110 protein-coding genes and 1 tRNA gene (2 of these 111 cut by a window edge) are annotated in these 112,416 nt (G+C 63.2%); 67 read left to right on the forward strand and 44 right to left on the reverse strand.

Annotated features, from left to right (window positions below):
* The 5 genes in view from BJ6T_RS24730 to BJ6T_RS24750 are tightly spaced (each overlapping or abutting the next) and all read left to right on the forward strand, a layout consistent with a single transcriptional unit that may run on beyond the window.
* On the forward strand, window positions 1–1,400 hold the 3' portion of the coding sequence (locus BJ6T_RS24730; protein ID WP_014495221.1) for an ABC transporter substrate-binding protein. 238 nt of this gene lie to the left of the window's left edge; 1,400 of the gene's 1,638 nt are visible here — the last part of the coding sequence; its start codon lies off the left edge, out of view; its stop codon occupies window positions 1,398–1,400.
* Entirely contained in the window at window positions 1,401–2,387 is a 987-nt protein-coding gene (locus BJ6T_RS24735; protein WP_014495222.1) for an ABC transporter ATP-binding protein, read from the forward strand. It abuts the gene before it with no gap.
* Window positions 2,384–3,376, forward strand: coding sequence for an ABC transporter ATP-binding protein (locus BJ6T_RS24740; protein WP_014495223.1), 993 nt, complete (start codon window positions 2,384–2,386; stop codon window positions 3,374–3,376). The genes BJ6T_RS24735 and BJ6T_RS24740 overlap by 4 nt, the downstream gene beginning before the upstream one ends.
* Window positions 3,376–4,305, forward strand: a complete 930-nt coding sequence (locus BJ6T_RS24745; RefSeq protein WP_014495224.1) for an ABC transporter permease — start codon at window positions 3,376–3,378, stop codon at window positions 4,303–4,305. Before BJ6T_RS24740 ends, BJ6T_RS24745 begins: the two co-directional genes overlap by 1 nt.
* The gene (locus BJ6T_RS24750) at window positions 4,302–5,222 is read left to right on the forward strand and encodes an ABC transporter permease (protein ID WP_014495225.1); all 921 of its coding nucleotides are present in this window, start codon (window positions 4,302–4,304) and stop codon (window positions 5,220–5,222) included. The genes BJ6T_RS24745 and BJ6T_RS24750 overlap by 4 nt, the downstream gene beginning before the upstream one ends.
* Before the next feature lie 47 nt (window positions 5,223–5,269).
* Here the strand turns inward: BJ6T_RS24750 and BJ6T_RS24755 are convergent, their stop codons facing one another.
* Window positions 5,270–6,646 (reverse strand): SagB/ThcOx family dehydrogenase, encoded by a 1,377-nt coding sequence (locus tag BJ6T_RS24755; RefSeq protein WP_039228112.1) that lies wholly within the window; start codon window positions 6,644–6,646, stop codon window positions 5,270–5,272.
* Between the two features lie 95 nt (window positions 6,647–6,741).
* A complete protein-coding gene (locus tag BJ6T_RS24760; protein WP_014495227.1) occupies window positions 6,742–8,988 on the reverse strand; it encodes a TOMM precursor leader peptide-binding protein in 2,247 nt (748 codons plus the stop codon).
* A 618-nt stretch (window positions 8,989–9,606) separates the two neighbouring features.
* On the opposite strand from BJ6T_RS24760, the gene BJ6T_RS24765 reads away from it, so the two are divergent.
* The 3 genes from BJ6T_RS24765 (at window position 9,607) to BJ6T_RS24775 (ending at window position 13,362) form a co-directional block, all read left to right on the forward strand.
* Window positions 9,607–10,764, forward strand: coding sequence for a VOC family protein (locus BJ6T_RS24765; RefSeq protein ID WP_240537913.1), 1,158 nt, complete (start codon window positions 9,607–9,609; stop codon window positions 10,762–10,764).
* A 201-nt stretch (window positions 10,765–10,965) separates the two neighbouring features.
* Complete coding sequence (ilvD, locus tag BJ6T_RS24770) at window positions 10,966–12,816, forward strand: dihydroxy-acid dehydratase (RefSeq protein ID WP_014495229.1); 1,851 nt, start codon at window positions 10,966–10,968, stop codon at window positions 12,814–12,816.
* A 222-nt stretch (window positions 12,817–13,038) separates the two neighbouring features.
* Complete coding sequence (locus BJ6T_RS24775; protein WP_014495230.1) at window positions 13,039–13,362, forward strand: hypothetical protein; 324 nt, start codon at window positions 13,039–13,041, stop codon at window positions 13,360–13,362.
* Window positions 13,363–13,711: 349 nt separating this feature from the next.
* Here the strand turns inward: BJ6T_RS24775 and BJ6T_RS24780 are convergent, their stop codons facing one another.
* Window positions 13,712–13,990 carry a GNAT family N-acetyltransferase gene (locus BJ6T_RS24780; protein ID WP_080593888.1) on the reverse strand — a complete coding sequence of 93 codons (279 nt, stop codon included), beginning with the start codon at window positions 13,988–13,990 and terminating at the stop codon, window positions 13,712–13,714.
* A 128-nt stretch (window positions 13,991–14,118) separates the two neighbouring features.
* On the opposite strand from BJ6T_RS24780, the gene BJ6T_RS24785 reads away from it, so the two are divergent.
* The 4 genes from BJ6T_RS24785 to fabI are packed head-to-tail and all read left to right on the forward strand — an operon-like array spanning window position 14,119 to window position 19,338.
* On the forward strand, window positions 14,119–16,341 hold the full coding sequence (locus BJ6T_RS24785) for a DUF3141 domain-containing protein (protein WP_014495232.1): 2,223 nt from the start codon (window positions 14,119–14,121) through the stop codon (window positions 16,339–16,341).
* A 29-nt stretch (window positions 16,342–16,370) separates the two neighbouring features.
* The gene (locus tag BJ6T_RS24790; protein ID WP_014495233.1) at window positions 16,371–17,333 is read left to right on the forward strand and encodes a phosphate acetyltransferase; all 963 of its coding nucleotides are present in this window, start codon (window positions 16,371–16,373) and stop codon (window positions 17,331–17,333) included.
* A gap of 5 nt (window positions 17,334–17,338) precedes the next feature.
* Entirely contained in the window at window positions 17,339–18,553 is a 1,215-nt protein-coding gene (locus BJ6T_RS24795; protein WP_028169510.1) for an acetate/propionate family kinase, read from the forward strand.
* Entirely contained in the window at window positions 18,550–19,338 is a 789-nt protein-coding gene (gene fabI, locus BJ6T_RS24800; protein ID WP_014495235.1) for an enoyl-ACP reductase FabI, read from the forward strand. The genes BJ6T_RS24795 and fabI overlap by 4 nt, the downstream gene beginning before the upstream one ends.
* Before the next feature lie 6 nt (window positions 19,339–19,344).
* Here the strand turns inward: fabI and BJ6T_RS24805 are convergent, their stop codons facing one another.
* The 5 genes from BJ6T_RS24805 to BJ6T_RS24825 all read right to left on the reverse strand — a co-directional run bounded on the left by BJ6T_RS24805 (window position 19,345) and on the right by BJ6T_RS24825 (window position 22,732).
* Window positions 19,345–19,803, reverse strand: a complete 459-nt coding sequence (locus BJ6T_RS24805; protein ID WP_014495236.1) for a MaoC family dehydratase — start codon at window positions 19,801–19,803, stop codon at window positions 19,345–19,347.
* A 13-nt stretch (window positions 19,804–19,816) separates the two neighbouring features.
* Window positions 19,817–20,467, reverse strand: a complete 651-nt coding sequence (locus BJ6T_RS24810; protein WP_014495237.1) for a 3-oxoacid CoA-transferase subunit B — start codon at window positions 20,465–20,467, stop codon at window positions 19,817–19,819.
* 4 nt (window positions 20,468–20,471) lie between these two features.
* Window positions 20,472–21,119: a CoA transferase subunit A gene (locus BJ6T_RS24815; protein ID WP_014495238.1), complete on the reverse strand. Its 648-nt coding sequence runs from the start codon at window positions 21,117–21,119 to the stop codon at window positions 20,472–20,474.
* Window positions 21,120–21,212: 93 nt separating this feature from the next.
* The gene (locus BJ6T_RS24820) at window positions 21,213–21,809 is read right to left on the reverse strand and encodes a hypothetical protein (RefSeq protein WP_014495239.1); all 597 of its coding nucleotides are present in this window, start codon (window positions 21,807–21,809) and stop codon (window positions 21,213–21,215) included.
* A complete protein-coding gene (locus tag BJ6T_RS24825; RefSeq protein ID WP_014495240.1) occupies window positions 21,806–22,732 on the reverse strand; it encodes an alpha/beta fold hydrolase in 927 nt (308 codons plus the stop codon). The genes BJ6T_RS24820 and BJ6T_RS24825 overlap by 4 nt, the downstream gene beginning before the upstream one ends.
* A gap of 132 nt (window positions 22,733–22,864) precedes the next feature.
* On the opposite strand from BJ6T_RS24825, the gene BJ6T_RS24830 reads away from it, so the two are divergent.
* From BJ6T_RS24830 to BJ6T_RS43875, 18 genes are all read left to right on the forward strand, one after another.
* Entirely contained in the window at window positions 22,865–25,372 is a 2,508-nt protein-coding gene (locus BJ6T_RS24830) for an alpha/beta hydrolase (RefSeq protein WP_014495241.1), read from the forward strand.
* 9 nt (window positions 25,373–25,381) lie between these two features.
* The gene (locus BJ6T_RS24835; protein WP_014495242.1) at window positions 25,382–26,245 is read left to right on the forward strand and encodes an alpha/beta fold hydrolase; all 864 of its coding nucleotides are present in this window, start codon (window positions 25,382–25,384) and stop codon (window positions 26,243–26,245) included.
* Between the two features lie 27 nt (window positions 26,246–26,272).
* Complete coding sequence (locus tag BJ6T_RS24840) at window positions 26,273–26,623, forward strand: phasin (protein WP_014495243.1); 351 nt, start codon at window positions 26,273–26,275, stop codon at window positions 26,621–26,623.
* A 49-nt stretch (window positions 26,624–26,672) separates the two neighbouring features.
* Complete coding sequence (locus BJ6T_RS47410; RefSeq protein ID WP_014495244.1) at window positions 26,673–26,849, forward strand: hypothetical protein; 177 nt, start codon at window positions 26,673–26,675, stop codon at window positions 26,847–26,849.
* Between the two features lie 16 nt (window positions 26,850–26,865).
* Window positions 26,866–27,000, forward strand: a complete 135-nt coding sequence (locus BJ6T_RS49190; RefSeq protein ID WP_259228664.1) for a hypothetical protein — start codon at window positions 26,866–26,868, stop codon at window positions 26,998–27,000.
* Window positions 27,001–27,024: 24 nt separating this feature from the next.
* Window positions 27,025–27,714: a MarC family protein gene (locus tag BJ6T_RS24845; protein ID WP_014495245.1), complete on the forward strand. Its 690-nt coding sequence runs from the start codon at window positions 27,025–27,027 to the stop codon at window positions 27,712–27,714.
* A 1,134-nt stretch (window positions 27,715–28,848) separates the two neighbouring features.
* Window positions 28,849–30,018, forward strand: coding sequence for a tyrosine-type recombinase/integrase (locus BJ6T_RS24850; protein WP_014495247.1), 1,170 nt, complete (start codon window positions 28,849–28,851; stop codon window positions 30,016–30,018).
* Between the two features lie 216 nt (window positions 30,019–30,234).
* Window positions 30,235–30,432, forward strand: coding sequence for a helix-turn-helix transcriptional regulator (locus BJ6T_RS24855; RefSeq protein WP_174770116.1), 198 nt, complete (start codon window positions 30,235–30,237; stop codon window positions 30,430–30,432).
* Window positions 30,433–30,684: 252 nt separating this feature from the next.
* On the forward strand, window positions 30,685–31,344 hold the full coding sequence (locus tag BJ6T_RS24860; RefSeq protein ID WP_014495249.1) for a DUF3102 domain-containing protein: 660 nt from the start codon (window positions 30,685–30,687) through the stop codon (window positions 31,342–31,344).
* 159 nt (window positions 31,345–31,503) lie between these two features.
* On the forward strand, window positions 31,504–31,698 hold the full coding sequence (locus BJ6T_RS24865; RefSeq protein ID WP_014495250.1) for a hypothetical protein: 195 nt from the start codon (window positions 31,504–31,506) through the stop codon (window positions 31,696–31,698).
* A gap of 1 nt (window position 31,699) precedes the next feature.
* Window positions 31,700–32,833, forward strand: coding sequence for an AAA family ATPase (locus tag BJ6T_RS24870; protein ID WP_014495251.1), 1,134 nt, complete (start codon window positions 31,700–31,702; stop codon window positions 32,831–32,833).
* A 151-nt stretch (window positions 32,834–32,984) separates the two neighbouring features.
* On the forward strand, window positions 32,985–33,821 hold the full coding sequence (locus BJ6T_RS24875; protein ID WP_014495252.1) for a bifunctional DNA primase/polymerase: 837 nt from the start codon (window positions 32,985–32,987) through the stop codon (window positions 33,819–33,821).
* A 280-nt stretch (window positions 33,822–34,101) separates the two neighbouring features.
* Window positions 34,102–35,040: a hypothetical protein gene (locus BJ6T_RS24880; protein ID WP_014495253.1), complete on the forward strand. Its 939-nt coding sequence runs from the start codon at window positions 34,102–34,104 to the stop codon at window positions 35,038–35,040.
* 181 nt (window positions 35,041–35,221) lie between these two features.
* Window positions 35,222–35,752 (forward strand): hypothetical protein, encoded by a 531-nt coding sequence (locus BJ6T_RS24885; RefSeq protein WP_014495254.1) that lies wholly within the window; start codon window positions 35,222–35,224, stop codon window positions 35,750–35,752.
* Window positions 35,753–36,334 (forward strand): hypothetical protein, encoded by a 582-nt coding sequence (locus BJ6T_RS43865; RefSeq protein ID WP_014495255.1) that lies wholly within the window; start codon window positions 35,753–35,755, stop codon window positions 36,332–36,334.
* A 128-nt stretch (window positions 36,335–36,462) separates the two neighbouring features.
* Complete coding sequence (locus tag BJ6T_RS43870; protein ID WP_240537914.1) at window positions 36,463–37,017, forward strand: HK97 family phage prohead protease; 555 nt, start codon at window positions 36,463–36,465, stop codon at window positions 37,015–37,017.
* Window positions 37,014–37,292, forward strand: coding sequence for an HNH endonuclease (locus tag BJ6T_RS24900; protein WP_014495257.1), 279 nt, complete (start codon window positions 37,014–37,016; stop codon window positions 37,290–37,292). Before BJ6T_RS43870 ends, BJ6T_RS24900 begins: the two co-directional genes overlap by 4 nt.
* Window positions 37,293–37,378: 86 nt before the next feature.
* On the forward strand, window positions 37,379–37,744 hold the full coding sequence (locus tag BJ6T_RS43875; RefSeq protein WP_048228223.1) for a hypothetical protein: 366 nt from the start codon (window positions 37,379–37,381) through the stop codon (window positions 37,742–37,744).
* 3 nt (window positions 37,745–37,747) lie between these two features.
* On the opposite strand, the gene BJ6T_RS48540 is transcribed toward BJ6T_RS43875, so the two are convergent.
* Entirely contained in the window at window positions 37,748–37,906 is a 159-nt protein-coding gene (locus BJ6T_RS48540; RefSeq protein ID WP_347336787.1) for a DUF3892 domain-containing protein, read from the reverse strand.
* 257 nt (window positions 37,907–38,163) lie between these two features.
* Here BJ6T_RS48540 and BJ6T_RS47415 point away from each other — a divergent pair, with 257 nt between their 5' ends.
* Window positions 38,164–38,340, forward strand: a complete 177-nt coding sequence (locus tag BJ6T_RS47415) for a hypothetical protein (RefSeq protein ID WP_014495259.1) — start codon at window positions 38,164–38,166, stop codon at window positions 38,338–38,340.
* A complete protein-coding gene (locus tag BJ6T_RS45890) occupies window positions 38,337–39,926 on the forward strand; it encodes a hypothetical protein (protein ID WP_014495260.1) in 1,590 nt (529 codons plus the stop codon). The genes BJ6T_RS47415 and BJ6T_RS45890 overlap by 4 nt, the downstream gene beginning before the upstream one ends.
* On the opposite strand, the gene BJ6T_RS24910 is transcribed toward BJ6T_RS45890, so the two are convergent.
* The gene (locus BJ6T_RS24910) at window positions 39,901–40,167 is read right to left on the reverse strand and encodes a hypothetical protein (protein ID WP_014495261.1); all 267 of its coding nucleotides are present in this window, start codon (window positions 40,165–40,167) and stop codon (window positions 39,901–39,903) included. The two genes, BJ6T_RS45890 and BJ6T_RS24910, sit on opposite strands and share 26 nt — an antisense overlap.
* Before the next feature lie 301 nt (window positions 40,168–40,468).
* Between BJ6T_RS24910 and BJ6T_RS24915 the strand changes: the two genes are divergently transcribed.
* Window positions 40,469–40,672 carry a cold-shock protein gene (locus tag BJ6T_RS24915; RefSeq protein ID WP_014495262.1) on the forward strand — a complete coding sequence of 68 codons (204 nt, stop codon included), beginning with the start codon at window positions 40,469–40,471 and terminating at the stop codon, window positions 40,670–40,672.
* Between the two features lie 466 nt (window positions 40,673–41,138).
* Here BJ6T_RS24915 and BJ6T_RS43885 read toward each other — a convergent pair whose 3' ends face one another.
* On the reverse strand, window positions 41,139–41,423 hold the full coding sequence (locus BJ6T_RS43885; RefSeq protein WP_028154576.1) for a DUF3892 domain-containing protein: 285 nt from the start codon (window positions 41,421–41,423) through the stop codon (window positions 41,139–41,141).
* A gap of 1,120 nt (window positions 41,424–42,543) precedes the next feature.
* On the opposite strand from BJ6T_RS43885, the gene BJ6T_RS24925 reads away from it, so the two are divergent.
* The 4 genes from BJ6T_RS24925 (at window position 42,544) to BJ6T_RS49700 (ending at window position 45,380) form a co-directional block, all read left to right on the forward strand.
* Window positions 42,544–42,777, forward strand: a complete 234-nt coding sequence (locus tag BJ6T_RS24925; protein ID WP_014495266.1) for a DUF6894 family protein — start codon at window positions 42,544–42,546, stop codon at window positions 42,775–42,777.
* A 328-nt stretch (window positions 42,778–43,105) separates the two neighbouring features.
* Entirely contained in the window at window positions 43,106–43,702 is a 597-nt protein-coding gene (locus BJ6T_RS24930) for a hypothetical protein (RefSeq protein WP_014495267.1), read from the forward strand.
* Window positions 43,702–44,283 (forward strand): hypothetical protein, encoded by a 582-nt coding sequence (locus tag BJ6T_RS24935; RefSeq protein WP_014495268.1) that lies wholly within the window; start codon window positions 43,702–43,704, stop codon window positions 44,281–44,283. Before BJ6T_RS24930 ends, BJ6T_RS24935 begins: the two co-directional genes overlap by 1 nt.
* Complete coding sequence (locus BJ6T_RS49700) at window positions 44,280–45,380, forward strand: MBL fold metallo-hydrolase (RefSeq protein ID WP_141378493.1); 1,101 nt, start codon at window positions 44,280–44,282, stop codon at window positions 45,378–45,380. Before BJ6T_RS24935 ends, BJ6T_RS49700 begins: the two co-directional genes overlap by 4 nt.
* A gap of 106 nt (window positions 45,381–45,486) precedes the next feature.
* On the opposite strand, the gene BJ6T_RS24940 is transcribed toward BJ6T_RS49700, so the two are convergent.
* Both BJ6T_RS24940 and BJ6T_RS24945 read right to left on the reverse strand, forming a co-directional pair.
* Window positions 45,487–45,708: a hypothetical protein gene (locus tag BJ6T_RS24940; protein ID WP_141378494.1), complete on the reverse strand. Its 222-nt coding sequence runs from the start codon at window positions 45,706–45,708 to the stop codon at window positions 45,487–45,489.
* Window positions 45,709–45,852: 144 nt separating this feature from the next.
* Entirely contained in the window at window positions 45,853–46,008 is a 156-nt protein-coding gene (locus BJ6T_RS24945) for a ribbon-helix-helix protein, CopG family (protein ID WP_225894889.1), read from the reverse strand.
* A gap of 132 nt (window positions 46,009–46,140) precedes the next feature.
* On the opposite strand from BJ6T_RS24945, the gene BJ6T_RS24950 reads away from it, so the two are divergent.
* A complete protein-coding gene (locus BJ6T_RS24950) occupies window positions 46,141–46,416 on the forward strand; it encodes a hypothetical protein (RefSeq protein ID WP_014495271.1) in 276 nt (91 codons plus the stop codon).
* 168 nt (window positions 46,417–46,584) lie between these two features.
* Here the strand turns inward: BJ6T_RS24950 and BJ6T_RS24955 are convergent.
* The 3 genes from BJ6T_RS24955 to BJ6T_RS24965 form a co-directional block, all read right to left on the reverse strand.
* Window positions 46,585–46,674, reverse strand: a tRNA-Ser gene (locus BJ6T_RS24955).
* Between the two features lie 203 nt (window positions 46,675–46,877).
* The gene (locus tag BJ6T_RS24960; RefSeq protein WP_014495272.1) at window positions 46,878–47,150 is read right to left on the reverse strand and encodes a hypothetical protein; all 273 of its coding nucleotides are present in this window, start codon (window positions 47,148–47,150) and stop codon (window positions 46,878–46,880) included.
* A gap of 500 nt (window positions 47,151–47,650) precedes the next feature.
* The gene (locus BJ6T_RS24965; RefSeq protein WP_014495273.1) at window positions 47,651–47,941 is read right to left on the reverse strand and encodes a hypothetical protein; all 291 of its coding nucleotides are present in this window, start codon (window positions 47,939–47,941) and stop codon (window positions 47,651–47,653) included.
* 575 nt (window positions 47,942–48,516) lie between these two features.
* Between BJ6T_RS24965 and BJ6T_RS24970 the strand changes: the two genes are divergently transcribed.
* The 7 genes from BJ6T_RS24970 (at window position 48,517) to BJ6T_RS25000 (ending at window position 57,680) form a co-directional block, all read left to right on the forward strand.
* Window positions 48,517–50,625 carry a tyrosinase family protein gene (locus BJ6T_RS24970; protein WP_014495274.1) on the forward strand — a complete coding sequence of 703 codons (2,109 nt, stop codon included), beginning with the start codon at window positions 48,517–48,519 and terminating at the stop codon, window positions 50,623–50,625.
* Window positions 50,626–50,643: 18 nt separating this feature from the next.
* Window positions 50,644–52,923 carry a LodA/GoxA family CTQ-dependent oxidase gene (locus tag BJ6T_RS24975; RefSeq protein WP_014495275.1) on the forward strand — a complete coding sequence of 760 codons (2,280 nt, stop codon included), beginning with the start codon at window positions 50,644–50,646 and terminating at the stop codon, window positions 52,921–52,923.
* A complete protein-coding gene (locus BJ6T_RS24980) occupies window positions 52,920–53,336 on the forward strand; it encodes a hypothetical protein (RefSeq protein WP_014495276.1) in 417 nt (138 codons plus the stop codon). The genes BJ6T_RS24975 and BJ6T_RS24980 overlap by 4 nt, the downstream gene beginning before the upstream one ends.
* A 161-nt stretch (window positions 53,337–53,497) precedes the next feature.
* Window positions 53,498–54,472 carry an NAD(P)/FAD-dependent oxidoreductase gene (locus BJ6T_RS24985; RefSeq protein WP_014495277.1) on the forward strand — a complete coding sequence of 325 codons (975 nt, stop codon included), beginning with the start codon at window positions 53,498–53,500 and terminating at the stop codon, window positions 54,470–54,472.
* Between the two features lie 10 nt (window positions 54,473–54,482).
* A complete protein-coding gene (locus BJ6T_RS24990) occupies window positions 54,483–56,690 on the forward strand; it encodes a multicopper oxidase family protein (protein ID WP_014495278.1) in 2,208 nt (735 codons plus the stop codon).
* Between the two features lie 31 nt (window positions 56,691–56,721).
* The gene (locus BJ6T_RS24995) at window positions 56,722–57,369 is read left to right on the forward strand and encodes a DJ-1/PfpI family protein (RefSeq protein WP_014495279.1); all 648 of its coding nucleotides are present in this window, start codon (window positions 56,722–56,724) and stop codon (window positions 57,367–57,369) included.
* A 119-nt stretch (window positions 57,370–57,488) separates the two neighbouring features.
* Complete coding sequence (locus tag BJ6T_RS25000; RefSeq protein WP_014495280.1) at window positions 57,489–57,680, forward strand: hypothetical protein; 192 nt, start codon at window positions 57,489–57,491, stop codon at window positions 57,678–57,680.
* A gap of 58 nt (window positions 57,681–57,738) precedes the next feature.
* On the opposite strand, the gene BJ6T_RS25005 is transcribed toward BJ6T_RS25000, so the two are convergent.
* On the reverse strand, window positions 57,739–57,963 hold the full coding sequence (locus tag BJ6T_RS25005) for a hypothetical protein (RefSeq protein WP_014495281.1): 225 nt from the start codon (window positions 57,961–57,963) through the stop codon (window positions 57,739–57,741).
* Between the two features lie 262 nt (window positions 57,964–58,225).
* Between BJ6T_RS25005 and BJ6T_RS25010 the strand changes: the two genes are divergently transcribed.
* Entirely contained in the window at window positions 58,226–58,540 is a 315-nt protein-coding gene (locus BJ6T_RS25010) for a DUF1476 domain-containing protein (RefSeq protein ID WP_014495282.1), read from the forward strand.
* Between the two features lie 16 nt (window positions 58,541–58,556).
* Here the strand turns inward: BJ6T_RS25010 and BJ6T_RS25015 are convergent, their stop codons facing one another.
* Window positions 58,557–59,135, reverse strand: coding sequence for a TIGR00645 family protein (locus BJ6T_RS25015; RefSeq protein ID WP_014495283.1), 579 nt, complete (start codon window positions 59,133–59,135; stop codon window positions 58,557–58,559).
* A gap of 160 nt (window positions 59,136–59,295) precedes the next feature.
* Between BJ6T_RS25015 and BJ6T_RS25020 the strand changes: the two genes are divergently transcribed.
* Window positions 59,296–59,586 (forward strand): hypothetical protein, encoded by a 291-nt coding sequence (locus BJ6T_RS25020; protein ID WP_014495284.1) that lies wholly within the window; start codon window positions 59,296–59,298, stop codon window positions 59,584–59,586.
* Between the two features lie 32 nt (window positions 59,587–59,618).
* On the opposite strand, the gene BJ6T_RS49195 is transcribed toward BJ6T_RS25020, so the two are convergent.
* Window positions 59,619–59,747, reverse strand: coding sequence for a hypothetical protein (locus BJ6T_RS49195; RefSeq protein WP_256374848.1), 129 nt, complete (start codon window positions 59,745–59,747; stop codon window positions 59,619–59,621).
* Window positions 59,748–60,553: 806 nt separating this feature from the next.
* Here BJ6T_RS49195 and BJ6T_RS25025 point away from each other — a divergent pair.
* Entirely contained in the window at window positions 60,554–61,486 is a 933-nt protein-coding gene (locus tag BJ6T_RS25025; protein WP_043900245.1) for a septal ring lytic transglycosylase RlpA family protein, read from the forward strand.
* A gap of 62 nt (window positions 61,487–61,548) precedes the next feature.
* Here BJ6T_RS25025 and BJ6T_RS25030 read toward each other — a convergent pair whose 3' ends face one another.
* Window positions 61,549–66,075: an IPT/TIG domain-containing protein gene (locus BJ6T_RS25030; RefSeq protein WP_014495287.1), complete on the reverse strand. Its 4,527-nt coding sequence runs from the start codon at window positions 66,073–66,075 to the stop codon at window positions 61,549–61,551.
* Window positions 66,076–66,620: 545 nt separating this feature from the next.
* Here BJ6T_RS25030 and BJ6T_RS25035 point away from each other — a divergent pair.
* From BJ6T_RS25035 to BJ6T_RS25050, 4 genes are all read left to right on the forward strand, one after another.
* A complete protein-coding gene (locus tag BJ6T_RS25035; protein ID WP_014495288.1) occupies window positions 66,621–67,163 on the forward strand; it encodes a phage tail protein in 543 nt (180 codons plus the stop codon).
* A 79-nt stretch (window positions 67,164–67,242) separates the two neighbouring features.
* Window positions 67,243–67,770, forward strand: coding sequence for a phage tail protein (locus tag BJ6T_RS25040; RefSeq protein ID WP_014495289.1), 528 nt, complete (start codon window positions 67,243–67,245; stop codon window positions 67,768–67,770).
* 48 nt (window positions 67,771–67,818) lie between these two features.
* On the forward strand, window positions 67,819–68,361 hold the full coding sequence (locus tag BJ6T_RS25045) for a phage tail protein (protein WP_014495290.1): 543 nt from the start codon (window positions 67,819–67,821) through the stop codon (window positions 68,359–68,361).
* Between the two features lie 12 nt (window positions 68,362–68,373).
* Window positions 68,374–68,892, forward strand: coding sequence for a GNAT family N-acetyltransferase (locus tag BJ6T_RS25050; RefSeq protein ID WP_014495291.1), 519 nt, complete (start codon window positions 68,374–68,376; stop codon window positions 68,890–68,892).
* On the opposite strand, the gene BJ6T_RS25055 is transcribed toward BJ6T_RS25050, so the two are convergent.
* The gene (locus BJ6T_RS25055; protein WP_014495292.1) at window positions 68,889–69,845 is read right to left on the reverse strand and encodes an alpha/beta fold hydrolase; all 957 of its coding nucleotides are present in this window, start codon (window positions 69,843–69,845) and stop codon (window positions 68,889–68,891) included. The two genes, BJ6T_RS25050 and BJ6T_RS25055, sit on opposite strands and share 4 nt — an antisense overlap.
* A gap of 152 nt (window positions 69,846–69,997) precedes the next feature.
* Between BJ6T_RS25055 and BJ6T_RS25060 the strand changes: the two genes are divergently transcribed.
* From BJ6T_RS25060 to BJ6T_RS25085, 6 genes are read left to right on the forward strand one after another with little or no spacing between them, the layout of a single operon-like run.
* Window positions 69,998–71,260 (forward strand): D-alanyl-D-alanine carboxypeptidase family protein, encoded by a 1,263-nt coding sequence (locus BJ6T_RS25060; protein ID WP_014495293.1) that lies wholly within the window; start codon window positions 69,998–70,000, stop codon window positions 71,258–71,260.
* 2 nt (window positions 71,261–71,262) lie between these two features.
* Window positions 71,263–71,949: a dTMP kinase gene (gene tmk, locus BJ6T_RS25065; protein ID WP_014495294.1), complete on the forward strand. Its 687-nt coding sequence runs from the start codon at window positions 71,263–71,265 to the stop codon at window positions 71,947–71,949.
* Window positions 71,946–72,992 carry a DNA polymerase III subunit delta' gene (locus BJ6T_RS25070; protein ID WP_014495295.1) on the forward strand — a complete coding sequence of 349 codons (1,047 nt, stop codon included), beginning with the start codon at window positions 71,946–71,948 and terminating at the stop codon, window positions 72,990–72,992. The genes tmk and BJ6T_RS25070 overlap by 4 nt, the downstream gene beginning before the upstream one ends.
* A 48-nt stretch (window positions 72,993–73,040) precedes the next feature.
* On the forward strand, window positions 73,041–75,026 hold the full coding sequence (metG, locus tag BJ6T_RS25075; RefSeq protein WP_014495296.1) for a methionine--tRNA ligase: 1,986 nt from the start codon (window positions 73,041–73,043) through the stop codon (window positions 75,024–75,026).
* A gap of 12 nt (window positions 75,027–75,038) precedes the next feature.
* On the forward strand, window positions 75,039–75,815 hold the full coding sequence (locus tag BJ6T_RS25080) for a TatD family hydrolase (protein WP_014495297.1): 777 nt from the start codon (window positions 75,039–75,041) through the stop codon (window positions 75,813–75,815).
* 13 nt (window positions 75,816–75,828) lie between these two features.
* Window positions 75,829–76,626: an MBL fold metallo-hydrolase gene (locus BJ6T_RS25085; RefSeq protein WP_014495298.1), complete on the forward strand. Its 798-nt coding sequence runs from the start codon at window positions 75,829–75,831 to the stop codon at window positions 76,624–76,626.
* Between the two features lie 15 nt (window positions 76,627–76,641).
* Here BJ6T_RS25085 and BJ6T_RS25090 read toward each other — a convergent pair whose 3' ends face one another.
* The 6 genes from BJ6T_RS25090 to BJ6T_RS25115 form a co-directional block, all read right to left on the reverse strand.
* On the reverse strand, window positions 76,642–78,291 hold the full coding sequence (locus BJ6T_RS25090; RefSeq protein ID WP_014495299.1) for an acyl-CoA synthetase: 1,650 nt from the start codon (window positions 78,289–78,291) through the stop codon (window positions 76,642–76,644).
* Window positions 78,292–78,314: 23 nt separating this feature from the next.
* Window positions 78,315–80,204, reverse strand: coding sequence for a TRAP transporter large permease (locus BJ6T_RS25095; protein WP_014495300.1), 1,890 nt, complete (start codon window positions 80,202–80,204; stop codon window positions 78,315–78,317).
* Between the two features lie 30 nt (window positions 80,205–80,234).
* The gene (locus BJ6T_RS25100) at window positions 80,235–81,254 is read right to left on the reverse strand and encodes a TRAP transporter substrate-binding protein (protein ID WP_014495301.1); all 1,020 of its coding nucleotides are present in this window, start codon (window positions 81,252–81,254) and stop codon (window positions 80,235–80,237) included.
* Window positions 81,255–81,776: 522 nt separating this feature from the next.
* On the reverse strand, window positions 81,777–82,316 hold the full coding sequence (locus tag BJ6T_RS25105) for a 4-hydroxylaminobenzoate lyase (RefSeq protein WP_014495302.1): 540 nt from the start codon (window positions 82,314–82,316) through the stop codon (window positions 81,777–81,779).
* Window positions 82,295–83,044 (reverse strand): nitroreductase, encoded by a 750-nt coding sequence (locus tag BJ6T_RS25110; protein ID WP_039228134.1) that lies wholly within the window; start codon window positions 83,042–83,044, stop codon window positions 82,295–82,297. Before BJ6T_RS25110 ends, BJ6T_RS25105 begins: the two co-directional genes overlap by 22 nt.
* On the reverse strand, window positions 83,041–84,249 hold the full coding sequence (locus BJ6T_RS25115) for an ABC transporter substrate-binding protein (protein ID WP_014495304.1): 1,209 nt from the start codon (window positions 84,247–84,249) through the stop codon (window positions 83,041–83,043). The genes BJ6T_RS25110 and BJ6T_RS25115 overlap by 4 nt, the downstream gene beginning before the upstream one ends.
* A 228-nt stretch (window positions 84,250–84,477) precedes the next feature.
* On the opposite strand from BJ6T_RS25115, the gene BJ6T_RS25120 reads away from it, so the two are divergent.
* On the forward strand, window positions 84,478–85,455 hold the full coding sequence (locus BJ6T_RS25120; RefSeq protein WP_014495305.1) for a LysR family transcriptional regulator: 978 nt from the start codon (window positions 84,478–84,480) through the stop codon (window positions 85,453–85,455).
* 85 nt (window positions 85,456–85,540) lie between these two features.
* On the opposite strand, the gene BJ6T_RS25125 is transcribed toward BJ6T_RS25120, so the two are convergent.
* The 4 genes from BJ6T_RS25125 to BJ6T_RS25140 form a co-directional block, all read right to left on the reverse strand.
* Window positions 85,541–86,056: a YqhA family protein gene (locus BJ6T_RS25125; protein ID WP_014495306.1), complete on the reverse strand. Its 516-nt coding sequence runs from the start codon at window positions 86,054–86,056 to the stop codon at window positions 85,541–85,543.
* 83 nt (window positions 86,057–86,139) lie between these two features.
* Entirely contained in the window at window positions 86,140–87,069 is a 930-nt protein-coding gene (locus tag BJ6T_RS25130; RefSeq protein WP_014495307.1) for an AEC family transporter, read from the reverse strand.
* Window positions 87,066–87,638 (reverse strand): DUF1097 domain-containing protein, encoded by a 573-nt coding sequence (locus BJ6T_RS25135; RefSeq protein WP_014495308.1) that lies wholly within the window; start codon window positions 87,636–87,638, stop codon window positions 87,066–87,068. The genes BJ6T_RS25130 and BJ6T_RS25135 overlap by 4 nt, the downstream gene beginning before the upstream one ends.
* Window positions 87,639–87,729: 91 nt before the next feature.
* Window positions 87,730–88,902, reverse strand: coding sequence for an alpha/beta hydrolase family protein (locus BJ6T_RS25140; protein ID WP_014495309.1), 1,173 nt, complete (start codon window positions 88,900–88,902; stop codon window positions 87,730–87,732).
* Between the two features lie 128 nt (window positions 88,903–89,030).
* Between BJ6T_RS25140 and BJ6T_RS25145 the strand changes: the two genes are divergently transcribed.
* Both BJ6T_RS25145 and BJ6T_RS25150 read left to right on the forward strand, forming a co-directional pair.
* A complete protein-coding gene (locus BJ6T_RS25145; RefSeq protein ID WP_014495310.1) occupies window positions 89,031–89,930 on the forward strand; it encodes a LysR family transcriptional regulator in 900 nt (299 codons plus the stop codon).
* A gap of 92 nt (window positions 89,931–90,022) precedes the next feature.
* Window positions 90,023–90,994 carry a tripartite tricarboxylate transporter substrate binding protein gene (locus BJ6T_RS25150; protein ID WP_014495311.1) on the forward strand — a complete coding sequence of 324 codons (972 nt, stop codon included), beginning with the start codon at window positions 90,023–90,025 and terminating at the stop codon, window positions 90,992–90,994.
* Window positions 90,995–91,155: 161 nt separating this feature from the next.
* On the opposite strand, the gene BJ6T_RS25155 is transcribed toward BJ6T_RS25150, so the two are convergent.
* The 7 genes from BJ6T_RS25155 to BJ6T_RS25185 all read right to left on the reverse strand — a co-directional run bounded on the left by BJ6T_RS25155 (window position 91,156) and on the right by BJ6T_RS25185 (window position 101,428).
* On the reverse strand, window positions 91,156–91,983 hold the full coding sequence (locus BJ6T_RS25155) for a hypothetical protein (RefSeq protein WP_028169521.1): 828 nt from the start codon (window positions 91,981–91,983) through the stop codon (window positions 91,156–91,158).
* An 83-nt stretch (window positions 91,984–92,066) separates the two neighbouring features.
* A complete protein-coding gene (gene fsrB / locus BJ6T_RS25160) occupies window positions 92,067–93,359 on the reverse strand; it encodes a siderophore utilization protein FsrB (RefSeq protein ID WP_014495313.1) in 1,293 nt (430 codons plus the stop codon).
* A 59-nt stretch (window positions 93,360–93,418) separates the two neighbouring features.
* Window positions 93,419–95,413 carry a TonB-dependent siderophore receptor gene (locus BJ6T_RS25165; RefSeq protein WP_014495314.1) on the reverse strand — a complete coding sequence of 665 codons (1,995 nt, stop codon included), beginning with the start codon at window positions 95,411–95,413 and terminating at the stop codon, window positions 93,419–93,421.
* 650 nt (window positions 95,414–96,063) lie between these two features.
* A complete protein-coding gene (locus BJ6T_RS25170; RefSeq protein WP_014495315.1) occupies window positions 96,064–97,470 on the reverse strand; it encodes a Dyp-type peroxidase in 1,407 nt (468 codons plus the stop codon).
* 81 nt (window positions 97,471–97,551) lie between these two features.
* Window positions 97,552–98,010 (reverse strand): hypothetical protein, encoded by a 459-nt coding sequence (locus tag BJ6T_RS25175; protein ID WP_014495316.1) that lies wholly within the window; start codon window positions 98,008–98,010, stop codon window positions 97,552–97,554.
* Between the two features lie 205 nt (window positions 98,011–98,215).
* Complete coding sequence (locus BJ6T_RS25180) at window positions 98,216–100,216, reverse strand: primary-amine oxidase (RefSeq protein ID WP_014495317.1); 2,001 nt, start codon at window positions 100,214–100,216, stop codon at window positions 98,216–98,218.
* A 15-nt stretch (window positions 100,217–100,231) separates the two neighbouring features.
* Window positions 100,232–101,428, reverse strand: coding sequence for a serine hydrolase domain-containing protein (locus tag BJ6T_RS25185; RefSeq protein ID WP_014495318.1), 1,197 nt, complete (start codon window positions 101,426–101,428; stop codon window positions 100,232–100,234).
* Between the two features lie 178 nt (window positions 101,429–101,606).
* On the opposite strand from BJ6T_RS25185, the gene BJ6T_RS25190 reads away from it, so the two are divergent.
* Window positions 101,607–102,596, forward strand: a complete 990-nt coding sequence (locus BJ6T_RS25190; RefSeq protein ID WP_014495319.1) for a helix-turn-helix domain-containing protein — start codon at window positions 101,607–101,609, stop codon at window positions 102,594–102,596.
* A 13-nt stretch (window positions 102,597–102,609) separates the two neighbouring features.
* Here BJ6T_RS25190 and BJ6T_RS25195 read toward each other — a convergent pair whose 3' ends face one another.
* The 5 genes from BJ6T_RS25195 to BJ6T_RS25215 all read right to left on the reverse strand — a co-directional run bounded on the left by BJ6T_RS25195 (window position 102,610) and on the right by BJ6T_RS25215 (window position 107,844).
* The gene (locus BJ6T_RS25195; protein ID WP_014495320.1) at window positions 102,610–103,383 is read right to left on the reverse strand and encodes a MetQ/NlpA family ABC transporter substrate-binding protein; all 774 of its coding nucleotides are present in this window, start codon (window positions 103,381–103,383) and stop codon (window positions 102,610–102,612) included.
* Between the two features lie 28 nt (window positions 103,384–103,411).
* A complete protein-coding gene (locus tag BJ6T_RS25200; RefSeq protein WP_014495321.1) occupies window positions 103,412–104,077 on the reverse strand; it encodes a methionine ABC transporter permease in 666 nt (221 codons plus the stop codon).
* On the reverse strand, window positions 104,067–105,218 hold the full coding sequence (locus BJ6T_RS25205) for a methionine ABC transporter ATP-binding protein (protein WP_014495322.1): 1,152 nt from the start codon (window positions 105,216–105,218) through the stop codon (window positions 104,067–104,069). Before BJ6T_RS25205 ends, BJ6T_RS25200 begins: the two co-directional genes overlap by 11 nt.
* Before the next feature lie 233 nt (window positions 105,219–105,451).
* Window positions 105,452–106,924, reverse strand: coding sequence for a DASS family sodium-coupled anion symporter (locus tag BJ6T_RS25210; protein ID WP_014495323.1), 1,473 nt, complete (start codon window positions 106,922–106,924; stop codon window positions 105,452–105,454).
* 113 nt (window positions 106,925–107,037) lie between these two features.
* A complete protein-coding gene (locus tag BJ6T_RS25215) occupies window positions 107,038–107,844 on the reverse strand; it encodes an enoyl-CoA hydratase/isomerase family protein (RefSeq protein ID WP_014495324.1) in 807 nt (268 codons plus the stop codon).
* 120 nt (window positions 107,845–107,964) lie between these two features.
* On the opposite strand from BJ6T_RS25215, the gene nthA reads away from it, so the two are divergent.
* The 3 genes from nthA to BJ6T_RS25230 are packed head-to-tail and all read left to right on the forward strand — an operon-like array spanning window position 107,965 to window position 109,621.
* Window positions 107,965–108,588 carry a nitrile hydratase subunit alpha gene (gene nthA / locus BJ6T_RS25220; RefSeq protein WP_014495325.1) on the forward strand — a complete coding sequence of 208 codons (624 nt, stop codon included), beginning with the start codon at window positions 107,965–107,967 and terminating at the stop codon, window positions 108,586–108,588.
* Window positions 108,585–109,247 carry a nitrile hydratase subunit beta gene (gene nthB, locus BJ6T_RS25225; RefSeq protein ID WP_014495326.1) on the forward strand — a complete coding sequence of 221 codons (663 nt, stop codon included), beginning with the start codon at window positions 108,585–108,587 and terminating at the stop codon, window positions 109,245–109,247. The genes nthA and nthB overlap by 4 nt, the downstream gene beginning before the upstream one ends.
* A complete protein-coding gene (locus BJ6T_RS25230; RefSeq protein WP_014495327.1) occupies window positions 109,244–109,621 on the forward strand; it encodes a nitrile hydratase accessory protein in 378 nt (125 codons plus the stop codon). The genes nthB and BJ6T_RS25230 overlap by 4 nt, the downstream gene beginning before the upstream one ends.
* A 170-nt stretch (window positions 109,622–109,791) precedes the next feature.
* On the opposite strand, the gene queC is transcribed toward BJ6T_RS25230, so the two are convergent.
* Window positions 109,792–110,505, reverse strand: a complete 714-nt coding sequence (gene queC, locus BJ6T_RS25235; protein ID WP_014495328.1) for a 7-cyano-7-deazaguanine synthase QueC — start codon at window positions 110,503–110,505, stop codon at window positions 109,792–109,794.
* Window positions 110,506–110,631: 126 nt separating this feature from the next.
* On the opposite strand from queC, the gene mazG reads away from it, so the two are divergent.
* On the forward strand, window positions 110,632–111,486 hold the full coding sequence (mazG, locus tag BJ6T_RS25240) for a nucleoside triphosphate pyrophosphohydrolase (RefSeq protein WP_014495329.1): 855 nt from the start codon (window positions 110,632–110,634) through the stop codon (window positions 111,484–111,486).
* 193 nt (window positions 111,487–111,679) lie between these two features.
* Window positions 111,680–112,416: the 5' portion of a DUF2278 family protein gene (locus tag BJ6T_RS25245; protein WP_014495330.1), read on the forward strand. It continues 286 nt past the right edge of the window; the window shows 737 of its 1,023 coding nt (coding positions 1–737); the start codon lies at window positions 111,680–111,682; its stop codon lies off the right edge, out of view.

Here is a 112,416-nt window from a genome sequence, read left to right on the forward strand (position 1 = left end):
TGGGGGCCGTGCCGGGCCTCGCCACCGAGTGGCGCCGCATCGACGACCAGACCGTCGAGGTGAAGCTGCGCCAGGGCGTGAAGTTTCACAATGGCGACGAGCTGACGGCCGAAGACGTCGTCTTCACCTTCAGCCGCGAGCGCATGTTCGGCGAGACCGAGGCCAAGAGCCGCTCCACCATCCAGGCCTTCGAGAAGATCCCGACGCCGCGCCCGGGCAAGGAATTGCCGCCTGACGTGCCGGCGGTAGCCCGCCGCATCTGGCCGGACCTCGTGCGCGTCGATGCCGTCGACAAGTACACGGTGCGCTTCTACAACGCGACGCCCGACGTCACGATCGAGGGCCGGCTGTCGCGCTATGGGTCCGACATCATGAACCGCCGCGCCTGGGAGCAATCCGCGAGCTATCTCGACTGGGCGCGCAAGCCGATCACGACGGGCCCGTACAAGGTCGTCGAGCTCAAGCCCGACGTGTCGCTGACCCTCGAGGCACATGACGAATATTGGGGCGGCCGGCCGCCGCTCAAGCGCATCCGTTTCCTCGAAGTGCCCGAGGTGGCGAGCCGCATCAACGGGCTCCTGTCGGGCGAATACCAGTTCGCCTGCGACATTCCGCCGGACCAGATTGCCGGCATCGAGAAGAACGCGGCGTTCGAAGTGCAGGGCGGCACCATCCTCAATCACCGCCTGACCGTGTTCGACAAGAACCACGCCGTGCTCGCCAATCCCCTGGTGCGGCGCGCCTTCACCCACGCGATCGACCGCCAGGCGATCGTCGACAGCCTGTGGGCGGGCCGTACCCGCGTGCCGAAAGGCCTGCAGTGGGAATTCTACGGCGACATGTTCAATGCCGACTGGAGCGTGCCGGCCTACGATCCGAAGCTCGCGCAGGATCTGTTGAAGCAGGCCAACTACAAGGGCGATCCGATTCCCTATCGCCTGCTCAACAACTACTACACCAACCAGGTCGCGACCGCGCAGGTGCTGGTCGAGATGTGGAAGTCGGTCGGCCTCAACGTCCAGATCGAGACCAAGGAGAACTGGTCGCAGATCATGGAACGCGCGCCGACCCGCGCGGTACGCGACTGGTCGAACTCGGCGGCCTTCAACGATCCCGTCTCGTCGCTGGTCGCCCAGCACGGCCCGAACGGCCAGCAGCAGCAGATCGGCGAGTGGACCAATGCCGAACTGAACAAGCTTTCGGAGTTCCTGGAGACCTCGACCGACCGGGCCGCCCGCAAGAAGGCGTTCCACCGTATGCTGGAGATCGCCGAGCGCGAGGATCCCGCCTATACGGTGCTGCACCAGAACGCGACCTTCACTGCGAAGCCGAAGTCGATCAAGTGGAAGGCGTCGCCGGCATTCGCGATGGATTTCCGCGCCGGCAATTTCGAGGCGTAAGTGGCGACGCCGCTGGTCAGCATCCAGGGCCTCAACGTCGCCTTCACCGGCGTATCGGTCTTGCGCGGCGTCGATCTCGCTTTGCAGAAGGGCGAGGCCGTCGGCCTCGTCGGCGAGTCCGGCTCCGGCAAGTCAGTGACGTGGCTTGCTGCGCTCGGCCTCTTGCCGCGGCATGCAAAAGTCTCGGGCTCCGTGCGGCTCGACGGACGCGAAATCCTCGGCGCAGCCGCGAGTGAGCTTGACCGGGTGCGGGGCGGGCGGGTCGCCATGATTTTTCAGGACCCCGCAAGCGCGCTCAATCCGGTGCTCACCATTCGCAAGCAGCTGTGCGAGGCTTTGGCGCTGCATCGCGATCTCTCGGGCGAGGCGGTGAAGGCCGAAGCGCGGCGGCTGCTCGATCTCGTTGGCATTCCCGATGCGGCGCGGCGGCTCGAAGCCTATCCGCACGAATTCTCCGGCGGCCAGGTCCAGCGCATCATGATCGCGATGGCGCTGGCCGGAAATCCCGATCTCCTCGTCGCGGACGAGCCGACCACGGCGCTTGACGCCACCATCCAGGCGCAGATCCTGGAGCTGCTCGCGACCATCCGCCGCGAGATGAGCATGGCGATGGTGCTGATCAGCCATGATCTCGGCGTCGTCGCGGAGAACTGCGACCGCGTCGCCGTGATGTATGCCGGCCGCATCGTCGAGCAGGCGCCCGCCAACCAGCTCTTTGCCGATCCGGTGCATCCCTACGCGCAGGGCCTGATCGGCGCACTGCCGCCGCTCGACGGGCCGCGTCGGCGTTTCACGGCCATTCCGGGGACCGTTCCCGATCCCGCGCACATGCCAAGCGGCTGTGCCTTCGCGCCGCGCTGCGCGCTGGCGGCCGAGCCGTGCGGACTTGCCGTGCCGAGCCTGGCGCCGATCGCGAACGATCGCGTGGTTGCCTGTATCCGTGCTGAGGCCTCGCGCCGTGCGCTGCTCGGGATCGCCGCCGAATGAGCGCGCCGCTCGTCGAGGTGTCCTCGATCTCACGCAGCTACAGCATGCGCTCCGGGATGTTCGGCCGCAGCACGGCCGTCCACGCGGTCGATGGCGTGTCTCTGATGATCCCCAAAGGCGAAACACTGGGCCTCGTCGGCGAGTCCGGCTCGGGCAAGTCGACCACGGGTCGTATCGTGCTTGGCCTCGAGACGCCCGATCGCGGCGACGTGCGATTTGACGGCAAGCCGATGGCCGCGCCAGGCACGAAGGCGTGGCGCGCGCAGCGGGCGCGCATGCAGATGATCTTCCAGGACCCGCTGGGGGCGCTGGACCGGCGGTTGCCGGTCGCAGCCCAAATCCGCGAACCCCTGGACATTCACGGTCTCGGCACGCCGGCCGAACGCGAGGAGCGTGTCCGCGAATTGCTGCGCGCGGTCGAGCTGACGCCGGCCCACGGCGCGCGCTATCCGGGCGCGCTCTCGGGCGGCCAACGCCAGCGCATCGTGCTGGCGCGGGCGCTCGCGACAAAGCCCGACTTCCTCGTCTGCGACGAGCCGGTCAGCGCACTCGACGTCTCGATCCAGGCGCAGGTGGTGAACCTGCTTTGCGATCTCCAGGCGCAGCTCGGGCTGACGCTGCTGTTCATCAGCCATGATCTGCGCGTTGTCAGGCAGATCAGCAATGTCGTCGCCGTGATGTATCTCGGCCGCATCGTCGAGATCGGCAGCGCCGACGATCTCTTCGCGCGTCCCGAACACCCCTATACGCAGGCGCTGGTCTCGGCGTCGCCGGCACCGGGCCGCCGCAGCGCGGGCCGCATCGTGCTGGCGGGCGATCCGCCGAACCCGGCGGCGCGGCCGCAAGGCTGTGCCTTCCATCCGCGCTGCCCGCGCGCTATCGCGCGCTGCGCGAGCGAGGTGCCGGTGCTGTCGGCCGTCAGCGGTGACAGGCAAGTCGCTTGCCATCTCGTGACGGGGCCGCAGGCCGAGACGCGGGACGCGGCCTGATGGGACGCTACCTTGCCATTCGGATCGGTCGCGCGGCGCTGACGATCGTGCTCGTCGTCACCTTCGCTTTCGTGGTGCTGCGCCTCTCCGGCGACCCCGCGCTGATGATCCTGGGACCGGAGGCTCCGCCGGAAGTGCTCGCTGCCTTCCGCAAGGCCTGGGGGCTCGATGATCCCATCTGGTTCCAGTACCTCGACTACTTCGGCGCCATCGCCAAGGGCGAGCTCGGCCGCTCCATGCGTGACGGGCGACCGGCGATCGAGCTCGTGCTGGAGCGGATTCCGGCAACGCTGGCGCTGACGCTGCCGGCCTTCTTCTTCAAGGTCGCCCTCGGCATTCCCGCCGGCATCTACGCGGCGCTGCACCGCGGCTCGGGAATCGATCGCGCCGTGATGATGACGGCGGTCGCCGGTTTTACCGTGCCGAGTTTCGTCCTTGCGCTGCTGCTCGTGCTCGTCTTCGCCGTGCAGCTCGGTTGGCTGCCGTCGGGCGGGCAGGACAGCTGGCGTCACGCCATCCTGCCAATCGTGACACTCAGCCTCGGCGGCGCCGCAGTGCTGGCGCGCTTCACCCGCAGCGCCATGCTGGAGGTGCTGGGCCAGCCCTATATCCGCACCGCCTCGGCCAAGGGCGTGCCGTGGCGCAAGGTGGTGACGTCGCATGCGCTGCCGAACGCGGCGATCCCGACCGTCACCATTCTCGGCTTCATGGTGGGCACGCTGATCGCGGGCGCGGTCGTGGTCGAGAGCGTGTTTGCCTGGCCCGGAGTAGGGCGCCTGCTCGTCGTTGCCGTCGCCAACCGCGACCTCGCCGTCGTGCAATGCATTCTCTTGCTGGTCGCGATGACGATGGTCACGTCCAATCTGATCGTCGACTTCCTCTACGGCTTCCTCGATCCGCGCTTGCGCGCCAAAGGAGCGCATGCATGACCGGCGCGGCGCTGAAGGACACCAAAGCGTTTGAAAGCGAAGTGGATTCCGGTTCGCGTAAAGAAAACGCGTCAAAACTAGAATCTACCCGCCGCCGCATCAGTCTTCCCGCGATCCCGGTCTCGGTGGCGCTCGCGATCAGCTGGATCGTGGCGATGCTGGTGATCGCGGCGTTCGCCGAGAAAATCGCGCCCTACGGCTTCACCCAGCTCGACCTGCGCAACCGGCTGGCTGCTCCCGGCAATGTCGCGCACTGGCTCGGCACCGACGAACTCGGCCGCGACGTGCTGTCGCGGCTCCTCGTCTCGATCCGCATCTCGCTGTTGATCGCCTTCGGCGCGACCGCGATCTCGGCGATCGTCGGCGCCACACTCGGCTTTCTCGCCGCACATTTCCGCGGGGTCGTCGAGCAGTTCGTGCTGATGCTGACCGACTTCCAGGCCAGCATGCCGTTCCTGATCATGGCGCTCGCGGTGCTGGCCTTCTTCGGCAATTCGCTGCCGCTGCTGATCGGCCTGATGGGCCTGTTCGGCTGGGAGCGCTACGCCCGCATCGCCCGCGGCCTCGCCATCTCCGCCAATGCGCAAGGCTATGCTGCGGCCGTCCGCCAGCTTGGTGCGGCGCCGTCGCGGATCTACTTGCGCCACATCCTGCCCAACATCGCCTCGACCCTGATCGTCTCGACCACGCTCGTCTTCCCCGAGGTGATCCTGATGGAATCCGGCCTGTCCTTCCTCGGCCTCGGCGTGCAGCCCCCGATGACCAGCCTCGGCAACATGGTCGGCTATGGCCGCGAGTACCTGACCCGGGCGCCCTGGATCATGCTGGCGCCAGCGACCACCATCGTGATCACCACGCTGGCCGTCTCCGTGATCGGTGACTGGCTGCGCGACCGGCTCGATCCGACCCTGCAATAGGGCGACGGGCCTGATGCGTGCGCCGATTTGCCGTCGGACACTCGCTTCTAGCCTTGGACCTCCGGCGTCCTGCCGCGCCCGAGCGCGAATTGACCGACCGGGCCCTCGATATGGAATTCCAACTCCGTCATTTTCGCGAACAGATCGATGTTGGTGCTGCCAATGGCGCAGCCGCCGAGGCCCATATCGGTCGCCGCCAGGTAAAGCGTCTGAGTCAGGCTGCCGACATCCTTCAGGATCAGCGAATATGCGATTGAGCTGTATTTCCAGGAGACCCGCCCAAAACGCGCCGCCATCGTGATGAGGATTTGTGGCTGACCCGGCGCGTCCATGGCGAACTGGGCAGCCGTCAAATGCGCCTGGAGTTGTTGGGGGGAGGCGCTGATCGCGACGAGCGCGTGGCTCCCCGCATCGTAGTGGTAGAGTCCGCGCGCAAGCCCGTCGCAGTTCGCGACGGTAAGGTACAATTCCAGCTCGTACGCGCTGCCCGCCGACGGATAAGGCCTTGTGCTGTAGGTGACGTCAGGACCGCCTTCGAAATACGGCTCGCTCTTCCATTCGGACAAGACGCGCGCGCTGGTGTCGAGAAACTGCGCGAGTTCGCCGAGCGTGACCGGATTCTTGTCGTCGAAATCCCGTGTTGAATGGCGTTCGCGCAACAGCTTCGGGAAGCGGGAGTTCGGCTCCGGGGAGGAGAATTTGCGCAGGTCAATCTTGTTGCCGCCCCAGGGCGGACGCACCGCCGGCGACGGCGGAACGGCGCCGGCATAGGTGAAGGTGGCGCCGACCGGACTGGCTTGCCGACCCTCCGTGCTCCGCGTGTGAAACACCAGATCATGGAAATCCCAGAGTACGAGGTTGCCGTCGCCTTCGTTCACCCGCAGGCCTTGTCCGTCTTTCGTATCGAGCTTGAGCAGGATCTGGCTGTCCAGCAACAGTTCGAGCAGATGGAGGGTGGGGGAAGCCATCTTCTGGTTGAGCTCGCCGGTCTTCCGAGGCTGCGACAGCGCAGCAAGGGTGGCGGCGATGGCGGGATCGCCAATCCGGAACAACGCGCCGGCGCGTGGCGATTCCAGCACCAACTCGTTGCCGCGCCGGCGCAGAAAGGCAAAGCGCGATAGCACAATGGTGTCACGACTGCCCAGCTTCGCGCGCCGCGGCCAGTATTCGGGGACTTGGGGCTCGATGACCACGAAGTCCTGCGTGTTGCGCGAAGAGGAGAGGCGGTATTCCAGAAGCCCCTGCCGGGCCAAGCGACGCACCAGGGCGTCGACGTCTCTCGCGAGGGCGCTCTTGCCCGCAAAGGACGCGAGCGGAAGGCCGGTGCTCAGATGTCGCGCGCGGTCCATCGCGGCCGCGCTGAATTGTCCGAGGTTGACGGAATAGTCGCCCAGAATGGCGGCGATGCTTCCGTTCGGCTGCATCTGGAGGGAGAAGTGATGGCTCAACCGGGCGGCAATGTCTGGCACGATCTTCCTGGTCGGCTTTTTCCGGGGAGCGCGCACGAAATAGCAGCCCTTCAGGTGTGTGGAAGGAATGAAGTCAGATCGCTTTCCGGTCGCGGCCGGTCCAACAATCCGAGCTTCACCGGCACATCGTAAAGGCGACCCGGCGCGAAACGGCGATAGAAATGACGCAGGCCGGGAACGAGCACTCTGACGACCGGAACCTCGACGTCGGGACGTGTCTGGTCGAGGACGAGGAAATCGTAGCCTGCACGGGCGGCGATCTCGACGCAGGCAATGACCTGGTCACGCGTATTGTCGTGAAGCTTGAGGCTCGGCGCCGGGGGGACGATCGGGTGGTCGCTCGGTGTCAGGAACGGGTAGTCTTCCAGGCGCAGCGGCGTGACACCGTCGAGGGTCGGTTTCTCGCCGCTTGCGCCGCCCATCATGCCGACGGACATGAATTGGGTCAGTTCGGTGAGGGATCGCAGCAGCGCTATATGGCGGTCGAAATGCGCGCCGGAACCGAACTCGATATTCTCGTGTCCATTCTGCATCCAGTGCATGATCGCCACGTAAGTCGGAATGCCGAGGTCCGTGGTGATGTCGAGCACCCACAGCTTGCGCCCGGCTTCCGCAAATTGAGCCTGGAGATCCCGCACATAGAAATCGTCGAATTGCCCGAGATCGACCTCGGCGCGCTGCACACGGTTGTACCACCAGATCGCGTAGGCATCGCGCTCGATCAGTTCGAGGAAGCCCTGAACGATGGCTTCGTCGCGGGTGTTGCCGGCCGCGCAACCGTTGGAATCCGTATGAAAGCCGCCATAGAAGAAGTACAGGAGGCCGGTCGGTAGATATTTGAAGCGTTTGTCGCGCAACGACGAGACCGGCGACCACTCGGTCTTCGTCGCGGGATCGAACGGCTCGGGCACCGGATGGGGATCGTCCGGCTGCTGCAGAAACCTGGTCTTGAACTGCGTTTCGCTGAAGAGCTGGACGTCGTTGGGAAGAAGTGCGTCGCCAGGCGCGAAATCGACAAAGCGGCGCGTCGTCCTGATCTCATCGCCCTGGAAAATGCCCGAATAGCGTTCGATCGATTCCATCAGCGCGCTGGCTTCACCCTGCTCGGCGGTCGAGCCCTTGCCAAAACTGCCGCCACTCAATCCGGACCTGAGCTGGTCGATGCTGTGGGCCGGCGCGGAGAAATTGTGCTGGGCGAAGTAGTTGGTGTTCATTGGCAGATCAACGTCGATCCGCTCGAGCCGGGTCACCACCCCTGTCAGTGGACTCACATGCTTGCGGAACCGCGACACCGTCGACCGCGACGTCACGGTGCGATATCCACCGCTGGTCATGACGAGCCTCTTGCCCTCGGCAATCTCGACCAGGGCCGGAGATCGACGCGGGTTGTTCAGCTTCCTGCTGCCGCAGGTCGGACATTGTGGACGTCGCGTCACGTAGTGCTTGGCGATGGCGGCGCCGGTCAGGTCGAAGCTTGCGATGTGATCGCACAAATCGGTGCGAAAATCCGAGGCAATTGCCTTGGCGATCTCGACGGCCGCAAAATGGATTCCAGTCTTGCCGACGCTTTCTCTAACGAGGGGCGATATGGCGACCGCGCGCGCCGGTCCCCGGTCAAGAAACCCCTTGATCTCCCGGTTGCGGATCATGCGATCGAACAGGCAGGTCCAGCAGGCGCTCTCGCCCGGTTTGAACACAGGCCCGACCAGCGGAAACGGGCCGGATGGCTGTACCAGCAACCAGGGCGTCTCGCCGGCCACACGTTCCTGGTTCAGTTCAGCAAGTCGCCGGTCGAGATAATCGTTCGCCAGCGTGATCGTCAGCTTCGGCGAGCGCTTGGCGATTTGAACGCCGAGATTACTCAAGGCCGCAGTCAGCTCCTTGGCGCCTTTGACGTCAATCGACTCGACCTGAACGGGGCAATTGCGAAGATTTTGTTCCGCGATCTCCAAGGGCATGCCGAGGCTTGCCAGGAAACCGCCGACGGAGCCGTCGAACGCTTTCGGGGTCCGCGCAACGACATATCGGCGATCGAGCAGCCGCTTGATTGCTTCCTCGATCTTGTCGGCCGGGAAGCGCTTCGAAAGCTGGCGAATGATCTCCGACCTGGCCTTGCCGTGTTCCCCGATCGCGGTGGCGAGGGCGCAGTAGAGCTCGCCGTGCAGGAAGAACTTGCGGTTCTCGGAATAGAGGCAAACCGCATCGGGAGGCAGTACGTAAGCGGTGAAGTTCGGTGCAAATCGGAGAATGTCTTTGCGGGTCTGCCGCGCAACGCGGGTCTTGCGAGTTGCAGTCATTGAGTCAGCACGCTGATCCTGTTGCCGTCACGCTAGATCTCCGGCGCAAGATGGATCGTCACGACTGCGCGCCGGCATTTTCCCAGAGAATCGAAACGAATTCAGTTGTCACCTGCAAGCCGCCGATGCAGGCGTCGTAGCGAAATCAAGCAATTGGCCGGACCCCTTCTTGAGGTCGGCCAATGACCTATCAACCCGTGAATTTGACATTCGGAGCGCGCCGAGGCCTAGCACCAGCGGCAGCGACCCCACGATGCGCAGCAACCCGCGCATGATACGGCGCATCCCACCACACCAACGCCACAGCCGACTGCACAACCCGCGCATCGGCAACCGACGCCACATCGACAAGCACGGCAAGCCCGACAGCCTCTGCAGCCGCGGCAACCGCCGCATCCGCGCCATGCCAGCTGCACGCGGCTACCGGCGTTTTCCTTGTCGAAGAGATGGAAGGTGGCCAAGCTGACGTCAGCCATTTCCTCTTCATCGAGCGTGATTGCCTGATCCGTTCCAAGGTGCGGCAATTGTTGTACGTCGGGTGTCGGCACGGCGGATGCCGATGCGCCTCCCGCCAGCGAGAACGTCAACCCTGCGGCTCCGAACGCCGGCACGGCGACTTTGGTTACTCGCTTCTTTCCTTTAGAGGTCTTCTTCGCCTGCCGCATGGTCGACCCTCCGAGCATTGCAAGAAGTATCCCAGCCGCGGTAAGTCTACGCCGAGGAAATAACGCGAGCAACAACTACGCGCACAAAAGCGCGGCGCTGCACGTTCGGGATGTATTCATCTTCATGAACGGCAATCGGCGCGGCCGGTTGACACAACGCGTCAACGATCCACAGCTCTCGCTGTGCGTGCAACTTGGTGCAGTGCCGCAATCGCATCCAGGTTCGAACGGAGAGATCGGCGTGGCGGATCAACTCGGACGTTTCGCTTGGTACGAACTGCTGACCACGGACGTCGCGGCGGCGGGCGCATTCTATCGCAAGGTCGTCGGCTGGGGCGTGACGGATGAATCGACTCCGGAACTGCCTTACACGGTGCTTCGTAGCGGCGGCATCCCGCTGGGCGGCCTTATGGATATCCCGGAAGAGGGGCGGAGATCAGGGGCAACGCCGAGATGGATGGGTTACGTCGCTGTCGACGACCTGGACAGGGCTGCCGCGCAGATCGGGCGTCTCGAAGGCGCGATCTTTGTGCCGCCGACCGACACCAATATTGGCCGAATAGCAGTCGCCGCCGATCCGCAGAAAGCGACGTTCGGGCTGATCGAGAAACCGACAGATGGCCGATGGAAACCGGGCCGGCTGGACGAGCCCGGGCGCGTAGGCTGGCATGAGCTATTGGCCGCCGACCGGACCGTGATCTTCGATTTCTACAGAGAACTATTTGGTTGGCAGAAGGCCGACGTTCAAACCGATCCAGCGGACTGGTATCAATTGTTTTCGGCCGGGGGGCAAACGGTCGGCGGCATGCTGACGAAACTTTCGAGCGTGGCTCAGCCATGTTGGCTGCATTACTTCAATGTCGACGACATCGGCGCTGCGACGAAACATGTGAATGCTGGTGGAGGCCGGATCCTCCAGGGTCCGATCGAATTGCCTGATGGCTGCTGGATCGCGCGATGTGTGGATCCCCAAGGCGCCCTGTTTGCACTGCAGGGTGCCCGGGGTCATTCAGGCATCGAGCCATTCTCGGCCTCGGAAGTCGGATGGTCCGCCAAGTGGGGCGGCATTGCCTCCCAGGGGAGAATTGTGCTGCCCAAGCCGAAGCGCTAGCTACTGCAGCGTCCGTCCGGCGCTGACCCGACCCTGCGATAACCCGCGCCGGGAGCAGGGGAGGCCTGCGCGGGGCCGATCTGGGCCGTTTCGGGGCAAGTTCCCGTTGCGCGCGCCCAGCCCGTGCGCTATCCGCCCGGAAAGGCCTGAGGCGGCTTCCATTTTTCCGCCCGGCTGACCCAACCGAGGACGGAAACCGCCATGCCAGCCTATCGCTCCCGCACCACCACCCACGGCCGCAACATGGCGGGCGCCCGCGGCCTCTGGCGCGCGACGGGCATGAAGGATGCCGATTTCGGCAAGCCGATCATCGCGGTCGTCAACTCCTTTACCCAGTTCGTGCCCGGCCACGTCCACCTCAAGGACCTCGGCCAGCTCGTCGCCCGCGAGATCGAGCAGGCCGGCGGCGTCGCCAAGGAATTCAACACCATCGCGGTCGATGACGGCATCGCCATGGGCCATGACGGCATGCTCTACAGCCTGCCGTCGCGCGAGTTGATTGCCGACAGCGTCGAGTACATGGCCAACGCCCATTGCGCCGACGGCCTCGTCTGCATCTCCAACTGCGACAAGATCACGCCCGGCATGCTGATGGCCGCGCTGCGGCTCAACATCCCCGCCGTGTTCGTCTCGGGCGGCCCGATGGAGGCCGGCAAGGTCAAGTTGCAGGGCAAGACCAAGGCCGTGGACCTCATCGACGCCATGGTGGCCGCAGCCGATTCCAAGGTCAGCGACGAGGACGTCAAGGTGATCGAGCGCTCGGCGTGCCCGACCTGCGGTTCCTGCTCGGGCATGTTCACGGCGAACTCGATGAACTGCCTGACCGAGGCGCTCGGCCTGGCGCTGCCCGGCAACGGCACCGTGGTCGCCACCCATGCCGACCGCAAGCGCCTGTTCGTCGAGGCCGGCCACACCATCGTCGATCTCGTCCGCCGCTATTACGAGCAGGACGATGCCTCCGTGCTGCCGCGCAACGTCGCCAACTTCAAGGCGTTCGAGAACGCGATGACGCTGGACATCGCCATGGGTGGCTCGACCAACACCGTGCTGCATCTGCTGGCGGCGGCCCATGAAGGGCAGGTGGAGTTCACCATGCAGGACATCGACCGGCTGTCGCGCCGCGTGCCCGTGCTCTGCAAGGTCGCGCCGTCGGTCGCCGACGTCCATGTCGAGGACGTGCATCGCGCCGGCGGCATCATGGGCATTCTCGGCGAGCTCGATCGCGCCGGCCTGATCGACACCTCGGTCTCGACCGTGCATGCGCCGACCATGAACGACGCGCTGGAGCGTTGGGACATCAAGCGCTCCAAGAGCGAGTCGGTCCGTACCTTCTTCCGCGCGTCGCCCGGCGGCATCCCGACGCAGGTCGCCTTCAGCCAGGAGCGCCGTTACGACGAGCTCGATAGCGATCGCGAGAAGGGCGTCGTGCGCAATATCGAGCACGCCTTCAGCAAGGATGGCGGCCTCGCCGTGCTCTACGGCAACCTCGCGCAGGACGGCTGCATCGTGAAGACCGCCGGCGTCGATGCCTCGATCCTGAAATTCTCGGGCCCCGCGCGCGTGTTCGAGAGCCAGGACGCCGCTGTGGAAGGCATTCTGGGCGGCAAGGTCGTCGCCGGCGAGATCGTGGTCATCATCTACGAAGGTCCGCGCGGCGGTCCCGGCATGCAGGAGATGCTGTATCCGACGAGCTATCTGAAATCGATGGGCCTCGGCAAAGCCTGCGCGCTTGTCACCGACGGACGTTTCTCCGGCGGCTCGTCCGGCCTGTCGATCGGTCATCTGTCGCCGGAAGCGGCCGAAGGCGGCAACATCGGTCTCGTCCGCACCGGCGACCGCATCGCCATCGACATCCCGAACCGCAGCATCAGCCTGGAGGTCTCCGACGAGGAACTCGCCAAGCGCCGCGCGGCGGAAGAGGCGAAGGGCGATGCCGCCTGGCAGGCGACGGGCCGCAAGCGCAACGTATCGACCGCGCTTCAGGCTTATGCAGCGCTCACCACAAGCGCCGCACGCGGTGCGGTGCGTGAGGTGAAGCGGCGCACGAAGTAAGCGCTGTACCGTCCACGCCTCGCGCGGATGGTCAACAAGTTCTGAACGGCCGGCGAAAGCCGGCCGTTCGCATTAAGGATGCCTCGACGAAGTTCGGCAACTCGGGATGTTGCAGCGTATACTGCTGGCGACCTTCGCAAATCCATTTTGGGCAACTGGGGCACCACCACAATGTCTCGTACTCTCGCTGTCGTTTTCTCAACAGTCGTCGCCGCGATTTCCATGACGAGCGCGGCCTCCGCCGGCTGCTACAATTGCTACGCGCCGCCGCCGTGCCAGACCTGCTACCAGCAGCAATACGTGCAGCCGCAATACCGCACCGTCGACGAGACCGTGATGGTTTCTCCCGGCGCGACCGTCGCGCACCGCACGCCGGCGCAGTACCGCACCGTGATGGTGCCGCAGACCGTGATGGTGGCACCGCCGAGCGTCCAGTACGAACGCATCCCGCCGCAATACGCCACGCGCCAGCGCGTCGAGATGGTTTCGCCCGGCTATTCCTATTACGCGCCGGTGCAGATGGGCTGCGCGTCCTGCGGCTACTGAGCCGACGCAGCTACGACAATTCCATGCGGCGCTCCTCGCGGGGCGCCGTTTTCTTTTGCGCACCAGCAAACGAGGCCCGGAAATGGACGCGAATCCAACCGGGCCTCGCAACCAGCGACGCCCTGGGCGGTGTCGCCAGTGTCCGAGATTGCTGAGGGGCGGCGTGTTTCGGCGGCCGCCGCGTTGCGAGGTTAGAGGAACAGGCTGACGCTCGCCTGACAGATCGCATACGGCGGAGAATTCAGGCTTGGGGTGAGGGCGCGCGGTTGGAGGTGCCCGTACCGACGGACGGTGGCGCGACGCGCCGCCGCCATTTCTCTCGATGCTGGAGCTCTCATCCCGGCGCGCATTAGGACAGCTTCAATGCCATGTGAATTACACCGGGTTCGCGGATTGTTGCGGGCTTGAAGCCAAACTTGTCGAAGACGCGGAGCATCGCTGCGTTCTCCGGGAGCACTTCCGCGGTCAACTCCGTCAAACCGGCCTCGCGGGCGATAGCGATCAGATGGCGCGTCAGCAGCCCGCCAACGCCGCGTCCCTGCCAGGCATCGATCACGACGAAAGCTGCTTCGGCCCGGCGTTGGAGCGGCTGGCGGCATCCGGCACTTAAGTTCTCCCGCGGCCCGATTGCGGCGTGCTCCCGTGGGGCGGTTGGTCATCCCGATTGACGCGAACACTGTCGCCAACCGTTGACCTAAATCAACGTCAGCGACCGCCGACGTTTTTGAATGACGTCTCGCGACGACGAGGTCGAACATGGCGATCAAAGACTTAAAGCTGCCTGATGGCCCGATGTCGGGGCTGGTTGCCTCGGCCGTGGAATACATGGTCGATGCGGGACAGCGCAGCGTCCTGTTTCTGGATATCATGCGCCAGCGTGGCGACCAGTATCGCGAGCATGTCGCCCAGACGGCGCCGCATGTGCTGCAATATGCTGCTGAATTGATCACGGACGGCCGGAAGCTGGACGAACCGGTCAACTACGCGCTGGTGCGCATCATTCCGCCGAAGGATGTTGAGATCGACGTGAGCCGGCGTCCGTTCGTCGTGGTCGATCCGCGCGCCGGCCATGGACCCGGCATCGGCGGCTTCAAGGCCGATAGCGAGATCGGCGTTGCCATGAAGGCGGGGCATCCCTGCTACTTCATCGGCTTCCTTCCGGAGCCTATGCCCGGGCAGACCATCGAACGCATTGCGCGCGCGGAAGCCATCTTCATCGAGACCGTCATCAGCCGTCATCCGGACGCCGACGGAAAGCCCTGCGTGATCGGCAATTGTCAGGCCGGCTGGGCCGTCATGATCCTGGCGTCACTGCGGCCGGAATTATTCGGGCCGCTGATCATCGCCGGTGCGCCGCTGGCTTACTGGGCAGGCGTGCATGGCAAATACCCAATGCGCTATTCCGGCGGCCTGCTGGGCGGAAGCTGGCTCACGGCGCTCACGAGCGATCTCGGCGCCGGCAAGTTCGACGGCGCCTGGCTGGTGCAGAATTTCGAGAACCAGAACCCGTCGAATACGCTCTGGACCAAGCAATACAACGTCTACTCCAAGGTCGATACCGAGGCGGAACGCTATCTCGATTTCGAGCGCTGGTGGGGCGGACACGTCAATCTCAATGCCGAGGAAATCCAGTTCATCGTCGACGAACTGTTCATCGGCAACAATCTCGCCGCCGGTCGGATCGAGATGTCCGATGGCCAGAAGGTCGATCTGCGCAACATTCGTTCGCCGATCGTGGTGTTCTGCTCCAAGGGCGACAACGTCACCCCGCCGCAGCAAGCGTTGGACTGGATCCTGGACTGCTACGCCGACGTCGACGAGATCAGAGCTTATGGTCAGACCATCGTCTATACCGTTCACGAGAGCATCGGCCATCTCGGCATCTTCGTATCCGGCGGCGTGGCGAAGAAGGAGCACGCTGAGTTTTCCAGCAACATCGACCTGATCGACGTGCTGCCGCCAGGGCTCTACGAGGCCACGTTCGAGGCTCGTGGCAACGAGACGCTCAACGCGGATCTTGCGACAGGCCAGTGGGTGATGCGCTGCGAGGCCCGCACGCTGGACGATATCCGCGCGATGGGCGGAAATTCGCCCGAGGACGAGCGGCGCTTCGCTGCGGCCAAGCGTGTCTCTGAACTCAATCTCGCGGCCTATCAGAAGTTCTTGCGGCCGTGGGTGAAGGGCATGGTGACGCCTCAACTCGCGGAATGGGTCCGCAACATGCATCCGCTGCGGCTGCAATACGAGGCGTTCAGCAGCCAGAACCCCTGGATGTCCACGGTCAAGTCGGTGGCTGATCGCGTCGAGGACAACCGCAAGCCGGTTTCAAAGGACAATCCATTCCTGGCATTCCAGGAACAGATGTCGAAGCAGATCGTGCACGCGCTGGATAGCTGGCGCGACGCGCAGGAGGCGCTGAGCGAGGCCGTCTTCCTCAACCTCTACGGCTCGTCACTGCTCCAGGCCGCGGTCGGCGTCGACCCTAATTCCGTGCCCTCGCGCCACCGGGAGATGTCGCCGGAGCATCGCGCCATGCTCGCGGCTCGGATCGCCGAGCTGAAATCACACATCGCCGAGGGCGGGCTCCGCGAAGCGGCCCTCCGTGCGCTGCTCTATGTTGGTTCCGCACGCGGCATGGTGGATGAGCGCAGCATCGAGGCGTTGCGGCAGGTTCGGCGTGACCATGCCGGCGCCCGCATGACGCTGTCGGAATTCAAGACGCTGGTGCGTGAGCAGTTCTTCATACTGCTTCTCGATCGCGAAGGTGCTCTCGCTGCGATCCCGAAATTGTTGCCCGACGACATCAACCAGCGGCGTGCGGCCTTCGCGGCGATGCGCGAGGTGCTGTCGGCGAGTGAGGATATCACCGGCGAGCGGGCCAATCGCCTGAAGCGCGTCGCCGCGCTCTTCGGTCTGGACGGAGAGGGGGAGTTGACATCGAACGTCGCCCCTTTCGATCCCAAGGCACGGGCGTCGTAACGCGGATTGGCAGGATCGGGAGTGACATCATGTCGGCCGACACGACGCGAACCCAGCCCGGAAGCAAGTACGATCGCTTGATTGCGGCGGCGAAGGGCGCGCCGCCAACGCCGACCATCGTGGTGCATCCCTGCGACGAGACCTCGTTGCGCGGCGCCATCGATAGCGCAAGCGCCGGCATCATCCGGCCCGTGCTCGTCGGGCCCGAGCGGAAGATCAGGGATACTGCCGCCCGGTTCGATCTCGATGTATCCAGTTTCGAGATCGTTGATGCCGCGCACAGCGACGAATCCGCGGCCAAGGGCGTCGAGCTCATCCATGCCGCCAAAGGCGAGCTGTTGATGAAGGGCAGCCTGCACACCGACGAATTGATGCGCGCCGTCACGGCCAAGACCGGTGGTTTGCGCACCGACCGGCGTATCAGCCATGTCTTCGTGATGGATGTGCCTGTCTATTCGGAGACCATCTTTGTGACGGATGCGGCAATCAACATATTCCCCGATCTGGACGCCAAACGCGACATCATTCAGAATGCGATCGACCTCTACAACCAGGCAGCGTTCGGCAAGGCGCCGCGGGTCGCGATTCTATCTGCCGTCGAGACCGTGACCTCGAAAATTCCCTCGACGATCGAAGCCGCGGCCCTGTGCAAGATGGCCGATCGCGGCCAGATCACCGGCGGCATCCTCGACGGCCCGCTGGCTTTCGACAATGCCATCGATCTCGAAGCCGCGCGGATCAAGGGCATCACATCCGAGGTCGCCGGCCGCGCCCAGATCCTCGTGGTTCCGGACCTGGAGTCCGGCAACATGCTCGCCAAAAACCTCGCCTATTTCGCCAAGGCCGATAGCGCCGGCATCGTGCTCGGCGCGCGCGTGCCCGTCGTCCTGACATCGCGCGCGGATTCGCCACGTGCGCGGATGGCGTCCTGTGCGGTCGCCGCGCTCTACGCTCACGCCCGGCGTCAGAAGGCGCCGACGGTTGCCGCGTGATCGCCATGGATACGATCCTCGTCGTCAATGCCGGCTCGTCCAGTGTGAAGTTTCAGGTCTATGCGATCGAAGGCGACGGTGCGCTTCGTCGTCAGATCAAGGGACAGATGGACGGGATCGGCAGCCGACCGCGTCTGCGGGCAAGCGGCCCGAGCGGCGATCCGATGGCCGATCGGGCTTATCCGATCGAGGCTGTGGCTGATGTTCCGGCGGCGATGGCCGTTGCCGGCGACTGGCTGCGCGACGAACTTCGTGTCACCCCGATCGCGGTCGGTCACCGGGTCGTGCATGGTGGACCGGACTATTCGCGGCCGGTACTGATCGACCACGGCGTCGTGTCCCGTCTCGAACGATTTGTGACCCTGGCGCCGCTGCACCAGCCGCACAATCTGGCGCCGATCCGTTCGCTGCTGGCGAACTTCCCGACGCTGCCGCAGGTTGCTTGCTTCGACACCGCGTTTCACCGCACGCATGATGCCGTCGCCGACCATTATGCCATTCCGTATCAGCTTCATGCCGAGGGTGTCAGGCGCTATGGCTTTCATGGGTTGTCCTACGAGTATATCGCCCGGACGCTGCCGGGCGTGGCGCCCGATATCGCGAAGCGACGCGTGATCGTTGCCCATCTCGGCAGCGGCGCGTCGATGTGCGCGCTCAAGGACGGGCGCAGCGTCGAGAGCACCATGGGTTTCACAGCGCTCGATGGCCTGCCGATGGGAACGCGTCCAGGGCAGATTGATCCCGGGGTGGTGATCTATCTCATCTCCGAGAAAGGGCTGTCCGCCTCAAACGTGCAGAACTTCCTTTATCGCGACTGCGGATTGAAGGGGCTTTCCGGTGTCAGCAACGACATGCGCGAGTTGGAGGCGAGCGCCGACCCCAAGGCGAAGCTCGCGGTCGACTATTTCGTCTACCGGATCGGTCTCAGTGCCGGCATGCTCGCGGCCGCCTTGCAGGGCCTCGACGCCTTCGTCTTCACGGCCGGGATCGGCGAAAATTCGGCGAACATTCGCGCGCGCGTGGTCGAGCAACTCGGATGGCTCGGCGGCACGCTCGACCCCGTCGAGAACGCCCGCAATTCTAGGCTGATCTCGCGTTCCGACAGCCGCATCCCCGTCTACGTCGTGCCGACCGACGAAGAGCTGATGATCGCACAGCATACGCTGTCGCTGTTGATGAACGGACAATCGACCAATCCAAGGCAAGAGAGGGTGTCATGATCCCCGTGTTCCCGGATGCAAAGGTTGCCTTGAAGGGCAAGAAGGGCCTCGTCGTCGGCATCGCGAACGACCAGTCCATTGCCTGGGGGTGTGCGAGGGCGTTTCGCGCGCTTGGGGCGGATCTGGCCGTCACCTACCTCAACGATCGCGCCAGGAAACACGTCGAGCCGCTCGCGCAGGCGCTGGAAGCGCCGATCTTCATGCCGCTGGACGTGATGACGGAGGGGCAGACCGAGGCTGTGTTCGAGCGCATTGCGAAGGAATGGGGACAGCTCGATTTCCTGCTGCATTCGATCGCCTTCTCGCCGAAGGAGGCGCTTCATGGCCGCGTGGTGGACGTCGGCCGCGATGGCTTCCTCAAGACGATGGACGTTTCTTGCTGGTCATTCCTGCGCATGGCGCATCTCGCCGAGCCGCTGATGAAGAACGGCGGCACGATGTTCACCATGACCTATTATGGCAGCCAGATGGTGGTGGAGAACTACAATATCATGGGCGTGGCGAAAGCGGCGCTTGAAGCGGCCGTCCGCTACGCGGCCGCCGAACTCGGCCCAAAGGGAATCCGCGTGCACGCGATCTCGCCCGGCCCGCTCGCCACGCGCGCGGCGTCAGGTATCCCGGAATTCGACGAGCTCATGGACAAGGCGCAGTCAAAAGCGCCGGCGCGCAGCCTGGTCAGCATCGACGACGTCGGCAATGCCACCGCGTTTCTGGCGCTTGATGGCGCCAAGCTGATCACCGGGGGCGTTCTCTATATCGATGGCGGGTATCACATCATCGACTGACCGCCCTCAGCGATAGTGCAGGGCGATCAGCTCGGCGACGCAAGCGGGCTTCTTGCCGCCCTCGATCTCGATCACGAGATGATAGTTGACGCGCAAGCCGTCCGGCGGCACGTCCTCGGTTTCAGCGACGGTGACCCGGCCGCGGAGCTTTGAGCCGGCCGGAACCGGCGCCAGATACCGGATGCGATCCGCGCCATAATTCAGCGTATTGCGCAGCCCTTTCAAGCCCATCACGGATCGAATGAACAGCGGAGCAAGCGAGAGCGACAGCAGGCCGTGAGCGATGGTGGTACCGCCGGGCGCTTCCTTCCTGGCGCGGTCCTGGTCGACATGGATCCATTGCTCGTCACAGGTTGCTTCAGCGAATTTATTGATCCTATCCTGGGTCACTTCGATCCAGTCGCTCGCGCCGATCTCGGTGCCGACCGCGGATTTGAACTCGCTGAAGTCGCTGAATATCCGCATGGTCGTGACCTCGTCAGATCGGCATTTCCGGGATGTCGTCAGGAATGACCAATTCGGCCTCTGTCACCGCCATAACCTCGCCAACGCCGACACCTGGCGCGGTCTCGAGCAGCGTCGCCTTGCCGTCCGCAAAACCGATAACCGCCATGTCGGTCACGACCAGATGTACCGGGCGCGCCGAGGTCAGAGGCAAGTTGCATTTCTTCACGATCTTCGACTTGCCCTTCGCGGCATGTTGCATGGCGACGATGACCCGCTTGGCGCCGCTGACGAGGTCCATCGCCCCGCCCATGCCCGGCACCATCTTGCCCGGGATCATCCAGTTGGCGAGAAGCCCATGCGCATCGACCTGGAGGCCGCCGAGGACGGTGACGTCGACATGGCCGCCGCGGATCAGTCCGAACGACATCGCGCTGTCGAAGGTCGCCGCACCCGGCAGCGCGCTGATCGGCCGGCCGCCGGCGTCTGTTAGTGTCGGATGCGCCATGCCTTGTTCGGGAATCGGCCCGGTGCCGATCAATCCGTTCTCCGACTGAAAAAAGACTTTCAAATCGGCCGGAACGTAATTCGCAACCAAGGTCGGAATGCCGATGCCGAGATTGACGAGGTTTCCGCTCCTCAACTCCCTGGCGACACGTCGGGCGATGATGATCTGCGGGTCCATGATCTCACCCGTTGGCAATGAGGTAATCGACGAGCGGTGCCGGGGTCACGACGTGATCGGGCGCGATGACACCGACGGGCACGATGTTCTCTGCAGTGACGATGACCGTGTCGGCAGCCATCGCCATGACCGGGTTGAAGTTGCGGGAGGTCAGTGCGTAAGCGAGATTGCCGAGATAGTCGGCGAGAAACGCGTGAACCAGCGCGTACTGCGCCCGCAATGCCGTCTCCAGCAGGAACGGCTTGCCATCCACCTCGATCTGACGCTTGCCTTCGGCAACCAGCGTTCCGACCCCCGTCGGCGTCAGTACGCCGCCGAGGCCACATCCGCCTGCGCGGATGCGTTCGACGAAGGTGCCTTGTGGCACGAGATCGACGGCGATCTGGTTCGCGAGCATCTGCTGCTGCGCCTTCGGATTGAGGCCGATATGCGTTGCCGTCAGCCTTGAGACCAGCGTAGCGTCGAACAGCTTGCCGACGCCTTTGCCGGGAGTAGCTGCGTCATTGCAGATCAGAGACAGGCCGGTCTTGTTCTGCCGCACGAGTTCGTCGATCAGGCGCTCCGGGGTTCCGACGCCCATAAAGCCGCCGACCATGACGCTCGCACCGGCCGGGATCATCGCAACGGCTTCTTCGACGGAAACGGCCTTCATGGGCGGAACTCCGGTCGGCAGGCGCAGGTGAATACTGGACCGATGTTGGGGGCGGGCAGACCCTCGGCTTTGATCTGCGTCAAGGTTGCCGGGTCATTCGCGCAGGCCAACGCCGACGCCTGCAAGGGTCTCGTGCCAGAGCCTGTGCACCTCGGCGTGCCGCCGTTCGAGCGTCGCGCTGACGGCATCCCGGAACGGAAGGAGGTCCGGGCCCTTCAGGAACAGAATCTGCGCCTGCAACAGCCGGCCGCTCTCGAACTCGATGCGCCGCAGCGCCATCACGAAGGGATCGTTCGCGTTCGCTTCCGTCGGTAGCAGGGCCGCTGGCCGGATCCCGGCATGAACCGCATGCGCGAGCGTCGCGAGGTGAATGGTCTGCGCGCGGGTGTGATCGGCGATGCCTTCGATCGGGGCGGGGAGCCATGCCATCTCCCAGGACGCCGCCATGGTGCCCAGCGCGAGGTCCGGGACCCAGGCGGTCGCGCGCATGAGAAGCGAGACGATCTCGCTCTCGCGATAGAACTGCGCGTTCAATTCGGTCTGCCAGGCGGCATCGAATCTCGCGGGCAGGGCGACCGCGAATTGCCGTGCCAGCGCACCATGCGCAGAAACCAGGAACGCGGCGACCCGCGTTTGCTGGCGCGGCGGCACGCGCCCGTCGGCTTGCAACGGTCCGAAGAACGCGCTCATCTTGCTGGCCTCTGCACCGGGATCGCGCGCAGATGGTCATAGCCGGCGGGAAACGGCGAAAAGTCTCCGCCGGTATCTTCCGGCGCGATCAAGACCTGCTTGTTGCCCTGCCAGCGGCCAGCCAACACGTCCTCGGCGAAGCGCGCCAGCAGGTCGGCTGTTAGTGCAGCCTTTTCGAGCGTGAAGGCGTGATAGGCCCTCGGGATGATGACGAGTGCACTGTCGGGAATCTCCACACGCAACGTCTCGTGCAGCGCCCGCGGCGTGAGGAAGTCGAATTCGCCGTTCAGGATCATGGTCGGGACGGATATTGAGGAAAGCCGCGGCGTCAGCGGCTTGAAGTCGAGGAAAGACTCCATCAGGTTCTGAAGGGCGTACACATCGTTGACCAGCCAGCCCTGCCGCTTCACGCTATCGAGCTTGTCCAGCAGCGGCTTCAGCCACTGGTCGGACAGGTTCATCGGCAGCAGCAGATCCTGGAGATAGCCGGTGCCGCCCAGGATGAGGCCGGTGCGCAAGGCGTTGCCGATCAGAAGAAGTTGCGGCGAAAGCTCGGCAAAGCAGCTCATCGGCACAAGGCCCGAGAGTCGCGCGCCATGCTCGATGGCATAGCGCAGCGCGATCAAGCCACCGAAACTGATGCCACTGAGAAAGACCGGACCGTCTCCAAGTTCGTCGATCAGGCGATGCAGCACGGCGATATGGTCGTCCTGATCGATGAACAGCGCGGGCTTGTCGGAGACGCCCTGGCCGAGCAGGTCGAAGGTAGCCACCCGGAATCGCCGTGCGATCAGCGTGTCGCGATACGCGCCCCAAAGCTCGGAATACTGCGTGAGACCGTTCACCAGCACATAGGCAGGCGCATTCGCCGGTCCGTCGAGCTCATAGCGGACACGATATGAGCCATGACTGAGGAAGGGCATTGCGGGGACCGGCCACCGTGATGATGACCACGATCCTCAACGCAGGCCTGGGGATTCCATTGAGCTAAATCAAACCTCAGGAGGAGGCTCAGCCTAGCGTTCGCGCAAAATACCGCCAGGAGGGAGTTCGTCATGAACGGGAGAAGCGCACTCAAGCGTTGCTTCGTCAGCCTCCTGTTGTTGCTGGTCGGCACCGCGCTCGCGGTCGCCCAGCCGTTGACGCGGCGCTCGTCGCAGATGCAGCATGACGGGCTCAAGAAGACCTATGAGATCGCGAACTTCCGGCTCGGCGGCAAGTACGACCTGGCCAATCCCTCCAAATGGGAGAATGGCGGCGAGGGCGGCGTGACGCTGGAATCGCTCGGGGCAGGCAAGCTGCGTACCGGATACATCGCGATCGGCAACGCGCGGCGCAATGCTGCCGGTGAGATCACCAATGCGGTCGTGATCAATTCCTATTATTCCGGCGATTCCACCGACATGTACGAACAGTGGGTCAAGGGCGCTGCCCTGTCGGGCGGCGTCCCGATCATCGGCCCCGGACGGCCGATCGACACCGACCGCTACTACGTCATCATGGTCGACCCGCTGGGCACGTGGGGCGCCAGCAAACCGTCCGACGGCCTCGGCATCAAGTTTCCGCAGTACAGCTACTACGACATGGTGCAGGCGAACTACCGCCTGCTGCGCGACGAGTTGAAGGTCGCGCGTGTCGCGCTTGTCACGGGCGTCTCCATGGGCGGCACCCAGACCTATGTGTGGGGCGTCATGCATCCCGAATATATCGGCGCCCTGATGCCGATCGGCGGCACCACGCAGTCGGACGGCGACGATCCCGTCGGCAACTGGACCTTCCAGATGATGACGGCCGCGATCGAGGGCGATCCGGTCTGGCAGGCGACCAAGGGCGACTATTACAAGCTGCCCAAGGAGAAGCATCCGGTGCCGGGCGTGGCGTTCGGTTGGTCGATCCTGGGAATGACGGGCTACGACTTTGCCTATCGCACCACCCAGAATTGGGCCGCAGTGCAGCCTGAGATATTCTACTGGGATGCGCCGAACGAGAAGGCGGGACTGAACGTCACCAATCGCGCCAAGATCTACGACGCCGTTGATCTCGTCTGGCGCAACCGGGTCGGTGAGACCCACAACGTCAATCCCTATCTCGGCCGCATCCAGGCGCGCACACTGGTGATGCACATCACCAACGATCTCTGGCTGAACTTCAAGCTGGCCCAGAAGGCCGTCGATCGCGTGCCGGGCGCGGACCTGATCGCGCAGGAGAGCCCGGTCGCCCATTACGGCGTGTTCCCGATCATCAACCAGCGCAAGAACGATCCGAAGTTCGTCGCTTTCATGGACGACGTCGCGGCTCTCGATCGCGCGGGGATGTTCGTCGACAAGAATTATCGCGTACCGGGCGTCGCCGGAAACATCGATCCAAGCAAATCCTTCTGGAAGGACTTCGTGACCTATCCCTATCCGGTCAAATACGCCAACGCCAAGGACAAGATCGGCAACACCTGGCAGATCGGTTACATGGATGAGTATGCCGGCACCGACAAGGATCCCAAGGTCCTCGTCATCATCCACGGCAAGGGCGCATTCGGGGGGCACTACGGCAACATCATGCAATATGCGCTGCGGAGTGGCTTGCGTGTGATCGTGCCGGACTTGCCGAACTACGGCATGTCCGGGCCCGGTAATCTCGATAAGAGCGCGGCGCGCACCATGCAGGATATGCGCGAGGTCATCTACGATCTCGTCGTAAACCAGCTTGGCGTCAAGAAAGCCTATTATCTCGGCCACTCGCTGGGCGGTCAATTCGTCACGGGGTACGCCCTGACCTGGCCGGATGCGGTGCAGGGCCTCGCGCTCGAAGCACCATCCGGACTCGAGGAATACCCGCGCGACATTACGATCGCGAAAGACAAGAAGGCACCTCTGTTTCAACCGGGACTTGGTCGCGACTTCGACAAGTGGAAGCAGATCTGGGATCAGACCGGCATCCTGGCGGCGGAGAAGGCTCGCGACGAGCAGAGCATTCGTGACTTCTTCTATTTCAAGAAGCGCGACCCAGACACTGGCGTGGTGTCGGCGGCGAAGAGTGGCTACTTCTTCAGCGACAGCGAATATGCGCGCTTCCATACCGAGCAGCGCGTCGGGCTTACCAAGGGCAACCCCAAGGAGCTCGAACAGTGGTGCAACGTCTTCATCTTCGACATCTACACGATCGGGGCCGAGCTCCAGCAGGATGATCCGAAGAACCTTTACGAGCGGGTCACCCAGATCAAGGCGCCGATCTTCCTCGCCTTCGGTGACAAGGAGCCGTTCATCCCGACGCCCGCTTTCAACGGGCTGACCGATCTCGGACGCGACGTCATCACGCCGTTCATGACGCGCATGACCAATGCGGGCAACCGGCCGATTCTGAAACTCTATCCGGAGACCGGGCACTTCATCCACACCGACAATCCGGTGGAATATTCTGCCGATGTCGTGGACTTCGTCACGAAGGGAACGGTCGACACCTCATCGCCCCTCGGCACAGATCGCATGATCAAGGGTTCCGTGGTATCCGCCCTGCCAGTGGCGCCGACACCTCCCGGTGCGGCACCAACCGCCGGTCTCAACAAATAGGATCGGTCTATGCCACGGGTGCAGGCGGGTGAAATCGAGCTTGGCTGGCGGGAGTGGGGCCGAGGCGAAGTGACCGTCGTCTTCATCCATGGCAATCTCGCCAGCAAGGACTGGATCGAGCTGGCTGCGCCCTTGTTTCCAACGGGCCTGCGCGTCATCGCGATCGACTGGCGCGGCTGCGGGGACAGCGACCGGCCGAAGCCCGTAGCCGATTATTCGAACTACTCCATGCAGCAGCATGCCGAGGACATGCTGGCGGCACTCGATATCCTCGACATCGGCTATTGCCATCTCGCGACGCATTCGACCGGCGGCATCATCGCCGCCCGCATGCTCTTGATGCAGCCGCAGCGTTTCGGGCGCGTGTTCGCACTCGATCCGGTGACGCCGCTCGGCATGGCTTTCAATGCCGACCAGATCGGCCTGTTTCGGGCGATGATGGCGAGCAAGGACCTGACACGAGCGATCATGGCGACCGCGGCGTCCTCGCTGTTCGAGCCCGAGAGCATGGCGCCAAACGCCGTGCCTCGATTTCGGGAGGGATTGAAGGATATCCAGGTGTTGTTCGACCGCATCATCGAGCAGACCTTTGGCGTCTCCGAGGGCATCTGGATCGGAACGCCGGTCAACCTCACGAAGGAAAGAGAGAGGAGAGAGCTCGAGCGCCGCATGCCGGAAATGAGGCATCCGCATCTGGTGCTATGGGGCGAATGGGACGGCTGGATTCCGCCAACCGATCTTCGCGCCATGGCCCAGGCGATGCCAGATTGCCGTCTCGTGATTGTGCCTCGCATCGGGCACTCGATGAATCTCGAAGTACCGGCACTCTACGCCGGCTATTTCGGCGCCTGGTTCGGAGGACTTACCGAATAGCCGCTAACGCCTGAAGGGAGAGACGTCATGGCAGAGACCAATCTATCCGCAGATAACGTCCGTGCGGCGCTAAGCGAGGCACTTGGCCGCCTGCGCAAGGCCAACGCCGACTATTTCGAGATGTTGGAGAAGGGGATCAGTTCGTCGCCTCTGCCGATCGCGAACCAGGCGAAGGAGTTTTGCAGTTTCATGCAGCGTAATGTCACAGCGACCCTGGACCTCAGCGACAAGCTGATCCATGCCAAGGATGTCCAGGACGCGCTCAAGCTTCAGGCCGATTTCTTCCAGGAGCAGATGCGGGCCCTGACCGACCAGACCAAGACCATGGGTGAGGCGGCGATGAAGGCGGCCGGTGGCATGTTCAGTCCGAAGAGCTGAGACTGCAACCACAGTACTGACAGACGCGGTAGCGTCAGAAAGGTCTGGTATGGCCGAGACCAACAAGCTTTCTGTCGAAAAGGCACTCCAGAAGTTGCTTCGCGACGAACCTTTGGAAACGGCGAGCGAGCAGCGAGACGAAAAAGCCGAGGCGCTCAGGGAGGAGATCAAGCGCATGCGCGCGCAGAGATCGCGTCTTGAGCGATCACCCGGCAAGGGCAAGTGAGATCCGGTATCATCGAATGATGCCCCGGTTTTTCGTCGGCATGCTGGCCCGTGTCGCCAACAGCTGGTCGGTGGCCGTGCTGTTCGAGGTTCTGCCCACGGCGCTCGACCATCTGGCCGATTTCGAAGCGCCCGGCTTCACATGCCCGTAAGCCGAAGAACGGAGCGGGCGCAGCATGCGTGATATCGCCACATCGGGGCTCGTTGCCGATTTCCTGTTCGGCTTCGGCGCGCTGTTCGCGATCATCAACCCCTACGGACTGGCCTTCATCTTCCTCGACAAGACCAGAGGTCTTTCTGAAGACGAGCGCGCGAACCTTGCGCTGCGGGTTGCCGGATATGCCTTCGTGGTCCTGCTGGTGTCGCTGTTTCTGGGCAGCCAGATCCTCAACTTCTTCGGCGTGACAATCCCGGCGCTTCGGATTGCCGGCGGCCTCGTAGTCGCTGCGACAGGATGGTCCATGCTCCACGCGCCCTCGGGCCCGGCCGGACCTCACGAGGTCTCGTCCCCAGATCATGTGACCATGAAGCGCATGGCCTTCTTTCCCCTCACAATTCCGCTGACGACCGGGCCGGGAACGATCGCGACAGCCATCGCGATCGGGATTAGCCGGACCGGCAGCCTCGATGCGATGTTCCAGTCATCGATCGTTTCGCTTCTGGTGGCGTTCGCCGTGACTGCCGCGATCTATCACGCCTACCGGAAATCGAGCGCAATGGCGCGCCTGTTCGGCGAGGAGGGCACCAGCGTGGTGACGAAACTGTCAGCTTTCCTGCTGCTCTGCATCGGCGTGCAGATCATCCTCACCGGCGTTTCCGAGGTCATGCGGTCCATATTGGACAGTGCTCCGCGCGCTATCCAGTAGGTAGAAGCGCGCCGACCGCAACACCAATCGGCCAATGCGACTCCGATGTTGTTCGGTGGTGATCAGGTAGAGTCCGTCTCCATCGGCGTTTGGCGCTCAAAATCATGTTTCGCTATCCCCAAGTTTAGACGATCATGAGCAATCATGAGGAAACAGGCGCAAAGAGCAGTGGTGAACTCGGAAAGGTGAATGACTAGCGTGGCGATTAACCAGCGAGGTCGCCAGCAGAGTACGCGCAGGACTAAGCTAGGGCGCTCATAAACGTCGGCTTCCGGTTATGAAGCGGAAGCTGCCAGTTCGGTCGATGATCGGCAGCTTATGACCCGGACCGACCACCCGTTCGCCGCGCAGGCGTTGGGCTTAGGCTCGACCGGTGCTCGCGCTAGTTTGAAGGACGTCGTGTTGCCAGACAGGGCGGTCGTCCCCATCGTATAGTGATCAGAAACCGCCAGCCACGAAAAGACCAGACTACTGGCGATTACCCCGCTTGCGCCGCCTGCTTGGGCGGAAGGGCGCGGGTTGAACGCGTGCCAGGGCGAGCCCCTGGTACGGTATGGTAATCATCCCTCGATCATGGCCGATGAGTGCCGGTCATGCCAGTCCCGTGGATTATCGAAGAGCTGATCTATGGCCAAAAGCATTCTCGTCATCGTTGCTATTCTCGCAATTTCTACTTCTGGCGCTTTGGCCGCACAGAGGATCCATCATGGCCGCGCGTCGCCTGCGCCGGCGCCGAGCGAGTGGTCGAGGGGGCCGAGCCCATATGCTGTGGGCCCAGGTAGTTCCAACGTCCGCGACCTGTACATCAAGAACCTGCGCGACTCCGGGTATAATCCGGAGAACAACTTCAACAGGTTCGGGAACGTGCAGGCAGTACCTTATGGGGGCGGCTAAACCTCGAATCCCCTTAACCCGGTACCGGCGCGGCTGCCGTCGGTAAGCCGCCAAAGGGCTTTTCGAGTTCGTGCGCGATGTACTGGCGGAAGGGGTGTCCGCCAAAGCAGTGTTTTTGCTGTCCATGGCGACAACCGCAAATCTCAAGAACCCTTGTTTTCCTAGCCTTTCCGCTTAGGTTGCCAACACGGTCATCCGTGCTGGCAACCACCCACATTAGGAAAGAGATTAGGAACGGCCATGGCGCGAAATCGGCTCACCACCACGCAATGCAATGCGCGCCGCAAGGCCGGAAAGCTGGCGGATGGCGACGGCCTGTACCTTCAAACCAGCCCGAACGGTAACAAGTCGTTCGTGTTCGTTTTCATCCGCAGTGGTCGCCGCCGCGAGATGGGGCTGGGGCCGTTCGGCACGGGCACAGGGCAGGTTTCTCTCGCTGCTGCGCGTGACAAGGCCGACGAGGTTCGGGCAATCCTCGGGCGCGGTGGCGATCCGTTTACAGAGTTATCGTCGCGCCGCGCGACCAGCCGGAGCTTCGGCGCGTATGCCGACGAATGGGTTGCGGGGATGGAGGAGGGCTGGCGCAATGAGAAGCATCGCGCGCAGTGGAAATCGACGTTAGGAACGACCTATTGCGCGACCCTTCGCAAGCGGCCCATCGGCGAAGTCACAACCGACGATGTGATCAAGGTGCTGAAGCCTATCTGGCGCACCAAGGCTGAAACGGCCCGCCGCATCCGTGGCCGGATTGAACGGGTTCTAGACGCCGCTAGGGCGGCCGGTGAGCGCTCCGGTGAAAACCCCGCCCGATGGCGCGGGCACCTGTCAGAGCTACTGTCCAAGCCCGAGAAGTTGCAGCGCGGCCATCACAAGGCCATGCCGCACACGGACGTGCCCGCGTTCATGACGCGGTTGCGGGCGATGAACGGGATTGCCGCGCTCTCCGTCGAATTCACGATTCTGACTGCTGCCAGGTCGGGGGAATCCCGTGGGGCAACGTGGTCCGAGATTAAGGACGATCTATGGGTAGTGCCTCCCGAGCGGATGAAGGGCGGGCGCGAGCATAGGGTACCGCTCGTACCGAGGGCGCTAGAGATCTTGGAGCAGATGAAGAAACTGCGGACCTCAAACATCATCTTCCCTGGCTTCCGCGATGACAGGCCGCTATCGGATATGTCCCTGTCGGCGGTGCTGCGGCGGCTGAAGGTGGATGCGACGGTGCACGGCTTCCGATCCAGTTTCCGCGATTGGGCGGGAGACGCCACCGACTTTCCGAGAGAACTGGCGGAGGCGGCCCTGGCGCATCTGGTCGGCGATGAGACGGAACGCGCCTATCGGCGGGGCGACGCCCTCAAGCGGAGGCGGGAGCTCATGGAGGCTTGGGCGGAATATCTCGGGCGGCAAAAATAATTTCACGAGATGCTACGGTTTGAGTTGACGTTTTGGGCAAAATGGCATTTTCTGGTTGATGCCTAAGCCGCGTGCGCCTTGCACCTTGTAGCGGCAACCCGGACTGGCCCCTTCGCCGGCGGGCATCGGTTGATTGGCTGACAACAGCCTCATACCACAAAACCACACACCATGCACACTCCAAATCCGCCCGCCGGCGAGCCTATGCTCGTCAGCATGAAAACTGCGTGCACGCTCACATCATTGAGCCGCACGATGATCAATCGCTACCGCGCGGAGGGCCGCTTTCCTGCGGCCGTCCCGCTCGGGGACAAACGTATCGCCTTCGTTAAAGCGGAGGTCAGTGAATGGATCGCCTCGCGCATCGCTGCGCGTGCGGCGAACGATAACACCAGTAGGGCGGTGGCGGCGTGATGGTGGCCAGGCAGTATGAAGAGGTCGCTGTGCCCCTGTCGTGGTTTCTTCGTAATCCCGAGTTTCGACTTGGGTTCGCAGACGCTCGATCCCGCCGGCCGCCGCGTTTTGATCTGTTTGCCACCAATGCATACGAAGTTGGTCGGCTCTTCGCCATCGTAGCGCCGCCCGATATGACGCCGCACCATCGTACTGCTTCGCGCGAATTGCGGTGGGCATTTCTCAATGGTGACATTCCAGAGATGTTTCCCCATGAAGAATAATCTGGATTCAATCGTCGCAAAAATCCGTGAGCGGCAAGGTTCGACCACTCTCGCAATCGTCGAAATCGGACAGCTACTCAGCGCTGCAGCAGACTCGCTACCGCATGGCGAGTTCATGCCCTGGATTGAGCGTGAATTTGATTTTTCGTACCGCACTGCAAAGCGATATCGAGACGTCGCGGAAATGGTGTCAAATTTGCCAGTCTGGCAAATTTGGGCCGGCCAACTGTCGAAGGCGGCACTGTACGCGATGCTGGACCAGCCGAACAATGTGCGAGCCGCGGTTGTCGAGACCACTAAAACGATGTTCGTTTCTGCGTTTGAAGTTGCGCGGATCGCAGAACGGTTGCGTGTTGAGGCGGGAACCCAGCCGCCCATTGCCGATGAAGCGGCGGAGAAGGCAGGCCCGGCTGTGGATGGACCACTGGACGCCCAACGAACCGCAGCCTCTATCATTCGATCGATATTCAAACTCGCGACATCGGGCGTAGCGCCAAGCAATCTCGTCGGCGCGATCGAAGAGGGGGATCTAAATTTCGCAATTGAATTTCTGCGCGAAATAAAATCAGCGCGAGAAGAGAAACGTTCATCGATTCAAGCTGCGGCGGATAGGGCTGAGCGACGATCTGTGGAACGATCTTTGCATTAAACGCGCCCATCCGATTGTCGCCAAATCCCGGGCCCAATTCTTCTGCGGTGGCGATTGCACACTTCGCCTGTCCGACCACCAAATATCTGCGGCTGGCCTTTAGCGACCCGCCCAAAAACTCGCACTAGCAATCAGTAACTTCAACTTCGGAGGTGGGTGATGCAGGTTCAGATGAAATCTAGCGGCACGGCGAAATCCAAGGTGCCGGACGGCTGGATCGACGACGGCGCGAGAGCGATTGCGCGTCGCCAGGAGAAAGAGACCGACGCAATGCTGGAGCAGTTCGGCGAAGCGGGAGCGAAAGTTTACAATCTTGCCGCCTATCGTGTGGCGCGCATCGAGGGGTGGTTCTAGGGTGAGCGCTAAACCGAAGACCAATAATGGCGAGCAGACAGGTGGCCACGCCAACGATAACGACCCTGATAAGGCAGCCAAGTTCAAGAAGGACTTCACATTCACGCGCTACTGCGAGCTGGGCCAGACGACGAGGGCCAAGGCGTTCGTAATCGATGGCGTCATGGCTGCCGGCGAGTCATCGTACACTGTGGCAAAGCCGGACAGCGGCAAATCCGTCATCAAGCTTGACATGGACTTCCATATCGCGGCCGGCCTGGATTGGCACGGCTATCGCGTGACGAAGGGCCTCGCTGTCAACTTCGCCTTTGAGAGGTACGACCTACAACTTAGGCGCGGCATGGCGTTGCGCCAATATTATTCCGATGTTGAGCCGAACATCCCGCTGGTGATTGTTGGCGGGAAGTTTGATCTGCATGGCAACACGCTTTCCGTCAGACGCATGGTCGACCTCATCAACTATCTGCAGGACGACTATCAGACCGTGCTGCGAAGCGCGACGCTCGACACGCTCACGAAATCCTTCGGCCGCGGGAAGCAGAACGTTGCCGAGGACATGAAAGCCTATTTCGATAGTGTTGCGTATCTACTCGAAAAGTTTCCGACAACTCACTGCACGATTGTTCATCACGAAGGGCATGACACCGGCCGGGCTAAGGGCGCCATTGACCTCGACGGCCTGGTCGATGTCAGCCACAGGGTAGTTCGGAAGGGTGAACTCTTCCGGCTTGAGTGCGACGGCGCCAATGACGGTGGCGCGTCAGGAACATTACTCACTTACGGCATGAAATCGGTCGAAGTGACGGACGCTGATGGCAATAAGTTCGCAGCGCCTATCGTGTTCAAGGCGGCTGATACGGAGAAGTTCGCTGCCTCGCTTAGCGAGAAAGCCACCGAGACCGTGAAGGCCAAGACCAAGACCGAATTAATGGACATTCTGACCGAGCTATCAAATGGCGGAAATCCTGTCGGTGGCGGTGTGTGGCAGTCCAAATACCACGAGCGATATCCAGACCTGAATGAGAACACGGTACAGTCGAGGTTCAAGCGAGCCGCCAAGGCGCTTGAGGAGGACGGCAGCGTCCAATCGTCTGGAGTCCCCAAGGTCTATGTTCCGGTGCAGGTGCAAGCTTAGGTGCATGTTTTTTTGCACCCTGCACCTTGCACCTCAGCGACCATTCTTACGCGGGGTGCAAGGTGCAGCATTCAGCCCCCTTTAGGGGGCGATGCACCTGCACCCGCGCGTGGTTTGAAATTATAGAATTAGAAAGTGAATCCATCCGCCAATGATCGACCTAGCACTCTCCCTAGCCACGGCAGGCACGCCCGTCTTTCCGTGTCGGCCCGAGAACAAGCGGCCGTACACTTCGAATGGCTTTAAATCCGCGACCGTCTTCCCGCACGTGCTCCGCAGGTGGTGGTCGGACTGGCCCGATGCCCTTGTCGGCATGCCAACCGGCGAGCGCACCAACGTCTGGGTGCTGGACATGGACTCCTATAAGGGCGCGACCGAGGCCGACCTGTTGCACGACCTGCCGCCAACGCGCACAGTCAGGACGCGGAGCGGCGGCAGGCACTTCTATTTCCACCATGCTGGCCTGGGCAACTCACCGGGCAGGTTGCCGGCGGCCTGGGATGTTCGTGGCCAGGGTGGGTTTGTCCTCGTTCCAGGCAATCCGGGTTACACGTTGGAGCGCGACATGGCGCCCGCCGATGCGCCTGAATGGCTGCTGGCGCTTATCCGACCGCGTCCATATGTGCCGCGGCCGGGCCAACCGTACCAGCCGCAAACGCACGACGCGTACGTTGCCGGCGCGGTGTCGCAGGAGCTAGACCTGCTGTCGCGGTGCCCGGCAGGCAGCAGAGGGTATCAGCTCAATACCAGTGCCTTCCGGCTCGGCACGCTGGTTGGCGCTGGTGCACTAGATCGCAGTGAGGCTGAAGCAGGCTTGTGGGATGCTGCGCACGGATGTGGGCTGGCAGCGGTCGACGGCGAGCGTGCCTGCCGCAACGCTATTCGGCGCGGCTTGGACGCGGGCAGTAAGCAACCGCGGACGCTGCCCGAGCGGGACAACACGCCGTTAGTCGACGTGACGAAGCTGCTGCGGAAGCGGAGGGCATAACCAGTCGGGGCAGGGGGCCGGTTCACACTCTGGCACCATCGCCCTTAACGACCGGACGCACAATCGCACGCTAAATCCCGCAGGTTTCCAGAAAGGTGCACAGGCAAAAATAGTTGCGAAATCTGCGGCGTCGCGTCCGCAGGGGCCCAACCGGTGGTTAGGAGTGATTGGCGCAGAGCCTGACCTTACCCCACCCGACCACATTCGATCCGGCGGCACAGCCGGACGAAACCAGAGCCGGTAACGGCCAGATATGAGCACCACGTCGAGGACACCATCAATGCAGCACGATTACCGCGCAGCCCTATCTTCCTGGCAGCCGCCAGCCAACGACAACGCGCCGCTCACCGCTGACAGCTTCGCCAGCCTTACGGATCGGCGCGCCTATGTCCAGCGCTCGCAGCGCAAACCCGAGCCCGTTCTCAACCTACCGCAGCTGGAGCGCCTGGGCCGTGCGGCGCCCGACGTCGTGCCGCTGTGGAAGTTTTGGCGCGATCTTCAGTGCGCGCCCGCTGCTGACGTCTTTGCGGTGCCGGAAATCATCGTCGACGAGGGCGAGGAGCCCGCGAACACGGGTTTTTCCACGGCCGAGCAAGATTTGGAGTGCCGCCCGACCGTCGACGAACTGCAACGGGCCTGGGAGTCCGCGCCAGCCAGACGGGTGAGTGTCCACTGTACGGTTCGCAACGGCCAGCGTAGCGACGTGCTACGGGTGGTCGATCCCGTGGTTGTGCGAAGCGGTGACACCGCCCAGATCGGTTCGCTAGAGTTCCGTCGCGGCCGCCTGGTGCGCTATGGCCGCACCGCCCGCGGTGTACCGCTGAAGCCAGTCGAGCAATTGCGCGCCGCCAAGGGCAGTCGCAAGCCTCAGCCGCCGCGCGATTTCCGCTTCCTGGTGCAGACCAATGCTCCAGTCGCATGGAAGGTGGATTTTCTGGCAGGCGAATCCGCTTCGACGGGCCGGAGCGGGTCGCCGTTGGAATGTTTCGCCGCGGCCGAGCAATCGCGGAAAGCAGAAGAGCAGGGGTTGAGGCAGGCACTGGGATCGCATGCCGAGATTTTGGACCTTGCCATCGGCGACAGCACGGCCCGTGAGATCGGCGAGAGCCGTGGCCATCACGGGAAGCACGCTGAGCGTCGCGGGATTTTCCTGATCAACGAGGCGTTTGCAGCACTGCGCGCTCTTGTCGGTGTAAATATTTTGCCGAAGGCGGTGTAAGCGGTCCCTAAACCTGCCCGCCAATCCGTATCTAAGTGTAGGGCGCGCTGCTGAACGGCTCGACGTGCACACCTTTAGACGCTGGCTTCGCGCCAGCGTCTCTTTTTCCGGCGACCGCGGATGTAACGGCGTCGGCCATTTCACTATTCAATCGCAATTTCAAACACAGGAGACTGGCCGAGTGGCCACTTTGAATCACGTGCTCGACGCGATCGAGCGCCAGATCGGCTTTCCGCGCTCGCGAAGCAATGGAATTGCTCGCAGGCTGCAGGAATCCAACCTTCTGCCCGTTGGCGCGCCTGGAGTTGCGCCAGAGTTGAATGAGGACAACGTCCTTGACCTCGTTGTTGCGCTCGCGTCGGACACAGAGCTGCACAACGCGGTGGGCGCGGTCCGCGCGTACCACGCGATGACTCCCGGAGGTGCCATCCTGGATGGGGCCCCGCAGTCGATTCCCAACGCGCCGATCGCTGTTGCGCTTTTGGTCGAGGACGCACGCGCTGGCGTTCCGGCGGCTCGCAAATCCCGGATCGAAGTGTCTTGCAACGCGCGCGCAGTAGCGATCCACAAGCCGAACGGTGAAGTCAGTCGCTTCGTTGAAGCCGGTGCAGATCCTGTGCATTGGCCATCCCGAGGCCATCACAAATCGATCGCGCTCAACGTCGCCGCGATTGCTGATGCGCTCGATGACATTTTTGGAAAGGTGAATTGAATGGCCGCCCTAAAGAAGAAAGATACTGAAGAATTCCGCGTCCCGAGCCTGGCCGAATCCAGCCAGGAATATAACGGCCTGATCGTAAAACAGCTTGGGCTGCATGAGCGATACCTCGCGCTCAACGCTGAGAGCAACAAGCTGCGTGGCGAAATTGAAAAAGCTAGGGCCGCAGGTGGACAGCCGCTTTCGCCTAGCGTGGCTGCATTGCTCGGCGATGCTCCTGACAGCTTGACGCTGCTGTCGCAGCGACAGCGTGAAGTCGCCACCGAGATGAATAACATCGAAACGGCCCAGGAAATTCTGCGCCGCCGTATCGAGGAGGCGCGTAACGGGGCGTCCAAAGCCGTCTGCGACAGTGTTCGCGGAGAATATCAGCGTCGCCTCGGTGCGGTGTGTGAGGCTGCGCGCGCCCTCGAAGCCGCACGCGAGGACCATGACTCTCTGCTTGACGATATTGAGCGCGAGGATGTGCGCGTTGATTATTTGCGACCAGTCCGTCCGTTCTTTCTCGGCGACCGGCGAGAAGGAAGGGTTTTCCATTATTTGAAGGAAGTCGCGGAGGCGGGACACAATGCTTGAGAAAGCTGACGAGCGTCGCAGCAAAAAGAAGCGGAAAATTTCTATCCGGGGGACATACTTCAAAACGGATGACACGGATCCAATCGCGATTGCGCGAGCCCTGAGAAAAGAATCAAAGCTCGGTAAGCGTGAAGCACGCTTGGAGCAGGCGGAGGCGAAGGTTGGCCGACGCTAAAACTATTTGGGGCTATGCCGTTCTTTGGGGCTCCAGCACAAATATTGCGAACGAGTTTCTTGAACAGTTCGCAAAGGGATCGCTAACGCGCAGCATTAGAGAGGACGATATCCGGATGTTACTTGACCATGATCCAGGTCGAGTAGTCGGGCGCACGGCCTCGGGGAGCCTCCGTTTGCGAGAAGATGCTCTCGGACTTCGATACGAAGTCGACGTGAATCTTGATACGCCAGATGGACAAACTCTCGCTGGAACGATCGGCAGGCGAGATGTGTCTGGGATTTCTCCCTCGTTTTACGTAAAAACAGAAAATTGGCTGGATGGCGGGTCTGGCTTGCCTCTACGGATTATCACTGAAGCTCGGCTTAGGGAGATCAGTGCCGTGGCTTGGCCTGCGTATCCGCAGACAACTGCGGTGATGCGGTCTATTGCCAACACCAACAGCGTAGCTGCCCAACGCCGCATAGCCGCAAGGCGTGAAGCCATGCGTGTGCGGGGAATGCTGTGAGCGCCTGGCAGCACCTGTATTCGTCGCGTCGATGGAAGGCCTTGCGCGAGTACCAGTTGCTCAATGAACCGTTGTGCCGCTTCTGTACGCAGAGCGACGTGGTTGAGGCGGCAACGGTTGCTGACCACATCCGGCCTCACAAGGGCGACGAAGCGCTGTTCTATGATCCGGATAATCTTCAGAGCCTTTGCAAGCCATGCCATGACGGCACCAAGCAGCGCATCGAGCTTGGGCAGGAAGTCGTGACGTTCGCGGCGGACGGATGGCCCCGGTAGGGCGGGTCAGATCCCTTCACCGACGCGTCTATGTTAGCGGCGGCCCCACTTTCGCACGCATCTGCAATTCGGACCCCAGGGGCAAAATGCCACGACCAAGAAAGCCGGCCGCCAAGGCGCTGGTTGAAGGCCGGCACATCATCAATGCTGGCCGCTATAAACGCAACGATCCAACCGGTGCCGAAATCGGCGCTCCGCCCACTTGGCTAAATGAGCAACAAGCTACTGCATGGCGTGAATTCGCTGGCGAGCTGCCTTGGCTCAACGCTTCACACCGCTGCATCGTAGGAATCGCATCAGTATTGCGCGCTCGCCTGCAAAGCGGCGCGGAGATGGGTACAAAATCGCTCAGCCTACTGAGGCTGTGCCTAAGCAGTATGGGCGCGACACCGGCCGATGCGAGCAAGATCAGTTGGGCGCCAGCAGAGGAGGCGGACGATTTGCTTGACTAGAACTCACGGACACTCCGGCAGAGCTAGGAGGTTATCGTTGTAGTAGCCATCAGCGTGAGTTCGAACATATTTCCCATTCGGGCCGCTAACGACACCAACGTCGGCGCGCTTACCGCTGACCAACGTGAAAAATGTATTGGTGCCGTTCTCGATCGATCGAATGACCTCCGATCTCGGCCACTTCCAACCGCCCCTCCGAGGTGCGTAATCCCCTCATGCGAGTTGTCGCGCGGTTGCTTGTTGATGCAGGTGACCTGTACGTCTGGCATTTCCCCTCCCGCTGTTCTGCATCCCATAGAAAGCAACTACAGCGGGAACGCAATAATCAGTTAGTCGCAGAACGCGAGGCCTGGTCCCTCAGCGTGTAGCGCCTCGCAACGAGGTGCGGAGCCACCACGACATTCCCCAGAAGAGATCAAATGACTCAACTCCACAACACTCCATCAGACCCGACCGAACCGCCGACGAATCCAGTTGAAGGTTTTGTGTTCAAGCCAGCCGGCAGCGACGTTTGGCAGGTCTGGCAAAAGATCAACGGTCGATATGTGCGCATCGATGATGCAGCTGCACGCCCTGATGAGGAAGTAAAACATTGACCTCACCACTTAATTCATATTCCACCGGCACCGTTGCAGTTGCAGCGGACGGAACGACCGTTACCGGCACGAGCACCCTTTGGTCCAGCGCCGGCAACGTTAAGCCCGGCGATCTTTTCCAGAGCGGTCACTTTTGCGTTCCGATTACGGACGTCACCGACGACACGCACTTGGTCATCACACCTTGGCCTGGCTCGACGCTGAGCGGTGCGTCGTATGTCGTTTGGAAAGTGTCGCAACAGCGCATCGTCGGCGAGACCTATGCCCGCGACGTCGACAAAATGGTCGGCGCGCTCAACACATCGGGCTATTTCGTCTTCGTCGACATCGACGAGACTGTGCCGGATCCGTCGCTCGGCGATGACGGGCAATATGCGTTTCAGCCGACATCCGGCAAGACGTGGGCGAAGGTCGCTGGCGTCTGGTCTTATCTCGGAATTTATAAGGGGCTCCAACTCAAAGGAGCATGGAGCGGCGCGACGGCTTATGCGGCCAACGACGTCGTGACGTTGAGTGGGTCGAGCTACGTTTGCGTTCTCGACCACACCAATCACACGCCGCCGAACGCGACCTATTGGCAATTGCTGGCTGCGAAGGGCGACACGGGTGCGACGCCTCTATTGCCGGTTGCGGCGTGGGTTACGGCGACCGCGTATGTTGCTGGACCGCCTGCCAGCTACGTGACCAATGGTGGCTCGTCATACATGTGCCTGACGTCCCATACGTCGGGAACGTTTGCGACCGATCTCGCTGCAGGCAAATGGGGGCTCGTTTCGCAGGCGGGCACCAACGCACCCACCTACGGCGGCACTTCGACGACATCGCTCGCTATCGGCACAGGGTCAAAAGTGTTCACCACGCAGGCTGGTTTGGCTTACACCAACGGGGCTCGCGTGCGGGCATCCTCCGGCGCTAATTGGCTTGAAGGTGTCGCGACATACAGCGGAACGACTCTCACGATTACGTCTGACAAGACAAACGGCACCGGCACGTTCACGAGTTGGACGTTTAATGTCGCGGGCCAGCCTGGGGCTGGCGACCTGTCGAGCGCCAACAATCTGTCGGATGTGGCGAACATCGCGACGGCGCGTGCCAATCTCGGTGCTGGTACAGTCAACAGTGTTACCGCCGGCACAGGACTGTCGGGCGGCACGATCACGAGCAGCGGCACGATTGCTCTGGCGCTAAATAATGCAACACTTCAAGCAGCGCCATCAAACCCCGCCGGGGTTGCAAGTTTTGTGATGCTCGGACTAGGATCGACTTGTCACATAACGCCGATATACAGCACGCGCATCCTGGTGACGATTAGTGGCCACGCCTCCAACGGTGGTGCGGGAACGTTTACAAACTTGACGATCCGATATGGCACAGGCACTGCACCAGCTAACGGTGCGTCCCCGACCGGCACAACCGCGACAACACCCATGTCTGTGGCATCCAGCACCAACCTTACACCCTTCAGCCTGACTACCATCATCACAGGGCTGACGGCAGGCGTCGCATATTGGTTGGATTTGTCGGCCTCCCCATTATCGGGAACGTCGTCGTTGGGTGGAATCAATTGTACAGCCGTTGAATTGTAGGCCGAGTGCTTTGCCTCAGACCGAGAAACGTCGTTAGCTCGTGTTGCATTTTACTGAGTAGGTCGGGCTCAACTATCAGCGTCGACCGGCCACCGCGCTCAGCATCGAATATGATTAGGAAGGCTGGTGGTATCTCCTCGATCTTTTCGAGCATGTAGTGTGCGATCCTCCGGGTGATAAGCAGGCGGATTCCGCCGCCGTGCCTCGCGACGAATGCCGCGCCGCCGTGGTCGCCGGACATCAGGGTCTCGGTTGTTCATCGGCCAACTTCTACCGGAAACGCGATGGCAACATTTTCAGCGGGCACAGGATACGGTGTATCCGGTACGTTGAGTGCGGTAATAGCAGGCTAGATATCGTCCGCAGGGTAACAATCACTGCGACAGGAAAGCGACGCTGGCACGGCGATCTACATCAACACGTTTGGTTGGACCGATCGCCGCGGCAGGGAGGAGTTGCATCGCTGCGACGCGCGACGCGACAAGCCATTCTTTTGTCGGAGTCGCGCACTACTTTTCATTTTTGAAAAATGGAGAAGTAAGGTGGCAATTGGGACAGTGAAGTGGTTCAACCCGACAAAGGGGTACGGGTTCATTCAACCTGACAACGGCGGCAATGACGTCTTTGTCCACATCTCCGCGGTTGAGAAGGCTGGTTTTACTTCGCTCGCAGAGGGCGCAAAAGTCAGCTTCGACATCGTGAAAAATCGCGGAAAAGACTCGGCGGAAAATCTACGAATCGGGTGATGCGCACAGCGTGTTGTTCAACAGAAAGGCCGCAGTGGTACGCCGCTGCGGGCGGCCGAGGAGATCGATCGGAATTGGCCGATGGATAAGGCGCTATCGTTCGCATGGGCGTTCGGGCTTGCAGCCTTGGTACTGTTCGTCGCGCTATACCTGCTCTGGTAGTGAGTTGGCGATTCGCGACGGCGCTGCCTGCGATCCGAGACTGATTGCCAAGTCACCGCCCTATCCTGGTAGTTGCTCTAGGGCATTCGTCCGGAGGATACGTTGCCCGGTCAGCCTCTTCGTCGCGAGGCTGGCGGTGGAGTTAGCGACGCGTGGTAGGGACAGCGCTCGGCCTCCGAACTGGGCGCCGAGCCGCGTGGCCGCTAGCTTCACCGGGCGGCGCGGGTGTGGCAGGGACAGCGTCGTTTCGCATTTCCCGGCGCCGAGTCGCGCCCGCACCGCCACGATCTGGGATCGATAAGCATCACGGACACTCAGGGAGGGAAAGGAGATTGTCCGGTTGAATTCCGTCAACTGTTGTCTTGATGTACTTGTTTCGGCCATCGGTGGCGACGATGACCTCGACAGTGACGCCTGATTCTTCGACGTAGTACTCCCACTCGCGGCTTTCGAGGTCTCGGATAGTCTTCTTAACGGATAGCTTCCATCGCGTTCCGTCTGAATTTACCCCGCCGACATTTTTGATTCTCTCGTGTGCGCTTCGCCTGTCAGTCTTGTTTATGCAACGAATGCGCACGCGTTTGGTCATGCGGGTGTCTCCCATCTGTGCAAGCTGTTGGACCAGCTTAGAGACTGGTCGAGGAGGAGGGACCTGCCGATTCTGGTAGGTGCCCCGGTTACTTGTCTGCGCCATTATCTGGGCCCCTTGAGAATGTGACCCTCTCAGGGGCAAGGGTGGCCAGCCTCAGTCTTCGAGGACGGGCTGGCCACCATCGCTTGCGACGCAATCTTACAGGGTAGGCTACAGGCCAACGGAATGCACACATTCGAGCGGGACATCACCTCACTGCGGTCGCAAGCGCTTGCGGTGCTTGCAGCCAATCAGGCCCGCGCGGCCGATCAGTCTTTGAGCCAAGCAGATCGCCAAGACGCGACGTTTAGTGCCGAGGAGGCTCGGGCAGCGCTAGGCATACTCGACAGCTTGAAACCCAACATCGGGCCGGAAGAGGCACGGAAGATCGCTGCACGCATACGAACGCTTCTAGAGTGATGACGGGATGGTTGCTGGCAGCGGCTATTGCGCGACGCCGATTGGAGCCCGAGAGAAAGCAGATTATCGAGCGCGCGGCGAAGGGCGAGCGCTCGGGATATCGGCCAACTGGCATTGAGAATGTGACCACACCAACGTTCTCGCCAACCGCAAAGCCCAAGGGAGGTCGGTTGAACAAGCAAACGCAAATTCTGCGTTTGCTACCGCAACGGCAAAGTCGAGTGCCGCATGACCCCCGATACATCCCCCATCGGTTGCCCCACACCTTGGCCGCCGCAATCGGTGAGTTGGCGACAGCGGAACCGCTAGTCTTGTCACTGGTAATCGTTAGCGTCGTGCCGCTAGGACGTGTGAGTGCCAACCGGTTCGGGTGGGATGCCCGTGAGACTTTCGCCAGCGCGGCGCGCCCGCGCTGTCACTGAGACTGACGACCGTCACGCGCGACGGTGTGGCGCAACGCGCGGTTCACCGCTGCTGGCCGGAGGACCGGGCGGGGAAGCCAATTAGGCCACGGGGAGAGGCGAGGAGGAGGGCGGCGTGAGGTGGATGACGCGAGCCCGTGTGCTAGCGCCGCTGACGCCTGGACCCTGTCGTTTTTGACAGTGTGGTCCATCCCGAGGTCGGCGCATGATCGCGGCTAGAAGACGAGGGCCATGCCATGCAACATTACTACTTCCCGATTCTCCACAAGGGCGAGACACAGGCGGACGAGGTTGGAGAGCTATTTGGCTCTGCTGAGCTAGCGGTCCAATACGGCGCCCGTGTCGCTCGGGATATCGCCAGCGATCCCGAATATGACCCTGGTGCGGGCACGATCGTGATCGTGGTTGACGACTCCGGTGCAGAGATCGAGCGACATGGGGAGGGTAGCGTGGGCGCGGCTGTCCAGTAGGAGGGGCGTCGAGCGTTCTGGCAAGGACGCCAAGCCGGGGTGGGGCTGGCTTATGGCGCCGCCAAGGCAAGCTGGGGCGGATTGTCGAGGTTCGGGCTTGGTGCCGATGCTCCGGGCGGCTGGTCTATCGGTGACGAGCGTGTCGGACCTCTCGTCCGCGGTGAGAAATCTATAGCTTTCACGGCAGTATTTGCTAGCCTCGAATAGCCAGAACTTGCCGATTAGGGGTACCGAACGTGGCTGTACGCGAGTTTGAAATAAGTGCTTACTCGGTCGTTTTGCTCGGCAACTTCAATCCGGTTATTTTCACGCCTAATTGGTTTGAGAAGTGGGGCTGCTCACGGAAGATGAAGCTGCCAATGCCGAGGTCAGCGTCATACACCCCGACATAACTCGTTTCGCTGCTGGCGGCCTCACAGTCCAAGTCGAATTGAATCGGTTTTCAGCTTCAGGCACGCAGTCCGCGATTAAAATCAAGGACTTTGTTCTCAAGACGTTCCGTGATTACTTAAGCCATACGCCCATCCGCAGCATCGGGATCAATCGGGAAGTGCATTATAGGTTGCCCAATGTTGGCGCGAGAGTGAAGCTTGGTCGCTCTCTGGCGCCCCTTGCACCTTGGGGTGAATTTGGCCGTGAGATGGAGGAGAAGCCCGGCAAGGAGGTAGGCGGTTTGCTTTCGATAACAATGCACAGGCAAAAGGAGGGGACCGAAATTAAAGGGCATGTGCAAGCCACGGTTCAACCTTCTGCGATCATCCCGCGTAATGTCGGCGTGTTTTTCCAGATTAACGATCACTCTGAGGCGCTCGACGAGAGCAATTCATCCGAGGTCATCCTAGACTTGCTGGACTCTTCGTTCGAAGAGTCCATCAAGCAAAGCGAGAAGATTATCGATCAGGTTTTGATTGGGATTGAAGCATAATGCCATCCACAGCAACAGCTACTTATGATTCGGATGAAGCGTATATTGATCAGTCGACGATGTTCAAAGAAGGTACGGTCCAGCGGCATCGATCGGCGTTACATAGTCGGCTTATACAACACGCGGCCAAAGAGAGCTTGAGCGCTTTCACAGATCGACGGCGGCGCACGATTGCTTCTGAACTCGATGAGCCCGACGATTCGTCGGCAGTGGTGATCGCGCCCGATAAGCAGCCTAAATCAAGGGTCGCCAGTTTCACCGCGTTGCAGGAGTGGGACGGATACGTTTTGTCTGTTGGTGCGAAAACATTCGTTGCGCGCATCACGGACATTACCGAGGATGGTCCTCCGGACGACGGCGAGGTGGAATTGCCTTTGCTCGAACTATCAGAGTCCGTGGCCCAGAAGCTCAAAGAGGGTGATCTTTTTCGGTGGTCAATTGGATACGAGCGAACTTTGGACGGACAAAAGACCAAGGTTTCACGGATTGTAATGCGCTTGCTGCCCCGCTGGCAAAAATCTTCGTTAGAGCAAGCTGATCGTCGAGCGTCAGAGTTAGTTGAGCGCATCAACTGGCGATGACGGCGCCCGCTGAAGATCAGATAGAGGTCTCTCTCTTCGGACCCGGATACGGGGAATGCTGCCTTGTTCACATTGGAGGCGGCAAGTGGATTGTTATCGACTCTTGCGTTGAACCTCGGAGTCAAAAGCCGGCTGCGCTTGAGTATCTTGAACGGATAGGTGTCGATGCTGCCACGTCGGTAGAAATGATCGTGGCGACTCATTGGCATGACGATCATGTGCGTGGGATTTCAACGCTGCTAAGGGCATGCCCCAAAGCGTCGTTTGTGTTGTCAAATGCTATGTCATCAAAGGAATTCATTTCGATGGCATTGGCTCGCAACACAATTAAGTCGACAAAAGTTTCAACTGGCTCTGGCGAAATCTCCGCTGTCTTTGATCAGCTAGGTTCTTCTCGTAGGACAGCTACACGAGCGATCGCGGATCGGACGCTTATGACCGTTCGTAACTCTTCTCTAAGACACGGTTACGACTGCGTTGTGACATCATTGTCGCCTTCCGACAGGCAGACACAGACATTTATGGATGATCTTGCGTTGCTTATGCCTGATCCAAACAGCTCGGAGAGGCGTTGTGTATCGAGAGGTCCAAATCACCTTGCTGTCGCACTTTGGGTCTCCTTGGGCCCCGTAGACATTCTGCTTGGAGCCGATCTGGAAGAGACCCAAGACCCCGATACTGGCTGGTCAGTTATCGTAAACTCGACCAATCGGCCAAAGGGACAAGCTACCGTTTTTAAAATTCCGCATCATGGTTCGCAGAACGGACACTGCGTTGGCGTGTGGCAAAGCATGCTGGCGCCCCATCCGATTTCTATTTTAACTCCCTACAATCGCGGTGATGTCGGCCTCCCCACCGAAGATGACGTGAAGCGAATTGTGCCTCTATCAAGTTCCGCATTTTCTACTGCCGAAAATCGGAAGTTGCGGACTCATTCGAAACTCGATCCCGTCGCGTTTCGAATGTTAAAGCAAAACGGTATTCAGATTACGAACGCCGAACCAAGAATGGGGCACATCTGTCTTCGCAATGGTGGGAGCGCAGATTTTAGCACTTGGACGCCGTCATTGAGCGGCACTGCGCATCGGCTTTCTTGAAGATGTGTCTCCCGCGCTCATCGCGGAGCGCAGGGAGGGGGCGTCAACGCTGGGCCAATCTCACGGCCCGCCCAACCAGGGAGGCGGGGCGGAGCACTGCCGGTGCTTAGTTTTTAGCCCTGGCTGTCAGCTCATTCTTGAGGGCTATTGCAGCCTGCGCGATTCGGTTTAATGGGTTTTGTGCGCAGTAGTTGTCCATCCAGGCGTAGTAGGCCACGCTTTGCGGTTTTGGAGCAATAAATTCAACGTCGCTCCCCATGTTGAATCCAGACAGAAAGCCGTCCAGCCAAGCCTCTAGCTGAGCAGTGGCCGACTTGTCGCCGGTCACTCGATATTTCTGCCATTCGCCGCATGTCAGCATGCCGGCGCCATACGCTATTCTATTTCCATCAGCTGCCTGCGCCGAATGTGGTGACGCTAGGAGAACTGCTAGCAGGACGAGCGCGGACTTCGCTCCTAACCTCTCGGGCATCTATTTCACCTTCGACTTCAGCGCTTGCTCCACCAGCCTGCGGATAGCCTCTGGCCTGGTCATCACGTCACCCTGTTTGGCGATCCACGCATCCAGTTTAGCAAGCGGATCATCGAGCAAGCGCACACCAACGAGCGTGCCCTTGCCGGTGGTCACCGGGCGACCGCGCCTTTTTGTGTTAACCCTAATTGACTTATCCATTCTTTAGTGATAACACAAAATCAGGCCGGGCGAAAGCGCCAACTCTCGCACCGGCCCTAACCCCAGCGCGAAAGGACCTTCTGCGCCATGGCTACCCACGAAACTACCACCATTTCCCGGCTGGTCTCTACACACCGCGACATTACGGAACTGGCGCGCGCACCGATGCCCCTGGACGCCCTGCTTGATGTGGCCTCTGGAATCCAGAGGGAGGTTGTCGGCACGCCATCGGCTGATTGGGCTGAGTTCGGTGCGAAGGCCTGCCTCCTGATCAATGAGCTGACCACAGACCCGACCACCGGTTGGCTGGATGCGATCCGCGAAAGTCTGCGCGCCGACGTCGACCGGTTGGCCGCGATCTGAGAGAGTCGGTCGCGCTCTAATCGCGCGAGCCAAGCGCGAGCCCGCTCCAGCGCAAGTTGGGGCGGGCTTTCACTGTTCTAGGCGCGGGGTTGTTTAGGAATTAGATTAGGAATTGACTGTCGGATATTCATATTTCTCTAGTAATATCAATTAGATATATATAATTTCTGGCGGAAGGGGTGGGATTCGAACCCACGGTACCCTTGCGGGCACGCCGGTTTTCAAGACCGGTGCCTTAAACCACTCGGCCACCCTTCCGGATCAACAGGATCAGGCACTTAGCCTAGCGGACGACCGAACGCAACGCGAACTTGGACCCAGCCCGGACCCAAAGAGCTCAGGATCCAAGAAAACCGGTAGCGAAGGCCGACAAGGTCGAGTTCAGCGCCTCGTCCGTCTGCTTCGCGCGCTTGCGCTTCGCGTAGTTTCGCAAGGGCACCGCCGGGTCCGCCGACGAGCCGTTAGTTCGTTAGTCGAGCGCGCGCCTGTTTGACATTGCGAGAGACGACACGATCGTAGGCCGATAAAGCGGCATCGGTCGCCAGCTCAACCATTTCTCGATAAGCGGCGTCGTTCGTTTGAGTGAAGCTTTCGTGGATTGCTCCGGCAAGCTGCTCGTCTGATACGGCGCCCCCCGGGGCCGCTCGTCCGGTGAGTCGGCTATACAGATTCAAGCGATACACGTCGGCAGCGATTTGCCAGGCCCAATCCTCCAGTCCCAGTTGTTCAACCACCCAGCCGACCCCTTGCTCTATTCGCAGAAAAATTGGGGTAGTCGACGCTGGGCATAGAAAAACTAACTCAGGTTAGAAAAAATCTGCCTTACAAATTCAGGTGGAAGCCGCCGCTCAAGGCGCTAAAGACCGGGCCCGCCGGTTCACGCCGCGCCAGGTGCTCTATGCATTGTCCCGGCGGCGGTGTTCATTTCCAGCCCCGAGATGGGAACTAACAAAAAACCTCGGATACAGATTTTGCGTGCGAAACTTGGCAAGGTTTCAGGCCCTGTCAGTGCACGCTGGCGGGCCTAGCACTCCCGGGAAGCCCACCAGCGGGTGATGAGGCATGGCCGGCTGTCCCACTAGTTTCAAAATAGAACGCTGCCGGGCTCGAAATACATGTCCCGGCAGCGCCTCATTCTCAAACTGAGCACTGAAATCCCAGTTAGCGCTAATTTTGCAATGGGCGTGCCACAGGTTTGTGACTGCGCCCGCCGGCTCACGCTGGCGGGAATTCGCTAGTTGGGGGTGCTGCCGCTCTTGGCCTTGGACGAATGTTTCACTACCGGTTTGGCCGGCGTGGCCGGCTTCTTCGCTTCGTCGCCGCGGGCAGCTCCCCACGGATCGACTGCCTTCTGGTTGGGAACATTGCCGAGGGAGCGTTGATAGGCGCGCTCGGCCCGAATGTCGTTCGCCTTCTCGGCCTCCGTCTTGGCCTTGGACTCTTCGCCGTACATTGGAACATGGTCCTCAGCCCATGCGCTCTGTGCGATCAGGGCGAACATGACAGCGACGGCGATTTTGCGCATCGAGAAACTCCCGGTTCTGCAACTAGCATAACATCGCGCCGATTGCGGCATCAATGCATCGGAGTGGACGAAGCCGCTCGCCTTCCAAGACCGGTGCCTTAAACCACTCGGCCACGCTTCCGGACAGAGAAGGGTTGTCGCTTAACGCAGTCGACCGCGCAAGGCAACGCGAAGTTCGCGCTTGCGGGGGAAAACCAAGTCCGATGGGGAAACAGGCCGGGAAGGGCGAAGCTCGGCTTCGTCGAACAGTCGTTCGGCGCGGATTCGCTCACGGTGTGGCTCGGCGTCGTCCCACGACGACTTGCACGCTGCGCTCAATCGCGCAGCGTTTGATGACCGGACACGTCCGATGGCCGGCGCTGAGCTTGAGCAACGCACTCGTGCTCGCATCCGCCTCATCCGCACGACGCATGGCCAGATCTGTCGATTTGATAAAGGTTGTATGAAATAGATCACGCAACCCGGAAAAATATTCGCGCGTGCTTCGACGTTGAGGGTGCGTGTCTAGGTGACATCACCCAAAAGTTGTGCTTAGTCTCCGGCCGCCTTCTTCGTCTTGCCGTCCGGGGGCTGGAATGGACACCGAAGCATTGACCGTTGCTTATGCGCGCGTGAAGGCGATCCTGGATGAAGCTGCCGGCGATAGCACTGCTGACTATGGTGGCGCTGGACGGTTTTGGGACAAGGGCGCACAGGCGCTGGAGGCGGCCGAGATCTTCGGCATCAGGATGGTTGCTCCAGTGCCGGAGGGGCACGCCTGCTGCATCCCGCCGCATGCGCGCAGCGACGCGTCCGGATTGATTAAGGGATTGCGCGGGGACGCGCCGTTCGACGGCGGCCGGTTCCCGGCGCTGCCGTGGGGCGGCAAGCGCGTCGCGCCCGCTGACGTCGACCGCATTGCCGACTGGATCGATGCCGGCTGCCCGGATGATGCGACCAGCGTCGCAGTCGAGCTTGCGCCTGGCAAGCCGGCGAAGACCGCGACGGTGAAGGTGAGCGAGATCGCCGAGTTTGCGGTGGCTGCCGACGGCTATTCGCCGGCCGCGGATGCCGGCGAGCCCAGGCGGCGCATGAACATCGACTGCATGAGCGAGCCGCAACTCGAACGCCTGCGCCGCGGCTTCCGCCGGCTTTACGACCTCGACCACTGGCCGGAAGACCGGCGCAACTACAACAACCAGGCGCTGATCCACCAGAACCATTGCCAGCACGGCTGGGAGCGCTTCCTGCCCTGGCACCGCGCCTATCTCTACGAGTTCGAACAGAACCTTCAGGACTTCGAGCCCGGGCTGATGCTCCCGTACTGGGACTTCACGATGCCGGAGTACCGGCCGGAGGAGCCGGACAAGGGCCGCATCATTCCGAATTCGATGAAGGCCTATCTCACCGAGGAGGCGGCCGAGACGCTGTTGGCGGCGCTCGACCCGGCGCCGACGGCGGCTCAGAAGAAGGCGATCCTGGCGCTCGCGCGCGACCGCGTTACCTTCACCTCACAGCACAGTTTCTTCTGCTACCTGATCAACACGATCGGCTATTCGGCCGTAACGCCCGATCCCGCGAATGCCAACCGGCAGTGCTTCATCGACGCGCTGCTGCACTCCAACTCGCTCTGGTATCCGCTGCGCTATCCTGCCGAGTACGACGGCGGCGGCACCATCAACCAGGTCATTCACTATCATTACCCGTCGGCCGACGACATCGCCCAGATCCTGAGCCTCAACAATTTCCGCGACTTCGGCGGCGGCAGCGTCTACGACGCGGCGTTCGGATTCCTTGACCAGAATCCGCACAACACCATGCACATCTGGACTGGCGGCCAGAACCCCGATGCCGGGAAGGCGGCCTATGTTTGCCAGGGCGGGCCGACCGCGACGGGAACGACACCGCAGCCGGGCGCCGAAACAGCGCGCCTGCGTGCGCTCACGACGCGCCGCAACAGCGCCGCGCAGGTCGGCGGGCGCCGTTTCCACGCCCGCTCGGATCTCTATTCGCAGCCGCGCTCCGGCGACATGTTCAGCAACCTGACGGCCTCCTACGATCCCGTGTTCTGGCCGATCCACGTCAATATCGATCGGATCTGGTGGGAGTGGCAGAAGCTCAATCCGAATGCGCTGCCGGCGGATCTCGATTCCGTGCTGTCGCCGTGGAACTACACCATCCGCGACACGCTCGACATCGCGCCGTTCGGCTACGAATACGTCCGCAGCTCGCATTTCATGCCGGTTGGACTCGAGGCGCCGGTCAGCCGCTTCGTGTCGCAGCCGATCAACGTGCCGCAGGCCGCGCGCAGCTTCAAACGCGCGGAGATCCGCCTGCATCAGGTGCCGCAATTGATGCGCTCCTGCTTCGTGCGCGCCTTCCTGAACGAACCCGGCGCCGATGCCTCGACGCCGATCAAGGGCAATCCGCACTACGCCGGCTACATCTCGATCTTCGGACACGGGGCCTGCTACGGCGGTCCCGGCCATTGCGATATCCCGCCGCCGCAGCCGCGGCGCTTCGACCAGCGCGGGCGCAGCCACAACACGCCACGCGTCCATCGCATCGACGTCACGGCCGCCGCCAGGCAGGCGCTCAAGAAGAAGGGCCCGCTGCAGATCACGCTGGTCGTGATCGGCGGCGACTACCAGGAGGAGAGGGAGCTTCTGAAGCTGGAAGGCGTGTCGATCAGTTTCCTGGATTGAGAAAGCGGCGGGGAAGTCATGGCGACGTATCGAATCCATCCGGGCATCGGCATCGCGCGCCTGGGCAACAGCGACAGCGAATTCTACCTCGCGCCGGAGACGCCCGCGGCGATGCCGCTCGCCTGCGACAGTTTCGGCAATCCCCTGCACGGCCCCGACGGGGTCACACCCGTTCCGGTCAAGACCTTCAAGGATGCGCAGGGCCGCGTGAAGCGCCAGGCCGCGCGCTTCCAGATCTTCGTCTATGACGATGAGTCCCCGGAAGGCAGGCCGCTGGCGCTCGGCGATGCCGTGGAGGGCGGCGGCAATCATGGTGTGCTCGTCGACATCCAGTGGCGCGTCTATGTCGCCAACAAGAAGGCCTCCTGGTACCCGTTCACCGAGCTCAAGGGCGAGCACGGTTACGCCCCCGGCAGCGCGCGCCGCAACGCCGACATCACCGGCCAGGACCGTGACCTGCTCATCATCGATCCCGGCCCGCGCAGCGTGAACGCGACCACCAACCGGCGCGCGCATTTCGATCGTTCGGGCGGGCCCGGCGGCTACGCCACCACGTTTCCGCCGAAGGGACTCCAGCCGTTCGACATCGACACGCTGGGCGAGATGATGACCGACAACAAGGGCCGCCTGGTCGTGCTCGGCGGTCACGGCAATTCGGGCATGGACATCAGCGGCAGCTTCGGTCCGAAGATCGAGGACTATGCCAACACCGACGGCTGGTACGACGACATCTCCGACGGACCGGTGATGGCGCGGCTGATCATGTATTCGAAACAAGTCGGCCAGACCCGCTACATCGACGTCGAGTTTCCGGCCTGGGTCGTGGTCGGCTATCCGCGCTTCGTACCTGAGATCCTCGACATGATCACGATGGACGAGGTGCTGTACGATCTCTATGTGCGCCAGTTCGCCACCGACACCGGCATCTACGGTACGCTCGGCACCTATGACGATCCGCAGCAGATCCCGTTCCGCGACGAGGCGGCGCTGCGCCACTGGCAGGCCGGCCGTCTTGCCTGGAATCGCAACTACCGGCCATGGTTCTATCGCGACGTCTGGCCGATCCTGTTCCGGCCGGATGAATTCAGGTATCTGAACGATATCCTTCAGCAATCGAACTACCCGCACGATCAGGCGCAGCGCGGCACGTTCGATCCCGACAAATTATCGCAGACCCCGAAACGCGCGACGCGGCCGACGGCAACGGCAACACCGTCGGATGCGCCGTTGCGCGATGCCAGTCAGGGCGAAGCGGTCATGGCGGTGGCGGCGGTCGCAGGTCCGACCCACTATTCCAAGGCCGACGATCCCTACGGACCGATGCGCCGCTTCCTGTTCGATCTGTTGCGCCGTGCGGGCGAGGCCAATTCGTTCCAGGTGCAGGACCGGGCATCGTCGCGCGTCCATTCGCTGCCGCTGATGCCATTGTTGTGCGGCGACAATCCGCTGACCAACGAGACGCCGTCGAAGTTTCTTCATCTCACCGAGTACCAGCTCTTCATCCTCGGCCAATGGGCGCGCGGCTGGTTCATCAACGAGAAGGAGGAGGGCTGGCTGCCCGACGGCTATTCACCCTTCGCGCCTTATCCGAAGACGCCGCCGAAGACCGGCCGCGAGCTCGACCGCGGCGTGCTCAGCAACGTGCTCGGCGGCGCCTTTTGTCCGGGCGCCGAGCTCGGCTGGGTGATGCGCAACCCTTCGATCTACTGGGCGCCGTATCGCATCAACGCCGATCGCAGCGTCTCGGATTTCCTGCAGAGCGCCGCCCAAGCCAATCAGGACCACGGCACCGTGATTGCCGACCCGACCTTCAACGTCAACTCGCCGCTCAGCCAGGACAACGACTTCGAGATCGGTCTTCAGCCGGGTGACCTCACCAAATACATGGGTCTGCCCTGGCAGTCCGATTTCAACGAGTGCACCACGCAGCCGATCAACATCACCTACGCCGACTGGAACAATCTCTGGCCCGGCAGCGACAATGACGATCGCTTGCGGCGCGACGAGAAGACCTGGACCACGCTGTGGTGGCCGGCGCATCGGCCGTTGCAGTCGTTCGAGATCGCCTCGGTCTCGAACGGAAAGCCCAATTACGTCTGGACCACGTGGAGCCGCGGCGTCCCGCAGACGCCGGTCGGCGACCTCAAGATGGTCACCGAGTGGTCGCTGCTCGGTTTCATCGTGCGCAATCCCTACGAGCCGGCCGTCAAGCCCGCCGACAGTTATCAAGGTCCCAAATACATCAGCGTCGAGCGAACAACCGGGTCGAGGCCCGATCCCAAAAGCGAGGCATCATGAGCGACAATCCATTCGTCGGACATTGGACCTATCGCAGCCTGCTCAATGATCCCGACGTCAACACGGCCTTCAACAATCTCGAATTCGGCCGTGGCACGATCGAGATCGTGGACGGGCCGATGCAGCTGCTGACCGGCACGATCGGCGGCCCGGGCTGGTCGCTCGCGCTGAAGGGATCGCGCGCCTATGGATCGCCGATGCAGGTGCGTTTCCAGGGCACTGGCGTCGTCGGCGGCGAGGAATGGATCTACGATTATTGGGGCTCGCTGGTGCCGGCCTGGCCTAATGGCGTCGACCAGCGTCCGGCCATCGTCGGCTCGGTGATCCGGACCATCCCGCACAGCGGCGGCTCGCCCGGCACGGTGGCGCCTGCCGGTGTGGTGGCGTCGTTCTACGCAGTCCGGGCCGACTGACCTTGGCCGCGTTCGACATCATCGTTGCAGGCGCAGGTCCAGCCGGAGCGGCCGCTTCCCGCGCGCTTGCGATGTGCGCGCCGGAGCTTCGGGTTGCCGTGATCGCGCCGTCCGAGCGGCGCGGGCGAGGCGAAGGACGAGGCCAAGGACGAGGCGAGGTCTTGTCACCGCTGGTCCAGCCGGTGCTGCGGCAGCTGGGTCTGTGGCCGACTTTCCTGGCGCAGGGCTTTGCGCCGTCGCACCGCACGCTCACCTCCTGGGACCAGGCCGGCTTGACGTCGAGCGAATTGCTGCTGGAAGCGCGCGGGCCGTCATGGCGCGTTGACCGCCGGGCGTTCGATGGCTGGCTCACGGCGGCGGGGTGCCGCGCGGCCGAGTGCGTCGATGCGAAGGTCTGTCATCTCGCGCGCGAGGCGGACGGCTGGTCGATCGTTTGCGACGACGGCAACAGCCATTCGGCCCGGCTGATCATCGATGCGACGGGCCGTGCCCGCGCACTCGCCGACCGCCAGGGTTCGCGGACGAAAGCGCAGGACCGCCTGATTGCAGCCTATGCCGAGGCGACGACATCGGGGCCGGCCGCACCGGAACTGCTCGTCGAGGCCTTTGATGACGGCTGGTGGTACACGATGGCACTCGACCAGGGCAGGCGCGCCTTTGCCTGCATGACCGATGCCGATCTCGCGCGTGGCCTCGGGCTGAACACGCCGGACGGCTGGCGAGCAGCTCTCGCCAGGACGCAATTCGTCTCGGCGCTCGGGAGCAGGATCATTCGGCTCGAGCAACCCCGCTTGATCCCTGCGGGCAGTCGGTACGCCGCAACGACTGCCGGCTTCCATTTCCTCTGCGCAGGCGATGCCGCAAGCGCTTTTGATCCGATCTCGGGCCACGGCGTGGTCAAGGCCATGCGCTCGGGCGTGTTCGCTGCCTATGCCGCCTGCGATTGCCTCGCGCGCGGTGATGCGGCCGCTCTCGATCGCTACGGCGCGTGGATCGCGCGCGAGGCTGCGGCCTACGCGACGACGCTGAGCGAACACTACGGCAGTGTTTCGCGCTGGTCCGAGCGGCCGTTCTGGCGGCGCCGGCGTGCCGACGCGCCTTCACGCAATCCTTCGAGCAGTCTTCTGGAACAGTAGGGCGGACAACATGATGAAGAGCTTCGCGCGAATTGGTCTTGTCATCGCCGCGCTGGGACCGAGCCTTCCAGCATTCGCGGCGCCGGTTCCCCGTGCTTTCGAACCGCCGCCGACGCTGCCCGGACAGGGCAATGTCGTGGCCCTGGAGGCCGCCGTGGCGCCGGCCGTCGGCGGCTGCCGGCCGCAAGGATCGATCTCGCGCAGCGGCTCGATCGTCTCGGTGGTGCTCAACTTCGTGCGCGGCCGCTTCTTCATCAACAACCCGGATCCGACCGATCCGCAGCCGGATGGCCTCGACCCCGTCGAGCTGCGCTCCTATGGCGGCTGCAAGTCGGGCCCGGCCATCTTCGTCAAGCCCGGTGATACGCTGCGCGTCGACCTGATCAACCAGCTCGCGAAGGACGACCCGAGCTGTCTGCCCAATCCGCCGGAGGGGCTGGGCTTGCCGGCGTTGGTCGGTTGCTTCAACACCACCAACCTGCACACGCACGGCCTGCACGTTTCGCCTGCCGGCAACAGTGACAACGTGCTGCTCAACATCGCCCCGCAGACGAAGTTTCCGTATGAGATCAACATCCCCAACGACCATCCGGCGGGGACGTTCTGGTATCACGCCCACCGTCATGGTTCGACGGCAGTGCAGGTGGCGAGCGGCGCCTCGGGCGTGCTGGTCGTCAAGGGCGAGCGTCCCTATACGCCGCCGTCACCGCAGAACCCGAAGCCGATTGCCGATATCGACACGGTACTGCATGACGTCAACGGCGCCCCGTTCAAGGAGCAGCTCTTCCTGTTTCAGCAGATCGCCTATGCCTGCTTCGCCAACCAGCCGAACCAGCCCGGCGGCCCGTGGCAGCAGATCTACACCACGCAGGGACTCTACAACGCCAGCAGTCCGGCAAATATCGCCAACGCGCCGTGGACGTGCCCGCTGGCGACGCCAGGCAATCCGGTAAGCCCCGGCGTCGTCGAGAACTTTGGCTTGCAACTGGATTCATCGTCGATCTGGGACACCAATGGCCGCTTCACCAGCGTCAATGGCATCGTGCAGCCGACGCTCACCGTGCCGGCCGGCGAGATCCAGCGCTGGCGCTTCGTGCATGCCGGCATTCACGACACGATCAACATTCAGCTCGTGCGCGCCACGCCGGTCGGCACAACGAACCTGATCGCGACCTCGGCGCTGAGCGGCAACCGCCAGCAGCAGAAGGCCGATCTTCTGGCCGCCTGCAACGCCTCGCCGGGCACGCTGATCCCGCAGTTCGAGATCGCATCCGACGGTCTGACCCGGACCAAATTGCGCACCGTGCACGCCTCGCAAGTCGGCGGCGTGCTCGAATCGAACTACATGCAGCCCGGCTATCGCAGCGACGTCCTCGTCGTATTCCCCTCGGACGGTGACTATTGCCTGCTCAACCAGGCGGCGCCGAAGGCAGAGCGCGTGTCCAACGGCAACGGCGGCGGGCAGGGGCCGTCGACCCCGCAATTGCTGGCCTACGTCCATGTGCGCGGAGGCCAGCCCGTGACCGGCGACCTGCAGGCCTATGTCGGCAAGGCGCTGTACGATGCCAATCCGACGCTGCCGGACGCCGTTCGCACCGGACTGCGTGACGGCGATCTGCGGCCATGGGCGCCATTCGAAAACCTTGCGCCGCCGGCAGCCGGCAGCCAGCAGCAGCAGGCGGCCTTCGCGATCAACTTCCCGGCCTTCACGGTCAACAACGCCTCGTACGATCCCGACGTGGTGAACTTCACGCGCGAGGTCAACACCACGGACGATTGGCTGCTGTCCGCGCAAGGCGAGCCGCACATCTTCCATATCCACGTCAATCCATTCCAGGTGATCGACGTCACCACCACCAACACCAACGGTCAGCAGATCTCGATCTACAATCCCGACGGCACCTGCAAACCTGACATCGTGTATGCCGACAAGCAGCAACTGGCGAACCAGTATTGCGGCATGTGGCACACATTCCGCGACACGATCATCGTCGAGAACAACTATCAGATCCGCGTCAGGACGCGGTACGACCGCTACATCGGCGAGTATGTCCTGCATTGCCACATCCTGGACCACGAGGACGCGGGCATGATGGCCAACATCGCGATCGTTCCCGACCTCAACGCGTCGGGCGGCGGTCTCGGGATGGCGGGCATGCGCCATGCCAAGCAGCCGACGGCGACACCCGCTGCGACGCCGGTAGGCCACAAACATTGATCGTCACAGGAAGCAGGGAGGATCACGCGCGATGAAGATCGGCATCCCCGTCTACGACGGCGTCGACATGCTCGACGTCGCCGGTCCCTTCGAAATGTTCGACTGGGCCGACTTCGACGTCGAGATCGTTGCGGCAAAGCCGGGAATGAAACGGTTTCGCAACCGGGGATTTCCGTTCGAGGTCGCAAAATCCTTCGCGGAATGCACCCAGTATGATGCCGTCTGGATTCCCGGTGGCGATCCAGACGCGCTCACCGAGATCATCAACGATCCGCACCGGACCTACGTCCAGTTTCTGACCAGGCAGGCCGCCGGGGCGAAGTACATGTGCTCGGTCTGCGAGGGAGCGATGCTGTTCGCGGCATCGGGTCTTCTCGACGACCACTGGGCGACGACGCACTGGGCTTTCCTGGAATGCTTCCCGACGCTGTTCCCGAAGGTGAAGGTTGCCGACGGACATCCGCGTTTCGTGCTGGATCGCAATCGCCTGACCGGAGGCGGAATATCCGCGGGCCTCGACGAGGCGCTGATGTTGATCACGCTGCTCGGAGGCACGGAGCTGGCGCGTGAGGTCCAGCAAAACACCCAATACTATCCGGAGCCGCCCGTCCGCAGCGCGATTCCCGCAGCACCGCAGTGCCCTCTTACAGGCGTCAAGCCGCCGGGAGCGACGCAATAGGTCCGGCCGAGCGACGAGTGCATCATCTAACTATCTGATATGTCGAGACTTCAATCGACCGCGCCGGCCTGCCCGGTTCAACTCGTGGAACCGTTTCGCTGCCTGCGCGTTGTCTCCGCATGACCGAAGACCTTTCCTTCCGACGCAAACCCTTGACCCCTGAGCAGCGCCAGGCTCGTGATGCCGCACGCCGGATCGAGGCCGAAAAGGCCATGCGCGATCACGAAGAGGCGCAGAGGGCGTTTTACGCCAACAAGGAACGGCTGAGGGCCGAGCGGCTCGCGCGCGAAGCGGCCGAGGCGAAGGGCTGACCGAACGCGGTCATCGCCCGCAATCTTCTGAAGCGATCTCCCAACCGGAGACCGGCGGCTAGTGCCGGTTGGACATTCCGGTTGCGCTCAAAGCCAACTTGAGCGCCTGGACGGCGCCGGCGAACGCGCCGCGGGGCGCTTGCGCCTCGATCGCTTCGGCCGCGATGCGACAATCGTTGGCGACCTTGAGCAACCCGCTTCGCGCGAGATCCATGGTGGAGAGGGCGGCCTGCTCCAGGCAGACCCGTTCAAGCCGTCGAAACTCCCGCAGCTCTTTGTTCATGCGTCAGCTCTCGATGTCCCCCGGGCCCATCCGGCGCCGAGTCTGCTTAACGGACGGTAAACATCTCTGCCTAGCTGATTTGGCTGGCGCGGCGCTGGTGCGCGCCGTGCCCACGCCCTGGCTGTGGCGCACCACCGCGCAGGCTTGACGGCCTCGGCCTTCCGGGAGGAAGATTCAAATGATCCTAAACTGACGAGAAGCACGGAGACGTTCGCTCCCAGCCAGTCCGATTCTCCTCAGCGAAAACGCATTGGAGCTGACCATGACCACGTTCGACAAGCGCGAGCAGGGCTTTGAGGCCAAATTCGCCCACGACGAGGAATTCATGTTCAAGGCCACGGCCCGGTCCAACAAGCTGCTCGGGCTCTGGGCCGCAGGCCAGCTCGGGCTCAGCGGCGATGCCGCGGCAAGTTACGCAACGGCGCTGGTGACGGACAATCTGGAGAGCCAGACCGACGATGTCGTGGCCAAGGTGTCTGGCGATCTTGCCGCCAAGGGCGTCGCGCGCGAACAGGTCGCGCAGAAGCTTCAGGAGTGCCTGCACCAGGCGCTCGCGCAACTCGAAGCAGACAAGTAGAAGGCGGCCTCGCGCCTCACTCGGCGTGCCTGCGCATGCCCGAATCGCTGAGCTTGTCGACGAAGGCGATGCCGAGCGCCGAGACGATGAAGGTGAGGTGGATCAGCACCTGCCACATCACGCCAGTCTCGGTAAAGCCGGCGCGGTTCGAGCCGAGATTGCCCGCCTCGATGAAGGTCCGCAGCAGCGCGATCGAGGAGATGCCGATGATGGCCATGGCGAGCTTGATCTTGAGCACGCTCGCATTGACGTGGCCGAGCCATTCCGGCTCGTCGGGATGGCCCTGGAGGTCGAGCCGCGAAACGAAGGTTTCGTAGCCGCCGACGATGACCATCACGAGCAGGTTGGAGATCATCACGACGTCGATGAGCGCCAGCACGCTCATCATGATCTGCTGCTCGGTGAGGTCGATCGCGTGCCAGGAGAGATGCCAGAGCTCCTTGAGGAACAGCACGATGTAGACGCATTGCGCCACGATCAGTCCGAGATAGAGCGGCAGTTGCAGCCAGCGCGAGCCGAAGATGATCATCGGGAGCGCGCCCAAACGCGGCGACGGCGGGCGGGGTCCGGTCTTGGGTGCAGGCTCAACCGACATTCAGGCAGCATCCTCGCGAGCTGAAACGATCTCGCCTTCATGTAACCCGACAAGATGGCCGGTGGAAGACGGCCAAGCCGCCCGGCTGCCGACAGATCGCGCAGTCTCGTGCTACCGTGCCGAACGGCCAAAGAGCCAGGGCTTGAATCGGGAGGCGGGGGTGTCTTGGAGCGGCTTCGGCAAAGGGCTCGGCGGCATCGCGGTCGCCGTCGCAATTGTGGTTGGCGCCGGTGGCGCAGAGGTCTCGGCGACACCGCTGACGCCGTTTCGCTACGAGGCGCAGGCGCAACGTCATTGCCCGCACGATCAGGTAGTCTGGCTCGATTTCAGGAAAGGCGTCTATTACGGCAAGAGCCAGAAGCGGTACGGCCAGGGTTTCGACGGCAGCTTCGTCTGCCTGAGCGAGGCCCGCGATGGCCTTTATCGCCGCTCGTTATTGGGCCTGCGCTGAGCAGTGCGTGATTCGGAAAGTTTGGAGGACGGCTATTTCCGGTCGGGCAGCTTCACCGGCACGTGCGGGGAGGTGCTGATCACCCGGGGGCTTCCGTCGGGATAGGTGCGGTCGCCGCGGATCAGCGATTCCAGAACCAGAAAAAATTTCTCAGCAAGCATTTGCGTCACCCTCGTTGGTGATGGCCTCTTGAAATGAGTCGAGGCGCCGAACGCAGAAATTCAATCAACTAAACGGGAGCAGGGTAATACCGGACAGCGCTATATGCTGCATCGCGGTGTGGTTGTAATTAGAAAGCAATAGAGTGGTGGTGGTGCTCAGCCGAAGGCCAGTGCCACGAGGCTCGAGCAGAGAAGAACCAAGCCGCCGGCGGTCAGTGCCAGGAAGCCATCGGATACGAAGTCATGGTTGCGCATGGGACACCTGCCGCTCTCGTGTTCGATGCTCGGTCGGATCGATTAAGATTGTCCGAACGTGCCGTCCTGAAGAGGTGATCCTTGCCGTCCGCCCGAATGCCCTCAGGCCCTCGTGCGGTAACCTTCAAACGCATGGGCCAGGAAAATCCCCGCGCTTACCAGACCCATCAGTGCCGAAACCGTCTCGATCATCGTCAAATTCCAGTTCGCCCCTGCAGCCGAGAAAACGCGTGCGGCCTTGCACAGTCAAAAGAATTCCAGTGAGCCACAAGACAATGGGGGTGGAGTGAGGATTTGGCGCAACAGAATGTCCAGGAGTGGCACAGAGCAGGGTGCCTGCGCTCCGTAGATCAACGGTGGAGAGACGAACGTCCCGTTTACCATCCCGGCGTGAACGCTGTGGGCTCCCCATTTCCGCCGTGTTCGGGTTGCGTTATCCTTACTGCTTCCGACGCGGTGGTGGGCCGCCTCGGATTTTGGGACCGGACAGCGCTCCCCCGTAGCCAAAGCGGGGGTTGGGTACGCCTCCGGCGAAGTGGTATTTGGGGCGCATGGGGATCCGACGGTCAGATTCGGTTTTGCGGGCCGCACGCGGTATTGCCGCGGTCGCGACCTGCCTCGCGCTTGCCAATTGCGCCTCCTCGAACAAGTTCGCCAGCCGGGTCGATCCGAAATACGGCGTGTCCTCGAGCCCGCGGGTCGTGGCGTTTGGGGATCCGGTTCCGAAAGGCGGCGGCACCTACCGAGTCGGCAAGCCCTACGTTGTGGCCGGCCGGACCTACGTGCCGGAGGAGGACGTCAACTACCGCGCCGAGGGTATGGCGTCCTGGTACGGCGACGATTTCCACGGCCGCCTGACCGCCAATGGCGAAGTGTTCGACATGACCTCGCTGACGGCGGCGCATCCGACCCTGCCGATGCCGTCCTATGCGAGGGTGACCAATATCTCGAACGGCAAATCGCTGATCGTGCGCGTCAACGACCGCGGGCCCTATCACGGCAACCGGCTCATCGACGTCTCGAACAAAGCCGCTGAACTCCTTGAATTCAAAGGCAATGGCGTCGCCAAGGTCCGTGTCGAATATGTCGGCCGGGCGCCGCTGGAAGGCTCCGACGACCGCCAGCTGATGGCGACCCTGCGTACCGGAATCCCGGCGCCGTCGCCCTCGATGGTGCGGGTTGCCTCGGCAAGGCCCTTCGTGCCGGAGCTGCCATCGTCGAACCGCGGCGCCATTCGCGGCGAGGTTCCGACGCCGGAAGGGCGGCCCTATAATCTCGGCAACACCTCCGCCGACATGGCGTCGCTCAACGCGACCTCGGAGGTGTCGGCATCGAGCCGCAGCCGGGGCCGAGGCCGGGCGCTCCAGAACGCGCGCGCCGTGTCCTATGACGAGGATGGCCGCTACGCGACCGAGAACGCGCCGTCATCGGCCGACGGCGCCGCCGAGGCCCGCAGCATCCTGAGCGGCCGCGGCCTCTACTAGGTACCAAGCCAGCAAATCCGGCGAGCGGCGTAGCGCCGCTGGCCCGTCGTCGCGCCCGGGGATCAGAACGGGATGCGGGCGCGTCCCGTGAACGTCCAGATCTGCGTGTTGCTGCCGATGCCGCCGAGTTCGGCGCCGAAGCCGACCGTGGTGCCGCCCGCCAGCCTTGCGCCGACGCCGCCCGTGACGCGGGCTGACCAGCCCTGGAGCAATGGTGTCGAAGCGAGCGGGATGCCGCCCGCAGCAACGATCGCGGCCGCATCGTCCTGCGTGAAGTAATAGTCGGCAAAGACGCCGGCATAGGGCACCAGCAGCACACTATCGAGCCACGGCACGGGATAGGAGACCCTGTTGCCGGCAGACGCGCGGCCGCTCGAGAAGGTGCGGGCCGCCTGCGGGGTGCCGAGCGAGTCGACATAGGCATTTTCCCGCTCCCAGATAGCGTAGACCTTGGCCGATGGTTCGATATTGAGATTGGCCCAGCTGTAGCTGCCGGTGAAGCCGGTCGCGAAAATCCAGCGATTGCCGTTGAAATTGCCCTGGGCCGTGCCGGCGGTGCCGTCATAGCCGATGCCGGAATAGGTCACGGCCACGTCGTAACGCAGCGTCGGGATGATCTTCCAGCCGAGATAGGCGCCGACGGTCCAGCCGTCGCCCTTCAGCTTTCCGTTGATGTCGGTCTGGGTGTAGCTGAAGTTCTCGTAGCCGCCGGTCACACCGACCAGCAAATTGGGTCTCGCCCGGTAGGTCAGTCCGGACAGCAGGTTGATCTGCTGGCCGAAGAGCGTGGCCTGGGTTGCTCCCTGACCGATGTTGCCGGACGAGCCCCATTGATCGATGCCGGTGCCGCGCACGTCGATCCAGAACAGCCAGTCCTTCTGCTCCCTGAAGCGCACAGCCGGTGCCTTGGTCGGCGCCGCCCGATCGATCGCGGCGAAGGCGTCATCGATCCGCGAGGAGCCGCGCCCGCGGCCGCCGGTCCGGCCGGAGCCGCCGTCGCCCGAATAGGCGTTCAAACTTTGAGAACCGGCCTGCTGACCGGATTTTGGCTTGTCGTCCTCATCGCCGTCGGGCGCGGCGGCGAAATTGACGCGCAGCCCGCCCGCGCCTGGCGTGATGTATTGCCCGCCGTCGCTGAACCCTTCGGAAATCGCGGTGTCGATCGAACCGGAGATCGCCTGTCCCGAGCTCTGCGCCACGATCTTGGTGACGTTGAGCTGGAGGGCGCGCAGCTTGGCGCTGTCGGCGGGAATGTCGACCGACTGGTTCAGGGCCGGCGAGGTCGAGGCGTTGAAGGCCACACTGCGGTTGTAGGTTGCCGTGATGCTGTGATTGCCGACGGCGAGCGTGGTCGTGGCAAAGGTGGCGACACCGGCCGACAGGGGAGACGTGCCGATCGGCGTGCCGCCGTCGTTGAAAGTGACCGTTCCCGTCGGCGTTCCGCCCGGGCTGTTCACCTTGGCCGTGAACGTTACAGACTCGCCGTAGCTGCTCGGATTCTTCGACGAGGTGAGCTCCGTGGTCGTCGTCGCGGACAGATAGGTGAACCTGTCTGCCGCCGAGGTCGGCGACGTCCCTCCGGCCGTCGTCACGGTGACATCGACCGTGCCGGCGCCGGGCGGCGAGGTTGCCGTGATCGACGTTGCCGAATTGACCGTGAAGCTGGTCGCGTTGTTGGCGCCGAACTTCACTGCGGTGGCGCCGGTGAATCCGGTCCCCGTGATCGCCACGGAGATGCCGCCGATCGCGGATCCGGAGTTCGGTGAGATCGAGCCGACCGTCGGTGCCGGCGTGTAGCTGAATTGATCCGATGCCGATGTGGCGGATGTTCCGCCTGGTGTCGTCACGGTGATATCGACGGTGCCGGCGCCGGCCGGCGAGACCGCGGTGATCGAGGTTGCCGAATTGACAGTGAAGCTGGTCGCATTGGTTGCGCCGAACTTCACCGCGGTGGCTCCGGACAGCGCGGTGCCCGTGATGGTGACCGACGTGCCACCCGTCGTCGAGCCCGCATTCGGCGCAACCGACGTCACCGCCGGCGTCGCGGCGTAGCTGAACTGATCCGCCGCGGAGGAGGCCGACGTTCCGCCCACCGTCGTGACCCTGACGTCCACGGTGCCGGTCCCAGCAGGCGATGTCGCGGTGATCTGGGTTGCCGAATTGACGGTGAAGCCAGCCGCCGCCGTAGCGCCGAACGTCACGGCCGTTGCGCCCGACAGATTGGCGCCGGTGATCGTGACAATGGTGCCGCCGGCCAGGGGGCCGCTTGTCGGCGAAATCGACGTGACGGAGGGAGCGCCGGCATAGGTGAACTGATCCGCGGCCGAGGTTGCGGAGGTCCCGCCAGGGGTCGTCACCCTGACGTCCACCGCGCCGGTCCCGGCCGGCGAGGTCGCGGTGATCGAGGTCGCGGAATTGAACGTGAAGCCGGCCGCGGCCGTACCGCCGAATGACACGGCCGTGACGCCGGTGAAGTTGGTGCCGGTGATCGTCACCGACGTCCCGCCGGCCGCCGGACCTGTGGTCGGGGAGATCGAGGTGACGGTGGGAGCGGCAATATAGGTGAACTGGTCCGCCGCGGATGTTGCCGACGTCCCGCCGGCCGTCGTCACCCTGATGTCGATCGTGCTGGTTCCTGCCGGCGATGTCGCGGTGATCTGGGTCGCCGAATTGACCGTGAAGCCAGTCGCAGCCGTTGCCCCGAACGCCACAGCCGTCGCGCCTGTGAAGTTGGTGCCGGTGATGGTTACGGTGGTGCCGCCAGCGCCCGGACCCGAGGTCGGCGAAATCGAAGTGACCGTCGGTGCCGGAATATAAGTGAATTGATCGGCTGCTGACGTTGCCGATGTTCCGCCCACGGTCGTCACCGTGATGTCGACCGTGCCAGTGCCTGCAGGCGAGGTCGCGGTGATCTGGGTCGCCGAATTGACCGCGAAACCAGTTGCCGCTGTTGCGCCGAACGTGACCGCAGTTGCGCCGGAGAGGTTCGTGCCGGTGATGATCACGGTCGTGCCGCCGGTCTGCGGGCCTGATGTCGGCGAGATCGATGTTACGGTTGGCGGACCAGCATAGGTGAACTGATCAGCCGCCGAGATCGCAGACGTCCCGCCAGGGGTCGTCACCCTGACGTCCACCGCGCCGGTCCCGGCCGGCGAGGTCGCGGTGATCGAGGTCGCGGAATTGAACGTGAAGCCGGCCGCAGCCGTACCGCCGAATGACACGGCCGTTACGCCGGTGAAGTTGGTGCCGGTGATCGTCACCGACGTCCCGCCGGCCGCCGGACCTGTTGTCGGGGAGATCGAGGTGACGGCGGGAGCGGCAATATAGGTGAACTGGTCCGCCGCGGATGTTGCCGACGTCCCGCCGGCCGTCGTCACTCGGACATCCACGGTGTTGGTCCCGGCCGGAGATGTCGCGGTGATCTGGGTCGCCGAATTGACGGTGAAGCCGGCCGCGGCCGTTGCCCCGAACGTCACGGCCGTCGCGCCTGTGAAGTTGGTGCCGGTGATGGTCACGGTGGTCCCGCCGCCACCCGGGCCCGTCGTCGGCGAGATCGATGTGACGGTGGGCGCGGCTACATAGGTGAACTGGTCGGAGGCCGTGGTCGCGGATGTCCCGCCTACTGTCGTGACGGTGACGTCGACGGTGCCCGTTCCGGCAGGCGCGGTGGCCGTGATCTGGGTATTGGAATTGACCATGTAGCTCGCGGCATTGATGGCGCCGAACTTCACGCCGGCGGCGCCTGTGGTCGTACTGAAATTCGTGCCGGTGATGATCACCGATGTGCCGCCACCGGTTGGACCTGACGTCGGCGATATCGAGGTTACGGTCGGCGGAGCGACGTAGGTGAACTGGTCCGCCGCCGACGTCGGCGATGTCGAGCCGTTTGTGACCGTGACGTCGACGGCGCCGGCGGACCCGGCCGGTGCGGTTGCCGTGATCTGCGTGTTGGAATTGACAGTATAGCTCGTCGCGTTGGTGGCGCCGAACTTGACGCCGCCCGCGCCGGTCGTGCCGGTGAAGTTGGTGCCGGTGATCACGACCGAAGTGCCGCCCGCGAGCGGCCCGGACGTCGGCGAGATCGACGTTACTGTGGGGCTGGGCAGATTGATCGTGAAAACGAAGGGGGTGTTCGCGATCGAACTGCCGGGGCAGCTTGCGGTGAAATCGCTGCAGCCCGGCGCGAAATAGAGCGTGATCGAGTCGGCTCCGCTACCCGTCTTGCTGTTCAGCGTAATGTCGATCTCGGCCTGGCCGGCGTTCGCGGTCTGACCGTTCTGGTTCGGGTTCGTCGGATGAAACGTATAGGTCGCCTTCGCCGTCGTCGGATTGTAGTCGGCGGCGGTGAGCTGCTGGTTGCCCGAATTGGTGCCGCTCGAATTGGCGATCGGCGCGTTGTAAAAGGAATCGGTGCCGGGGACAGAAAAAAGGCCCCATACGACGGAGTCGTCGGCAGGTGCGGAGGCCGTGCCGACAGTGAAACACAAGCGGTAGACTTGACCGACTGACGTGAAGTTCACGGTCACGCCCGATGTGGAATTCGTCGTTTGATCGCAAGCCGCGTTCGCCGCGGCCATCGCGCCGAGCATCACGACGGCCGCGATGCAGATGCGTTGAGCCGCCCGCCAGAGAGAGCGAACTATCCGCGAAGGCATAGCTCCACCATCGCGTGCCGGGACCTCCAATTCCCCGATTATCTCTGGATCGGCCACCGCAATGGCGTGACTCACCGGCCCCCTTGGCGGCAGCTCTCGATAGAGCAGCCGCCTTAAATCCCTGATTGTGAAATTATTCGCGTATATTCTTGCGTGTATCTAGGAGCGGAGGCTGCACACAATTGCAAGACGGTGCAGGCCGCAACATCCCGAAAAGTCATCCTTCAGGACGACTTTACGGCGAACCGTTGCGCTGCGGCAACAACTGGGTGTGCAAGTCATGACTGCCGAAACAACGCTAGAACTATTTATGATTGTATCTATTTATAATTGTACCAACGCTTGACTGTCAGCGTGAGCTGTTGAACAATCTAGGCGAGCAAAAGATATCGAATACGCCCAGTCGTTATTCACACCACATTTGAGAAGTCGCGCATCATCAAGCGAATGCGTTCGCATGCGCGCATTTGGAGGGGAAATTGCCCGCAACACCCATTCTTGGGCAGATTATGCCTTTTGCCGGCTCCATCATTCCCAGGGGATGGGCCTTGTGCAACGGCGCATTGCTGTCGATCCAGCAAAACACCGCGCTGTTCTCGTTGCTCGGCACGTATTATGGCGGCAACGGCGTGACGGTGTTCGGACTGCCGAACCTGATGGGGCGCGCTATCCTTGGCGCGGACAGCCAGGGCAGCTACGTGCCGGGAATGATCAGTGGCACGACCGCGGTCAGCCTGACCACGGCCACGCTGCCGAGCCACCCGCACGGGATCCAGGCCAAGACCGATCAGGGTGGCGGTCGCGGCAACGTTGTGCCGACGGGCAACACCTTCGCAACGAACACGCTGCCTGCCGCGAATCCGACCAAGATATTCGCCGCTGCCGGCCAGCAGGAGACCCCGCTCGCCATCGGCACCAATGTCCTGAACGAAGGCGGCGGCTCGCCGCACAACAACATGCAGCCCTATCTCACGATCAGCTATCTGATCGCGCTGCAAGGCGTTTATCCGTCGCGGGACTGAGCGCGCGCCGACGGCGGCAGGCGACAACTTTTACTCCGCACTTAGACCACGCATTCGCGACACGATTGGAAACGCGACCATGTCAGATCCCTTTGTCGGTGAAATCAGGCTCTTTGCCTTTCCGCGCGTGCCGAACGGCTGGCTCGCCTGCAACGGGCAGAGCGTGTCGATCGCGGAATACCAGACGCTGTATGCGATCATAGGCACGATCTATGGCGGCGATGGGCAGACGACTTTCAACCTTCCCGACCTGCAGGGACGCGTCGCGATCGGACAGGGGCAGGGCACGGGTTTGCCGAACTTCAGTCTCGGGCAACCGGGTGGTGAAGAAGCGCACACATTGAACGAGCCGGAGATGCCGGTCCACAGCCATGCGTTGATGTCGTCAACGGCGACGGGCGACGCGGTAACCCCGGGCTCGACGCTGCATCTGGCGACGGCGACGGACGGGACTCTCTATGCACCGGCTGCCAACATCCCGTCCTATGATGTCATGGCGGCGTGCGTCGTCGCCGCCGGCAACAGCGTTCCGCACGACAACATGATGCCGACCGTCACGTGCAACTACTGCATCTGCTGGGCGGGTATTTTCCCATCACAGGGCTGATCGTGCCGTCGAGGCAATCAAGCTCGCGCAATCGTCAGGGAGAACAAGGTGTCAGATCCGTTTGTCGGTGAAATCCAGGCGTTTCCGTTTCCTTTTGCTGCCCAAGGTTTCAACAATGCCTGGCTGCCGTGTCTGGGACAGGTCGTTCCGATCCAACGCTTCACGCCACTGTTCAGCCTGATCGGGACCTATTACGGCGGCAACGGCCAGACCAATTTTGCGCTGCCGAATCTTTCCGGCTCGGTCGTCATGAGCCAGGGCCAGGGACGGGGGCTTTCGCTGCGGGACATTGGTGAAGTCGTGGGCTCCCCCACGGTCACGCTGACAACAGATAATATGGCCCGTCACACCCATGGGCTGCAGCTTGGTGTCAAGACGGCCACGAACGCCACCACCGGCCCCGGAACGTCCTCAAACCTGACGGCGATCGATCCGGCGTTCAACGGCTTTGCCGCTCTCCCCGGCAACACGGTGCTGTCGCCGAACGCGATCGCGCCTAACGGCCAGGGCCAGCCTCACGACAACATGCAGCCGACCCAGGTGCTGATCTGGTGCATTGCCTACTCCGGGGTATTTCCAAGCTTCAGCTGAGCGGTCCCGGCCGTGGCGGCGCCCGCGCCGGGCGAGATGATCGGCATCGGGCATCACGGCTTGGCCATGCGGCTGACCGAAACGGGGGACGAGTCGTTCGTCCGGCATTTGTTCAAGACGGCGCGCGCCGAGAGCCTCGCGGTCGCCGGACTGGCTCCGGCAGCGCTCGACTCTCTGCTCGAGCAGCAGTTCCGCGCGCAGTCCGCCGGCTACGCCGCGCAATTTCCCGATGCCGTCTCGCTACTGATCGTGCGACGGGATGAACCGATCGGGCGCTTGATCCTGCACTGTACGGCGCAGCGCTGGCATATCGTCGACATCGTGCTGTTGCCGGCCGAGCGCGGCCATGGTCTCGGGACAGAGGTCATCGACGCTCTCGAAGCGAGCGCTCGGCAGCAGGGTGTCGGTGCGCTGACGCTCTCGGTGCTTGGGGGCAATCCGGCCGCGCACGGGTTCTACCTGCGGCGAGGGTTTGCCGAGACCGGGCAGGCGGGCGCCGCCCACATCGCGATGAAAAAGGATCTCGCCTAACGCTCAGCTACTTCGCGCAAGAACTTCAGCAGCGCAGCGTTGACCTCGTCGGGCCGTTCCTGCTGGACCCAATGGCCGGCGCCCTCGATGATCAGCTTCCGCGTCAGATTGGGCAGCACGCGCTCGAGCTCGTTGACGCGCTTGACGCCGATCAGGCCGGTGATGACGGCGTCTTTCGAGCCGGCAATGAAGAGCGATGGCTGATGGATCTGCGCGTCCTGCCAGGGCGCCGTCAGCTCCCAGTTGCGGTCGAGGTTGCGGTACCAGTTCAGCCCGCCGCGGAAGCCCGACTTGCGGAAGCTTTCGGTGAAATAGGCGAGGTCAGCCTCGCTGAGCCAGTTGGGCAGCGGCTCATCGGCGAGCGCGTGACCAAGAAAGCCCTTGCCCTCCTGGACGAACATCGCGGCGCTGGGATCGGCAAGGCCGCGCCCGCCGAGCACGATGCGCATGGTGCGGGCGATGTCACGCTCGAACTCGGCCTCGGCGACGCCGGGTGTCTGGAAATACTGCCAGTAGAAATTGGTGACGCCGCCCTGGCGCAGCAGATCGAGCGGCTTGCCGCGGCCGCGGAAGGGTGGCGGTACGCTCAGGCCCGCCACCGCCGTGAAGATGTCGGGCCGGAACAACGCCGCGTGCCAGGCGACCGGCGCGCCCCAGTCGTGGCCGACCACCATCGCCTTGCTCTCGCCGAGCGCGTGCACGAGGCCAACGATGTCGCCGACCGTGTGGAAGATCGAGTAGGCGGCAACGTCCGCCGGAGCCGCGCTCTGGCCGTAGCCGCGCATGTCGGGGGCGACGACGCGAAATCCGGCGTCGGCGAGCGCCGGGATCTGGTGGCGCCAAGAGTAGGATAGCTCGGGCCAGCCATGGCACAGCACCACCAGCGGACCCTGGCCGGCTTCGCGGATGAACAGGTCGATCCCGTTGGCCTTGATAACGCGGGTGGACAACATCGCTTTTCCGCCTTGTTTCAGGGGTTTGGTCGGGAAATATGAGGTGCCACGATAGGGGCGCGCCGAGAATCGTGCAATCTCGGGTTCGGCGGCCAGCCCCGTGTTGTTTGCACCGGTTCCTGCTGTTAGAACGCCGCTCTCAGGGCTTCGCCATGGCATTTCGTCTTTTTCCGCTCCGTCGCACCCGGTTCTCCGCCGGTGCGCTGGGGCGTGGGCTGATCGCGGCGGTTCTGGTGGCGGGCATCGGCTGGGGCGGCGCGCTCTACGCCGCCAACCAGAGCATCCAGGGCGCCAAGAAAGCCGAGGATTCCGGCTTCGATGGCGACGCCCCGACCGCGATCCTGATCGAGGCCTCCAGCGGCAGCGTGCTGTTCGAGAAGAGCGCCGACGAGCTGCGCGCGCCCTCCAGCATGATGAAGCTGATGACGGCCGAAGTCGTCTTCAATGCCATCAAGAAGGGCGACATCAAGCCGACCGACGAGTACCGGATCAGCGAGAACGCCTGGCGCAAGGGTGGGGCGCCCTCAGGCGGCTCGACCATGTTCGCCGCCATCAACAGCAAGGTTTCGGTCGACGATCTCCTGCATGGCGCGATCATCCAGAGCGGCAATGACGCCTGCATCGCGCTGGCCGAGGGCATTGCCGGCAACGAGAAGATCTTTGCCGCCGACTTCATGACCAAGCGTGCCCGCGAGCTCGGCATGACGAAGTCGACCTTCGGCAATTCCAACGGCTTGCCCGATCCCGGCAACAAGATGACGGTCCGCGAGCTCGGCATCCTCGCTCGCCACATCATTCTCGACTTCCCCGAATTCTACAAACTGTTCGGCGAGAAGGAGTACACCTGGAACAAGATCCGCCAGCCCAACCGCAATCCACTGCTCAATTCGATGGAAGGCGCTGACGGTCTGAAAACCGGCTACACCAAGGAAGGCGGCTACGGCATGGTCGGCTCGGCCGTGCAGAACGGCACGCGGCTGATCGTGGTCGTCAATGGCCTGGAAGATCCTGAGGATCGCGCCACCGAAGCCAAGAAGATGCTGGAATGGGGCTTTCGCAATTTCGAGACCCGCACCTTGATCGCGGCCGACCAGCAGGTTGGCTACGCAAAAGTGTTTGGCGGCGAGAGCCGTTCGGTCAAGCTTGTCGCCAAGACGCCCGTCAAGGTGATGGTGCACAAGAACGGCAGCGACAAGCTGATTGCGCGCGTCGTCTATAGCGGACCGGTGCGCGCGCCGATCGAAGCCGGCCAGAAGGTCGGCGTGGTCAAGGTCTGGCGCAGCGGCAATATCGCGGTGGAGACGCCCGTCTATGCCGCCGAAGCGATCGGCACCGGCTCGACCATGCGCCGCGCGATCGACGGTGCCAGCGAGCTCGTGATCGGCATGTTCCGCGCGGGCGCCGAGAAGCTCTGATCATGAGTGAGAGCGCAGCACAGCGGCCGTCCGGACGCGGACGCTTCATCACCTTTGAAGGCGGCGAGGGGACGGGCAAGTCGACCCAGATCAAGAAGCTCGCCGACCGCCTCAATGCGGCCAGGATGCGGACCCTCGTCACGCGCGAGCCCGGCGGCTCGCCGGGTGCCGAGATCATGCGCCATCTCGTGCTGTCGGGGATGGGCAAGCTGCTCGGGCCCGAAGCCGAGACGCTGCTGTTCGCGGCTGCTCGCGATGACCATGTCCGCACCGTGATCCAGCCTGCGCTCAATCGGGGCGCCTGGGTGCTGTGCGATCGCTTCGCCGACTCGACGCGGGCCTATCAGGGCAGCCTCGGCCGCGTGCCGATGGGCCTGATCAACGCGATGCAGCGGGTCACGATCGGCGATCTCAAGCCGGACCTCACCCTCATCCTCGATTTGCCGGTCGAGATTGGATTGCAGCGCGCCGCCGTGCGTCGTGGTAGCGGCACACCTGACAGGTTCGAGGGCGAGAAGCTCAGCTTCCATCAGGGCCTGCGCGAGGCCTATCGCAAGATCGCCGAGGACGATCCCGGCCGTTGCGTCCTGATCGATGCCAATTCCGATCCTGACACGGTTGCTGGACGAGTCTGGGCGGCGCTGCGCGATCGTCTTCTCCCAACCCCTGCATCGGTGGTTTCCCTATGAGCCCGCGCCAGGCCGAACGTGAAACCGCCATTCCGCATCCGCGCGAGACGAGCCTTCTGTTCGGCCATCGCGAGGCCGAGACGGCGCTGCTCGCGGCCTATCGCAGCGGGCGCATTCCGCATGCCTGGCTGATCGGCGGGCCGCAGGGGATCGGCAAAGCGACGCTGGCCTATCGCATGGCGCGCTTCGTGCTTTCCAACGGCCAGCCGCTGGCGCCGTCCGTGCAGCGCGCCGAGACCCTCGCGGTCGATCCTGATGACGCCGTGGCGCGGCAGGTTGCGGCCAGCTCGCATGGCGGGCTGTTGACGCTGGAACGCACCGCCAATGATCGCGGCGTGATGCGCACGGTGATCACCGTGGACGAGACGCGGGAGACGATCGGTTTTTTCGGCTCGACTGCTGCGGCAGAGGGCTGGCGCGTCTGCATCGTCGACACCGTCGACGAGCTCAATCCGAATGCCGCCAATGCGCTGCTGAAAATCCTCGAGGAGCCGCCGCAGCAATCGCTGTTCCTCCTGGTCAGCCACGCACCGGCGCGCGTGCTCGCCACGATCCAGTCGCGCTGCCGCAAGCTGCGCCTGCGCCCGCTCGACACGGATGATGTGATCGGCGCCGCAGCTTCGGCGGCTGACCTCGATCCGAACGATCCGGCGCTGCGCGAGGCCGCGGAGGCCTCCGAGGGCAGCGTCGCGCGGGCGCTGACGCTGCTCGGCGGCGATGCCCTGAAGCTGCAGCAGCGCACGGCGGCGCTGCTTGCGCGCCTGCCAGAGGTCGATCCGCGCGAATTGCACACGCTCGGCGATTCGCTCGGCACCAGTGACCGCGTCGCGCTGGCGGCCTTCATCGACGGCATCGATCGCTGGATCGCGGAACGCCTGCACTCCGACGAGGCCAATGCCAACCAGAATCTGCCGCGCCTTGCGCGCCTAGCTGAGGTATGGGAAAAGATCGTCCGCGCCGCGCGCGACACCGAAACCTACAATCTGGAGCGAAAGCCCTTGGTTTTCTCGGTGTTCGGCTGGCTGGCGGACGCAACGCGCTAGGCGCAGGTTCGTTTCCAAATTTTTAGAAGTCGGTAAAGGAAATTCGTCGTGGCCACGCGAGCTAAAAAATCCGTCAAGCGCAAGAGCGGCAAGAAGGCTGCGAAGGAGGCCACCAAAAAGGCCGCGAAGGCGCATCCAGGTGCCAAGAAGGTCAAGAAGACCAAGAAGGCAGCGGCCAAGAAGGGCGTGAAGAAAAGCGCTGCGAAGACGACAAAGAAGGCGGGCAAGAAGGCCGCGAAGAAGCAGGTCGTCGCCAAGAAGGCGGTGAAGAAAGCGGCCAAAAAGGCAGCCAAGTCTCCGGCGAAGAACAAGGCTCCGGCGAAGAAGGTCGCCAAGAAAGCGAAAGTGACCGTGCCTGCCGTGACCGCCGCACCGGCTCCTGTCGCCACGCCGCCGAAGGTTGTGAAGCCCAAGGTGTCGAAGCCTGAGGCGCCGCCCGCGGCGAAGCCCGTTGCAGCTCTACAAGCCGCAGCTCCCGTTGCCGCTCCCGCGCGCGACAACGTCTTCTACATCTCGACCGCCATCGCCTATCCCAACGGCAGCCCGCATATCGGCCACGCCTATGAGGCGATCTCGGCCGACGTGCTGGCGCGCTTTGCGCGGCTCGACGGGAAGGACGTGTTCTTCCTGACCGGCACCGACGAGCATGGTCAGAAGATGGTCCAGACCGCGCAGAACGAGGGCCTGACCCCGTCCGCGCTCGCGACCCGCAATGCTGGCCGCTTCAAGGAGATGGACGAGCGTCTGAACGTGTCGTTCGACCGCTTCATCCGCACCACCGAAGAGCAGCACCATCGCTCCAGCCAGGAAATCTGGCGGCGCATGGAAGCGAACGGCGACATCTACGCCGACACCTATGCCGGCTGGTACTCGGTGCGCGACGAGGCGTATTACGCCGAGGACGAGACGCGCCTGAACGACGACGGCGTGCGCCTCGGCCCGCAAGGCACGCCAGTCGAATGGGTCGAGGAGAAGAGCTATTTCTTCCGCCTGTCGGCCTATCAGGACAAGCTTCTGAAGCTCTACGAAGATCATCCCGAATTCATTGGCCCGGACTCGCGCAAGAACGAGGTGGTGAGCTTCGTGCGCGGCGGCCTGCGCGATCTCTCGATCTCGCGCACGACCTTCGATTGGGGCGTGAAAGTGCCCAGCGACGAAGAGCACGTGATGTATGTCTGGGTCGACGCGCTGACCAATTACATCACCGGCGTCGGATTCCCCGACGAGAGCGACGAGAACTGGCGCTACTGGCCGGCCGACGTGCACATCATCGGCAAGGATATCATCCGCTTCCACGCGGTCTACTGGCCCGCATTCCTGATGTCGGCCGGCATTTCGCTGCCGAAGAGGGTCTATGCCCATGGCTTCCTGTTCAACAGGGGCGAGAAGATGTCGAAGTCGGTCGGCAATGTCGTCGACCCCTTCAATCTTGCCGACCAGTATGGCGTCGACCAGATGCGCTATTTCTTCCTGCGCGAGGTCTCGTATGGCCAGGACGGCAACTACAACCACGAAGCCATCGTCGCGCGCATCAATGCCGATCTCGCCAACGACCTCGGCAACCTCGCGCAGCGCTCGCTGTCGATGATCGCCAAGCAGCTCGGCGGCGTGCTGCCGGAGCCGGGCGAGTTCAGCGACAACGACAAGGCGATTTTGGCGATGGCGGACGGCATGATCGCCGCATCGCGCGAAGCGATGGCGACGCAGCAGATCCATCACTGGCTCAACGCGGTGTGGGCCGTGGTCGCGGAGGCCAACCGTTATTTCGCGGGCGAGGCGCCGTGGGCGCTCGCTAAGACCGATCCTGTCAGGCAGAAGACGGTGCTCTATGTCACCGCCGAAGTCGTGCGCCAGATCGCGATCCTGGCCCAGCCGGCGATGCCGACCGCCTCGGGCCTGCTGCTCGACAGCCTCGGCATTCCCGCGGGCGAGCGGAATTTCGCGATGCTCGGGGGCGCCAAACGGATCGCGCCAGGCTCGACGCTGCCGGCGCCGACACCGGCGTTCCCGCGCTACATCGAGCCGGCGGCCTAGGGCGTTCGGGCGATGCTGGTCGACAGCCACTGCCATCTGGATTTTCCGGACTTTGCGGAAGACCTCGACGGGATCGTCTCGCGTGCACGTGCGGCCGGCATCGGCCGTATGGTCACGATCTCCACGCGGGTGCGAAAGCTCAATCAGCTTCTGGGCATCGCTGAGCGCTACGACGACGTCTACTGCTCGGTCGGCACCCATCCGCACAACGCGGACGAGGAAGACGGCATCTCGCCGGAAGAACTGATCGGGTTGACCGGGCATCCCAAGGTGGTCGCGCTCGGCGAGGCCGGGCTCGACTATTTCTACGACAACGGCGCGCCGGAGGCGCAGGCGAGGGGCTTTCGCGCCCACATCGCGGCGGCCCGTGCGACCGGCCTGCCGCTGGTGATCCACACCCGCGCGGCGGACGAGGATTGCGGCCGCATCCTGGAGGAGGAAGCTGCCAAGGGATCGTTTCGCGCCGTGCTGCATTGCTACACGGGCGGGCGCGAGCTGGCGCTGAAGGCCGTGTCGCTCGGGCTCTATATCGGCTTCACGGGGATCCTGACCTTCAAGAAATCGGAGACCCTGCGCGCGCTTGCGGCTGAACTGCCGTCCGACTGTATTCTGGTTGAAACAGACTCGCCCTATCTTGCGCCCGGCAAGTTCCGGGGCAAACGCAACGAGCCGGCCTTTGTGGTCGAGGTCGCCAAGGTGCTCGCCGAAACGCGCGGCGTGTCGCTCGACGAGATCTCACGCCAGACCACCGAAAACTTCTTCCGCCTGTTCTCCAAGGTGAAATCTTAAGGTTGGGAGCCGCATGACGCTGACGCTGACGATCCTGGGCTCCGGCTCCTCCGCCGGCGTGCCGCGCCCGGCGCTCGGCTGGGGCGCCTGCGATCCCAACAATCCAAAGAACCGCCGCCGCCGCTGTTCGCTGCTGGTCGAGCAGACCGGCGAGCACGGCAACACGCGGATCGTCATCGACACTTCGCCCGACCTGCGCGAGCAGCTCATCGATGCCAATGTCGATCACATCGATGCGGTGTTCCTGACCCACGAGCATGCCGATCAGACTCACGGCATGGACGATCTGCGTTCGGTCGTGCTGCACATGCGCAAGCGCATTCCAACGTATTTCAATCAGTCGACCGCCAAGGACATCATGGCGCGGTTCTCCTATTGCTTTATCTCGCCGGAGGGCAGCGACTATCCGCCGATCCTGACGCGACATTCCATCGAGGCGGGCGAGACCCAGACCATCCTGGGGAAGGGCGGCACGGTGAAGTTGACGGCCTTCCTGGTCCAGCACGGCCAGATCCCCGCGCTCGGCTATCGCATCGGCAATGCCGCCTACACGCCCGACCTCAACGACATCCCGCGCGAGAGCTGGGGCGCGCTGGAAAATCTCGATCTCTGGATCGTCGACGGCTTGCGCTACACTCAGCATTCCAGCCATTTCAGCATCAACGATGCGCTATCCTGGATCGAGCGTTTCAAGCCGAAGCGAGCTGTCATCACCAACATGACGGCCGACGTCGATTACGAGGTGATCAGGCAGAAGCTGCCCGCGGGCGTGGTGCCGGCCTACGACGGCATGCGGCTCGAGACGCACTGATCGCGCCGGCTCGGTTCAGGCCGAGATCGCCTTCGCCGATCCCACCTCGTTGCGCAGCAGGAATTTCTGGATCTTGCCCGTGGACGTCTTCGGGATCGGGCCGAAGATGACCGCCTTCGGCGTCTTGAAGCCGCTCATATGCGTGCGGCAGAAGGCGATGATCTCGGCTTCGATCGCGCTGGCGCCGTCCTTCAGTTCGACGAAGGCGCAGGGCACCTCGCCCCATTTCGGATCGGGCTTTGCGACGACGGCTGCGAACAGCACGGCCGGATGCTTGTAGAGGATGTCCTCGACCTCGACGGAGGAAATGTTCTCGCCGCCGGAGATGATGATGTCCTTGGAGCGATCCTTGATGATGACGTAACCGTGCTCGTCGAGCACACCGAGGTCGCCGGTGTGAAACCAGCCGCCCTCGAAGGCCTCCTTCGTCGCCTTCTCGTTCTTGAGGTAGCCCTTCATCACGATGTTGCCGCGGAACATGACCTCGCCGATGGTCTCGCCGTCGCGGGGCACCTCCTGCATCGTCTGCGGATTGATGACGGTGACGCCCTCCTCGAGCGGGTAGGGCACGCCCTGCCGCCGCTTCATGCTGGCGCGCTCGGCGGCGGGCAGATCGTCCCAGCCGGGTTGCTCAGCGCAGACGGAGGCGGGGCCGTAGACCTCGGTCAGGCCGTAGACGTGCGTGAGCCTGATGCCGATGTTTTCTGCGCCTTCGAGCACGGCGACCGGCGGCGCCGCGCCAGCGATCAGGCCGACGACGCGACGCGCGGCACTGCCCTTCGGCGCATCGGGTGCGTTGATCAGTGTGTTGTAGACGATCGGCGCGCCGCACATGTGGGTGACGCCGTGCTGCTTGATCAGCTCGAAGATTTTCGTCGGCTCGACCTTGCGCAGGCAGACGTTGATGCCGGCGGCCGCCGCAATGGTCCAGGGGAAGCACCAGCCGTTGCAGTGGAACATCGGCAGCGTCCAGAGATAGACCGGATGCTGGCCGAGTTGGCCGGCGAGGATGTTGCTGACGGCGTTGAGATAGGCGCCGCGATGATGGGTGACGACGCCCTTGGGATTGCCCGTGGTGCCCGAGGTATAGCTCAGCGCGATGGCGTCCCATTCGTCCTTGGGCGGGATCGCGGCGAAATCAGGATCGCCTTGCGCGACCGCCGCCTCATACTCGATCTCGCCGATGCGCTTGCCGCCCTTGAAAGCGGCGTCGTCGACGTCGACGACGAACGGCTTCGGCCCCTTCATCTGCGCGAGCGCGTCGGTGATGACAGTCGAAAACTCCGGATCGACCAGGATGATCCTGGCGCCGCCATGATCGAGCTGAAATGCGATCGAAGGCGCATCGAGACGAATATTGAGCGCATTGAGGACGGCGCCGGTCATGGGGACGGCGAAGTGGACCTCATTCATCGCCGGAATGTTCGGCAGCATCGCCGCGACGGTATCGCCGACGCCGATGCCCTTGCCGCCGAGCCAGGACGCAAAGCGCTTGCAGCGCTCATGCGTCTCGCGCCACGTGAAGCTGCGGCCCTCATAGACCGCGCTGACGTGGTTGGGATAGACGGCGGCGCTGCGCGCGAGGAAGCTCAGCGGGCTCAGGGGGACGTAGTTGGCGGGGGTCTTGTCGAGGCCGATATCGTACTGGTTCTGCCGCTCGCTCATCGAACCCTCCTTGACGCCGCGTTTTACAGGAATCCGATCGAGATCCAGGGGAAGATCGCGACGATGATCAATCCCACCAGCAGCGCCAGCAGATAGCCCCAGATCGGCCTGATGCCTTCGGCCGGATCGACGCGTCCGATGGCGCAGGCGGCATAATAGCCGACGCCGAAGGGCGGGGCGAATAGTCCGATACCCATGGCGAGAATGATCACCATGGCATAGTGCACCTCGTGCACGCCGACGGTACGGGCGATCGGAAACAGCAGCGGCCCGAACAGCACGATTGCCGGAATGCCCTCGAGCACGCTGCCGAGGATGGTGAAGGCCAGGATCGACACGGCGATGAAGGTCGCAGGCCCCCCGGGCAACCCAGTCATGGCTGAAGCCAGCGAGCGCGAGAAGCCGGATTGGGTGAGCCCCCAGGCCATGCCGGTCGCCGTGCCGATGATCAGGAGGATCGCGCCCGACAGCGCCGCGGTCTCGACCAGCATGGGAAACAGCCGCTGCCAGTCGAAGCGGCGGTAGACGAGGAGGCCGACCAGGGCGCCGTAGACGATGCCGATGGTGGAGACTTCGGTCGCGGTCGCAATGCCCTCGACCACGGCGTAGCGGATCACGAAGGGCAGCGCGAGCGCGGGCAGGGCGATGATGAAGGTCTTGCCGATCTCGCTACCCGTGGCGCGGCGGACATGGCTCATGTCCTCGTGGCGGTAGCGCCACCACACCAGCATGCAGAGCGTGATGGCGAGCACGACGCCGGGCAGCAGGCCGCCGGTGAAGAGGGCGGCGATCGACACGCCCGTCACCGAGCCGATCGTGATCAGCACGAGGCTCGGCGGAATGGTCTCGGTCTGCGCACCGGTGGCCGCGAGCAACGCCACGAGGTCGCCTGGCTTGGCGCCGCGTTGCTTCATTTCCGGGAACAGCACGGGCGCCACCGCTGCCATGTCGGCCGCCTTGGCGCCTGATATGCCCGAGACCAGATACATGGCGCCGACGAGGACGTAATGCAGGCCGCCGCGGACATGGCCGAGCAGGCTCGCCAGGAATGCGACCATGGCCCGTGCCATGCCGGTCATCTCGATCAGGAGCCCCAGGAACACGAACAGCGGCACCGAGAGCAGGATGAGGTGGCTCATGCCCTCGTCCATCCGCCCGACCAGCACCATGACCGGCGTCCGCGTGGTCAGCGCCAGATAGCCGAAGATGGCGAGGCCAAACCCGAACGCAATGGGAACGCCGGCAAAGACGCAGAAGCCGGCGACGCCGACGAAGAAGATGACGAGGTTGAGATTGCCGAGCGGCCGCAGATAAGGTTGCGCCAGCCAGAACAGACCGACGATGACGGCAACCGATATCACCGCCGTCAGCACCATGCGGTAATCGGCGGCGCGCAGCAGGCGCAGCAGCGCGAATACCGCCATCAGGCAGATGCCGGCCGGCAGCGCCGCGGCGCGCCACATGTTCGAGATCTGGAGCGCCGGCGTGGTGATGAAGCTTTCCTCGTAGGCGTATTCGGCGGAAGGCCAGACGATCAGCGCCAGGAACGCCAGCGCAGCGCAGGTCGCGACCACGTCCAGATAGGCGCGCATGGCCGGCCGCGCGCGCGCGACGAGCGCCGTCATGCGCATGTGCTCGGAGCGGCGGAATGCGACCGCCGCGCCGAGCATGGCCAGCCACAGGAACAGGATCGAGGCGAGCTCGTCCGACCAGATCAGCGGCCGGTGCACGCCGTAGCGCGCCACCACGCCCGCAAACAGGATCACGATCTCGGCGACGACCAGGATCGCCGCGGGGATCTCGACGGCGAGGCCGAGGATGCGCTCCAGCGAGGCCAGCACGGGGGATCGGCGAGGGGGCTGAACAGCCGCCTCGCCCACCACTTCGGTCGCCTCAACCTCGACATGAGCCATCTCGATAAGAACCTCGGCGGCCCCGACGCGTTACGACAGCTTGCCGACGGCCTTTTCCAGGAGATCCCAGGCCTGGTCGCCATACTTGCCCTTCCACTCGGCATAGAAGCCGGCGGAGCGCAGCTTGTCACGGAACGGCGCCACCGCAGGCTGGTTGAAGGTCAGGCCCTTGCCCGCGAGCTCCTGCTGGAGGTTCGCATTGAGCTTGGCGGTATCCTCACGCTCCTTGACGGCGGCGGCGTTGATGTTCTTGGCGACGATGGTGCGCACATCCTCCGGCAGCGCGTTCCAGGCGCGGCGGTTGGCCAGGAACCAGAAGCCGTCCCACATGTGGTTGGTCAGCGAGCAGTATTTCTGCACCTCGTACAGCTTGGCGGTCGAGATGATCGCCAGCGGGTTCTCCTGGCCCTCGACGATCTTGGTCTGGAGCGCGGAATAGACCTCGGCGAAATTGATCGAGGCGGGCGCCGCATCGAACGCCTTGAACATCGAGGTCCACAGCGGTGACACAGGCACGCGGATCTTGAAGCCCTTGAAGTCGTCGGGCCCGTTGATCGGCTTGCTCGACGACGTGGTCTGGCGGAAGCCGTTGTCCCAGATCTTGTCCATGACCTCGAGGCCGGCCTTCTTAATCTCGCCGCGGACATGGGCGCCGAGGTCACCGTCCATGGCCTTCCAGACCGTGCCGTAGTCCGGGAACGCGAAGCCGATGCCGTTGATGGACGCGGCCGGCACCAGGGTCGACAGGATCAGGCCTGACAGCGTGAAGAACTCGACGCCGCCGGACCGGATCTGGCTCAGCATGTCGGTGTCGGACCCGAGCTGGTTGTTCGGGAAGATCTGGAGGTCGAACTTGCCGTTGGTCTCGGCCTTGATCGCCGCCGCCATCTCCCTGGCGCGCACGTTGAGCGGATGGGTGTCAGGCAGGTTGTTGGCGTATTTGTAGGTGAACTCGGCGCTCTGGGCGCGGGCCACATGGGGCGCACCAAGGCCACCCAGGACCGCGGTCGCGGCGGAGGCCTTGAGAAGCGTGCGTCGGGAAAAACTCATGGGTCTGCTTCCTCGGAAGGTTTGTTGTTGTTCTGAGATGCAAACCTATACGGACGGAAGGCCTGAAGGTCATCTGCGATCTCGCGAGGTCTCGCTTATTGCAGCCGGACACCGTCGCGGCAATATCGGCTTTCGGCAGATGGGCCGGATTCAAAATCTGAAAAACAAGCCCATGCACAGTAGCCGTCAAGAGCCGAGAGGCCGGCCGTAGTCCAGATCGAAAACGGACGGAAAACGAAGGTGCCGTGTCAGGAATTCGATCTAAATATCTGATCTAATTGTATATAAAGATATTCCATAATATACCTTATGCGAATTATGGATATGGCGGTCCAGGCTGGGTGCCGCTTGGCGCATGGTCGCCGAAATCCCTCCCCACCGTTCATGGTGAGCCGCCTTGCTGGCCGTGGCGTCGCGGCGCATCGCCGCGCGCGGACTCAGCTGGGCATTCTTCTGAACTGGGCATTCTTCCGAACGGGTGACGCTCGCGCACGGCGTCACCGGAGACCATCCGGCCGGCAGTCAGGATGGCGCGGCGAAGTCGTAGGAGATGCGTCCGGCGGGCAGATAGAACAGAGCGATGACGGCGCCGCCGCGGACCTCGGGATAGTGCCGGCTGCCGGGATTGGGCGCGGTCCAGCCGGGCCCTTGCCAGCCCTGCAGCCCCTTCAGCTCGGCGCCCTTGTCGAGCGGCACGACCAGGTTCAGTTCCCCATATGGGTGACCGTGATATTGCCCGCGGAGCACGTCGTGGTCGTCCTCGTCCTTGAAGCGGCGCGGATCGGTGCTGTTCATGTAGACGGCCGTGATGCTGAACTGGAACGTTTCGGGCATCGGCTCCAGGATGCGGCTGCGCCGGTAGTTCGGACCGTCGACCTCCTGGTTCGCCGCCCAGCCTTCGGCGACCCCGAGCTTAATCAGGCGCGCCAGGTCCTGGTAGAGCTGGCTGCCCTCGCCGTATTTTTGATTGAGCCACCGCTCCATCTCCGCGCCGGGCGTCATATCCTTGACCTCGCGCAGAAACGGGATGCTGCACTGAATCAACTCGTCTCGGCTTCCCATGGCCTTGTCCTTTCGATTTGGGTTGCACTTTGGTCTTCAAAGCCCGCGAACGAGGCGAAGTCCGCGACGTCCGCGCGCGGCATCAGCCTGCCCGCGATTTGGTCCCTGGCACGGCCGATCGAAACGCCGCACACGACCATTTGCTCCGCCGGGATCGACAGCAGCGGACGCAGGATCCGGTGATATCTGGAGAAGGTTTCCTGCGGACAGGACTGGAGCCCATGGCCCGCCGCAGCCAGCAGCACGTTCTGGACGAACATGCCGAGGTCGAGCCAGCTGCCGACTTCCAGGCGCCGGTCGATCGTGACGATCAGCCCGACGGGTGCGCCGAAAAAGGCATAGTTCTTGGCGGTTTGGGCGCTCCTGGCTTCGATATCGGTTTGGGCGATGCCGAGCGAGCCGTAGAACAATCGGCCGAACTGCTGTCGTCGCTGCAAATAGGGTTCGGGCAGGTCGCTGGCGTAGTAGCTGTATTCCGACACATGCGCTTCACGGGCGGTTTCGTGCGCCTCGCGCAGCGCCGCCGAGACCCTGTCTTTGGCATCGCCGGCCAGCACGTAGACGTGCCAGGGCTGGATGTTGGCGCCGCTTGGCGCAAACCGTGCCACGCGCAGAATCTGCTCGATGGTCCCTCGCCCGACCGGCGCGCCCGAGAAGTCGCGGCATGCAAATCGGCCTGCGATGATCTCGTCGATGCCGCTCTGCACGGCTGCGCCCTCGCCGATCATGGCTGCTTCAGGAACGGACATCCGCCTTGCTCCATCGGCCGGAAAGCTTCCTCTCCCGGTATCGTCGCCAGCAGCTCGTAATAGTCGAACTTGTATTTGGACTGCTCGGGTGACTTGACGCGGAACAGATACATGTCGCGGACCAGCCGGCCGTCCTCGCGGATCCGACCATTTTTCGTCATGAAATCGTTCACGGGCATGTCGCGCATCTTGGCGGCTATGGTCGGCCCATCCAGCGTGCCGGCCGCCTGAACCGCCCTAAGGTAGTGCATCACCGCGCCATAGGTGCCGGCGTGGATCATGGTCGGGACCTTCTGGGTCTTGCCGATAAAGCGCTTCGACCACGCCCGCGTGTCCTCGTTCTGGTCCCAGTAGAACGCCGAGCTCAGCATCAGGCCCTGGGCGCTCTGGAGCCCGAGACTGTGGATGTCGGCAATGAAGACGAGCAGCCCGACCAGCTTCTGCCGCTGCGTGATGCCGAATTCGCCGGCCTGCTTGACGACGTTGATGAAGTCGCCGCCGGTGTCGGCGAGCGCGATCACGTCCGCCTTCGAGGACTGTGCCTGGAGCAGGAAGGACGAAAAATCCGGCGTATTGAGCGGATGTTTCACCGCGCCGATCACCTTGCCGCCCATGGCGTCGATGACCTTGCGGCTGTCGGCCTCGAGCTGGGCGCCGAGGGAATAGTCGACCGAAATGAAGTACCAGGAGTTTGCGCCGAGACGCGACATCGCCCGCGTCGTTCCCTGCGACAGCGCATAGGTGTCGTAGGTCCAGTGAATTCCGGTCGGCGAGCATTCGTCGCCAGTCAGGCGCGACGTGGCGGCGCCGGTGGCGAGGAAGAGCTTCTTCTTGTCGCGTGTGATGCCCTGCACCGCCAGCGCGACCGCAGAATTGGGCACGTCGAGGATCACCTCGACGTTTTCATTTTCGATCCAGCGCCGTGCGATGGTCGCGCCGACATCGGCCTTGTTCTGGTGGTCTCCCGCGACGATCTGGATGCTGCGCCCCAGCACCTGACCACCAAAGTCGTCGACCGCCATTTGCGCCGCGACCACCGAGCCCTGGCCGCCATTGTCGGCGTAGAGCGAGGACATGTCGGTGAGAACGCCGAGCTTGACCGGACCATCCTGCGCAAGGACCGGCGCCGTGAACAGTGCCAGTGCCAGTCCGAAAGCTCCGATTGACATCCCGCAGGATTTCATTGCCCGTCTCCTCCAAATCCGGCGTCGGGATCATGACGGGATCGCGCGAATGCGGAAGTGAAACTCTTGCAGAGTGATCCTGAACCGCCTTCAGATTGGTGGCGCGAACGCCCGGGCGTCGCGGTCCGGGCGCCCTGCTCGGTTGCGTCGGCTGCGCGTATGGCCTTAACTGGAAACGATCGCAGGTACGCAACGGGCGCGCGATCCGCCTGCGACGGTGTCCTGAACGTGGCTGTTTCCTTCAAGACCCTGGACCTGAACCTGCTCAAGGTCTTCGACGCCGTCATGGAGGAGCGCAGCGTGCTGCGCGCCAGCCAGAGGGTTGCGCTCAGTCAATCCGCCGTGAGCCATTCGCTCGCCCGGCTCCGCGAGATGCTGGAAGACGATTTGTTCGTGCGCACGGCGACCGGCATGCAGCCGACCGCGCGCGCGTTGACGATGGCACCACAGGTTCGCGAAGCCCTGCGATCTCTCGAGGCGGCGGTCGAGCAGCCGCGCTTCGTTCCGGCGGCCTCCACCAGGCAGTTCACCCTCGCCGCCAACGACTTCACCACGATGGTGCTGGCGTCACCGCTCCTGAAGATACTCGGGCTTGAAGCGCCGGCGATCGACCTGATCATCAAGCCGGTGACACGGATCGACCTTGCCGAGCAGATCGACCTTGGTCGCATCGACGTTGCGATCGGCGTCTTCTCGGATCCGCCGAGCCGCTTCCGGACCTCGCTGTTGTTCGAATATGACGATGTGCTGATCGTGGGCGGAAAGCGCAAGCTCGGCCGGATCGACAACGCGGCTCTGGCGCGCATGCCGCTGGTCGTCGTCTCCTTCGGCGGCGAGCAGGAGGGAGCGATCGGAGGCTTCATCTCCGAGCGTGGCCTCGCCAGGCGATCGGAAATGTATGACCGCGCGGCGCTCGAACGGGCATTGTCCGAAAGCGACCGGCCGCCGCGCATAGCTGTTTCGCTCCCGCATTTCCTGGCCCTGCCCGCGCTGCTCGCGGACTCCGAATTGGCGGCCATCGTTCCGCGGCCATTGGCGCGGGCGTTCGAACGCGCGCATGCCGTCACGACGTACGAACTGCCTTACGCCACAGCCCCGGTCGAGGTCCGGCTGCTGTGGCACGAACGTATCGAGGGCGAGCCATCGCATGACTGGCTTCACGATATCCTCAGGCGCGCGACCGCGGACCTCAGGGGTGGACGCTAGCTGGAGACGAGATGGCGTTCCTGCCGATGGATGCAGGAAGGGATTGTCGGACAGCTTGCGTGTCGCCGAGGCCAATCGCGGCCTTCTACTGCTTTGGCGGCTCAATGTGTCCGACGCGCTCTGCGAGCGCCAGGAGAAGCATCGTAAGCGCAAACCCCAACATGATCGCAATGAGCCATCCGAGCTTGGTGCTGTCCGCGTTGTGTTCGATATCCAGGAACCATTCGAGGACATTCACCGCCGCAATGGCGACTATGGATGCGAGGAGCCTTTGCTTTAGGCCCGAGAAGCCCACGTTCGCCAGGCCAGTTGGCCAGGCAGGACGCCGCTGCACGTCAATTGGCGCCTGGAAGTTCTCGTAACTCGAGCAAATCACGATGACGATCAGATTGGCCGTGAGGGCGACGTCGACCAGTTTCAGGCTTCCAACAATGATTTCCGAGGGATCGGCGACCGGGGCGCGCGCGAAGAAATCGAACAGCTTGAGCGCAAAATTGTAGAAAAGTCCCGCGAGCGTAAGTATCAGACCGAGTAGAAATGGAGCAAGCAACCAGCGGGAATTCGCAATTGTTGCTTCGAGCGTTAGGCGCAGGCGATCCATGACACACTCCCTGCCCCTGGGCCCTGCCCCGAGCGCCCCTTTGGGCCGGGCTCCAAATTGCCAGAATTGACCTGTCACGCCAATCACAAGGTGGCTGACAGAAGAATTGCGGTCGTGAGGGTCGCGACGCTTGCAATTGTGCTCACGATCAAGGCTGTTCCGACCCTCGGGGACGCAACATTGTACCGGATCGCAAACAGGACCCCGAATGCCCCGGAGGGGACCGCCATCAACATGATTGCGACCCGCGCCTCCGTGTGATCGAGCAGCGGAATGGCGAGCAGCGCCGTCATCAATGGTTGCAGTATGTTCTTTGTCATGACGGCCAATCCGACCTCTGCCCTGAACTGGATCGGCTGAGCAGACAAGACGAGGCCAGTGAGAAACAAGGCCGTTCCCGACGCGCCCTGACCGACCAGGGTCAGCGTGCTGTCGAGGAGTGGCGGGAGCGACAAGCCGGCGAGCGACCATAGCAGGCCAAGGAGCGGCGCAATCACAATCGGCTTGGCCAGCGCGGCTGTGACGATCGACATGGCACTTCGGCTCTTGCCGGCGCAGGACTCCAGCAGCAGAAGGGACAGCGGCGTGAGCACGATTGCGGCCACGGCGACCGCGACGGCCACCGAGATCGAGGCCGATTTGTTGAACAAGGCGGCGACAATCGGAAGGCCGGCGGATCCCACATTTGGACCGGACGCAGTCAGCGCGATCAGCGCGCTCTCGCGCCGGTCGACCCCAAGCAAGTGGACCTGGACAAAGTATGTGACGGCAAATGCAAGCAGCATTGTGCCAAGCAGCACGAGCGCAAGCCGAGCCTGACCGATCATGGCCTGGCGCGGCGCCTGTGCCATTGCGGTGAACAGCGCCGCGGGCAGTGCAAAATCCATGACGAGCGCATTGAGCGAACCGATATTGTGGTTGTCGAACTCCTTGGTTCGGCCGGCCGCATAGCCCATCGCCATGACAAGAAAAACGGGCGCGAGCGAAGCCAGAATGGTCGCGGTCTCGGTCATGCTTCGCCTCCCTTCGAGGCGTGTGCCTCCGAAAGACTTCGCCTCCCCTCGCCACCCTGGCAGGCAAGAATGCGCGCAAGTGAGGTGTGAGCGATCCCGAGGAACGTACCGACAAGCAGGGAGAGCGGCACACTGAAAACGGCATTTCTCAAACTTGGCGAGATCAAGGCCTCGATGGTGAAAGCTCCCGGCGCGAGGCTGAGATAGGCGAATGTCGAAGCGAAACCATAGAAGGCGGCCGGCACAATGCGAAGTGACCGCAAGCGTGAGGCCGCCACGATCACGAACGAGGCAATGCCGGCAACGATGGCCGTCAATAGGGTCGCGCTCGCTGGAGATCCTCGGGCCGCCACGATGATCGCGACCAGCCACGCCATGATGGCGCCAAACGAGAGCGCTACCGAAGAGCGTAACGCCGCCTGCCCCGTCGCCCCGGAATGGTCGTAACTTGCCCAGCCGATAAAGGCGGCCCATACGAACAGGGCCGGGAATTGCGCGAGAGCCAGGACAGAGGCCGCGGCAATGAGCGCCGCGGCCAGTGCTGATGCTTTCAGCCAACTCAGTTTCATCTTGATCACCCTTGCAAGGACGGGGCTGCGTCGTTGCGATCCCTGATCGAGCCCCGCGCGGCGAGGCGTCTTGTCGAGGCCTCCAGCGCCATCAAGCGGCGACGCTGGCCGGTTTCACACTCTCGCCCACGGGCATGCCGGGGTAGAAGCTCGCAAGCCAGTATACGATCGCGTGACGGGCGACCGCCGAGTTTCCGAGTTGGCAATGCTGCTCGGCACCTTCCCGCGCAGTGAATATCCGCGTCGTCACTGATTGTGCGCAGACGAGTTCACGCATGGTCCGATGCACCCAGCCGACGTCGAAGAGATGATCCTGCTCGCCCTCAGTGAGCAAGACGTCCTGCTTGACGTTGTGCAAAATGCCATCGAGAGAATGCTTCGCAATCGCCGTCAGGAAGTCGAACGGCGTCTTGGTGCCCGTGATATGCATCCCCTGGACAACACACCATTCGAACACGGAGCCCGGCAGGCGTTCCTCGGCCACGAGCGCCTCTGTTCCCTTGCGGTCACCGGCCTTGAACCGGGAGATCAGATCTTGAGCCCTGCCGGGCCGCATCTGCTTGAGCGTCATGTCGAGTCCCGAATAGGACGTGGGCATCGAGATGATGTGCTTGATGCGGGGCTCGAACGCCGCCGCCCGGATCGACATGTAACCGCCGCAGGAGGCACCGAGCCAATCCACGGCATCGAGGTCGAAGTAGTCGATCGCCGCCTTGGCCGGCTTCTCCCACGCGTGGTCCAGATAGATTCCCTGTCGTAGGGCGCCGCCCTGGCCAGGTCCGTCGAAGGCGATCACGGTAATTCCAAGCTCGGTCAACGGCAGAAGGAAGTTGTAGAACTCCTCGACGAACGAATCGTATCCGCCGGTGAAGATCAGCGTACTGCGCTCTTTGCCTTTTGCCTGGAGTCTGAAGCCCGGAAGATGTCCGCCAGGATACGGAATTGCGACGCGCTCGTAGCCGGCGACGCCTTTCATTCCGAGAGTCCAGTTTCGCGCAAAGTCGTCGTAGAGCCCATTGCGAACATCGCCGGCGGGCAAATAGAACTCCGCGCCGTGATAGTAAGAGGCAGCATCCAGGTATCGCTTCTCGGCTTCCGCCCTCTTGGCGACCTCAAGCCAAACTGCATGCCAGGACTCGTAATCCCTGATGCGCGGTGCAATGGCGCCGAGTTCCTTGAGACGCGCCGGCGACGTGCCGTCGAGCAGCGGCCGGTTGAAGGTGTAGTTCATCCCGGGGTCGGGTAACATGCGGATGAAGGGCATCACGTTCTCCGTTGGGGTGGGTTTAGTCGCGCCGGGACAATTGACCTCGAACCGGTGTTGATGCCATATCAATACGTGCACCATGCTGTTGCCGAAAACGCAACACACGCAGAAGGGAGATCCAAGCGATGGATTTCACGGCCCTTCGCTATTTCAGTGCCACCGCCCAGTCCCGCTCGATTCGCGCCGCGTCCGACCGGCTTCACGTCTCACCGTCGGCTATCAGCAGACAGATCGCGAAGCTCGAACACGAGCTTCGCGCGCCCATCTTCGATCGCCACGCGCAGGGCATGAAATTGACCCCGGCCGGAGAAATCCTTCTCTCGAAGATGGACAGCGTGATGCGCGAGTTCTCGCGCGTAAAATCCCACATCGCGGCGCTGCAGGACCTCCAGGCCGGAAATGTCGACATCTACTGTTTCCAGACGGCGATCGAGAGCTTCGTGGCGCCAGTCCTGAACCGCTTTCATACGCAATATCCGGATGTGACGTTCAATGTCAGGATGAGCAGCACCGATGAGGCGATCGAGGCGCTCATCACGGGGGCGGCGGAGATCAGCCTCATCATCAATCCGCCCGCACACGACAACATCACCAGGCTCGAGGTGTTTCGTGACCGAATGGTCGCAGTCTTCTCGCCCCAGCATCGGCTCGCCGGAAGAAAGATCGTGTTGCTGCGCGAGCTCGAAGACTTCCCGTTCGCCCTGACCGAGCCATCGTTCGGCCTTCGCCAACAGCTCGATCGCGTATTCGCAAGACACGGATTTGAGCCGAACACATTTTGCGTCACGAACTCGCTGGCGCTGGTCAAGGAGGTGGCGAGCATAGGCAACAACTGCACTCTGCTTCCGCGCTTTGCCGTGGAGCGGGAATTGGCGGCTGGCACGATCAAGTCGGCGGCGGTCCGCGAGCTCGGGGCAGAGCCCCTGGGGTTCTTCATTTGCACGCTCAGCGACAGGTCGCTGTCGCCCGCAGCCAAGGTATTCATGGATATCGTCGTCGATTATTGCCGCCGATATCGCGTTTGAGCTAAGATCGGGCGCCGCCCGCTGCGGGTCGACGGCGGAAAGCCGGCGCGGGCAAGTTCATTGATCTCTATTCAAACGGGCGGGAGCATAGCATGCTCCGACGTCGAAAGTTCGTTCAGTTTGCGGCGCTCGCGATCGCGGCATCAGCTAACCATGTGTTCGCTTTGCGGGGATATCCGAACAGGCCGGTGTATCTGATCGTCGGCTTTTCGCCCGGCGGCAATACGGACATTGTCGCTCGTACTGTCGGCCGGTGGTTGTCGCAGCAGTTCAGGCAATCCTTTATCGTTGAGAACCATATCGGTGCGGCGACGAATCTGGCGACCGAAAAGGTCGTGCGCGCCGCACCTGACGGTTGCACGCTGCTGGTCGCGTCGGCCGCGAATGCCATCAACGCAGCCCTCTACCGGAATCTGAAATTCAACTTCATTCGCGACACCGTGCCGATCGCAATGATCGTCAGCACGCCGCTCGTCATGTGTGTCAATCCTGCCCTTCCCGTACGGTCGGTCAGCGAGTTTGTCGCACGCGCAACGGCGGAGCCGGGTCGGTTGAATTTCGCTTCGAGCGGCCTAGGGAGCCCACCCCACGTTGCTGCGGAGTTGTTCAAGATGATGACCGCCGTCGACATGATGCACATTGCATATCGCGGCGACGCTGAAGCCATCGCCGATCTGATCGGCGGGCGCGTGCACCTCTACTTCGCGACTCTCCCGGGCGCAATGGGATTCATCAGGAGCGGAGCGTTGCGCGCGTTGGCAGTCGGTGCCGCAGAACGCTCTCCGTCGCTGCCCGACGTCCCGGCCATGACTGAATTTCTGCCCGGCTATGAAGCGACGATTTGGAATGGTCTCAACGCGCCGAAGAACACCCCGGATGACATCGTCTTGCAGATCAACCGTGCCGTCAACGTCGGCCTCGGCGATCCGATATTGATGGCACCTCTTGCCGAGCTCGGCGCGAGGGCCCTCCCCGGGTCGCCCGACGACTATGCCAGGTTCCTTGCCGCCGAGACGGTGAAGTGGGGGCGGATCGTCGATTCGATAGGCGCGCGATTGGAATAGGCTTCCAAGCAAGGGGCTGTCGCCGTTCGATGCGCGAAGTCCGCGTTCTCGTCCCCCTAACCTGACGTCGGGTATCGGTCCCCTACTCTACTTGGACAGTGCTTTCAGGCGGTTGGATCGTTGGCGAGGGCGGTCGCGGCTGGAATAAAGACGGCAGTGGCTTAGCGCAGCGGCAGCAGGTCTAACTGGCTCTGCGCCTTCCTGATGGCCGTGGCGAACCAACTCTGGCTCGCTGCCGCCCTGGCGAAGCACGCCGTGAAGGCGGTCATGGCGTTATCTTCGCGGGTTATGTCGCCGCGCGGGTCTTTCTTGTCGACCGGCTTGGCCATCATCTGCGTCCAGACCTTCTCGCAAGCCGGGATCGGGGCCGTCTTCACCAAGTCCCGGGCGGCGACGAAGAAGACCTTCTCGCCTTGGACCGCGACGACGTCGATTTCACTCGGCGGTCCCTTCAGATCGCCATTGCCGCGCAGGCCCAGCACCGCGATCGCGGCACTAGCCGCCGCGGGCTTTACGATCGGCAGCTCGGCATATTTGGCGAAGGCGGAGTCCTGGATCGCGGCGTAGTAGAAGCGGTCGGACTTGAACGCGGCGCCGATCTCCTGCGGCATGCCGTCCTCGCGGTGCTCGCGCAGCCAATGCTTGAGCAGACTTGTGGTGGTCACCACGGCCTGCATCTTGTCGCCTTCGGACGCGAAGGCGAGCCCGTCGAGATGGCCGAAGCCGGAGTCGCCCTTGAACAGCGTGTCGGCGTTCGACTTGCCCTCCGCCGGCAGCCCCTTGATCGTGACCGGTCCGACAAGGCCGCGCAGCAGGCCCGTCAGCTCGTTGAGCGCCGCGTCGTGCTGCTTGAAAGTCTCGTCGCTCTCCTTGGCCTTCGAGAACTTTGCGATGTAGCGATCGCGCAGGTCGAGGTAGTGCTGCTCGGGCGTGGCGGCGTCGGTGGGCGTCGCGAAGAGGAGCAGGCAGAGCAAGGTGAGCGATCTCATTGCATGGTCCGGCTGGGAGCGATCTCCAGACTTTGTGCCGGTGCCGGGCGGGAAGGTTCATCCCGCGAAAGCCGGCGGAAGCCCTACTCCGCCGCCGTGAGCTGCTGCCGGCTCAGGCGTAGGGCCGCCGTCTCGCGCACCCGGACGCGGGCGCGGCGCTTGCGCCACCAGATCACGACGCCGGTGACCGACAGCGCCGCCACCACGAGGCCCATGATCGAAATCAGGATACGCCCAAAGAGCCCGACGATGCGGCCCGAATGCAGCGGGAATTGCGCCTGCACGAAGATGTCGGCGGCGGTGCCGACCCAGGGCAGCCGTTCGCCGATCGGGCGGCCGTCCTCGCTGTCGTAATAGAGCTGCGCCGGCCCGACGCCGCCGGCGCCGTGATCGTCGCCGGGATGGAAGAACGCCGCGGCATAGACGCCATGGGCCGGGCCGTAATTGATCGAGCCGACCGGGACGGTCCACCCTCGCCCCTTGCCGTCGGCCGCCGCGCGCGCAGCGATGTCGTCAAACGTCACCCTGGGCTCGATGGGATCGTCGAGATCGCGATAGGGCCGCTGCTCATAGGGCGTCGGCGTGTAGTTCGACACCATCTTCATCATCGGCGAGAACACCTCGAAATAGAGGTTTAGCGAGAACGCCGTGAAGGCGATGATGAACAGCACGCCCCAGGTCCACAGGCTGAAGGCGCGATGGATGTCGAAGTTGATCCGGTAGGCGCTGCCCGATGCCTTGATGGTCCAGGCCGGCGCCCAGCGCGCCCAGAAGCCGCGTTCGAGCTGGCGCGTGACCTGGGGCGCCCGCGCGGCCTTGGCGCGCCGTCGCGAGGGCAGCGTCAGATAGAAGCCGACGAAGCAATCGATGGTCCAGATGATGGCGATCACGCCGAGCACGCGCATGCCCCAGCGATCGCTGCCCCAGAATTCCGGGATGTGCATGGTGTAGTGGAGCTTGTACAGGAACGAGACGAAGTTTTCGCGCGTCACCGGCCACACCGCGCCCCAGTAGCGCCGGCCGAGCTCGACACCGGTGTTGGGATCGAGGAAAATCTGGTTGTAGTCGATCGCGAAGCGTTTTCCCGTCGCCGGATCGATCCGCGGCATCACGAAGAACCATAGCGAGTGCCCCTCCTCCGGCGTCATGAACAGGTAGACGACGCGTGCGCGGGGATCGCGCTGCTCGATCATCTTCGCGAGTTCGATCGAGGGAATCGCCGGGCCTTTGCTGGTGACATCGAACAGGTGGTGGTTCAGGACTTCGTCGATCTCATGATCCCAGGAGATGATCGCGCCGGTGATGCCGGAGAAGAACAGGAATCCGGCGGTGAGAAGTCCCGCCCAGCGATGCAGCCTGCCGAATATCGCTCTCATCGTCTCGACTCTCATCAAGCGGGTCCGGCTGACATCGCCGGACCGTCCTCACTTCGAACTCACCAGCGGTAGGTCAGCTTGCCGATGGCTTTCCGCCCCTCCGCGTAGAAGCAGCCGGACAGGCTGTAGCAGGCAGCGACATAGCGCGTGTCGGCGAGGTTGGTGACGTTCAGCGACAGGCGCCAATTGTCGCGGGTGTAGGCGAGGAGCGCGTCCAGCACGGTGGACGATCCCACCTTGAACGTGTTGGCGTCGTCGCCCCAGGTCGCGCCGACATAGCGGATGCCGCCGCCGAACTGCAGGCCCGCCAGCGGCCCGTTCTGGAGCGTGAAGTCGCTCCACAGCGAGGCGCGGTTGAGTGGCACGGTCGGCGGCGCCTTGCCGAGATTGACGGGATCCTGCGACAGCATCGCGTCGACATAGGCGTAGGCGGCGCGCAGGTTCCAGCCGTCGGCGAGCGACATCGTGCCTTCGAGCTCGATGCCGCGCGATTTCACCTGGCCGATCTGTTCGGCGAGGTAGCTCGGCGGCGCGAACGTGACGACGTTGTCGCGCGTCAGGTCGAAGGCGGCGAAGGTGAACAGCGCGTTCCATCCGAGCGGCTGGTACTTGACGCCGACCTCGTACTGGACGCCGGTTTCGGGATTGAGCATCTGTCCGGACGGACCGGTCGCGAGCACCGGCAGGAACGACTCGGAGTAGCTGAAATAGGGCGCGATGCCGCTGTCGAAATTGTACATCACGGCGGCGCGGCCGGTGAAGGCCGAGGCATCTTTCGAGACCGACGTATTGGAGGTGGGGAGATTGCTGTCGACCAGCGTCGTCACGAAATCCTGGCGGCCGCCGAGCTGGAACGACAGCCGGCCGAGCTTGATCTGATCCTGCGCATAGAGCCCGACCTGCGACTGCCTGACACCGGTGTTGTCGCTCATGGCGCCGATGGTCCAGTCGTAGCTGTAGACCGGGTTGAAGACGTTGATCTCGGGCGCCGACGTCGTGGCGCCAAAGGCGGTGTCGCGGAACGACGTATTGCGATAGTCGATCCCGACCAGCGTGGTGTGGCTGAGGATGCCGGTGGTGAACTTGCCCTGGAGCTGATTATCCACCGCGAAGGAGTTGATGTAGGAGTTGCTGTAGCTGCCGAAACGAGCGAGCTGCCCTGCGGCCTCGTTGGTATAGCCTCCGCCGTAAAACACCTTTTCCTCGTTGTGCTGATAGGCGTAGCGCAGGTTCTGCCGGAACGTGATGTTGTCGGTGAAATTGTGCGAGAGCAGGTAGCCGGCGGTTGCGATCTCGGTGTTGAACGCGTTGAAGCTCGGCACGCCCGCGAAGAACGAGACCGGGATGGTGCGGCCGTTGTTCGGCCATACCGTGCCCGACGCCGGCAGGAACTGGAGGCCCCACCCTGCCCGGTCCTTCTGGTAGTCGGCTAGGATCGTGATGGTGGTGTCCTCGTTCGGCTTGAACGTGACCGCGGGCGCGATGAAGACGCGGTTGTCCTTGGTGAAGTCGACCTGGGTCTCGCCGTCGCGGACGACGCCGGTCAGGCGCCACAGCACGGTGCCTTCCTTGTTGGCGGGGCCGCCCATGTCGAACTGGCCCTGATAGCGGTTGAAGCTGCCGCCGGAGATCGAGACTTCGCCGAATTGCTGCGCGGTCGGCAGCTTGGTGACGTAGTTGAGGATGCCGCCGGTGCCGCTGCCGCCATACATCGCCGAGGATGGTCCCTTGAGAACCTCCAGGCGTTCGGCACCGTAGGGATCGAGGCCGTTGAAATGCACGTAATTGCTGGATGGAATCCTGAGGCCGTCGATGTAGAGACCTGACATGGTCGTGTCGAAGCCGCGGATCTGGAGGGCGCCGAAGCGGGTGTCCGAGCCGCCATTGACATCGCCGCTGACGCCTGCGGTGTAGCGCAAGGCCTCGCCGATCGAGACCGCGCCCTGGTTCCTGATCTGGTCGGTGGTGACGACGGACACCGACTGCGGCGTTTCGATCAGCGGCGTGTCGGTCTTGGTGGCGGTGCCGCTCCGCGTCGCCACGAAGCCGCGCACCGGCCCATTGGCGCGTTCACCCGTGTCGCGATTCGCTGATGCCGACTGCGTCGGCGTTGCTTGCTGCGCAGGAGAACGCCGGTTGGCGCGTGCGGTCCGTGCCGTCGCGGACCGCCGCGACGAGGCCGCCGCCGCGGGTCGGGCGCGCTGCGCCGGTGCTTCCACCGAGACCGTGGGAATTTGAGACTGCGCCTGCACGGGCGCGAAGGGAGTGCAGGGAGCGAACATGCTGACGGCACCGAAGAAAAGCACCTGAAGCTGTCGAACACGCGCATTGGAGCACGAACGAAGTTGGAAGTCTGACACGTCTAGCGAAGTCCCACGCACTGCCGGCTTTGCCGGGATGATTTTTGGACTCTCGCCCTAACGCGGGAGCATTCTCAGCGCGAGAGACGCAGAGTTAGAATCTATCGAGACCGGGGAATAAATCGTGCGACCAATGCGCCCATATGCGCGTCGAGGTGCATCGCCGGCTTCTGCGAGCGCTTCGATATGGAATGCTTCTAGAGTGAGAACATTCGCCGCTCGTCCGCAACCACCTGGAAACGGCGGGCGCGCTGCCTCGCGCAGATCGCAGGAGCTTCGGCGCGAACGAATGGCTGCAACGGCAATGCAACTGCCGACGGAGGCGCGTCACTAGGCCCGGCAGTTCAACCTTGCGCGGCAATCATGGTGTTGAGCGCTTTAACGCTCGGCGCAAACAGCACTGCGACGCCCTTGTAGCGGATAAATTGCTTCATCTGGAACGTCACGGAGGCGTCCCCCGCGAGCGGAACCTCGAACCGGGTCTCGGCCTTTGGGTCTGCCCGGTTTCCGGTCAAGGCATCCTGCGCGTTGGCTCCGTTCGGAAGGCGCATGTAGGCGTCGGCAAAGTCCGTCTGATGCATCCATCGCAGGATGGTATAGAATTGCTCGTTGATCCTGGCGAAGTAGAAGAGCCCTACGATGCCGCGGTCCCTGCCGTCGTCCTCCGTGCCCTCCAGATGAGGACCGTAGGAAAATCCGCGGCGTATCACGCGCGGCGGCCCCTTGGGGAAACGAATCTGATTGGCGAATTTCAGCGGCTGATCGCGGCAATTGACAATTCGAATGTGAGCGCCGAGCGGGCATTTGACGCCGTTTGGATCGTCGCCATAGCCGAACGCATCGTTCAATTGCGGGGTCGACGGTGGCGCATCCGGAAAACGCGACAGCGGCGACCCGTGTCGCCAGCGCCCCATCATCTTGGCCGCGATCCATTCCTCGGCCAGTTCCGGGCCGACATGCGGCACCGCCTGCGGCGCATTCGCCTTCAGGAATGTGTTGAAGGCCGCGACGTCCTGATAAAGCCACGACAGGCCGACGAATGATCCATCGCGCGCGAAGTCCTGCCATGGACCTGGCTTGAACGGTGAAGTGGGAAAATCGCTGTTCGGATAGCCGACGACGATCTCGCGGCAATCGACGGCGTCGGAAGCCCTGCCAGCCGGCGCATCCTGCCAGTTAACGTTCGGCGCAGTGATGCCGTCACGGTAACCAAAATGCAGGCGGCCGTCGGCTGGTCGACAGCCGGCCAGCGCACCGTCGTCCCAACTGTCGAGTGACAATTCCCGAACGCCGGAGCCTGTCGCCGACTGCCGGATTTGCCCGAGGCAATCGGCCTTTTGCGCGGGCGTGTCGAACCCGATGTGGATGGCGAGATCGATATCGCTCGACTTGAACTTGCCGTCCCACCATCCGGCCGGAGCGCTGGCGTCGAAGAAACCAAGCTGTGTCGCAATGCCGCCGTCCGGTGCCTGCGTCGGGTCCACGAAAGCCGCCTCGAACTCCCGACGGCCCTGCGCGACGTCGAGATTGGCGCGCCCTGACAACAACGTCGCGATGCCGTTCCAACTGAACATGAAGTGGAACGCCGGACCATCGGGGTCAGGGCCCGCGCCCACCGCTGCCCGCGGTATCCATTGCTGCAAGAAGGATTTGGCACGGCCGGCGTCGTCAAACTTGAACAACAGAACCGCGAGGAGCGGCTTGGCCGAGCTTCGAGCGACGATCGCCTGCAAATTGCCGAGATCCACCATGGCGCCTGCCCTGCAATAACGGTCAGCCGATAGGCAGCCTCGAAGCTGCCCTATCTCGAAAGCGCAAATCCGCTCAGAAAGCTATTTCCCGAGTTTTGCCAGAATGTCTGCGACAGTCATGCCGTCGTAAGCCGAGAACAGCCAGCCGGACGGGTTGCCGCCGATGTCGGTCGAGCCGTCGGTCGCCGTGCCCAGCGAACGTGCGTTGTGGTTCTTCGAGAATTCGAAGAACGCATTGGGATCGTTGATGTCCAGGCCAGACGTATCTGCCAGGGAAAATATCGCGGCAAATATCGGCGTGAGCGCTCTTCGGAAAAACTCCGTGTATTCCTGGTGCGTTCCCTCATATTCGGTGATGACCTGGATGTACTTGTCGTCGATGACGACGACGCGCGCGAAATGAACGATCCTGGACTGTTTCAACGCCGCAGCGATGGCGGGCTGAACCTTTTCGGTGAAGCTGGCCTCGAGATTCCGCAGCTTTGCCAGGGTCTCGGCGTCCTGCTTGATCGGCAGCGTGAGATTGAGCGCGTGGGTCATGGGAAATCTCCTAAAAAAATACAACTTTAGGATGATATCACTCCCGAAAGGAATTGGAAGCGATCTTTCGACCTGCGGCCAGCCGTCGCGCCGCGGGCCCTTCGAAAGTGGCAGCAATACTCCCCTGACAATTCGACCGCGAACGCATGCGACCTGCGAACCAGCGCGGGTCGGCCTGCTGCGAACGTTGAGCCGCGCGACGAGCCTAAGCTTTGCCGGCGTGGCAGCACGCGCCGGCGGCAGCATCCGTCGGGTCGCCCGCCAGCACGCTGCGGCTGTTGCGCTCCGGCGGAATGTCGCCGGCGGCATTGGCCGAAAAGAATCCGGTCGGCTTCAGCATGAAGCCGGCATATTCGACCGGCATGATCGGAAAATCTTCGGGCTTGCAGACATGGGTGTGGCCGAAGGAGTGCCACACCACGAGATCTGTGTTCTCGATGTTGCGGTTCTGCGCGGCGTAGCGCGGCAGACCGTCGCCGCCGGCATGGACATTGGGATAATCGCCGCTGGCGTATTTCTCGTCCTTGTCGAACGCCGTGACCCAGACGTGCTTCGTCGCAAAGCCGCCGCGCTTGCGCACGTAGCTGCCTTCCTGCGCCAGCATCAGCGGGCTTGGATTGACCACGAGCTTGTAAGCCGGCGCGTTGCCGACGGAGTTGGTCTCGTTGGGATTGCTGATCTTCCAGAACCGGCCGGTCTCGCCGTTCGCAATGGCAGCCGCATCACGCTCGCGCGACAGCACGCGCGTGGTGGTGTCGAAGGCATTGCCGTGCGGATTGTCCGCGCCCCAGGGCCGCGGCACGAACTCGTGCTCGGTGACGGTATTGCCGCCGCCGTCGAGATCCATGTGCAGGCGCACGTTGAAGAAATGCTGGTGCGTCGGCCCGCCCAGATTGTCGTCGACCATCCCGCCCCATTTGTATTTTTCGCCTGATGGCACAGCGGCGGTCTGGATGATGCCGGTGAGTTTGGTCTCGAGCTGGATCGTGCCGTCCTGGTACAGGTGCCAGTAGAAGCCGTAGTCGTAATTGCCGACGGTGGCGAAGAACGAGATGACAAGCCGTCGGGATCTGCGGACCTCGAACAGGCCGTTGCGGAATTCGTAGTGTTTCCAGGCAATTCCGTAATCTTCTTCATGCATGCAGATGGCGTTCTGCATGACGAAGGGCTCGCCCTTGTTGTCGGCGGCCGGCACGTCGAAATAATGAATGTTGCCGAGGCAGTCGCAGCCGAGCTCGAGCGCGTTGGCGAGCATGCCGAGCCCGTATTCGCCGGCATCGAACGCCGACTTCCAGAAGTGGTTCTCAGTCGGATCGGCATAGGGCACCACCATCTCGGTGACGCTGGCGCGATGGATCAGCGAGCGCTTGCGCGCACCGTCCCGGTAGGCGAGCTGATGCAGCACCAGCCCTTCGCGCGGCGTGAAGCCGACGCGAAAACTCCATTTCTGCCAATCGACCTGCCAGCCATCGACCTTGAAGCTCGCGCCCTCCGGCTGCTCGATATGCAGCGGCTTGATGTCGGTGCGCGGGTTCTTGACCTCGTGTGCGCCGTAGTTTCGCTTCTTGCGCGGGATCGGCACGATCGGGTCTGCGTCCGTGAGATCGATGACCTTGCCGGCGATCAGGTCGACGACGGCGACCACGCCTTCGATCGGATGGGCATAGCCGTTGTCCTGCAGATGCTCGCGGAAAAAGCTGACGGCGCGCACGATGCGCGCGCCGCGCTCGTACTCGAAATCGAAGAAGCCCGAGGAGAACGGGTCGACCTGGACCAGCTCGATATCCTTGTCGGTTAGCCCGCGCCGGACCATCGCCGCGCGCCAGCCGGGGTCGGCCTTTACCACGGCCTCACACTTGAAGAACTCTTCGAGCATCACCGGCGGCTGCCCGTAGGGCGCCTCGCGGTTCGGAATGACCTTGCGCGCGACGATCTCGTTTCGGCCGAGATCGACGATGTGCTCGATCGCCTCGCCCGTGGTGATGTCCAGCGTGAGCGCGAAGGCGCGGCGCCCTGCTCCGCCAGCGGCCAGTTCCTGCTTGGTCGGCTCCTCCAGCCGGACCGTCGGAAAGCGGCAGTTTTCGGGCGAGGTCGCGGCGGCACGAACCAGCGTGCAGGCGGCCGTGATCTCTTCGGCCGTCAGCGCATCGAGCGGATGAGGTGCGGCCGCTTGAATCGGTGATTTGGTTTTGACGGTATCGAGCATGATGATGACCAGAAATCAGCGTGGGGCAAGATGCGCGGTGATGGCGCGGAAGGCGGCGAGCCAGCGGTGGTCGAGCGGAACGTCCATCGCCTTCGGCTGCGTCGCGAGCTTGACGATGACGGTGTCGGTGGCTGCGTCGATATAGAGCCACTGGCCGTGGATGCCGATCCCGGCCAGATCGTTCCGCGAGGGATCGATCGTGTACCATTTGCTGCGGTAGCGGGCGCCCGGGAAGATGTCGGCGAGGTCGCCATCGGCCCAGGCGGTGGGATCGCCGTTCTCGTGGATGTCGTCGATCCACCAGCCCGGCACCACCTGCCGGCCCTCGACCACGCCGCGGTTACGGATCATTTCGCCGAAGCGCAGCAGATCGCGTGCGGTGACGGAAAGGCCGCCGGCGATGCGGCCCATGCCGTGGCTGTCGAGCGTGAGGGAGCCATCCTCCTCGGCGCCCATCGGCTGCCAGAGATAGTCGGAGAGGATGCGATGGTAGGGCATGCCGCAGGCGCGCTCATAGACCCAGCCGAGCACTTCCGTATTGGTCGAGACGTAGTGGAACACCTTGCCGTGCGGCTTTCCTGTGCCGCGCAGCGTGGCGAGATAGGCGCGCTGATGGCCGGGCTCGACGCCGGGCGGCGGCACGTCCCAGCCCGAGGAGAAACGATAGCGTGCGACGTCGCCGGCGGGGTCCTCGTAATCCTCCTCGAACTTGATGGCGACGGCCATGTCGAGCACGTTGCGGACGGTGCAGCTGCCATAGACCGAGCTCTCCAGCTCCGGCACGTAGCGCACCACCCTCGCCTCGGGATCGAGCAGGCCGCGCGCGGCCAGCACGCCGCCGAGCGTGCCGGCGATCGATTTGCTGATGGAGCAGATCAGATGCGGCGTGGTCGCGCTCATGCCGTCGCCGTACCATTCGTGGATCAGCGTGCCCCGGTGCATGATCAGCAGCGCATCGCCGAAGGTTTCGCGCAACGTGGCCTCGACCGTGGTCGGCTTGCCGTCCGGCGCGGTGAAGCTGAGCTTTTGCAGCTCGCGCGGCGCGCTTGCCATCGGTGTGGGATGCGCGGAGCGACGAACTTCGGCGGTCGGCAGCACTTCGCGGGTGTGAGTGAAACCCCAGCGGATGGCGGGAAAGCTGCGCCAATTGGCACGGGTCACTTGGGCCTCGGGCGCAGGCGGGCTGCCGCGCATGATGTCCGTCGGTCGCATCTCGATCCTCCGCAAGGCGATCCCGACTGCGATGTCGGAACGGCAAGGGAGAAGACTGCACACAGGCCGCATCGGGCGTTATCGAGATCCGGCAATATTTTGCTGGACAGCGGCCATGGCCGTGCCAGTCTGGCGTGGTTCTTGCTGGCTCTGGGCTACTAAATTTCGACGTGATGTCATGGCCTTAAGCGCAACTCTTCTGACTCCGGACTCGGCTGCAAGCCTGTTTCAGGCGCGCAGTGCCGACGTCGACGAGCATTGCGCCGCGCTCGGTCGCTGGCGCTTGAGCTACGACCAGATCAGCGCCGGCGCCTTCAGGGGCAGCTTCACCCAGCTGTCCCTGCCCCGGCTCGAAGTGTTCCGCGAGATCACCAGCCAGCAGGTCCGCCAATACGGCCAGCTCGGGGCCGACAGTTTTGGTATCGGCCTGCCCTGGGACGGCGACGGCGAAGTCAATTGCAACGGGGCCAGTGTTGCAGGCTCCCAGGTCATCGCCAGCATCGATGCCGAGATCGACATGTGTACGCCGAAGGCCTTCGAGCTGCGCGGTGTCGTCGCCAGCACGATGCTGATCGCTGAGCTTGCTGCCCGGCTCGATATCGAGCTGCCGCGCGCCGTCTGGCACCAGTTGCGGGTGATCGAGATGGCGGCGGCGCCGGTCGCGCGGCTGCGCGCCCACCTCGCCGCCATTCACGAGACCATCACGGCCGCACCCGAACGGTTCGACGATCCGGCCGCGCGGCAGACGCTGGAGGACGCCCTCCTCGTCGAGATCATGGACATGCTGCCGACGGCCCAGCCCAGCGATCCCGGCCGCAGCGCCACGGCGCGCAAGCGCACGGTGGATCGCGCCCGCGAGCTGATGCATGGCAGCGGCGATCGCTCGCTGTCGCTGCTGGAGGTCTGCAAGGCGGTCGGCGCGAGCCCGCGCAAGCTCGGCTATTGCTTTCAGGAGGTCGTGGGCACGAGCCCGATGCACTATTGGCGCGCGATGCGGCTGAACCGAGCGCGCCGGGATCTGAAGCGCGCCGGCGGCGCCGAGACGTCGATCTACGACGTCGCCGTGCAACACGGCTTCTGGCACTTCAGCCAGTTCTCGCTCGACTACAAGCGCCACTTCTCCGAGCTCCCCTCGGAGACGCTGCGGCGCGCCAGGCTTGCCGCCTGACGCGCGTGCTGCCTTACCAAGTCGGCAAATACGTACCCTTGAAGCGCGTCTCAAGAAACGCCTTCACCTTGTCGGAGTGATAGACCTCGATCAGCTGCTTCACCCACGGCTTGTCCTTGTCTTCCTCGCGGACGGCGAGGATGTTGACCCAGGGACCATCGGGGTTCTCGCGCGCGATCGCATCGGTCGCCGGACTGAGGCCGGCCTGCACGGCGTAATTGTTGTTGATCGAGACGACGTCGACGTCCTGCAGCGCGCGCGGAAGCTGGGCGGCATCGAGCTCGACGAAGCGGAGCTTCTTCGGGTTGTCGGTGATATCAGCGACGGTCGAGGAGACGTTGTTCGGGTCCTTCAGCTTGATCACGCCATGCAGGGCCAGGATCATCAGGCCGCGGGCGCCGTTCGAGGGATCGTTGGCAATCGCAACGCGGGCGCCTTCCGGCAAATCGGCGAGCTTCTTGTATTTCTCCGAATAGACGCCCTGCGGCGACCCGATCGTGTTCGCGACCTTGACGATCTTCCAGCCGGTCTTGGAGATCTGGTTCTTCAAATACGGCTCGTGCTGGAACGAGTTCGCCTCGAGATCCCTGAGCGCCAGTGCCTGGTTCGGAATGACGTAGTCGGTGAACTCGACCACCTTGATGTCGAGGCCGCGCTCGGCGCCGACCTTCTTCACCACGTCCAGGATCTCTGCATGGGGGCCGGCGGTGACGCCGACGCGGATGGTTTCAGCTTGAGCGGTGGTCGCAAGCAAGGCTGCAGCCGCAAGGGTTGCGAGAAAACGCATTGAAGTCTCCAGTTTCAGGGAATGTGGTTCAGCGCTGCCGCAGCCGGCGGTTGACCCGGCGCGCCAGATAATCGCCCGCGCTCTGCACGAGCTGCACCAGCGCGATCAGAACGACCACGACGGCCAGCATCATCTCCGGCATGAAGCGCTGATAGCCGTAGCGGATGCCGAGATCGCCGAGCCCGCCGCCGCCGACGGCGCCGACCATGGCGGAGTAGCCGAGCAGGCTGACCACGGCGAGCGTCAGCGCCAGCAGCAGTCCCGGCAGCGCCTCGGGGATCAGCACCTTGAGCACGATCTGGATCGGCGAGGCCCCGAACGAGGACGCGGTCTCGATCAGGCCGCCATCGACCTCGCGGATCGCGGCCTCGACAAGGCGCGCGATGAACGGCGCCGATGCGATGGTCAGCGGCACGATCGCCGCGGTCGACCCGATCGAGGTGCCGGCGACGAAACGCGTGAACGGGATGATGGCGACGACCAGGATGATGAAGGGCGTGGAGCGCGTCGCATTGACCACCATGCCGAGCACGCGATTGACGGCGGGGGCCGCGAATAGCTCCCCTTTCCGGCTGGTCGCGAGAAAGACGCCGAGCGGCAGGCCGAAGGCGGTGCCGAGCAGCGCCGCGATTCCGACCATGTACAGGCTTTCGCCGGTCGCCTGGATGATCAGGTTGATGAGTTCAGGCGACATAGCCGAGACGCTCCGCCGAGAGTTGATATTGAGAGAGCCAGTTGAGCGTCCGCGTCACCGCGTCCTCTTCGCCAGGCATGCCGAGAGGAATACCGAGGGTCAGCGAGCCCACATGCTGGCCGCCGATCTCGTCGATACGCGCCGACAGCAGCGCCACGTCGAGGCCCAGCTCGCGGGCGAGCCGCGCCACCAGCGTGTCGCCGGCCCCTGCCCCGCGCACCTGGACGCGGATCACGGCCTGCCCGCCCGCGGACGGCTCCGCCATGATCCGACTCGCAAGCGACACCGGCAGGCTGTCGCCGATGACCTCGGCGAGGAAGGACTGCGTGATCGGATGCTTGGGATGGGTGAAGATGTCGGCGACATGGCCGCTCTCGACGACGTGGCCGGCGTCGAGCACCACCACTTCCTTGGCGAGCTGGCGCACCACGGACATTTCGTGGGTGATCAGCACGATGGTCACGCCCAGCTCGCGGTTGATGTTCGCAAGCAGGTCGAGGATCGCGCGCGTGGTCTGCGGGTCGAGCGCCGAGGTCGCCTCGTCCGACAGCAGCACGCTCGGCCGGGTCGCCAGCGCACGGGCAATGCCGACGCGCTGCTTCTGGCCGCCCGAGAGTTCGGAAGGATAGCGGTCGTGCTTGTCGGCGATGCCGACCAGCGCCAGCAGCTCGGCGACGCGGGCCTTGATGTCGGCCTTGGCCCAGCCGGCGATCTCCAGCGGCAGCGCGATGTTGTCGGCGGCCGTGCGCGACGACAGCAGGTTGAAATGCTGGAAGATCATCCCGATCGAGCGCTGTGCCAGCCGCAATTCGCGGCCTGCCAGCGCCGAGATATCGCTGCTATCGACGATCACGCGGCCCGTGGTCGGCTTCTCCAGCCCGTTGATCAGCCGGACCAGGCTCGACTTGCCGGCGCCGGAGCGGCCGATGACGCCGGTGATCGAGCCGCGCGCAATCGCGAAGTCGATGTCTTGCAGCGCGTTGACGCCGGGCTTGCCGCGATAGGGCGGATAGATCTTCGAGATGCCCTCGAAACGGACCATCGCGTCAGCGTTCCGGGCGGCAGGTGAAATCGCTTCAAGCGTTTCGATCTTCTGTCCGATGGCGAGCGATTGGTGGGCGTTCATGGAGGCGGCCTTCATGCACAACAGTTCCTGCTGCCCTCTGGGGCATCCGGGAACCGGGTCGCGTCAAGCGACGGAGAGTGAAATTGCCGTGAGGGTTCGGTTGGAACACGCTGCACTGCAGCACGCACCATCGCCTTTTCAGGTCTTCCTTGCAATGTCAGATATTTGCGGGGAGTTGGACGAAGTTTTCCCAATCCCACCCCGGCGAAGAAAATTCGTCTGCCGGGGGTATGAGCTTCCGGCTCCGCTCAGCTGATCTGCAACCAGGGCAGCACGATCAGCAGCAGTCCCGCGAAATAGAGCAGCCCGAACAGCAGCCCAAAGCCCCAGAACTGGCCCTTCCCGATATAGCCGCTGCCGAAATACATCGGCGCGGGTCCCGTCGCGTAAGGCGAGATCACGCCCATCAGGCCGAGCGAATACATGCAGAGCATGGCGAGCGTCGTGACCGGCAGGCCGGGGATGCCCGATCCGACCGCGAGCACCACCGGCAGCACGGCCGCCGCATGCGAGGTGATGCTCGAGAAGAAGTAGTGGATCCAGAAGAACAGCGCGACCAGCAGGATCATCGCGGTCGACGGCGACAGCCCGGCGAGCGGTTTGGCGTATTCGGTCGCGAACCATTTGATGAAACCGATTTCGTTGAGGCCCGAGGCCAGCGTCAGCAGCGAGGTGAAATAGAAGAACACCTCCCAGGCGCTCTTCTCGCTGACGATGTCGGCGAACTCGATCACGCCCGTCACCAGCATCAGCGAGATCACGATGAACACGACGGTGGTGGCGTTGACGAAGTTCGAGCCGAGCAGCGGCACGTGGATGTCCGGGCTCGAGCCTGCGATCCACAGGAACATCGCAAGCACGATCAGCGCCAGCATGATCCACTCGTTGCGCGACATCGGGCCCATTGCGCTGAGCTCCTTCGCCGCCCATTCGGCGATTTCCGGGCTGCGCTTCACCTCGGGACGGCAGACCACATAGCTGAGCAGCGGCACGAGGATCATCAGGAGGATGCCGAGCGGCGCAAAGCCGACGAACCACTGCGCCCAGCTCACCTCGACGCCGGCGGTCTTCTTGGCGATCGCAAGCGCGGCCGCATTGGGTGCGAGCGCGGTGAAGAACAGCGAGCTGGTAATCGCGGTTGCCGCAAACGCCGTCCACATCACATAGGTGCCGATCTTGCCGGCGGTCGGCCCGGGCTCGGAGCCGTAGATGCGCGGGATGTTGCTGATGATGGGATAGACGATGCCGCCGCTGCGCGCGGTGTTGGATGGCGTCGCTGGGGCCAGCAGGAAGTCCGACATCGCGACCGCGTAGCCGAGACCGAGCGTGTTGCGGCCGAGCCTCTGCACCAGCACCAGCGCGATGCGGCGGCCGAGCTGGCTCTTGCGATAACCGATCGAGAATACGAACGCGCCGACGATCAACCACACCGTGCTCTCGGCAAATCCTGCCAGCATCCAGCGCAGCGATTTGCCGGGATCGGGATCGATATAGCCGGCGACGCCCGCGACCGTCAGCCCGATGAACCCGACCGCGCCGACCGGCATCGATTCAAGGATGAGTCCGGTGATGACGGCCGCGAACACGGCAAAATAGTGCCACTGATTGGCGTTGAGACCCGTCGGCACCGGCCACAGATAGATGGCCAGCCACACCGCGAGCGGCGCGATCAGCTTCCAGCTGAACCCTTTTGCCTGAGGCGTCTGCGAGCTAGCGGCCATGGGCCCTCCCCTCGATTGTCGTCGCATTGTACCGCCCGTTGGCCGAGCCGCTTTTGTCCTAGCGCGGCGTATACGGACTGGCCGCGGCGCGATCAATGGCCTGACTTCACGTTCTACTGCCCCTTGAAACGCGGCTTGCGGTGGGTCAGGAACGCCTCGACGCCCTCCTTGTGGTCTTCTGTGAGACTCGCCAGCGCGAACTGGTCGACGTCCATGTGGCTGGCGAGATCGTCCAGCGCATGTGCGAGCCGGTTGACGGTCAGCTTGGTCATGGCGACCGAGAGCGGCGGCTGCGCGGCGACCTTGCGGGCAAGCTCCATGGCAGCATCGAACGCATGGCCGGGATCGGCCACCTGCTCCACCAAACCCCACTCGTAGGCCTCATCGGCCGAGATGCGCTGGTCGGCCAGGATCACCGCCTGCTTGGTGCGGGCCGGCCCGATCAGATGCAGCATGCGCGGGATGCTCTGCCAGCTCATGTTCATGCCGAGCCCGATCTCGGGCACGCGCAGATGCGCGTCGTGCCCCATCACGCGGAAGTCGAGCGCCACGGCCAGCGCGACGCCGCCGCCGACGCAAAAACCCTCGATGGCCGCGATCGTGATCTGCTCCATCTCATGCCAGGCATGGGTCAGACGCGGCCCGAGCTTGAGATGCCGCCGCAGCGCGCCGAGATCCATGTCCTTGCGCGAGCGGCCCTCGGCATCCTTGAGGTCGAAGCCGGCGCTGAAGGCGCTGGTGCTGCCCGTCAGAACCACGACGGACGTTGCGGCATCATCCTCGAAGCTGCGCGCGGCCGCGGTGAGCTGGCGCAACGCCTCCGGCGAGAGCGCGTTGATGCCGTCGCCGCGGTCGAACCGCACCACCGCAATCCGCCCCTCCGGTCCGAGCCCCTTCTCGATCGTCACGAAGTCCGTCACCGATGTCTCCCTATCCGCTCTGCTGCGAGGCTAGCCTACATCCGGCCTCACGAATATGGGACCCGGTTGCGCCCCAGCGCATACTCGACAGGCAGGGACCATTGCGCCTATCTTTGCGCCATGAGCCACGATCACGACCATCATCACGACCATTCCGAGCTGTCGGAGACCGAGCTGCGCGTGCGCGCGCTCGAGACGATCTTGACAGAAAAAGGCTATGTCGAGCCGGCCGCGCTCGACGCCATCATCCAGGCCTATGAGACCAGGATCGGACCGCACAATGGCGCGCGCGTCGTCGCCAAGGCCTGGACCGATCCTGCCTTCAAGAAGGCGCTGCTGGAGGATGGCTCGAAGGCCATCGGCACGCTCGGCCATGTCAGCCGCGTCGGCGACCATCTCGTCGTGGTCGAGAATACGCCGGAGCGACACAACATGGTCGTGTGCACGCTGTGCTCCTGCTACCCTTGGGAAATGCTGGGGCTGCCGCCGGTCTGGTACAAGGCCGCGCCCTATCGCTCGCGCGCGGTGAAGGACCCGCGCGGCGTGCTCGCCGATTTCGACGTCACGCTGCCCAGGGACATGGAGATCCGTGTCTGGGATTCGACGGCCGAGACCCGCTTCCTGGTGCTGCCGATGCGCCCCGCGGGCACGGAGGGCTGGAGCGAGGAACAGCTCGCGGAGCTCGTCACGCGCGATTCCATGATCGGCACCGGCTTTCCCAAGACGCCTGGAGCGCCCTCGTGAACGGCGTGCACGACATGGGCGGCATGGACGGGTTCGGCAAGGTCGAGGCCGAGCCGAACGAGCCGATGTTTCACGAGGAGTGGGAATCGCGTGTTCTCGCCATGGTGCGCGCGATGGGCGCCGCCGGTGCCTTCAACATCGACACCTCGCGCTTCTATCGCGAGACGCTGCCGCCGCACGTCTATCTGTCGAGCTCCTACTACAAGAAATGGTTTCTCGGGCTCGAGGAGATGCTGATCGAGAAGGGCTATCTCACGCGGGAGGAGGTCGCCGCCGGCCACGCGATGCAGCCTGCAAGGGCGCTCAAGCACGGCAAGTTCGACCTCGCCAACGTCGAGCGCGTCATGGTGCGCGGCAAGTTCGCCCGCCCTGCTCCGTCGCCGGCAAAGTTCAACATCGGCGACCGCGTCCGCGCCCGGAACATTCATCCGACCACGCATACGCGGCTGCCGCGCTATGTGCGCGGCCATGTCGGTGTCGTCGAGCTGAACCACGGCTGCCACGTATTTCCGGATTCGGCGGCGATGGAGCTCGGCGAAAATCCGCAATGGCTTTACACGGTCGTCTTCGAGGGCCGCGATCTCTGGGGCGCAGATGGTGATCCGACCTTGAAGGTGTCGATCGACGCCTTTGAACCCTATCTGGACCCGGTGCGATGAGCAGCACGGCTGCGGCCGCCGCGACGGCGGCCATTCCGAGCATCCCGCGCGATGACGACGGCCCGGTGTTCCGCGCACCCTGGGAAGCGCATGCGTTTGCGATGGCGCTGACGCTGCACGAGCGCGGCGTGTTCACCTGGCCGGAATGGGCCGCAGCCTTGGCCTCCGAGATCAAGCGCGCGCAAGCTGCCGGCGACCCTGACACGGGCGAGACCTATTACCTGCACTGGCTCGCCACGCTGGAAGGTTTGGTCGCAAGCAAGGGTGTCGCATCGACGGAGACGCTGCACCGCTACCGCGACGCCTGGGACCACGCCGCCGACCGTACGCCGCACGGCAAGCCGATCGAGCTAAAGCCGGAGGATTTTGGCTAGCGCGGTAAGAGGCAAGCTCTTGCCTCAGCCAACGCTGTCATTCCCCGCGAAAGCGGGGAATCCAGTACGCCGCGGCCTCTCCATATCCCACAGATGTCTCTGGAATACTGGATCGCCCGCCTTCGCGGGCGATGACAGCGGTAATGACGGTAACAGCGGAGCGAGAGGTCCTACCTGCCCGCCGCAAACTCCCGCCACCCCTTCGCTCGCAAGCTGCACGCCGGGCACTCGCCGCATCCGTATCCCCAATCATGCTGCGCGCCGCGTTCGCCGAGATAGCAGGTGTGCGACTGCTCGCGGATGAGGTCGACCAGCCCCGCGCCGCCGAGGTCGTGGGCGAGCTGCCACGTCGCCGCCTTGTCGATCCACATCAGCGGCGTGTGCAGCTCGAATTGCCTGGCCATGCCGAGCGAGAGCGCGGCCTGCATGGCGCGGATGGTGTCGTCGCGGCAATCGGGGTAGCCGGAATAATCGGTCTCGCACATGCCGCCGACGATGTGGGTGATGCCGCGCCGGTAGGCGAGCGCTGCGGCAAACGTCAGGAACACCAGATTGCGGCCGGGCACGAACGTGTTCGGCAGGCCGTCGGCGCCCATCGCGATCGCGACGTCGCGCGTCAGCGCCGTCTCGGACACGGCTGCCAGCGTCGGGATCGACAGCGTGTGGCTCTCGCCGAGCCTTGCGGCCCAGTCCGTGCGCAGGCCCTTGATGCCGTCGAACAGCCGGTCGCGGCAGGCAAGCTCGATGGCATGGCGCTGGCCGTAGTCGAACCCCAGCGTCTCCACGCGCGCAAAGCGGCTCAGCGCCCAGGCGAGGCAGGTGGTGGAGTCCTGGCCGCCGGAAAACAGCACCAGCGCGGTTTGTGATGAAAATGCGTCACTCATGGCCCGCGCTTTAGCACCTCGCCAATCTGCCGCCAATCGGTGGAAATCGGCCTGTTCCGCCGCGCCGCGCTGGGAACGGCGGGCCGCTTTTGGCATAAGGCTTTGGAGCCAGGAGACTGCCCCGCAATGACCCCTTCCCGCGACATTTCCCGCCTGATCGAGATCATGGCGGCGCTGCGCACGCCAGTGACCGGCTGCCCCTGGGACCTCGAGCAGAATTTTGCGACGATCGCGCCCTACACGATCGAGGAAGCCTATGAGGTGGTCGAGGCCATCAGCCGCGGCGATCTCGACGATCTCAGAGAGGAGCTCGGCGACCTCCTGCTCCAGGTCGTGTTTCACGCCCAGATGGCTTCGGAGCAGAATGCCTTTGCCTTCGGCGACGTCGTGGAGGCCATCACCCGCAAGATGATCCGGCGCCATCCCCATGTCTTCGCCGACAAGGACGGCAATCTCGCCTCCTCCCACGTCAAGGAAGTCTGGGACCGCATCAAGGCCGAGGAGAAAGCCGAACGTGCGGCGCGCCGGCCGCCGGAGGAAACGCCGACGCACAAGTCGTTGCTCTCGGGCGTCAAGGCCGGCCAGCCCGCGCTGACGCGCGCGATGGAGCTCCAGCGCAAGGCCTCGACCGTCGGCTTCGACTGGAACGACCCGCGCGCGGTGCTGGCGAAGATCCGCGAGGAAGCCGACGAGATCGAGGCCGCGCTCGACCGCAACGACAGCGAGGGGCTGGCGGAAGAGACCGGCGATCTGATGTTCGCACTCGTCAATCTCGCTCGCCACGTCGATGCCGATCCGGAAGCTGCGCTACGCGCGACAAATGCAAAGTTCGAGCGGCGCTTCGCCTTCATCGAGCGCGCGCTCGAGGCGCAGGGCCGGACGCTCGAGCAGGCGTCGCTGGCGGAGATGGACGCGCTGTGGAACGCGGCGAAGAGTGAGGCGAAACCGGTATCGGAGCCTCGCCGAGAGGCCCGCCGCTAGCGTTGCGGCCTGCTCCATCGCGTACTCGCAAGGATCGGAAGCGGTCGCGAAGGAGATATAGGTCAGCATCTTTTCCCGAGTGCAGCGAGGTGGTCATGGCGGATCGCAGTGAAGCCATGAAACCGTCACGACAAGCAGTCTAAAGTTGAGCAACGGAGCCCGCGCAGCCGAAATCCCACCTCAGGTGAGTGCGATGCCACTGAAGCACTATTCGGTCCTCAAGGGACGCCCGATCGCGATGCGTTTCGGCACCGGCCAGTCGCCGCACTATCAAGTCCATGTCGTGGCCGACAACGCGGATTTCCGCATCGCCGTCAATGTGCAGTCAGGCGACGGAAGCGAAGTCGAGTTCCTGGTGCGATCGCATTTTGTCCATCCGATCACCGATCATCTCGCGGCGCTGCCGGAGGGCCTGCACCCGCAGCCGCCGAAGCCGGCCAGCATCGCGCTGGACTTCATTCGCGGCAATCTGATGCAGCCTCAGGAGATGATCCCGCTGCCGCTGTCCGTGCCTGGACCCGACAATGACCTCAACGAGAAGCTCGACCAGTTCGTCCAGCGCGCGCTCTCAAACGAAAGCGCGATGATCTACGCGTTCGGTGAGACATGGGGGCCGGAGACCAAGGCGGACAATTATTTCGGCTTCCGGCCGGGGCGCGGCATTCACGACATCCATATGAATCAGGGAAATCCGATCGGAAGGTTCTCGGGCGACAACGGGCCATGGCAAGACGGCGGGCTGGTGTTCGAATTCCCGGATCAGAAGCTATGGACGGCGGTCTTCCTCAAATTCCAGACGCAGGCCTGGCACACCGACGACAAGACCGGTGACCCCATCGATCTCGGCGCGCCGACACAGCCGCCAGATCCGACCGCTCCTCCGACCGGGCAAATGCCGGACGGACTCGTGCGCATCATTGCGGCACTCGT

It is taken from the genome of Bradyrhizobium japonicum USDA 6 (assembly GCF_000284375.1).
Taxonomy (GTDB): domain Bacteria; phylum Pseudomonadota; class Alphaproteobacteria; order Rhizobiales; family Xanthobacteraceae; genus Bradyrhizobium; species Bradyrhizobium japonicum.

What these genes read in the sequence shown, in the direction of transcription:
- BJ6T_RS24815 (WP_014495238.1), bottom strand. Translation starts at nt 21,119, where the DNA reads ATGAAGGCCGTTTCCGTCGAAGAAGCCGTTGCGATGATCCCGGCCGGT.
- BJ6T_RS24825 (WP_014495240.1), bottom strand. Translation starts at nt 22,732, where the DNA reads ATGCCCTTCCTCAGTCATGGCTCATATCGTGTCCGCTATGAGCTCGAC.
- BJ6T_RS24880 (WP_014495253.1), top strand. Translation starts at nt 34,102, where the DNA reads ATGCAGCACGATTACCGCGCAGCCCTATCTTCCTGGCAGCCGCCAGCC.
- ilvD (WP_014495229.1), top strand. Translation starts at nt 10,966, where the DNA reads ATGCCAGCCTATCGCTCCCGCACCACCACCCACGGCCGCAACATGGCG.
- BJ6T_RS25080 (WP_014495297.1), top strand. Translation starts at nt 75,039, where the DNA reads ATGCTGGTCGACAGCCACTGCCATCTGGATTTTCCGGACTTTGCGGAA.
- BJ6T_RS25155 (WP_028169521.1), bottom strand. Translation starts at nt 91,983, where the DNA reads ATGAGATCGCTCACCTTGCTCTGCCTGCTCCTCTTCGCGACGCCCACC.
- BJ6T_RS25025 (WP_043900245.1), top strand. Translation starts at nt 60,554, where the DNA reads ATGGGGATCCGACGGTCAGATTCGGTTTTGCGGGCCGCACGCGGTATT.
- BJ6T_RS25180 (WP_014495317.1), bottom strand. Translation starts at nt 100,216, where the DNA reads ATGCTCGATACCGTCAAAACCAAATCACCGATTCAAGCGGCCGCACCT.
- BJ6T_RS25195 (WP_014495320.1), bottom strand. Translation starts at nt 103,383, where the DNA reads ATGCGTTTTCTCGCAACCCTTGCGGCTGCAGCCTTGCTTGCGACCACC.
- BJ6T_RS49700 (WP_141378493.1), top strand. Translation starts at nt 44,280, where the DNA reads ATGACGGCGCCCGCTGAAGATCAGATAGAGGTCTCTCTCTTCGGACCC.
- BJ6T_RS24965 (WP_014495273.1), bottom strand. Translation starts at nt 47,941, where the DNA reads ATGCGCAAAATCGCCGTCGCTGTCATGTTCGCCCTGATCGCACAGAGC.
- BJ6T_RS24750 (WP_014495225.1), top strand. Translation starts at nt 4,302, where the DNA reads ATGACCGGCGCGGCGCTGAAGGACACCAAAGCGTTTGAAAGCGAAGTG.
- BJ6T_RS25010 (WP_014495282.1), top strand. Translation starts at nt 58,226, where the DNA reads ATGACCACGTTCGACAAGCGCGAGCAGGGCTTTGAGGCCAAATTCGCC.
- BJ6T_RS25005 (WP_014495281.1), bottom strand. Translation starts at nt 57,963, where the DNA reads ATGAACAAAGAGCTGCGGGAGTTTCGACGGCTTGAACGGGTCTGCCTG.
- tmk (WP_014495294.1), top strand. Translation starts at nt 71,263, where the DNA reads ATGAGTGAGAGCGCAGCACAGCGGCCGTCCGGACGCGGACGCTTCATC.
- BJ6T_RS24845 (WP_014495245.1), top strand. Translation starts at nt 27,025, where the DNA reads ATGCGTGATATCGCCACATCGGGGCTCGTTGCCGATTTCCTGTTCGGC.
- BJ6T_RS24830 (WP_014495241.1), top strand. Translation starts at nt 22,865, where the DNA reads ATGAACGGGAGAAGCGCACTCAAGCGTTGCTTCGTCAGCCTCCTGTTG.
- BJ6T_RS24805 (WP_014495236.1), bottom strand. Translation starts at nt 19,803, where the DNA reads ATGCGGATATTCAGCGACTTCAGCGAGTTCAAATCCGCGGTCGGCACC.
- BJ6T_RS25190 (WP_014495319.1), top strand. Translation starts at nt 101,607, where the DNA reads ATGGCCTTAAGCGCAACTCTTCTGACTCCGGACTCGGCTGCAAGCCTG.
- BJ6T_RS25210 (WP_014495323.1), bottom strand. Translation starts at nt 106,924, where the DNA reads ATGGCCGCTAGCTCGCAGACGCCTCAGGCAAAAGGGTTCAGCTGGAAG.
- BJ6T_RS25060 (WP_014495293.1), top strand. Translation starts at nt 69,998, where the DNA reads ATGGCATTTCGTCTTTTTCCGCTCCGTCGCACCCGGTTCTCCGCCGGT.
- BJ6T_RS43875 (WP_048228223.1), top strand. Translation starts at nt 37,379, where the DNA reads ATGCCACGACCAAGAAAGCCGGCCGCCAAGGCGCTGGTTGAAGGCCGG.
- BJ6T_RS25085 (WP_014495298.1), top strand. Translation starts at nt 75,829, where the DNA reads ATGACGCTGACGCTGACGATCCTGGGCTCCGGCTCCTCCGCCGGCGTG.
- BJ6T_RS24990 (WP_014495278.1), top strand. Translation starts at nt 54,483, where the DNA reads ATGATGAAGAGCTTCGCGCGAATTGGTCTTGTCATCGCCGCGCTGGGA.
- BJ6T_RS24935 (WP_014495268.1), top strand. Translation starts at nt 43,702, where the DNA reads ATGCCATCCACAGCAACAGCTACTTATGATTCGGATGAAGCGTATATT.
- BJ6T_RS25110 (WP_039228134.1), bottom strand. Translation starts at nt 83,044, where the DNA reads ATGATCGGCGAGGGCGCAGCCGTGCAGAGCGGCATCGACGAGATCATC.
- BJ6T_RS24840 (WP_014495243.1), top strand. Translation starts at nt 26,273, where the DNA reads ATGGCAGAGACCAATCTATCCGCAGATAACGTCCGTGCGGCGCTAAGC.
- BJ6T_RS25090 (WP_014495299.1), bottom strand. Translation starts at nt 78,291, where the DNA reads ATGAGCGAGCGGCAGAACCAGTACGATATCGGCCTCGACAAGACCCCC.
- BJ6T_RS24855 (WP_174770116.1), top strand. Translation starts at nt 30,235, where the DNA reads ATGAAAACTGCGTGCACGCTCACATCATTGAGCCGCACGATGATCAAT.
- BJ6T_RS24970 (WP_014495274.1), top strand. Translation starts at nt 48,517, where the DNA reads ATGGACACCGAAGCATTGACCGTTGCTTATGCGCGCGTGAAGGCGATC.
- BJ6T_RS25130 (WP_014495307.1), bottom strand. Translation starts at nt 87,069, where the DNA reads ATGACCGAGACCGCGACCATTCTGGCTTCGCTCGCGCCCGTTTTTCTT.
- queC (WP_014495328.1), bottom strand. Translation starts at nt 110,505, where the DNA reads ATGAGTGACGCATTTTCATCACAAACCGCGCTGGTGCTGTTTTCCGGC.
- BJ6T_RS25145 (WP_014495310.1), top strand. Translation starts at nt 89,031, where the DNA reads ATGGATTTCACGGCCCTTCGCTATTTCAGTGCCACCGCCCAGTCCCGC.
- BJ6T_RS25205 (WP_014495322.1), bottom strand. Translation starts at nt 105,218, where the DNA reads ATGAAGGCCGCCTCCATGAACGCCCACCAATCGCTCGCCATCGGACAG.
- BJ6T_RS25125 (WP_014495306.1), bottom strand. Translation starts at nt 86,056, where the DNA reads ATGGATCGCCTGCGCCTAACGCTCGAAGCAACAATTGCGAATTCCCGC.
- BJ6T_RS24850 (WP_014495247.1), top strand. Translation starts at nt 28,849, where the DNA reads ATGGCGCGAAATCGGCTCACCACCACGCAATGCAATGCGCGCCGCAAG.
- BJ6T_RS43885 (WP_028154576.1), bottom strand. Translation starts at nt 41,423, where the DNA reads ATGACCAAACGCGTGCGCATTCGTTGCATAAACAAGACTGACAGGCGA.
- BJ6T_RS24790 (WP_014495233.1), top strand. Translation starts at nt 16,371, where the DNA reads ATGTCGGCCGACACGACGCGAACCCAGCCCGGAAGCAAGTACGATCGC.
- BJ6T_RS25170 (WP_014495315.1), bottom strand. Translation starts at nt 97,470, where the DNA reads ATGGTGGATCTCGGCAATTTGCAGGCGATCGTCGCTCGAAGCTCGGCC.
- BJ6T_RS24745 (WP_014495224.1), top strand. Translation starts at nt 3,376, where the DNA reads ATGGGACGCTACCTTGCCATTCGGATCGGTCGCGCGGCGCTGACGATC.
- BJ6T_RS24865 (WP_014495250.1), top strand. Translation starts at nt 31,504, where the DNA reads ATGCAGGTTCAGATGAAATCTAGCGGCACGGCGAAATCCAAGGTGCCG.
- BJ6T_RS25055 (WP_014495292.1), bottom strand. Translation starts at nt 69,845, where the DNA reads ATGTTGTCCACCCGCGTTATCAAGGCCAACGGGATCGACCTGTTCATC.
- BJ6T_RS25115 (WP_014495304.1), bottom strand. Translation starts at nt 84,249, where the DNA reads ATGAAATCCTGCGGGATGTCAATCGGAGCTTTCGGACTGGCACTGGCA.
- BJ6T_RS24740 (WP_014495223.1), top strand. Translation starts at nt 2,384, where the DNA reads ATGAGCGCGCCGCTCGTCGAGGTGTCCTCGATCTCACGCAGCTACAGC.
- BJ6T_RS24810 (WP_014495237.1), bottom strand. Translation starts at nt 20,467, where the DNA reads ATGGACCCGCAGATCATCATCGCCCGACGTGTCGCCAGGGAGTTGAGG.
- BJ6T_RS25175 (WP_014495316.1), bottom strand. Translation starts at nt 98,010, where the DNA reads ATGACCCACGCGCTCAATCTCACGCTGCCGATCAAGCAGGACGCCGAG.
- BJ6T_RS24995 (WP_014495279.1), top strand. Translation starts at nt 56,722, where the DNA reads ATGAAGATCGGCATCCCCGTCTACGACGGCGTCGACATGCTCGACGTC.
- BJ6T_RS24950 (WP_014495271.1), top strand. Translation starts at nt 46,141, where the DNA reads ATGGCTACCCACGAAACTACCACCATTTCCCGGCTGGTCTCTACACAC.
- BJ6T_RS24860 (WP_014495249.1), top strand. Translation starts at nt 30,685, where the DNA reads ATGAAGAATAATCTGGATTCAATCGTCGCAAAAATCCGTGAGCGGCAA.
- BJ6T_RS24760 (WP_014495227.1), bottom strand. Translation starts at nt 8,988, where the DNA reads ATGACTGCAACTCGCAAGACCCGCGTTGCGCGGCAGACCCGCAAAGAC.
- BJ6T_RS25200 (WP_014495321.1), bottom strand. Translation starts at nt 104,077, where the DNA reads ATGTCGCCTGAACTCATCAACCTGATCATCCAGGCGACCGGCGAAAGC.
- BJ6T_RS25030 (WP_014495287.1), bottom strand. Translation starts at nt 66,075, where the DNA reads ATGCTCGGCGCGATGGCCGCGGCGAACGCGGCTTGCGATCAAACGACG.
- BJ6T_RS47410 (WP_014495244.1), top strand. Translation starts at nt 26,673, where the DNA reads ATGGCCGAGACCAACAAGCTTTCTGTCGAAAAGGCACTCCAGAAGTTG.
- mazG (WP_014495329.1), top strand. Translation starts at nt 110,632, where the DNA reads ATGACCCCTTCCCGCGACATTTCCCGCCTGATCGAGATCATGGCGGCG.
- BJ6T_RS25230 (WP_014495327.1), top strand. Translation starts at nt 109,244, where the DNA reads ATGAGCAGCACGGCTGCGGCCGCCGCGACGGCGGCCATTCCGAGCATC.
- BJ6T_RS24835 (WP_014495242.1), top strand. Translation starts at nt 25,382, where the DNA reads ATGCCACGGGTGCAGGCGGGTGAAATCGAGCTTGGCTGGCGGGAGTGG.
- BJ6T_RS24980 (WP_014495276.1), top strand. Translation starts at nt 52,920, where the DNA reads ATGAGCGACAATCCATTCGTCGGACATTGGACCTATCGCAGCCTGCTC.
- BJ6T_RS24785 (WP_014495232.1), top strand. Translation starts at nt 14,119, where the DNA reads ATGGCGATCAAAGACTTAAAGCTGCCTGATGGCCCGATGTCGGGGCTG.
- BJ6T_RS25185 (WP_014495318.1), bottom strand. Translation starts at nt 101,428, where the DNA reads ATGCGACCGACGGACATCATGCGCGGCAGCCCGCCTGCGCCCGAGGCC.
- BJ6T_RS43865 (WP_014495255.1), top strand. Translation starts at nt 35,753, where the DNA reads ATGGCCGCCCTAAAGAAGAAAGATACTGAAGAATTCCGCGTCCCGAGC.
- BJ6T_RS47415 (WP_014495259.1), top strand. Translation starts at nt 38,164, where the DNA reads ATGACTCAACTCCACAACACTCCATCAGACCCGACCGAACCGCCGACG.
- BJ6T_RS25095 (WP_014495300.1), bottom strand. Translation starts at nt 80,204, where the DNA reads ATGGCTCATGTCGAGGTTGAGGCGACCGAAGTGGTGGGCGAGGCGGCT.
- nthA (WP_014495325.1), top strand. Translation starts at nt 107,965, where the DNA reads ATGAGCCACGATCACGACCATCATCACGACCATTCCGAGCTGTCGGAG.
- BJ6T_RS25150 (WP_014495311.1), top strand. Translation starts at nt 90,023, where the DNA reads ATGCTCCGACGTCGAAAGTTCGTTCAGTTTGCGGCGCTCGCGATCGCG.
- BJ6T_RS25100 (WP_014495301.1), bottom strand. Translation starts at nt 81,254, where the DNA reads ATGAGTTTTTCCCGACGCACGCTTCTCAAGGCCTCCGCCGCGACCGCG.
- BJ6T_RS25015 (WP_014495283.1), bottom strand. Translation starts at nt 59,135, where the DNA reads ATGTCGGTTGAGCCTGCACCCAAGACCGGACCCCGCCCGCCGTCGCCG.
- BJ6T_RS24775 (WP_014495230.1), top strand. Translation starts at nt 13,039, where the DNA reads ATGACGAGCGCGGCCTCCGCCGGCTGCTACAATTGCTACGCGCCGCCG.
- fabI (WP_014495235.1), top strand. Translation starts at nt 18,550, where the DNA reads ATGATCCCCGTGTTCCCGGATGCAAAGGTTGCCTTGAAGGGCAAGAAG.
- BJ6T_RS24755 (WP_039228112.1), bottom strand. Translation starts at nt 6,646, where the DNA reads ATGCAGCCGAACGGAAGCATCGCCGCCATTCTGGGCGACTATTCCGTC.
- BJ6T_RS25070 (WP_014495295.1), top strand. Translation starts at nt 71,946, where the DNA reads ATGAGCCCGCGCCAGGCCGAACGTGAAACCGCCATTCCGCATCCGCGC.
- BJ6T_RS25000 (WP_014495280.1), top strand. Translation starts at nt 57,489, where the DNA reads ATGACCGAAGACCTTTCCTTCCGACGCAAACCCTTGACCCCTGAGCAG.
- fsrB (WP_014495313.1), bottom strand. Translation starts at nt 93,359, where the DNA reads ATGAGAGCGATATTCGGCAGGCTGCATCGCTGGGCGGGACTTCTCACC.
- BJ6T_RS49190 (WP_259228664.1), top strand. Translation starts at nt 26,866, where the DNA reads ATGATGCCCCGGTTTTTCGTCGGCATGCTGGCCCGTGTCGCCAACAGC.
- BJ6T_RS24910 (WP_014495261.1), bottom strand. Translation starts at nt 40,167, where the DNA reads ATGTCCGGCGACCACGGCGGCGCGGCATTCGTCGCGAGGCACGGCGGC.
- BJ6T_RS24925 (WP_014495266.1), top strand. Translation starts at nt 42,544, where the DNA reads ATGCAACATTACTACTTCCCGATTCTCCACAAGGGCGAGACACAGGCG.
- BJ6T_RS24820 (WP_014495239.1), bottom strand. Translation starts at nt 21,809, where the DNA reads ATGAGCGCGTTCTTCGGACCGTTGCAAGCCGACGGGCGCGTGCCGCCG.
- BJ6T_RS24875 (WP_014495252.1), top strand. Translation starts at nt 32,985, where the DNA reads ATGATCGACCTAGCACTCTCCCTAGCCACGGCAGGCACGCCCGTCTTT.
- BJ6T_RS25105 (WP_014495302.1), bottom strand. Translation starts at nt 82,316, where the DNA reads ATGGGAAGCCGAGACGAGTTGATTCAGTGCAGCATCCCGTTTCTGCGC.
- BJ6T_RS25135 (WP_014495308.1), bottom strand. Translation starts at nt 87,638, where the DNA reads ATGAAACTGAGTTGGCTGAAAGCATCAGCACTGGCCGCGGCGCTCATT.
- BJ6T_RS24795 (WP_028169510.1), top strand. Translation starts at nt 17,339, where the DNA reads ATGGATACGATCCTCGTCGTCAATGCCGGCTCGTCCAGTGTGAAGTTT.
- BJ6T_RS25140 (WP_014495309.1), bottom strand. Translation starts at nt 88,902, where the DNA reads ATGCCCTTCATCCGCATGTTACCCGACCCCGGGATGAACTACACCTTC.
- BJ6T_RS49195 (WP_256374848.1), bottom strand. Translation starts at nt 59,747, where the DNA reads ATGCTTGCTGAGAAATTTTTTCTGGTTCTGGAATCGCTGATCCGCGGC.
- BJ6T_RS25040 (WP_014495289.1), top strand. Translation starts at nt 67,243, where the DNA reads ATGTCAGATCCCTTTGTCGGTGAAATCAGGCTCTTTGCCTTTCCGCGC.
- BJ6T_RS24975 (WP_014495275.1), top strand. Translation starts at nt 50,644, where the DNA reads ATGGCGACGTATCGAATCCATCCGGGCATCGGCATCGCGCGCCTGGGC.